Below are 113,663 nucleotides of genomic sequence, written 5' to 3'. Positions count from 1 at the left end.
TCGGCGTCGGATGACGTCGCTCTTGCCGACGCAAGCAGTCTGGCATTCATGGGCACCGTGGTCAGCGCCGGCGAGGCGACCGCTGTCGTGTACGCGACCGGTGCCAACGCCGAGTTCGGCCGCATCGCGGCGGGATTGGGTGAGCGCCAACCGGAGACCGAGTTTCAGACCGGGCTTCGCCGCTTCTCGTATCTGCTGCTGCGCGTGGCCCTCACCCTGACAGTCGTCATCATCGCCATCAACCTGCTGTTGCGAAGGCCCGTCATCGATTCGGCGTTGTTCGGCCTTGCCATCGCCGTTGGCATCACCCCTCAGCTTCTTCCTGCGGTCGTGAGCGCCAGCCTGGCCGCGGGCTCACGTCGGCTCGCGCAGCTCAAGGTGCTGGTGAAGCGGCTCGTGTGCATCGAAGATCTCGGCGACATCGACATCCTGATCACCGACAAAACCGGCACTTTGACTGAGGGACACATCAAGCTGATCGATGCGATCGATGCTGCCGGTCACCACTCGGAGTCGGTGCTCCGATGCGGCCTGCTGGCAAGCGACGTTGACCCGGCGATGGGCGGGATGAGCGCCAATGAGATGGACGCGGCACTGTGGGAGGGTCGAGGAGGTATCGAGGGCGTTACCCGCGTCGCGATGTTGCCGTTCGACCACACCCGCAGGGCCACCTCCGTTCTCGTTGACCAGTCCGGCGCTAGATCACTGATTGTCAAGGGCGCACCCGAGCAAGTGATGGCCCGCTGCACCGGGCTGACTAGCGGTGCCCGGGGCACGCTTGCAACATTATTCGCCGACGGCAGGCGGGTCGTCGCCGTGGCCAGCCGGCTGGCGCCCGGTCTGACGGACCTCACGGCCAGCGATGAATGTGGGCTGACACTCGACGGCTTCCTGGTGTTCGCTGACAACCCGAAGAAGGCAGCACGCGATTCGCTTACCCAGCTTGCCGCCCTGGGTATCGAGGTCAAGGTCGCCACTGGGGACAACCCGACGGTCGCCGAAAAGGTCTGCAATGACTTAGGTTTGGTTACGAAAGGAACGTTGACCGGCGCTGAGCTGGAGCGAATGGACGACGCGGAACTAGACGCCGCGGCACGTGATCGCACGATCTTCGCACGGATCTCGCCTGAGCAGAAGGCGCGGTTGATCTCCTCTCTGCGCCGGACCGGCCGATCAGTCGGCTTTCTCGGCGACGGGGTAAACGATGCACTGGCACTGCATTCGGCAGACGTCGGAATCTCGGTCGACACCGCGACAGATGTGGCGAAAGATGCCGCCGACGTCGTGCTGCTCGAGAAGGATCTGGGCGTGCTTGCGACGGGCGTTGCCGAAGGCCGACGCATCTTCGCCAACACCATCAAGTACGTATTGATGGGCACTTCAAGCAATTTCGGCAACATGTTCAGCGCGGCTGCGGCGTCAGCGGTTCTCACCTTCCTGCCGATGCTGCCCAGCCAGATCCTGCTGAACAACCTGTTGTATGACAGCTCCCAGCTGTCGATTCCAACCGACCGCGTCGACGACGAACAGCTCCACGCCCCCTCCCATTGGAACATCGCGTTCATTCGACGCTTCATGCTGACCTTTGGCCCGATCAGCTCGTTATTCGACTTTCTCACTTTCGGTCTGATGCTCGGCGTGCTGCACGCAGGTCCGGTGGAATTCCGTACCGGGTGGTTCGTGGAATCGCTTGCCACCCAGACGCTGATCATCTTCGCGATCCGAACGCGACGGGTGCCGTTCCTTCGGAGCAGACCGGGTGGCACGCTGACGATCGCCACCTTCGGCGTTGTCGCGGTCGGTATCGCGCTGACGGTGTCACCGCTGTCCCATCGGCTCGGTTTCACTCCGCTGCCGTGGCAGTTCTTCGCTGCACTGGCGGGACTCACGATTGCCTACCTGGTGCTGGTCGAAGTCACCAAGACTGCGTTCTACGCCGAACCCATGCGAGTGGCAGGTCAGCCGCATCGCACCCGAGGACACGCACATCGCGTCCATCGCCGCGCGGCTCGGTTCAGCCATCCTGGACGACTGCCATCGCTTTAAGGAGTGAAATGCCTGATCAAGTTCACTGGCGATCGATGGCGGAGCCTGCGCTGGTCGCGGTTACCGTCGCTGCGCTGGCCTCGGGTGGGATCGCATGGCTCGCCGGGCGGTACGGGTTGGCCGACTGGTGCTGGATAGCCGGCACGTTGGTTGCGCTGGTGCCCGCCGTGCTGTGGGTGTTCGCGGCACTGCGGCGCGGCCGGGCTGGCGTGGACCTGATCGCGGTCCTGTCTCTCGTTGGGACTCTGCTCGTCGGCGAGTGCGTCGCCGGCGCGTTGATCGCCGTGATGCTCGCCGGTGGGCGTGCACTCGAAGCTGCCGCCGAGCGCCGCGCCACTCACGATCTGCGCGCGTTGCTCGAGCACGCACCCCAGTTCGCACGCCGGCGCGTCGGCTCAGACGTGAGCGTCATACCGCTCGACGAGGTCGTCGTGAACGATCTCTTGGTCGTCGGCCCTGGCGAGGTGGTGCCCGTCGACGGGCGCATCACTGACTCTCTTGCAGTGTTGGACGAATCGGTGCTCACTGGCGAACCCCTGCAGGTGGAGCGCGCCACCGGGGAGCCGGTCCGCAGCGGTGTGGTCAACGCAGGCAACGCTTTTGAGCTCCGCGCTACCGCGACCGCGGAAGACAGCACATATGCCGACATCGTCCGCCTGGCCGAGCAAGCAGGCGCAGAAAGCGCCCCGATCGTCCGACTGGCGGACCGCTTTGCCGCATGGTTCCTACCGTTGGCGCTTCTCATCGCCGGAGTCGCCTGGCTGGCGAGTGGTTCCCCGGTGCGGGCCGTCGCAGTGCTCGTCGTGGCAACTCCCTGTCCACTGCTGCTGGCTGCACCCGTGGCAATCGTTTCCGGGTTGTCACGTGCGTCGCGTCAAGGCGTAGTGATCCGCAGCGGTGGCGCCTTGGAGAACCTAGGTCACGCAACGACTCTCGTGATGGACAAGACCGGCACACTAACAATGGGACGCCCCGCCGTGGTCGAAATCCTGTCCGCGCCAGGGCATGACGAAACCGAGATTCTCCGGATCGCCGCATCAGTCGATCAGATGTCACCGCATGTGCTGGCGGAAGCGATTGTGACCGAGGCACTCACGCGAAAACTGCGGTTATCCCTGCCGACAGACGTCAGCGAGGAAGCCGGCCGGGGCGTTATCGCCTCGATCGACGATCACCGGGTGCGAGTCGGCAAGTTCGTCGCCCCCCAGATCGACGCCGAATGGGCCCGTGCTGCGATGAACCGAGCGAGCCTTGATTCGGCCGCGATCGCATGGGTAGTCGTTGATGACGAGCCGATTGGTGCAGTATTGCTGCGAGACCCATTGCGCCGTCACGCTCCTCGCACCATCCGCCGATTGCGAACGGCAGGGCTGAACCGCCTGGTGATGCTGACCGGCGATCGAGCCGAGCCTGCGCGCGAAGTGGCCGCCGTGCTCGGTCTGGACGAGGTGTACGCCCAGCAGAGCCCGGCCGACAAGGTGGCGGCGGTGCGAGGTGAACGGGATCGCGCGACCACTGTGATGGTCGGTGACGGCGTCAACGACGCGCCCGCACTGGCCGCAGCAACGGTTGGCGTCGCGATGGGTGCGCGCGGCACGACGGCGTCGTCAGAGGCCGCCGACATCGTATTGACCACGGATCGTTTGGACCGTCTCGCTGACGCCATCGACATCGCACGGTGGTCGCGACGCATTGCCGTGCAGAGCGCCGCAGTGGGCATGGTGTTGTCGTTGATCGCGATGGTGATCGCGGCGCTGGGCTGGCTGCCACCTGCCGCAGGCGCATTACTACAGGAGGGTATAGACGTCGCCGTGATTCTCAACGCGTTGCGTGCACTGAAGGGCAATCCAGACGTCGAGATCGATCTGCCCGCCGAAACCGAAGACTTGTTGCGGCGTTTCGCATCCGAACACGATGAACTGCGCGACACGATCGCACTGCTGCGTGATGCCGCTGATCGTCTGGTCGCGGGCGCCGACCCTGTGGCACTGGAGGCATTGACACGTGCGAACACATTTCTGACCGATCAGATCCTGCCCCACGAACGGGCCGAGGAAACGCAGCTCTATCCTGCGTTGGCCCGCCCGCTCGGCAGCGGTGAAGCGACGGCAACGATGAGCCGCACCCACGCGGAGATCCAGCGACTGTCGGATCGGATCGCCACTCACATCGCCCTTGCGAAGGCCAGCAACGGATTACAGCAGGACCAGGTCGAAGATCTGCTCGCATGCCTGTACGGGCTCTATGCGCTACTGCGGCTGCACTTCTTACAAGAGGAGGAGAACTACTTCACCCTTACCGATGATCAGCCGTCGAGCAGCGGACCGAAATAGTGCCAGGCATCGGCACTTACCATCTCCAGCCGTCCGCCGCGAGTCCAAGGTCACTGCGCCAACTTAACTTTGAGAAATTCGTCAATACGGAATCGGGCAAAGGCGCGGCGGCGCCAGTTCGACAGCTGGGGCAGTGCGGCTGCCGCATCGATGATTTCGGGTTCGACGACATCGAAGGACTCTCCGTCCACCGTCACCGTCGCCTCGCCCGCGGCGAGCACGTTGCGTAACCAATCGACCCGTGTGCCGTATGGCAGCGGCAGGATGAATCCATCTGTCACTCGGTCGATGACGGCCGGGGTGTCATAAGCCTTTCCAGATCGGCGCCCAGTGTGCCGAACCCTCCCCGCGTAGAAGTGCTTGCGTCCGGCGAAATGCAACGTCGCGGGGTTGAGTACGTGCTTGTTGAACGAGCGCACGGCGTCCCCAACCGGCGCCAGCGTGTCATTGGTCATCTCTTGATCCTGCTCGCGAGGGGAGGTACTCAGGCAGGGCCAGGCGACCACAAAGCAAGGGCCCTACGGCAGCTGCGTCCTTCTCGGGACGACCGCCGGTCGGGTAGGTGACTTTCGTCTCTATCGACTGCGCTCCAGCTGGAAAACGATGAGGGCATCGCAGTTGACCGAAAGGGGCGACCATGCCGCCGACCTACCGTCAGGAGCTGGACCGGGCGGAACTCGAGATCGTCGCGTGGAGATTTCTCCGCTCGGAGTTCACCGAACAGATCTACTCCGACTGGCCGATCGACAGGCGTGTCGACGCCTTTCTGCTCCACCACGGGCCAATTGAACTCATGAACGACGGATCTGCGTACAACGCCCTGCTGGAACGGATCATGGCGAACGTCGGGCCCGCGCTGCGCAACGGAACCCTGTCGCCGAACAACTAGGAGCCCCCATGACGGTGATCCACAAGACGGCCGACGTTTGGTGCGTGGCACCGAATCTCGTTGACTACGAAAGAACCCGCGCGACATTCGATTGGGCGACAGCGCCCAACCCCTGCATCGGCATGGGGCCGGGGGAATGCAATATCGCGTACGCGGCCCTCGATTTCCGGGAGTATCTGCATCAAGAAAAGCGCTGCCGCAGGACGTTCGCGAACGGCGTTACCCATCCCAGCTCGTCTCAGGCGAGCGCGAGGAACAGCTTCTCCAACTCGGCTTCGGTCATGGGCTTATTGCCGTTGGCTGCATCGCCAGTCACGCATTCCCGCAATCCCGTCGCGACAATCTTGAACCCGGCACGGTCCAGCGCACGGGAGACCGCGGCGAGCTGGGTGACGACGTCCTTGCAGTCGCGGCCCTGTTCGATCATCGAGATCACTCCATCGAGTTGTCCTCGAGCGCGGCGCAGTCGATTCAGCACTGCCACGATGGCGTCTTCATCACCAACCATGGGTCGACTCCTTTCCAAGCCCCGGAACAATGGTACCCGCGGGGGTATTCCTCTCCTAACCAGTCGCAGCGGCAACGGTGTGTCGGCTGGTGATACGGCGCAACGGACAATGCGCGTATCGCGTGCACGCAAACGTGATGCCTGCGGCCACTACAGTGACGCCGGCAGCCGCGACGCCGAGAACCGGGTGAACTTCTTCTGCGAGGATGACCGACGCCATCACGAGTACAAACCAGCCGAACGCCTTGCGCAGGGTGGCAGGGTTTACCAAGGCCGTTAGCCGTGCACCGACCAGTGTGCCGATGAGGGCCGCGGCGGTGACAGCACCGGCAAGTCGCCAGTCGATTTGCGCACTGGACAGATGCCCTGCCAGACCTGCGAAAGAATTCATCGAGATCACCACCAACGCAGTGCCGACCGCGACGGGCATCGGCAGTCCGCCAAGCAGTGCGAGCGCCGGCACCACCAGGAAGCCGCCGCCCGCGCCGACCAATCCGGTCACAAGTCCGACGGCCACTCCCTGCGCCAAAACCTTGAACAGGGGTAACGATCGAGGCGGATCGGTCCTGACATCCTTGCGACCGCGCAGCATTGCCACCGCGGCCGCAATCATGATCAGAGCGAAACCGACCAACAGCACAGTGCCCGGGATGAGTCGCGACGTCAGACCACCGGCATAAGCCCCGGCCATACCCGCCGAACCGAACACCAGGCCGGTCCGCCACTGGACACGCCCTACCCTGGCGTGCGAGACCGCTCCGACCGCACTGGTGACGCCGACCACGAGCAACGACGTAGCGATCGCATGTTTGGCGTCCAAGCCAGCGACATACGCCAGCAGCGGGACAGTAAGAATCGAGCCACCTCCGCCAAGGAGGCCGAGGGAGACGCCGACCAGAACCGCCAATCCGATCGCCAACAGCACCATCGCAGATCAGCTCGCCTTCATTTCACTCGAGTCGACGAACTGCGCCACGACCGCCTGGAGATCACAGGTGGCACAGCAGAATCCGCAGGTCTGCCGAGTTAATCGTGGTCGGTCTGTGCATGGCTGCCCTTCCCCTGTTGATACCCGGTGGGGTATGCCGTAGCATCAGTTATACATACCCATGGGGGTATAAACAAGTAGGGAATACATATACCCCATGGGGTACTTGAATATACCCAGAGGGGTATCTACGCCGAACGTGGCCCCAGAGCTAGGAGAAGGAAGACCGATGATCCTCGAGCAGTACTACATCGAGTGCCTATCGCACGCGTCCTACCTGATCGGCGATGAGGCGACGGGCCGCGCAATCGTCGTAGACCCCCGCCGCGATATCGACGAGTACCTCGCCGACGCAACCAGATACGGGCTGACGATCGAAGGCGTGATCAACACCCATTTCCACGCTGACTTCGTGTCCGGGCATTTGGAGCTGGTCGAGGCGACTGGTGCATGGATCGGATTCGGCGAGGCTGCCGAGACCGACTACCCCATCCGCCGACTGGCCGACGGCGAGCACATTTCCCTTGGCCAGGTCGACCTCGAGATCCTGTCCACTCCCGGACACACCTGGGAGTCGATCAGCGTGCTGGTGCGCGAGCACCCCGGCGGCGAGCCCACCGCGGTTCTGACGGGCGATTCCATGTTCATCGGCGACGTCGGCCGACCCGACCTAGTCAACATTGGAGACAGTTCGACCAGCGACCTCGCCCGCGCGATGTACCACACGATCCACGACAAGCTGCTGAAGCTACCCGACGATGTCACCGTCATGCCCGCCCATGGCGCGGGATCGTCCTGCGGCAAGAACCTTTCGAGCGAATTGACCTCCACCATCGGCGAACAGCGCGGCACGAATCCGTCGGTGCAGCCGATGAGCGAAGACGAGTTCGTCGAACTGCTCACGCACGGCCAGCCTGCGGCGCCCACCTACTTCTCCGTCGACGCCGCCATGAACAAGCGCGTCCATCCTCTGCTCGAACAATCACGCGCGATCCCGGCATTGAGTCCGGCGCAGGTGCGGCTGGCACTGAGCGACGGTGTGCGCGTGATGGACGCGCGTAGCGTCGACGACTTCGCCGCAGGGCATCTGCGCGGGTCGGTCAACGTGGGATTCGACGGGCGTTTCGCCGAGACGGGCGGCATGGTCGCCGATATCGGCGAGAAGATCGCCCTGATCACCTACCCGGGCGAGGAACAGGACGCCGCGCTGAGGCTTGCGCGCGTCGGCTCGGACAATGCCGTCGGCTATCTGAACGTGGATTGTGGCGGCGAGTTCCCCGCCGAACTGTCCGACATTGTGCAGGCGTCAACACGTGTGACCCCCGCTGAGCTCGATGGGCTGCTCGCCGAGGACGCCGTCGTTCTCGTCGACATCCGCAATCCTGGCGAGGTTGAACAGGGCCGTATTCCCGGCTCGGTCAACATCCCACTGGCGCAGCTGCGAAACCGTCTAGACATGCTGCCGACGGATAGGCCCATCGTCGTGCACTGCGCCGGCGGCTGGCGTTCCAGCGTCGCTGTGTCCCTCCTGCGCGCACAGGGCTTTGACGACGTGTGGGACCTGGCCGGCGGGTACAACGCCTGGCTAACCGAGCACGCGCTCGCCTAACTGCCGGTGCCACAACCTATTTGAAAGGAATACTCCATGTCTACCATCAATCTGACCAGAGCGAACTTTGAATCGACGATCGTGGAGAGTTCGATCGTGCTGGTCGACTTCTGGGCGTCGTGGTGCGGTCCGTGCCGCGCCTTCTCCCCTGTCTTCGACCACTCCGCAAAGTCGCACCCGGACATCGTCCATGCCAAGGTCGACACCCAAGCCGAGCAGGAGCTGGCGGCAATCCTTGGCATTCAATCGATTCCGACGATCATGGCGTTCCGCGATGGCGTGCTGGTCTACAGCCAGCCCGGTGCGATGCCGCCGGCGATGCTAAAGGACCTGATCGACAAGGTGAAGTCTCTCGACATGGATCACGTGCGCGCCAAGATTGCTGCGCACAAGGTTGTGCCGACTTCGACATAACACGAAGGCGGACGTCGCCTCACTGCCGCGCAGGATTATGCAGCGTGGCCACGCGATCCCGGTATTCGGTTTCGCTGATCTCACCTCGAGCGAACCGTGCCGCCAGTATCTGCTCTGCAGACTCAGACAGGTGATTTTGTCGGCCTCCGGTCACATACATCACCAGTGCAACGATGCCGGCGATCGCCAGCGCCCAGAACAGCACCATTCCAATGCCCATTCCGGCATAGCCCCACCAGCCCATGTCGTGGTCATACCAGAACATCATGATCACTCCGTTCGCTCGCGATCAGTCCATCGTCGTCGCAACAGCGCCATCGCCAACAGAGCCGAAAGGCTCTGTGAGAGGGACTACCGGCATCCGACCGAAGGACTAACGGCCCTGCCCAAAACGCCGCCTGACCACATAGTTTCGGGCTCGAAGGCCAACCCGTAAGACTGGCCGGCCGCCGCCGTGCCAAGCTGCGTCGGCTGGCCAGAAGTGACGCCATTCATCACCAGCCAGTCGCCGACATTCGCCTTCATGTGTCGCTCCCTTATGTCGTCAATGCTCGAAGCCGCGCGACCCCGTGTTCGATGCCCCGAGCCAGCTCGTCCACATCGGGTGCCGCGTCATAGTCGGCGGTGATACCGAACACGAGCTCATCGGCATAGCTGACAATCGCGATGCCCGTCCGTAACTGAAGCGCGATAGGCGGAATTGGCAAGACGCGCACGACTTCCCGGCCCATGACCCGCAACCGGTGCTTCGGGCCCGGCACGTTGGTCGCCAGAGCCACGACACCGCGCTGCGGTAAGCTGGTCAACGCGCGGACCGCCCAAGCCGTCAGCGGGAAGGGTATGAGGTTCACCGCCGCGACGAAAACGCCCCCGGCCTGGCGCTGACCGCTGGCCTTGGTCCTGGTCAGTCGGCGGTGCACCGCCTGGAGTTGCTCAGCTGGGTCTTCCTTCTCGACGGGAAGGAAGGGCAGCATGATCGACACCCGGTTGTCGGGGGCATCGGCCGCGTCATTGGTGCGCATCGATACCGGGACCAAGGTGCGAAGGGAATTACGGCTGGGACGCTCGCCTCTGCGCAGCAACGCCGCCCGATAGCTGTCGGTGATCGCGGCCAACGCCACATCATTGAGAGTGACATCGAATTTGTGTCGAATCTCCGTCACATCAGCGAGACTGACGCGCGCTGCGCTGTAGCGGCGCATGGTGGTCACGGGTCCCGCCAGAGACGACGATGCGGCCGGACGGACCAATCCCGTTGCAAGCTCTAAGGCTCCCCCGACCACGAGAGCGGCTGCACTGGTCGCGTCGCTGGCCAGACGCCACATTCCACTCGCCCAATTCAGCGGGTTCAGGCTGACCGACGGCAGCGAGATCGCTTTGCCAGACGGCTCGTTCGCGGCGCGGATCTCCGTGGCGAACGTCTCGCCCTCACCGTCGTCACTGAGTCCCGAGATCATGTGCATCGTCGCAATGCCGTCAGCGATGCAGTGGTGGATCTTCATCAGCATCGCCCAGCGGCCGTCGGCCAGCCCCTCGATTATCCAGCATTCCCAAAGGGGCCGTTCACGATCCAGCCGCCGCTCCATGACATCCGCCGCGAATCTGTATAACGCCGCGTCATCGCCTGGGTGCGGTAGCGCACCTCGATGGATGTGGTGCGCTACATCGAGATGCGGATCGTCTACCCATTGCGGTGGTCCTAGATCGAGAAGGTGCGTGCGAAGCACTTGGCTGAACCGCGGAATTTTGAGCACTCTCTCGGCGATACCGGCCACCAGTGAGTCGTGGTCGGGCAGCGGCCCTTCAATGATCGAAATCCCGCCTACCGCAAGGCTCACGTGGCGATCAGAATCCTCTGCCTCGAGGAATCCAGCATCCAGCGTGGAAAGTTGCTCGCTCACGATCGTGCGTCACCCTGCGTCGAGCCGGCGATGCCGAAAGCGGTGGTCCATTCATTCATCACGATATTCCTTTTCGTAGTTGGTGCCTGAGTGCGCCGAGCGACAAATCATGACCGGAATCGCGGAGTGGTGTAGCAGGTTCAACCCGGTGGATCCCAAGAAGGCGCTGGCCAGTAAGCCCCTACCCCGGCTGCCGACCACAACCAATTGCGCGTCCCTGGCGCGGCGTAGGAGTGCCCGGCTGGGCTTGTCGAGATCCACCACTTCCGTTACCGATACATCAGGGTAGAGGCCGAACAAGGGGGCCAGCATTTCCGAAAGATGCAGGCGTTCAGCGTGTTCTAGTTCTTCCCAATCGATCATGAACGGCAGCCTGACCTCACCTGCAGGCCGACGTCTCAACCAAGTGTGAACAGCAATCACGCCGACGCCGAGTCGATGCGCCAACTCGAAAGCGGCCGTGAGCGCAACCTGGCTGTGATGGTCGTGGTCGATGCCGACCAGGATGGGCTGCATCGTCGGGGTCGTCGCCTCGCCACGAAAGGCGACTACCGGGCACGTCGAATGTGTAGCGACCGCAGTGGTCGTCGACCCAATCAACATTGCCGTACCGAGCAGCACCTCGTCACTGCCGAGAACGACGAGGCGCGCGACTTGGCTCAGTTCCGTCAATGCCTCGTCGGCGGGGCGATCGATGTCAGTTGCAGTGACGCGGAGATCGGCAAACTCAGATTCGGCAGCCTGCCTGGCAGAGTGAAGTATCGCGGTGGCAGACTCGCGCTCCACCTCCATCTCTATCGCCTTAAGATCGGCGGCGGCATCGGATAGGTTGTGCCCGAACGAGGGCCTGGCATGCACGATCGACAGTGGTGCCTCCAGCCTCATGGCGACCGCTGCCGCCCATCGCACCGCTGAGAGAGCGGTGCGGCTGCCGTCAACGCCGACGACAACGGGGTTCGTCGACTCAGCGGTTCGACTGCCGTTTCCTAAGTCGCGGGGCAACATAGCTTCTGCGCCTCCTCGACCGAGTCGGCCAGTGGCCGGCTGGTATCGATTCGATGACCGAACGACTCACCATTGCGCTGTGTCAGCGCCACCGCTATCGCCGGTGTAGCGTCTGACGTTGATCCCGTGCGCCGCTGGATCCGCTCAGAGGCCGTGGCGTCTCGCACCTCACACATGAATTCAGTTGTGGTCGTGGCTGTTTCGGCCGCAAGCTGACGCGCTCGTTCACGCTGAAGCGGATCGCCCCAGGTCCCGTCGAGGATTACCGATCGCCCGTATGCGAGTAATGGGCGCGCGCGCCGTAGCACTTCCTCGTAGACCCGCGAAACGTTCTCGGGGGTATACAAACCCGTATTGAGTTCGCCTACCGTTCCCCTGATAACGCCTTGTTGTTCCAGCTCTCGACGGACATCGTCGGTTGAGATCACCTCTGCACCGACTTGTTGTGCCAGCGCTCGCGACAGTGTCGTCTTGCCGGTACCGGGACCACCACCGATGAGGATGAGTCGTACGGCGCCGGCCCTCAGGTGTTGCAACGCGATGTCGACATGTCGGCACGCGTCATCGCGTGCTTCCGGATGACCTTGATCGACGCGGATGCAGTCCACTTTCGCTCGCACCAACGCGCGATACGCAACGTAGAAATCGCGTAGCGCCTTCGGCGCGGAATCATCTGCGCGCCGCGCGTATTCGTCCAGGAAATAGTCGCCAAGGTCTTTCCGGCCCAGGAACTCCAAATCCATGGCAAGGAAGGCCGCATCGTCAATGCCGTCGACATGGCGCAGGCGCTCGTCGAACTCAAGGCAGTCGAGCAGCGCCGGGCCGTCCGGCATGCAGAAGATGTCGTCCGCCAACAGATCGGCGTGTCCGTCGACGATTCGGTGACCGGCGATGCGGTGAGCGAACAGTGGAGCGCGGCCGGAAATGAACTGACTCGCCAACTTTGACGCTTCAGCGATTGACCGCGCTGGGATGATCGAGTTCGAGTATCGCTGCAGTTCAACGAAATTCTGCTGCCAGCGGGCCAAGATGGCCTGGTTTGTGCCTTCGGCGTCGACCGCAGACCCACGGTCCGCCCTTGCATGGAAGCGTGCGATCACTTCCGCAATAGCGCAAAGGTGATGATGAACGGGCTCGTTGTTTTTGACCAGCGTGGTGAGCCGGGCCGCATCCGGATAGCGGCGCATGACGATGACTGGCTCATCCTGATCACTTTCCAGACCGCCGAAGTGTGCGACTCCCAGGTAGCTGTCGGGTGCCAGGCGCCGATTGAGCGCCACCTCATTCGCACATGCCCGCTCACGCAAGTCCGGCGTGCTGAAGTCGAGGAAGTCGTTGCGAAGTGGCTTCTTTGCCTTGTAAGCCTTTTCGCCGACAAGGAACACGATTCCCGTATGGGTTTCCCGCACTTGAGCGTTGAGGTCTCCCGAGCCCGTGCGCGGTTCCGCCAGGGCGCTCGAAGCCGATGACGTCGCAGGCATGCCACAAGCTTCCTGACCTCGATGATCACCCCCAAGGGTCCTAAGACCCCGCCTTCGGGACCATTGACCCTCGTTGCACGACGCTCGAGACGCCGAGAGTGGGAGATGACAGAGAGGGAGGTCACGATGTCTACGACGATGGTTGACACCGGGGTCATCTCAGATGCCGTGCGACTGGCGTGCCGTGCGCCGTCATTGCACAACAGCCAGCCGTGGCATTGGGTGCTAGACGGCACTACGCTCCACCTCTTCGCCGATGCGGGCCGGGTCGTTCGCGCCACGGACACCTCGGGCCGGGAGGCGTTGATGGCCTGCGGCGCTGTGCTCGATCACTTCCGAGTAGCTATGGCCAGCGTGGGCTATACCGCCAATGTCGACCGGTTTCCCAACCCCAACAACCATGGTCACATCGCGTCAACCGAATTCACACCCATGACACTTGTGACCGACGGGCATCGCCAACGTGCGGCTGCGATCCTGCAGCGACGCACCGACCGACTTCCGTTCGCCGCGCCGCCAGACTGGGACTCGTTGCAGTCGACACTTCGCGATACCGTTCGCTCGGATCGTGTTCGCATGGACACCGTCCCGGACGAATTTCGCGCAGAACTCGCCGAAGCGTCACAGTTGACTGAATCGCTTCGGCTGTACGATTCCTCGTATCACGCTGAACTCGAATGGTGGACAGCGCCTTTCGAGTTATCCGCAGGAATTCCGGAGAGCTCGCTGGTATCGGCTGCCGAGAGCGACCGCGTCGACGTCGGAAGGGTGTTCCCGGTAACCCACCACCGCGAGCGCAGACCGGAAGTCGATGAAGACCACGCCAAGGTCGTGGTGCTGTCGACATACGACGACACGCCACACAGTGTGCTTCGTTGTGGTGAATTGCTTTCCGCCGTACTCCTCGACGCGACCATGGCCGGGCTCGCCACGTGCACGCTGACTCATATCACCGAGCTTCCTGCGAGTCGACAAATCGTCGCGGAGTTGATCGGCCACAGCAGTCAGGACGTCACCCCTCAGGTGCTGATCCGCATCGGTCGGGCCCCGTCGATCGAGGACGTACCTCCCCCGACGCCGCGGCGCCCGGTGGATGAGGTGTTCGAGGTTCGCGCCCGGGACCAATGACAACACAACAGGGACTTTTGCCTCTCTGCGGGTTTCGGCGACGTCGATACCGTCAGAACCATGCAAGACCACAGCTCACTCTCACCGGCCGTCGTAGTCGGTATCGACGGCTCGCGATCAGCAATCGATGCGGCCCTTTGGGCCGTCGACGAAGCAGTCAGCAGGGACATCCCGTTGCGGCTGATCTACGCCATCGATCCCACGTGCACAGACACTGATCCACGCGACGCGGCACGGGACCTTGCCAGGGCCGAAGTGGCCGTCCGACATGCGTTCACAGAGGTTGAAGCAACCGACAAGCCCGTCAAGATCGAGGTCGAGATCCTGCAGGAACCGCCGACGCGGGCACTGCTCACGGCCGCACGATCGGCGGCGCTGCTGTGCGTGGGCGCGATGGGACTGAAACATTGCTCGCAAGGCAGGATCGGGTCGACCGCGGCTGCGGTTGCATCCTCCACCCATTGTCCCGTGGCGATCGTGCGCGGACATGATCCAATTCGCACACAACACCAGTGGGTGGTCGCCGAGGTTGACGCGACAACCGGCAGCGACGGTGTGCTGCGGCGCGCGCTGGAGGAGGCACGACTCCGAAACGTCCCCCTGCGGGTCTTGACCGCATGGCAATCGCGCTACACCGATATTCATGACGGTAACGCTGTGGCTGACGGCAATCGTCTTGCGCGGGCGCAACTCGACCGTCGCCTCGCGCAGTGGAAGAAGCGCTATCCAGATGTCGACATGCATACAGCCGCGGTCAATGGCAACACCCTGAATTTCCTCGCCAAGAACGCGAGCTCCATTCAGCTCCTCGTCGTTGGGCATGAACGGCGAGAGGGAGTTGCCACGCTGGTGGGGCCGCCAGGCCTGGCAGCGCTGCAAAACGCCGAATGTTCCGTGTTGATCTGCGAACCACAGAACGTATTGTGAGCAGTACATCCACCGTCTCGGCAACTCCGACGAAGGGCCTTCGAGTGGTCAAAGTCTTTCTCGTCGACGACCACGAGGTAGTGCGGCGCGGGCTTATCGATCTCCTCAGCGTGGACCCTGAACTCGAGGTCGTAGGTGAGGCCGGGTCGGTTGCCCAGGCGCTGGCGCGGATTCCTGCGCTTCGGCCTGACGTTGCAGTCCTCGACGTCAGGTTGCCGGATGGGAACGGCATCGAACTATGCCGGGATCTCTTGTCGCGGTTGCCGGATTTGCGGTGCCTGATGCTGACCTCATTTACGTCCGACGAGGCGATGCTCGACGCGATTCTGGCGGGGGCCAGCGGTTACGTCGTCAAGGACATCAAAGGCATGGAGCTTGCGCAGGCCATCAAGGACGTCGGCGCCGGCCGATCGCTGCTCGACAACAGGGCGGCAGCCGCGCTGATGGCCAAGCTTCGCGGGGCAGCTGAGCATTCCGATCCGTTGTCGGGGCTCAGTGACCAGGAGCGCGTTCTGCTGGATCTGCTCGGCGAGGGCCTGACCAACAAGCAGATAGCCGCCAGGATGTTCCTGGCCGAGAAGACCGTGAAGAACTACGTATCGCGCCTCTTGGCGAAGCTCGGAATGGAGCGCCGCACACAGGCGGCCGTGTTCATTTCCAAGTTGGACCAATCGCACCGTCCGCCTGAGCAGTAAGCGTCAGGACGGACGGGTAACGATCACCGGCATCCGCGCCGACTCGGCCACTGCCGAACTGACCGACCCGAGCAACATCCCAGCGAATCCACCGCGACCGTGGCTGCCAACGACCGTCAGTTGTGCAGACTCCGATTGCTCGAGCAGCTGGTGCGCGGGTCGATCGAGAACCACCACACGACGCACTGTGACGTCGGGATAGCGCTCCTGGTATCCGGCCAGGCGCTCGGCCAGCGTCTCTTCGGCCTGCTTTTCCACGTCTGACCATTCGATGCCAGGCAACTCGGAAACTGCGAAGTCGCTCCACGCGTGGACAGCGACCAGTTCAACACCGCGGCGCGATGCCTCATCGAAGGCTAGTGCGGTCGCCGACTCGGAGGCCGGTGAACCGTCTATCCCCACCACGACGGGTGCCACCGCAGGCGTTGGCATCAGCGGATCTTCGTCGTGGATGACGGCTACCGGGCAGTGGGCATGAAGTATGAGATTCGAACTGACCGAACCGAGCAGTCGCCGGCCGATTGCGCCAAGACCGCGGCAGCCGACGACAATCATCGCGGCCCCTTTGGACCGGTCGCGAAGGGTGGGCACCACGGCGGCAGTGACCACCTCCGTTTCGACCTGTATCGAAGCGGATCTCTTGGTCGCGTCTTCGACGGTTCGGACCGCATTGTTCAGGACCTCGCGGCCGTGCTTTTGAACCTGGGCTTCGAGATCACCCGGCATCGGCAACCCGGGCCAGGTCCCCAACGTGCTCCATGGAATGACATGGACGAGTGTCAGCGGAAGGTTGCGCAACGACGCTTCTCGGGCAGCCCAGTCGACGGCGACCCTTGAGGCTGGCGAGCCGTCAACCCCGACGACGATGCCGTGATTGGTTGTGGGCATGGGTATCTCCTGACTTTGTGCGGCCAGTTCGGCCGGTAACGTGTGTCCACTCGGTGTCATGTTTGGTGGTTCCTCCGGCTGTCGTAGTCCGGGGATGGGTTGATTTCGCGGTCCCATTGGGCATATCGCGACCGGTTGAGTCGGCGGCGGACCACGTACAGCATGGCCGTCGAAAATTCGGCTACGCCCAGCCAAATGAGCAAAGCAACGCCGATCGCTTCACCGTCGGCACGGCTGGGCGGCGACGGGTGGCCAACGTTCTCGCCGTCGTTGTTCACCCAAATGCTCTGTCTATCACTGATGTTCACAGGTCCAGGCCATGAGACGACGTCACGATGGGTTCTTCCCGCGTCACTCCAAATGGCTTCGGCACTGAAATCGACGACCCTCGAATGCAAAACTACGTGGCCCTTCTCGGTCGCGGTGGCGATCAGCTGATGCCGCGTCTGCGCTTCGGCCGCATACCTGCCCGCGCGGTCACCATGAACGGACGTCCCGATGGCGGCCGCGATGGGTATCGCGAAAACGGTGACGATGACAGCAATAGCGATAGTCATGGCCTCTATGCGATCCGTGCTGCGCACCAGCGGATTCTTGCGATGGAGCACCCGAATCCACCAAGGGCTTCGCAGGCCAATCGTGAAGGTTTCCATGACGTCTCCCCGGTCATGAGTCCGGCTTGCGCGGGACCACCCATTGATCGTGCCCGCAGCCGGCCAGGCTCCCCAGGGCCGAACGACCCTCAGTCCGCGGACGGATGTCACTGGGCCGATAACACAAAAGCGCAGATCCGACCCTCGTGACCTTCGCCGTGGGACCGGGGACTTATGGCCCCGGTTCTGCTGTTGCTGAGCCAATAGCGTCCGGTATGACGAGCGCGGCATAGCCGCTCATCGCGATGAAGGAGCGCTGGACCATGTGGAGGAATTCTGCGCCGGTAGTGGTCGGTGTCGACGGCTCCTACGCGGCGATCAATGCGGCCAAGTGGGCCATCGACGAGGCCATCAGCCGCGATGTTCCGTTACGGATAGTCCACGTCACCCATATCGAAGGTCATCGGGACACGCCCGCAACGGATTTCCGGCTCGAAGTTCAGTACGCGGAGTCGTCGCTACGCGCTGCGAGTGCCGTCGTCGAGGCAACGGGGAAGCCAGTCAAGATCGAAACCGACGTCATCTGGGGATCACCTGACACCGCCCTGATCAACGAGTCGCGCGACGCGTCCATGGTGTGTGTCGGCTCAGTTGGAATCGGCGCTGTGGCCGAGAGGATATGCGGGTCGACGGCCGCAAGCGTGGCCGAAAAGGCATACTGCCCAGTGGCAATCATTCGGTCACCTCACCAAGCGCCAGCCTCGGAACCCGATTGGATCGTCGTCGTAGTCGAAGATCATGCAGACAACGAATCGGTCATCGAGATGGCTATGGAGGAGGCGCGACTGCGGAACGCGCCCGTGCTTGCGGTCAGCGTCTGGGAAGAGGACTTCGGCGAAATGCCGCACGATGAACCGGATCGCCGTATCGAAAAGTGGAAGAAGCAGTACCCGGACGTTCGTGTCTACCCCGTGAGCACCCCAGACAGCGCGGCTGCATTCCTGGCCAGCCACGAGGACTTGTCGGTGCAACTTGCGGTGGTCGGCGGCGCAGAAGCCAGCGATGTCGCATGCATCGTCGGCCCTCACAGTCATCCAATCCTTGCACACGGTAACTGCTCCGTCCTCGTAATCCATTGAGATGGGAAGTCGCCAGGGGCTTGATCAACCCTGTACCGCCGAACTCGTTGACGGGTCGGTGATTTCACTTCGTGAGCTGACGCCGGCTGACGCCGACGCGGTAGTACAGCTTTATGAATCAATGACCGACGAGGAGCGCTACCTTCGCTTTTTCGCGATGCATCCGGCGGGCCTGGATAGTTGGGCGCGATCAATCGCGCAACCCAGGGATGGCCAATGCTCGCTCGGCGCATTCAGCACGGGAAAGTTGTTGGGTGTAGCCAATTACGTCATGTGTCCGGAACCCGGCGATGCCGAAGTTGCGGTAGTGGTGGCACACGCAGAGCACCTCCGCGGCGTGGGTACTTCGCTTCTTCGCCGCCTCGGACAAATAGCCAAGGGCAATGGCCTGCATCGTTTCGTCGCCGAGGTGCTCTGGGAGAACCACTTGATGCTGCGGGTGCTCGCCGATGCCGGGTGGCCGTGCGCGCGAAAACTCGACGGTTCGGTGTTGACCATCGAGGTCGACTTGGCTCCCGAGACCGATCTACCCGAACGGTGAACCATCCAGCTGCGCAACCACTTCCGACAGTGCGCGCCGCGGAGTTGACGGCAGCGGGTCTGTGTTCACCGGCGCCCAACCGATGCGCAGCAACACTTGTGGGTAGCCGTCGCTTCCGAAGACGTCGGACTGCACGGCAGCCCGCGTTTCAGCAATCTCGAGTGGCTCGGTGATCAGGCAACTCGCCAGGCCCAATGCCGTCGCCGTCAAAAGCACCAGGCTGGTTACCTCGCCAGCACGCAACCGCGCCATGTCGTCATCCTCGACTGTGCCCAGCGCTATGACGGCGGCATTGTCCTCAGTCGCGCTAAAGCCAGGCGCTTGCGCGAGCACCGGCCCCGCGAATGCCCTGGCAGGCATGACAGCCGACGAATCAGGCTCAGGAGTGTTGCGCGCAGGCACGCCGGCCAGGGACCCGTATCGTCCACTCCACGTGGATAATTCGAGCAGGTAGTCAGAGTCGGCCGAATGCCGAAGTGCTGCTTCGGCCGCAAGGTGCTTGAGATTGTCGAGCCCGTCGACACGGCGCAGCATGACGCCAGCACGTGCTGCGCGCGCCCCCATCAGGGCGATATCGCCCTGCGGCACGGGCCACGAACTATAGAACCGTCGGTCGGTTCGACGGCGCGGGATGGAAGCGGCCAGAGCCACATCCATGTCATTGGCCGGATACCGATGAAGCTCGATAGCGGCCAGATGTTGGGGCTCGGCGGGATTCGGGAACCGATGCACCTTGGCCTGCCACCCCAGCGCGGCGAAGGCGACCACGCAGTGATTCAGCGCGGCGCCACAGCTGATCATCATGTCGCGGGTGTCTGGATCCGTATGGGGCAGGTGCAGGTCGGGGTCCGAGTACAGATGCAGGCTGTGCTCCCCGACGCGCCATCGCCACGGCTGTGTGTTGTGCACCGACGGAGCGCGGAGGGCCAGCGACAGCGCTGACCGAATGGTCTCGACGTCTGGGAAATACGCGTTCATGCATCCACGATGACGCCCGGCGTGCTGCCTGAGGAGGGCACAAAGACCCTGCTCTGGGGGACTTGGGGAACCGCCGATTGCGGTGGTCCCGACTGGGATCGAACCAGTGACCTTCCGCGTGTGAGGCGGACGCTCTCCCCCTGAGCTACGAGACCGGGGAGCCCGACCGAATAGGTCGAACGACGTCGAAGACTAGCACGTGAGCGCCTTGCCACCCGAATCCGCAAGGACACTGCGGCGCGCACATACAGCGGGTGATCGTCGCGCGATGAGCCGCCGGGTCCGTGCGAGAGTGCCCAGTCAGGGATCACATGCCGCGATGTGCGCACCGGCCACGGGTTCTCAATCTCTCGCGAGGCGTATCGCCTGTTCTGACCTCGCCGTCAATCGGATTTGTGCGGCTACACTTTGGTGGACTATCGTCGTCCTTCGCGACGGACGACCAGTCGTTCGTGGCGCGCGGATGTAGCGCAGTTGGTAGCGCATCACCTTGCCAAGGTGAGGGTCGCGGGTTCGAATCCCGTCATCCGCTCGAGGGTGCAGTCGCATCAACCCCAGCGGTGGAGTGGCCGAGTGGTGAGGCAACGGCCTGCAAAGCCGTGCACACGGGTTCGATTCCCGTCTCCACCTCCACGTTGGACCCGCGCGATTAGCTCAGCGGGAGAGCGCTTCCCTGACACGGAAGAGGTCACTGGTTCAATCCCAGTATCGCGCACCACTATTGACGCAGTTCAGAGCCTATTTTTAGGCTCTGTTCTGCTTTGCGTGGACGATATGTGGACGATTGGCGTGGGCGGGCAACCCTCTGACAGCCCCGCCCGTGCGTCGCCGCTAAATCCAGTTTTAGTTCAAATCCTGCTGTGCCAGAGGTAGTCCCTCACTGCCGCCCTGTCATTCAGATCCGGAACGACGTAAGAGAGATACACGTCGAAGTCCTGCCCGACCATGTACTCGTGCAGGATGTTGTTGCACGTTTGCTGATTGATCCAATCGACGCCACACTCAGCGCTTGCGCTGGGCGCGGTACCTATCATCAGGCCCGCTCCCAGCAGGCCGATAGCAATAATTCGACCTTTCATTACTTGCCCCCTCCCCCAGTCGCGGACGACGTTACGCGGCCACCATCGGCTAGGTAGTCAAATGGGTTTGCGTTGTGCCGAAGCTCAACCTCACCGGAGACCCGCCGGGCAGACCGACTACTCGCCAATAGCCCGTCCGCCCTGCTGATTGGGATGGCTTTAGAGCATTTGGCACCGACTGGCTGAAACACTCGAAGGAACGACGGTCCCCGCATTGCGGTCCCATTCATGATCGCGGAGTCGAAGGGCGGTGAGACTTTGCTCGCGGCGCAAACGATAAAAGCATTCTTTCAGATAACGCCCCTTTAACCCGCAGGAAGCGGTACCTTTTGCGGATGAAGAAGAGGCTTATCAGCGCCTTTGCCGCCGTCGCACTCATCGCAATCAGTGGGGCGGCTGCCGGCACGGTACGGGCGGTACCTTTTGTACCGCTCAGTCCGGTGGGTCAACTACCCCTCACTCCCACGAGTCAGCAGAGCGCCATCCGTGCCGCGCAAAGTTATCTCGATGTCGCTGGGCTTTCCCGCCAAGGGCTCATCGACCAATTGGTGTCTATCGACGGCTTCTCAACCGCGGATGCGACGTATGCGGTCGACAGCCTTGCTGTCGACTGGAACACGCAGGCAGCCAGGGCCGCGAAGAGTTATCTCGATGTCGCTGGGCTCTCTCGTTCGGGAATGATCGAACAACTCACCTCGATCGATCAATTCACGCCTTCGCAAGCGGCGTATGGCGCAACCGCGGTCGGACTATAGGGCACCAAGACTGAGACGGGCCGATTAGGTGTCGGCAACCTCGAAATGATGGCCTTCTCACGAGACGGACTCATCAGTCAACTCACGACGGGTGACGGATGCACCTACGCCGGGCGGTGTACGGAGTGTCCACGACCGGGCTCTAGGGCTAAGTACGGTGGTGATCGGCAAGGACCAGCCGTGAGAGTGGGGATATGGGAATGGAATTCCTGATTTTGGTGTGGGTGGGTTGCATGGTCGCAGGGGGCGCCATCACCAATTCGAAGAATCGCGGGTGGGGCGTCGGCATCGCCTGGGGCGGTCTCCTGGGGGTTATCGGGCTGATCGCAGCGGCGTGTATGAAGCCTGCAAGCCATGTGCCGCCGGGGATGGAAGCCGCCACCTGTCCTCGATGCAATGCAGTCCAAAACATTCCTAGGGGGGCCTCCTCATTTGAGTGTTGGCAATGCCACTACCTCGCTCGCTCTCTGGCCGGGAAAAAGGCGATAAATGAATGACGACAACCCCAATTACAGGACGTTCTCGGCCAAGCACGCTGATCCGTCGTCGTCGTAAAGCGACTCCGCCCCGGCTGCCGTCGCGCCCAGGCGGGCATGTGGACCGACTGGACGCCAGCTCGGGCATCGCTGAAGCCAATCCGATACCGCCACCGACCGCCGACAACCGGCTTCATTCGACTGGACGTTGATCCGCTAGTGGGCAACTAGTTCCGTGGCAACGAATGACTTGATAAGGACCCTAACGGCGGAGCAACTAGAGTCCGCCCTCCAGTCCGTTGAGCGGACCAATGACATGCTGCCGCCCCGCGAGGATGACAAGGTTGCCGGTCGTATCGCCAGTCGATTCATTGAGGGCCTTCACGCTCGAACGTCTGATGGTGAGTACCGTTGCGAAGGCGCAGCTTTCGTACCCGTTCCGAAACGACGGCTAACAACGCGGCCTGCTGCCGTTCTAGCCTTGCAGGACCGCGTGGTCTTTGAGGCACTGGTCGAAGTCGCCCGGCCAAAGATAGCCAAGTACTTGGTCTCGGACGAGTCTGTCTTATGGCCACGAGCCGATGACTCAGGCCCCAAATGGGCAGACTTCGAACGGCGTCCGACGTCGATGGGCGGAGGGTTCGTCATATCTGCGGACATCGCAGGATTCTACGAATCGGTTGACCATCGCCGCCTAGCTCTGGTGCTCGCGGACGCCGGGGTGCCAAAGTCAGTTCGCGACGCGATCGTTGACGTAGCTGGCGACATCATGAAGGACACCCGAGGTCTCCCACAGGGAGTCGCAACGTCCGATGTACTTGCAACTGCCTATCTGTCCACCGTCGATAGCACGCTGCAACGTGCTGGTCTCGAATTCTGGCGTCATGGTGACGACTACCGAGTCTGGGCGGCAACCTATCCCGATGCACTCAGCGCAATGTTTCAATTGGAGCAGGCGATTCGCGCCGGCGGCCTCTTGCTGAATACCGGCAAGTTGTATCTTCAGCCTTTGGCCGAGTACACAAAGCACCGCAATGACATTGACGACGCATCGTCCGTGTTCCGCGAACGAATGAAGAGTGCTCGCGAACAGGCGTTGACCGAGGCGTCCGAAGAGGACCTGCTGAACGCGGCTGAGAAAGCACAGGTTGACGAGGATATGCAGTGGCGATTCTTCTATCACGGGACCGCCACCCTCAGTGAGTTTCTCGCCGTGCTAGCGCCATCCCTTACGCCGAAGCCGATTGAGATCGTGGCCGAGATGTTCACCGATCTAATGAACGATGAGCCCGACAAGCTCCCAGGAACCCTCGCTCATGCGCGGTTGACGTTCTGCATACGTCGACTTGCACATGCAAAGTCGCCAGCTGCCCTACCTTGGGTCGGCAAGCTACTCGTTACTCGCGCAGACGAAGTACAGGACCTCGCCAACTACATGCTGGCACTGATACAGACCGAGCCGAATAAGGTTGTGGCAGCTTGCCATTACGCACTAACGAATAAGGTTCATATGCTCGATTGGGAGCGCGCATGGATCTATCGCACACTAAGTCGTCGGGCAGATCTCGTACACAAATCGATCCTTGCGGAAGCACGCCGAATCGCAGAATCGGATGCCTCCAATTGGCTCGCCCGAGTTGAGGCCGTTCGGCTATTGGCGCGGGCGGGCAAGCTAGTCAAGGACACGGCACTGCAAGTGGCGGAAAAATCGCCGGAGTGCTTCAAGGGCGACATCGCGGGGATCATCGCGATGGTCGAACGACCAGATTCTTGGACATCGCGATACCTCGACGGCGCACGTCAGGATGCGCTCGAAGCTGTCGTCATCGACGCAGTCCGCGAGAAAGTGCGAAGCCAAACAACGGCAGAGTGAGTCCCCGCATCACCGGATCCCGAGGATCCGGCCGCACGAACGTATCTCGACGCACGGCCTGTAATGCGTGACCCGCGACTCAACGGACCGCCCGTACGCCGGACAGCCATCGGCTGGGACGTCGCGGCCACCGGAGCAGTAGTGGCAGCGCGTCCGCAGCTGGTCGCACATCGCGATCATGTCGGCGGCGCGCGCGCATCTCGGTCAGTGATCGCGCTGGCGGCATTCGGCTTCGATGCGGTCAGCGATGTCGCGCAGCACCGTCGAACCGGGCATGACGAGTCTCAGTCCGTCCATCTCATGCCCTCCGGAAGGTGCCGCCCCAGCTTTGCCCGGCGCGCAGCCGGGCGTCGCGCTCACCGGCTCGGTCCATCGCCGCTTCGGTGTCGGAACCGATCATCAGCGCGAAGGCGTCGAGGGTGGGGTCGACGGCCAGCGCGGCGAGATCGCGCTCACGGATCGCCTCGGCGCGGCGGCGTTGCGCGACGTCGTCGCAGCGGCGGCGGGCCTCGGCGGACCGTTCAGCGCGCTCAGCGGCCAGCCGGTCACGCTGACGCCGGTAATCCCGGCGGGGTCGTCGCCAGGATCTCGCGTTCGTAGCGCGGGGCTAGAAGGCTTGGTGTGCAAGCGGGCCAGTTCGACGTATCAGCCCGGGCGCCGGTCCAACGTTTGGATTAAAAGCGTTGTGCGACATCGGGCGCCGATGGTGGTCGGCGGGTGGGTCGCCGGCCGCAGCGGCACCCTTGGGTCACTGTTGGTCGGCGCCCACGACGCTGTCGGACAGTTTGTGTACTGCGGTCATGTAGGTTTCGGATTCACCGGCCAACTTCGACACCAGTGATCACCCGCTTCGCCGACATCGATGCACGGCCTCACCGTTCAGCGACTTGCGCACCGGCGAGGGCGTGAACTGGGTTGAACCCGTCGTTGTTGTCAACGTCGACTACTGAGAGGTCTCAGGCAAACTTCGTCACCCGTCACTTAAAGGCTTCGCCCAAATAGAGGCATCCTCGGTTCTTCTGCCAACGCACTAATTAACGGGCGCGACAGATGCCTGGATAGGCTCCGACTGTCATCTGGCCACCACACCAATTCGCCTCGAATCGACTGCCCATCGGGCATCCAAGATCCCAACCGATGGCGGACCGAAGGTTGTTTTGTCAAAGAGGGGGAATCCCAGGCTCCGACACGATAAGGTGAAACCGCAGGTCGGCGACGTGAACAAGGGGGCATCATGGCCGAACCGAGTGGTTTATCTCCGCGCGAATTCCTCGACAAGCTTCGGAGCGGCGCGCTCGCTGCACCCGTTGAAGTTGTCGGCATGGTACGAGAGATCGAAGGCAATGACGATGCTCTGGAATTCAGCGTGGATTGCGGAAGTTGGATTTCGATACCGCTAAAAATGATCCAGAGCATCGATTCCCTGGGTGCCGCGCCTTGCAAAGACCACACCCATCACTCTGCGCGAATCCGCTTGAATGAGTCGCAATCCGACGAAGCGACTGTGTTCGCGAAGCTTCTCGCAGGCCATTCCAATAACAGGTCGGCAATGTCGCGGTCGATCGCACCCATGCCGGTCGACCCGGAGGTGATCCGCTGCCGGAGAGAGTGTTACAGCACATATTCCGATTGGGACGAGCGGCAGCGATGCCTAGAAGGATGTGTGCCCCTAGACAATTGGTTAGACCCGGTGTCCTATGCACGCGACCCTCAGTGTGTGTTCTGCCGGCGGGACTGCTACAGGCACTATCGGGGCGCCGCGTTGCGGGACTGCCTAGATAATTGTCCCTGCGATCCCCCGGACGACCGGTGGCGAATGCGCCTTCGCTAAGGAAAGCCACCCGCATGTCGGCAGGCGACGTAGCGTTGTAGTGCGTGCTGGGCGAGTTGGTGCAGACGACGACTCGGAAGTGATCAGCCCTAACCAGTTGCGCCCCAGGCGTCGAATTGCGGTGGCGGGGGCACTGCTGCCCGTTTCGTTTCCCGTTGCTGGAAGGCCGAACTGCGCGGGAAGAATGGACACCATGAGTGAGCGACTTGCTGTGGCGCGACGGATCCGCTGCCGAAGAGTGGACGGCGTCCACCAGCCATTCCCGCCTCTACCGCATTTACCGAAACCGCGACGGGACATGGAAGGTGACCGTATCCGTTGACGACGACAGGAAAGCCAACCTCGCCCGCGGTTGGGCCCGCACTTCCGGTGCGGCAAACGCGTAGCCGAGGAATGGGAGGCGGGCTTCTGCCGCTACGAGATACAAGCGGAATCGCCCGCTATGGATTGGTAGTCCCTCCCAAATGTGGGGTACCGATCGGCAGACCGCAGCAGCGCGATTAGGGGCGCGAACGAGGATGTCGCGACGGCACCCGTGATCGCCGGCGAATTACGGTGCCGGATCCGACCGCGGAACCTATTCCGGGCTCATCCCGTGCAACGGAAGGTGCAGCAGCCGGGGGCGCAGGCGACGGGCGCGTTCGTTTCAACGTAATAACTGAAACGACGGCAGTAACGATTGTTCCGAACGTCGCTGCGAGCGAATTGACCATGAGACTCGCGTTCTGCATCATCGTGAAAACTCCCGGATCGGCTGGGGCAGGCGGCGAAGAAGTCTGCGCGTCAGGTCCGGTCAAGGCCGGGGCGGGCCCAGGCAGCCCCGTGAACTCGGCCACACGCGAATGACTTGCCGACGCCGTATAAAGTCCTGAGACCGTTAGTCCATATGCGAGCAAACCGCACAGGAGTGCCAAAGTCGCGATGACAGCCAGCCTGGCAAGCCGACTCGGGTGAGCGTCGGTTTCGTTTCTTTCCACGCGACCTCCCCCGATAATCCCGCTTTGCTGGGCTAGATCCTAGAAGAAGGTCTTCGGTGAGTATCACGTATTCGGCGCATCGCCATCCTGATCGGAGGCCGTCAGTGACGTCCCCCTCATGAGCAACGCAGCCAGTTGGGTCGCTTCAGCGGACAACAAGTTTCGACAGGGTGGCAAGAGAAGCGCCTAACCCGTCCACGGTGCTCCTAGCCGACGGATTAGCTCGAGAAGGTCGAACAGCGGATGAGGTCAGATGCGACCCAGTGAAGCCCGCGTTACCGTCGAAGATCGGAGGGTGTTGCGGCTCCGCGGCTTCCCTGTCTGGGATCGCGACGACGGAAGCCCAGTAGCCACTCTCGCCGCCGCCGAGGTGATGCCGAGGATGAACGATTCGTCGGGGTCTAAGCCGGTGACGCCGTACAGGGGTATGGGGTCACCGGTGTGCTTCTCATCGATCTGCACGTTGCCCTGCCAGTCAGGATAAGAGACCTCGGCTGGTCCCCAAACGTATTCATCGCCAGCTCAACCCAAGTTCGGGCATCCTTGATCTGATATGAAGCCCACCGACTGCCCGCGTCAGTGCGACTGCCACCACCCCAGCGAGTGCATTTTCAACCGTGCACCCGAGCGGCCGAGCTACGCGGTGGTATGGATCGTCGGGGCGGTCATGGTCGCGGTGGCCGTTGCACTCCTGACCTTGGTGTTGCTGTAACTCGCCCGACAGCGCAGGGCACCCGATATTGCTGTCAGCCTGATTCCCCGTGGCGCATCAACCCATCCAGTTCGTCTCGATGTTTGCTGCAACTTGCGGTAATTTCCGTGGCATGCGGCTAGCCGGAGCCTTCTTCGCCAACAAGGCGGAGGTTGTGGACGACATGCTCAATGTCGAGGGCGGCTTCTGGGCGAGTACCACGGTGCCCTCGGGCGCCACTACGTTCCAGTGCTGCTGCGTCGTGCTCTGCGATACGCGGCGACGCGACGTGGGATTTCACTACACCGTGCACATCGACGCGGCGGGCCCCACCGGGCAACGCTGGACGCCGGCATGGTCGACGAAATTCCAACTCCCCAGCGCGATGAAGTTCATGGTGCTGACCCAGATCACGCTGCCGATCGAGCCCGGCGGAGGGCGGCACGTCTACAGCTTCCGGGTCGAAGGGACCCATGAGCGATTCGACATCCCGCTCGATATCGTCGTGCAGTGACACGATGCGCAGCACAGTCCGGGAAAACGTTCACTGCCCAGACCGCACCCGTTAGGCTTCGCGGAGACCAACCGGTCATGACGACCAAGGGGTGGGACATGATTCGCGTACTTCTCGCCGCCGCTGCGATCGCGGGTGCTGCCGTCAGCACGGCACCGGCCGCCGCCGCCGACAACGGCGACAACATGTATTTCGACCAGCCGGCGCATTACGCCACCGACGTGCCGGGCATGAACTACGACGCCCACCTCGCCGCGCCGTGCGACAACATGGACTTCTTCACCTTCGGGCGCGGGCCCGGCGGCGAGGCCCTGCAGTGCCGGTGGATTGCCAATCAGTGGCCCCCGGTCACGACTGGTTTTTGGGTGATCACATACGAGTTGTTCGGCGTTCAAGAAATCGGCACGCCCTGCCCGAAGCCACAAGCCGCGGCCCAGTCCCCCGACGGGCGCCCGCTGTTGTGCCTCGGCGAGCAAGGTTGGCAGCCTGGCTTCTTCACCCGCGACGGATTCTTCCAGGGCTGACAGTTCGCCGGCGGCTAAGCGCCGCGCAACGTCTGGCTCGGCGGGGTTCCGAACGCTTCGCGGTAGGCGATGCTGAACCGGCCCGCGTGGCTGAACCGCCACCGTCCCGCAATCGCCATCACAGTGTCGACGGTCGGGTCGGCGGCCAGCAGATCACGATGCGCGCGATCCAGACGCACCCGGCGCAGGTACTCCAGCGGCGTCGTGCCGAGATGGCGGCGGAACGTGTACTGCACGGACCGCGGGGTGACATTGATTGCGGCGGCGATGTCGCTCAGACCGATATCCCGATGCGCGTTTTCGTGGATGAACGCGATTGCCCTGCGCAACGTCCGCGGTTGCGCAACAGAGGTTCCGACATAGTTCCGCATTAGCCAGACGCATACCCGGCGCTGAAGAACTCAAACCGCCCCGGCCGCGCGCTGCGCCCTGACACGATCTGCCCCATGACCGAACGCATCGAAGTCCAGCGCACCATTGCCGCACCGGCCGCCGACATCTTCGCCGTTCTGTGCGATCCGCAGGGTCACGTCGCCATCGACGCAAGCGGCATGCTGCAGGACGCCGAGGGCGCCCCCGCCCAGGCCGTCGGCGACAGCTTCGTCGTGCACATGGATCGCGAATCGCTCAACGACTATCCGATGGGCAAATACGACGTCACCGTGACCATCCGCGAGTACGACCAAGACCGGCTCATCGCATGGACGATCCTCGGCCGGATCCGGCCACAGATCGGGCACATCTACGGCTATCGGCTCGAGCCGACGGACGACGGAACCCTCGTCACGTCCTTCTACGACTGGTCCGACATCGATCCGCAGTGGCGCGAGGCCGACATCTTCCCGGTCGTGCCGGAGAGCGCACTACGCGCCACCCTGGGCATCCTCGACCGCACAGTGCACCGCGGTTACCCGGGTTCGTCAACCCGGAGTTGACGAACCCGGATCGTCAACCTAGAGTTGACGTCATGACCGAGTCAGCGAAGATCTCCTATCCCGTCCGCCTCGACGACTTGATCAACGTGATCAAGCAGGTCCACGAGGAACCGCTGGAGCAGCTCACCGACGCAGTGCTCGCCGCCGAAACCCTCGGCGAGGTTGCCGACCATCTGATCGGCCATTTCGTCGACCAGGCACGCAAATCAGGCGCGTCGTGGACCGAGATCGGCAAATGCATGGGCGTCACCAAGCAGGCGGCGCAGAAGCGGTTCGTGCCCAAAGCGGACGCGGCCCTAGATCCGCAGGCGGGCTTCGCCCGATACACACCGCGGGCCAGGAATGTCGTCGTCGTCGCGCAGAACAAGGCCGGTGAAGCCGGCAACAACGAAATCACGCCCGACCACCTACTTCTCGGGTTGTTCGCAGACCCCGACGGCCTGGCTCCCAAACTGCTCGCCGGTCAAGGCATCGACGCCGACAAGGTGTCCAAGGCCATCACCCTGCCGCCGCGCGTCGACGACAGGCCCACGCTGATCCCGTTCAACGGCCAGGCCAAGAAGGCGCTCGAATTGACCTTCCGCCAAGCACTTCGGCTCGGCCACAACTACGTCGGCACCGAACACATCCTGCTGGCGCTGTGGGAGGCCGAGGACGAGGACGGCACGCTGCATCGCCTCGGCGTGGACAGGGACCGCTTCGAACGCGAACTCGTCGCGGCACTCGAGGCGTACACCAAAGCCTGATCTCACATCCTTCTGCGCCGCGGCGACTACATGATGTGAGGGTGCGACCGTTCGAGGACGTGGTGGCCGAGCACGGCGCAACCGTACTGCGGGTCTGCCGTGCCGTCGTCGGCCCGATCGACGCGGAGGACGCCTGGTCGGAAACATTTCTGTCGGCGCTGCGGGCCTACCCCGACCTGCCTGCCGACGCCAACATCGAAGCGTGGCTGGTCACCATCGCCCACCGGCGCGCCGTCGACGTCGGCCGCGCCCGCTCACGCCGTGCCGTGCCGACCGACACCCTGCCCGACCGGCCCGCCACCCATGCCGACCCGGCTTCGCGTGACCCCGACCTGTGGACCGCACTGCAGCGGCTGCCGACCAAACAACGCCAGGCGCTGGCCTACCACCACGTCGCCGGCTTGCCGTTCGCCGAGATCGCCGAACTGCTCGGCAACTCCCCCGATGCCGCGCGCCGCGCCGCGGCGGACGGACTCAAGACTTTGCGCAAGTACTACCGTGAGGACGAAACAGCATGACTACCAACCTTTTTGACGAACTCGACGCCGACGACGGCGCACTGCCGCGGCTTCACGCACGACTGGAGCGAGACGCCGACGCGGCCGACCTGCTCGACGTCGCGTATCGCACCGTCGACACACCCGTCGGCACGCTGCTGCTGGCGGCCACCACCGCAGGACTGGTCCGGGTGGCCTACGACGTCGAGGGCCACGACGCCGTCCTCACGAGCCTGGCCGACCGGATCAGCCCCCGTGTGCTGCGCGCCCCGGCGCGGTTGGACAGTGTGGCACGGCAGATCGACGAGTATTTCGCCAAGCGCCGCAAGGCCTTTGAGGTGACGGTCGACCTCCGGCTGGCCGAAGGCTTCCGCCGCAACGTCATCGAGCATCTGCGCGAGATCGGCTACGGCCACCGCGAAAGCTATGCGGCAGTGGCCGCCGCTATCGGAAGCCCGCGCGCGGTGCGCGCCGTCGGCACGGCCTGCGCCCACAACCCGCTGCCGGTCGTGATCCCGTGCCACCGCGTCGTGCGCTCCGACGGGTCGACGGGCCAGTACATCGGCGGACCGCTGGCCAAGTCGACGCTGCTGAACCTCGAGGCCGCCTGACAGAGGGAATTTCTCCGCGGGCGCCGCGGTAGAACAAGTACATGAAACTCAACGACGCTGCTCGCGAACTCATCGGCGAAGGCGCCGACGCGACATTGGTCACCATCAACCCCGACGGCAGCCCGCAGGTGACCGTCGTCTGGGTGGCGCTGGAATCAACCCCCGACGGCGACGAGCTCGTCTCCGCACATCTGTCCGAGTACCAGAAGACCCGCAACATCCGCCGCGACCCGCGGGTGGCCCTCACCATCCTGTCCACCAAGCACCCGCAGCAGCAGACGCCCTACCTCGCGATCAGCGGGACGGCGAGGATCGAGGAGGGCGGCGCGCCCGCCCTGCTCAAGAAGCTGGCCAAGGCGATGCTCGGCAGCGACGAGCACTTCCCGCCGCCGAACGCTCCGGAAGGATTGCTGACCCGCATCCGGATCGACAAGGTCGGCGGCTTCGGAGCGGTGGCCTCCTGACGTCCAACCGGCTGTAACACGTTTCAGTTTGTGCCATCATGCGTGGATGCGTCGCTGCTTCGTGGTCCTCCTCGCCCTGCTGATGGCCCTCGCCAGTGTCGTAGCCCCGCCTGCGTTGGCTGAGGGCAGCCCGATCGGCAACCTCGGCGACACGCTGCGCGTCGAGTTCAAGGGCATCGTCGCCGACGTGACCGTGCACGACGTGATCCCCGTCGACCCCCCACCGCCGGGGTACGTGGCGACCGGTTCGCCGCGGTGGATCAACCAAGGCGGGCCGTGGAAGGCACTGGTCACCGTCCACACCATTCAGGCGCCCACCCCGTTTGCGATGGCCAAATCGTTCGCCTTCAACGGCGTCACCCCTTATGCCGATGCATACCAGCCCAAGAACACCGACGCCCCGGACGAGCTGATGGCTGCCCTGGTGAATGCGCCGGCGGGGGCAACGGTCAACGGGGCGGTGTACTGGCAGGTCTATCGCGCACTCGTGACGAACGTGGTGCTACTCGACCGCCAGTCGGGTGAGCACTTGGCGCAGTGGAACATCTGGCAGCCGGGAGCGCCGCTACCGTAGAACCGTGGCCATTGATGTCGCGGCGGCCGTAGCGGCCGATCTAATTGAACTCGCCGACGTGGCCGCCCGCACTTTTCCGCTGGCGTGCCCGCCGTCGGCGACGCCGGAGAACATCGCCGCGTTCGTCGCGGAGAACCTGTCGCAGGCGCGCTTTGCCGACTACCTCGCCGACCCTGACCGCGCTGTGCTGTGCGCACGCGACGACGGCCGAATTGCGGGCTACGCCATGCTGATTCGCGGTGTGCCCGACGACGACGATGTGCAGCAGGCCGTCACGCTGCGGCCCGCCGTCGAGTTGTCCAAGATCTACGTGCTGCCCGGCAGCCACGGCGCGGGCGTCTCCGCCGCGTTGATGGCCGCGGCATTGCAGTACGCCACCGATCTCGACGCCAAGTGCGTGTGGCTCGGTGTCAACCAACTCAACCAGCGGGCTCAACGCTTCTACCGCAAGCAGGGCTTTACGATCAACGGCACCAAGACTTTTCGGCTCGGCGCCGGCGTCGAGAACGACTATGTGATGGTGCGCCCGCTCTGACCCGCGGCTGTCAATGCCAACAGTCGTGACGTCGCGCGCAGGTACTTCTTGCGGAAGCCGCCCGCCATCATCTCGGCGGAGAAGACGGTGTCCAGCTTCGTCCCCGATGCCACGACCGGAACGCCTGCGTCGTAAAGCCGATCGGTCAGCGACACCAAGCGCAGCGCGACGTTCTGGTCATCGATCGGGTGCACGCCGGTGATGAACACCTCGCTAACGCCCTCGATCAGCGTCAGATAACGCGACGGATGCATGGTCGCCAAATGTGCGCACAACGCGTCGAAGTCGTCCAGCGTCGCACCGGGCACCTGTGCGGCGCGTTTCGCGACCTCCTCGTCGCTCGGCGGTTCGGGCGCCGGCGGAAGATCGCGATGGCGGTAGTCCGGCCCGTCGATGCGCACGGAGGTGAAAATGCTTGACAGAGCCTGGATTTCACGCAGGAAGTCCTGCACGGCGAAGCGGCCCTCACCGAGTTGGTCGGGCAGCGTATTGGACGTCGCTGCCACCGACACGCCGCGGGCGACCAGTTCGGACAACAGCCGCGAGATCAGCGTGGTGTTGCCAGGATCGTCGAGTTCGAACTCGTCGATGCAGACCGCGGTGTAGCCGGCCAGCAGCTCGATGCATTCGACGAAGCCGAACACGCCTGCCAGCTGGGTCATCTCGCCGAACGTCGCGAACGCCGTCGGCGCGGCGGAGGCCGCAGAGATCGCGAAGTATGACGACGCCAGCAGGTGCGTCTTGCCGACGCCGAAACCACCGTCGAGGTAGATGCCGACCCCGGGCAGTACCTCGTGCCTGCCGAACAACTTCTTCTTGCCTGCCCGTCGCGCGACGGCCTGCTCACAGAATTGCCGACACGAATGCACCGCTGCCGCCTGCGTCGGCTCGGCGGGATCGGGTTTGTACGTTTCGAAGCTGACGTCGGAAAAGGTCGGGGGCGGGATCAGCTGGGCGATCAGCCGCTCGGGCGTCACGGTGGGGTGCCGATCGACCAAATGCGCGACACCACTGGACCCGTGCATGCACGCACCTTAGCGACGTGCTGCAATTCTGCGTATGCCTGACGACGCTGCCGGGATCCAGCTCACAGTGCTTGGCGCCACCGACTCCGTCGACGACAGCCGGCTTGTCGACTTGTACTCCTACCCCGACGGCCTGCAGTCGTGCTGGGTGCGCGGCAACATGATCGCCAGCCTCGACGGCGGCGCCACCGACGACGGCAAGGCCGGCGGCCTGGCCGGTGCCGGCGACCGCGCGGTGTTCTCGCTGATGCGTCACGCCGCCGATGTCATCCTGGTCGGCGCCTCCACCGTCCGCATCGAGAACTACTCCGGCGCCCAACTGCCCGTCGCTGCCCGGCAAGAACGTCAGCACCGCGGGCAGGCCGAGGTACCGCCGATCGCCGTCGTCACCCGTTCGGCCAACATCGATCCGCATGCCCTGCTGTTCACCCGCACCGAGGTGCCGCCGCTGATCCTGACCACCAGCCGGTTCCATGACGACGCACGTCGTCGACTCGGCTCGGTGGCCGAAGTCATCGATGCGTCGGGCCGCGAACCCGAATCCGTCGACAATGCGACCGTCTTGAGAATCCTCGCCGAGCGCGGGCTCTACCGCGTGCTCACCGAGGGCGGCCCGCTACTGCTCGGCTCGCTGATCGAGGAGGGGCTGCTCGACGAGCTGTGCCTGACCGTCGCGCCGATCCTCGTCGGCGGCGGATCCAAACGCATCGTGACCGGCATGGGCAGCGTGCACACCGCGATGCGGCGCACCCACCTGTTGACCGACGACGACGGCTACCTGTACAGCCGCTACGTCAAGGGCGCCTAAGTCGACCATCAGTACATTGGTCAGCATGCATCGGCGTCGTCAGCTCGCAAAAGCCCTGAGCTTGGCAACTGTTTTGGCGTTGGTGACTGCATGCGCGCCGGGTTTGGCCGCCAATCCTCGGTACGCCACCGACTCCGGCGCCGGCCCGCAGGGAGCGCCGCAGACCACCAAACCGCCGACCGGGCCGCCGCCGATCGAGGCGCCGAAAAACGACCTGTCCTGGCGGGACTGCACCTCGCGGCTGTTCAATGAGGCCGCCGTGCCGCCACTGCCCGGCGTGAAGCTGGACTGCGCCAGCTATGACGCCGACCTCGACCCCATCAACGGCGCCAGCGGGACCGTCAGCATCGGCGTCGTGCGGGCCACGTCGGCGCAGACGCCCAAGGACGCCGGACCGCTGGTGATGACCACCGGATCGGACCTGCCGTCGTCGACGCAGCTGCCCGTCTGGCTGTCTCGCGCGGGCGCTGACATTCTCAAGACCAATCCGATCGTGGCGGTGGACCGCCGCGGCACCGGCATGTCGGGTGCGCTGGACTGCCGCGATGTGTTCGACCGCCAGGAGATGATCGACCAGGCGCAGTTCCAGTCGGGCGATGACCCGGTCGCCAACCTCGGCGCCATCACCCAGACCGCGACCACCAGCTGCACCGACACCATCGCGCCCGGCGACTCGGCCTACGACAACGGGCATGCCGCAGAGGACATCGAACGGCTGCGAAGCACCTGGGATGTGCCCACGCTCGCACTGCTCGGCGTCGGCAACGGCGCTCAGGTCGCGTTGGCCTACGCCGGATCGCACCCGAACAAAGTGGCCCGGCTGATACTCGACTCCCCGCTGCCGCTGGGCATCGCCGCCGAGGCCGCGATGGAACAACGTGTCAAAGGTGAGCAGGCGGCGCTCGACGCGTGGGCCGCGCAGTGCGTGGCCACCAACTGCCCGCTCGCGCCCGACCCCAAGGGGGCGATCGACGCGCTGCTGACGTCGGCGCGCAACGGAAGCGGGCCTGGCGGCGCGTCGGTGGCAAGCGTCGCCGACGCCATCTCGACCGCGCTGGCGTACCCGCGCGGCGACCGCGTCAACGCCGGCAACGACCTGGCCGCGGCCGTGGCGGCGGCCCGCTCCGGCAATGCGAACCAGATGACCAACCTGATCACCGCCGCCGAGGCGCTGCGCCAGACCGACGGACAGTTCGTCAACGGCTGCAGCGACTCGTTGAACCGGCCGACGCCCGACCGGGTCCGCGAGCTCGTGGTCGCGTGGCCCAAGCTCTACCCGCAGTTCGGCCTCGTCGGCGCGCTGAGCCTGGTCAAGTGCCTGAACTGGCCGAGCGGATCGGCGCCGCAGGATCCCAAGAACCTAAAGATCCCGGTGGTGCTGCTCGGTGTGCAGAACGACCCGATCGTCGGCAACGAGGGCGTGGCGGCGGTCGCCGCGACGGTGATCAACGCGGGCACCACCAGCAGGCGGGTGATGTGGCAGGGCATCGGGCACGGCGCCAGCATCTACTCGGACTGCGCGCTGCCGCCGATCATCGGTTACCTGGACAGCGGCAACCTGCCGCCGACCGACACATACTGCCCTGCCTGACACGGGCCGCTCGGGCCGTCGGTGTACGGTGCGCTGGTGGCGGCTCCCGACTCCATCCGAACCGGCCTGCTGAAGGCGTTTGCACCCCCCACGTCAGCCCCAAGCGTCGCAACGGTGCTGCGGTCGATCCTCTGGCCGATCGCGATCGTGATGATCATCCACCGCAGCTACGTGCTGGCCACCAACGGCTACATCACCGACGACTACGGCCCGGTCTACCGCGCAGTCGTCAACTTCAAGCGCGGCTGGGACATCTACAACGAGCACTTCGATCAGGTCGACCCGCACTACCTGTACCCACCCGGCGGCACGCTGATCATGGCGCCGTTCGGCTATCTGCCGGTCGACGCGTCGCGGTACTGGTTCATCACGTTCAACACGATCGCGATCGTCATCGCGGCGTTCCTGCTGGTGAACCTGTTCAAGTTCTCGTGGACGTCGGTGGCACTGCCCGCACTGCTCGTCGCGATGTTCTGCACCGAAAGCGTGGTCAACACACTGGTTTTCGGCAACATCAACGGCTGCATTCTTTTGCTCGAGGTGTTGTTCTTCCGCTGGCTGCTCGACGGGAAGGTCAATCATCAGTGGTGGGCCGGCGTGGCGATCGGGCTGTCACTTGTGGTGAAACCGCTTCTGGGACCGCTGCTTTTGTTGCCGCTGCTGAACCGGCAATGGCGGGCCATTGTCACCGCGATCGTGATTCCGGTCGTGTTCAACGCAATCGGCTGGTTCATGGTGAGCGATCCGATGAACTTCGTGCGCGGCACGATTCCCTACATCTTCTCGATCCGCGACTACTTCAACAGCTCGATCCAGGGCAACGGCATCTACTACGGCTTACCGGGGTGGCTGATCCTGTTGCTGCGCATCGCGTTTCTGGCGTTGGCAATTGCCAGCCTGTGGCTGTTGTACCGCCACTACCGCATCCGTGACCCGCTGTTCTGGATGGCGACCTCGTCGGGTGTCCTGCTGATTGCTTCGTATCTGGTGCTTTCCCTTGGCCAGGGCTACTACTCGATGATGCTGTTCCCGTTCCTGATGACAGTGGTGCTGCCGAATTCGGTGATCCGCAACTGGCCGGCATGGTTGGCGATCTACGGGTTCATGAGCGCCGACCGCTGGCTGCTCGGGCACTGGCCGACGACGGGACGCTTCCTGGAGTACATGAAGTTCACCTACGGGTGGTGCTTGATGCTCATCGTGGTGTTCTGCGTGCTCTACTTCCGTTATCTCGACGCCAAAGCCGACGGCCGACTCGACGACGGCATCGACCCGACGTGGATGAAGCCCAAGGAGCCCGTGCCGGCTTGAACCCGGGGCGGCGTTTGCTTCTGCAACTTCCCGGGGTGCGTTATCAGCCCTGATGGCGGTCGAATCTCGTACGATTGATTCGCTGGCGGGGGGCGCCACGGGGAGGCGAAGCGTATGCCGACGATTCCAGTCGATCCCTTATCCGTAACCCCGGCATGGCTGAGCGACACCCTGCAGGCAGACGTACGGGCATGCGCGATCGACCAGATCGCAATCGGGGTCGGCCTTCTGGGCCGGTTGTTTCGCGTCCATCTCGAGGGCGGGCCCGGCGTTCCGGCCTCCGTGGTGGTGAAGCTGCCGACCCTCGACACCAAGGTCCGCAGGCAGATTTGCGAGGCCGCCGACTTCTATCTCCGAGAGGTCCGCTTCTACGACGAAATCGGCATCGCGAATCCCCTTCCGCCGGCGCTCCCCTACTTCACCGCCTTCAACGAGGCCACCCACGACTTCGTCCTTGTACTCGAGGATCTGGGCCGGCTTCGGCTCGCAGACCAGACCGCCGGATGCAGCCTGGCGGACGCCGAGACCGTGATCGACGCCATCGCCCGTCACCACGCCCATTGGTGGGCCAACGACCGGCTCGCGTCACTGTCGTGGCTGACGCCATTCAACCTGCCTCCCTTTCCGGACGTCGCCATCGCCAACTACACAACCGGCTGGCCGGTGTTCCTCGAACGCGTGGGGGCCGACCTCTCCCCCTCGTTGCTCGATTTCGGCAGGAAGCTGCCCTCGTTGATGCCCTGGTTACTGACCGAACTCACGCACCCGCCCCACACCTTCCTGCATGGAGACCTTCGCCTCGACCAATTGTTCTTCGCGGTCGACGCCGACGACCCGCCGGTGACCGCGCTGGACTGGCAGATCACCGCAAAGGGTCGAGGGGCCTATGACGTCGGCTACTTCCTGAGCCAGAGCCTTACCGTCGAGACCCGACGAAGCTGTGAAAGTGGGTTACTCGAGCGGTATGCCGAACGGCTGGCCGAACACGGAATCGATTACCCCCGAGAACAATTGCTGCGCGACTACCGGCTCACCACAGCGTGGTGCTTCGGCTACCCCGTCATCGCGGCCGGCCGCATCGACATCGTCAACGACCGTCAACTCGATCTGCTGCGAGCGATGCTCAACAGGTCGGCGACGGCAATCGAAGACCACGACGCCCTCATGCTCAGGCCGGACTGAACATGGCCGAGCATCGCCGCGCCTGCCCCGCCTGCGGGACGCCGAACGAAGAGGATGCGCGCTTCTGCGAGGGCTGTGGTTCGTCACTGGCCCGAGAGTGTGCGACATGCGGTGTGGAAGCCAGTGCCACCGCACGGTTTTGCCGGGGATGCGGTGCACGGCTGGATGCTCAAGTGTCACAAGGCGTTTCGAATGCCGGGCCGGTTCGCAAGACGGTAACGGTGATGTTCGCCGACCTGGCCGGTTCGACCGGCTTCGAGGAGCAGGTTGATGCGGAGACAGCGCGCGAGGTCATTGGCCGCTACCACGATCTGCTGCGCTCGACCGCCGAACACCATAGGGCGGGGCTGACGAAGTACATCGGCGACGGGTTCATGGCCGTCTGGGGTGTGCCCGAGATCGGCCCGGACGACGCCGCGCGGGCGGTCGAAGCCGCTGTCGAGTTGCAGGAGCATTTCGTCGACCTGGCAGCCATGGTCACCGAAATCCATGGGGTCGAACTCGCACTGCGCGTTGCGGTGAACACAGGTGAAGTCGTCGTCGGGGCCGGCGATGCCGACCTTGTCGGCGACGCGCTGAACGTCGGAGCCCGACTCGAGGCCGAGTGCCCACGCGGACGGGTCGTGGTCGGCGAGGAAACCTGGCGGTCCACACGGGGACGGCACGGGTACGAGTCGCTCGGCGACGTGCAGGTGAAGGGGCGAAGCGCCCCAGTTGCGGTGTACCAGTGGCTCGGCCGCCAGTCGGACACCGATGCCACTCCATTCGTCGGCCGGGCCGACGAGGTGCGGCGATTGCAGGCGGTACTCGACGAGGTCGTCGCCGCGCGGGCCGCGCGGATGATCACGGTCATTGGTGATCCCGGCGTGGGAAAGAGCCGGTTGGCGGCGGAGTTCACCGCGGCGCAAGGTGATACGCGCATCATCCCGGTCCGGTGCGACGTCGCGGCGACGGTCGCCCTGGCACCCCTCGTGGAGGTCCTCCGGTCCAGAGACCTCGTAACCGACGTTCCCGCAGGCGTTCCCGAGCGCGATCGGTTGCTGCGCGACCTCAACGGCTTGGCGACCGGCGTCGCGGGCTCTGTCGAGGAGAACTTCTGGGCCTTGCGGCGATTCGTCGAGGTGCTGGCTTCCGAGTCCCCGGTCCTGTTGGTTCTCGACGACATTCAGTGGGCCGACGCCCTCTTGCTGGATTTCATCGAGCATCTGGTGGAATGGGCACAGGAAGCGCCGATACTGCTGCTGGCCCTGGCACGCCCCGAACTCCGCGAAATCCGGCCCGACCTCGTCACCGTCAGCCGATGGGTATCGGAGGCGGTGCACCTTGACGGCCTCGACGCCGGCGCCACAGCCGAACTCGCCGCCAAGGTGCTCGGAGCCACGGCGCTGCCCGACGAACTCCTGCACCGCCTGCCGTCGTCGACCGGAGGCAATCCGCTGTTCGTACGGGAACTGATCGGCATGCTCGCACACGACGGGGTGCTCGTGCAGGAGGCGACGGGCTGGCGGCTTGCGATCGACGTTGACGCGATCACGATCCCGCCGACGATCCATGCCTTGCTCGCGTCGCGACTGGAACGGCTCAACGCTTCCGACCGTCGCGTCCTCGAAGTCGCATCGGTGATCGGCAACGACTTCTCGCCCGGGGCGGTGTCCGCCCTCGCCGGTGCAAGCGCAGCCGAGATCATGGTGTCCCTCAACCGGCTTCGACGCCTCGAGTTCGCGCAACCCAGCGGGACCTACCTCGGCGACGAGGCGGTCTGGCGCTTCCACCACGTCCTCATCCGTGACGTGGCCTACCGCCGCCTGCTGAAGTCTGACCGCGCGGATCTGCACGAGCGGCTGGCCGATTTGGTCGAAGCGGGCGGCTCAGGGGCGGCATTCGAATCCGACGAGATCATCGCCCGGAATCTGGAAGCCGCACACTCCTATCGACTCGAACTGGGCACCCCCACAGGCGATCTCGCCCTGCGGTCGGCCCACCGCTATGCCGCATCGGCGCGGCGGGCCCTCGATCGCGACGAACTGGTCTCTGCGGGCACCCAGGCCGCTCGCGGTGCAGCATTGGCGGCCGCGGACGAATCGCTGCGCGCCGAACTGCTGCTGATCGGTTGTGAGGCTTTCCTTTCGGCGGGCGACGTGTCCGCCGGAGCGCCACTGGTCGATGAGCTCGACCGCATCGCCGGCGACGCGCTGGCGCCGTGGGCGACCTGCTATCGATGCCAATTCGTGGTCTACACCGCCCCGGAGCGGTTATTGGAAGTCGATGACCGCCTGCAAAGCGCCATCGACGAGTTCGTCCGCCGCAACGATGCGGCAGGTTTGGCGAAGGCGCATCGGGTGCGGGCGGGCGCGCGCGCACGCCTGGGCCGGATCGGTGATTGCGAAGCCGACCTGTTCGAGGCGCTCATCGCGGCGCGCCGAAGCGGGGATCACCGACAGATCACCGCCGCCCTTGGCGCCGCGCCCGGCGCCGCGCTATGGGGGCCTAGCCCCGTGCCGAAGGCCGGCGGCCGCTGCCTCGACGTGGTGCGGATGCAGCGAATGACCACCGCCGCACCGTCACTCGAGGCAACATCGTTGCGCTGCTTGGCGGTTCTGGAAATGTTACGAGGCCGGTCGACCAAGGCCCGCACGATGCTCGCCGACGCCCGGCAGGTGGTCGCCGATCTCGGCCTGCGGCACGGGCTCATGGAGACCGAACTGTTCGCTGGCATCATCGAGTCGATGGAAGGCGACCCGATCGCCGCCGAACCCCACTTCCGAACTGCCCTCGAGGGTTTGGATGCGCTCGGGGTTGGCGCCGACGCAGGTCAGGCCGCGGCGCTTCTGGCGCGATCCGTACTCGTCCAAGGCCGGCTTGACGAAGCCGACCGGTATGCGACGGAGAGCGAGCGCCTCGCAGGCCGCAACCTGAAAACGGCAATCGCCTGGCGCGCAGTTCGGGCCGAGATCCTGGCAGCACAGCACCGATACGATGAAGCCACCACTATGGCGCGGGATGCGGTTGCCGTCGCCGCAGGCACCGACCTGGTACTTGACCACGCCGAAGCCTGCCTCGCATTGAGCCGGGTACTTGCTGCAGCTGGAGATGTGGAGGGCAGCAACGCTGCTCGGGCTGACGCCGAAGCGCTGTACACAGCGAAGGAAGTGGCGAGTGCGATCAGTCGGGGGGGTGAACGTGCGGTTCCACCAGCTCCACCGACCACGACGTCCTCACGCACGGCGGTCACCAACCGGGCCAGTCGAGCGGTGGATGCTGCTTATCGCGCGCTACAGGCCGGGGATGTGGACGGTATGGTTGCAGCCTGCTCGGACACGTTCACCTATCAAGACCGGAGGCGGTTGAGCGGCATCCCGGTGGACAATGTCACAACGTTGCGGGCGTCGTACGAAAAGCTGATCGAGCAGTACAGTCTCTTCGAGATACGCACGTTGGCGGTACGCGGCGAAGGGCTGGTCCTCGCGCACAGCCGTTGTTCCAATGACGCCGGTTACGAAACCGCTTATCTCATCGTGTACGAGGTCGACGATGACGGACTGCTGACCCACGACGTCCGCTTCGACGAGGACGACTTCGAGGGCGCCTACCGCGAGCTCGATCGTCGCTATTACTCCGGCGACGGGGTGGTTTCCGCAGACGCGGGGAGTTTCATCACGGAGTGGGTCACCGCGCTGAATCGGGGCGACTTCGACCGGGCGTTCGGTGAGCTCATCAGTTCAGAAGCACACTTGGAGAATCGTTCTCGCGCGCCCTTCACCAACGACTACGCCACCGAGATTCGCACCGGCTTCGAGGGACTCAACGCGATGGTCACATCGGCGCGGCTGTGGAACTCGACGGTGACCTGGCTGTCGCCGACTGTGATGGTCGGTCGATTCGACCGCGAAGCCATTGGACCGGACGGCGAGAACTATGCGTGGGCATGGCTCAGCGCGGGCGAGATTCGCGACGGTCAAATCGCGGCGGTCTGCAGCTTTGACGTCGAAGACGAGGCCGCCGCCTTCGCTTACGCCGAGGAGCGGCTACGCGGGACCACGAGCCGCCTGGCGATCACAAATGAGTCATGCGAGTTCTTGCCGGGCTTCATCGAGGCGACACGGGCCCACGACGTCGACGCCACGCTCTCCGTCTACGCCGATGAGTTCGTCTACGACGATCGGCGACACCTCAGCGGTGACCCCATTGTCACCCGCGATGCGATGCGCACGGCGATCGAGCGCGTCTTCGAGCACTACAACCACTTCGAGTTTCGCGTTCTGGCGGTGCGCGGGCAGCGCTTGCATCTTCTGTGGAGCCGTTGGTCAGACGATGACGGTAACCAAACACCGACACTGTACGTAATTGAGACCGACGACGACCGACGGGTGAGCCATTTCATCCGCTTCGACGATGAAGATTTCGAGGGCGCCTACCGCGAACTCGAGCGCCGCTACTGCTCCGGTGAAGGTGCGGCATTCGCTGAAGCGAGTGCCGCGGTAACCGACTGGTTGAACGCCATGAACCGGGGCGATTTCGATCGGCTCTTCAATGAACTGAGTAGCAGCGACTTGCGGGTCGAGAACCGTTCGCGCTCGGCACTTCCAGATCTCTCCGCCGCAGAACTTCGCGTCAGCTTCGAGGACCTCAACGCGAGGGTCGCCTCGACGCGGACAATGCTCTCCGCATTGTCTTGGATATCGCCGACGGTGGTCGTTGGACGCTTCGAGCGGGAGGCCATCGGACACGACGACGAGCGCTACTCGTGGACACGGCTGTTTGTCAACGAGCTCCGCAACGGTCGGCTTGTGTCAGTGTGCCAATTCGAAATCGACGACGAAGACTCGGCGTTCGCGTACGCCGATGAGTTGATGCGGGCATCCACGCGCAGGCTCGCAATTGCGAACAGAGCCAGCCAGAGAGCGGAAAAGCTTGCGAACGCGATGCGCTCTGGTGATCGCGAGGCTGCCATCGCGTGCTATGCGGAGCCGTTTGTGTTCGACGATCGGCGTCGCATCAGCGGTGACCCGTTGCATACTCTGGAAGGCATGCGCTCCGCGATCGAGCGGATCTTCCAGCAGTACAACCACTTCGATACGCAGGCCCTTGCTGTCCGGGGCGAGCGTCTTCATCTGTTTTGGAATCGCTGGTTCAATGACGCCGGGTATGAAACCACCTACCTGCACTTATACGAAATCGGCGATGACGGACTGATTCACTACGACGGCCGCTTCGATGAAGACGATTTCGAAAGCGCCTACCGCGAACTGGAGCGCCGCTACTACGCCGATGAGGGCGCGGAATTCGCCGCCGGCGGCGCAATTGCGACCGAGTGGATCGCAGCGCTGAACCAAGGCGACTTCGACAGACTGTTCGGTGAGCTGACAACCCCCGATATGCATGTCGTCAGTCGTTCACGATCTGTCTTCGTGGATCGCTCGGCCGCTGAGATTCGCGGCAGCTTCAAAGAGTTGAACGCGATGGTCGCCTGGTCGCGGTCATGGCACTCGGCCCTGTGTTGGCTGTCGCCCACCATCGTCGTGTTTCGCTTCGAGCGAGAGGCGATTGGGCTTGACGGCGAAAAGTACACGTGGACATGGCTTCACGTAAGCGAGATCAGCGAGGGGCGATTCGCAGCGGCCTGCCGTTTCGAACTCGACGACGAAGACGCCGCATTCGCCTTCGCCGAGGAGCGAATCCGGACGACCGCGAGCAGACTCGCTGTCACAAACGGGGCGACCCAGATCGTGAATACGCTGTTGCGGGCGATGCAGGCCGATGATGTCCGCGGTGCCGTAGCGCTGCATTCACAAGACTTTGTGTACGACGATCGCCGCCGATTGAGCGGTGATCCCATCGAGAGCACCGCAGAGTTATTCCAGGCATCGGCGCGCCTTCTCGAGCAGTACCCACACATCGAAGGGCGCGTCCTGGCCGTCCGGGGTGAGCTCTTGGAATTGCGCTGGACTCGATGGTGGGACGACGACGGGAACGAGGCGACGTACCTAACCGTGTTCGAAGTGGACGACGACGGTCGAATCGACTATCACGGTCGCTTTGACGGGGACGATTTCGAGAGCGCGTATCGCGAACTCGAACGCCGTTACTACGCAGGCGAGGGCGCGGCATTCGGCGCCGGGGGTGCCGTCGGCACCGAATGGGTATGTGCGCTCAACCGAGGAGACTTCGACCGACTGTTCAACGAGCTCACCGCCCCCGACCTGCGCGTCGAGAATCGGTCGCTATCGGTATTCGGAGATCCCACTGCAGCCGAGTTCCGCGCCACCTTCGAGGAACTGAACGGCATGGTCGCCTCGACTAAGTCCTGGAGCTCCGCATTGTGCTGGTTGTCGCCCGAGTGGGGCATTGCCCGTCTCGAGCGGGAGGCCATCGGACAAGGTGGCGAAAAGTACACGTGGGCAAGGCTTCACGTAACGGAGATCCGCGACGGGCGGCTGGTCTCACTGTGCCGTTTCGAACTCGAGGATGAGGCGGCGGCGTTCGCCTACGCCGAGGAACGCGTGCGGGCGACCACCAGCCGGCTGCCAGTCGTGAACCGGGCCAGCCAGACGTGGGACGCCTTGGGCGACACCGCGCAGGCCCACGACGCCGACGGTATGGCCGCGTGCTACCACGAGCACTTCGTCTACGACGATCGACGGCGGTTGGGCGGCAATCCACTCCGCACCGTGCGATCTGCCGTTGAAGGCATCTTGGCTCAGTACAACGAGTTCGAAGGGCGCACGCTCGCGGTCCGGGGAGAGCGTCTTCACCTTGGCTGGAGCCGCTGGTCGAACGACGCGGGATACGAGACGACGTACCTGATCGTTCATGAGGTCGACGAGAGCGGGCGGTTCACCTACGAGGGACGGTTCGACGAGGACGACTTCGATAGTGCCTACCGCGAACTCGATCGGAGGTACTACGCCGGAGAAGGGTCGGCGTTCGCCGAAGCAGGCGCCGTTCAGACTGAGTGGCTCAGTGCCCTGAACCGCCGTGACCTTGACCGGTTGTTCGGTGAGCTCACCAAGCCCGAGATGCGCTTCGAGATGCGATCGAGCTCAGCGTTTCCGGAAAGTTCGGTAGCGGAGGCTCGCGTGGCCGTCGAAGACTTCTACGCGATGGTCGCGTCGACAGATACATGGCTCTCAGCGATCCGTTGGGTTTCGCCGATGTGCTGCGTGAGCCGCTACGAGAGGAAGGCAATCGGTCACGACAGCGAGCAATACACCTGGACACGACTAAGTGTGAGTGAGTTTCGGGACGGACAGATGGCGTCGGAGCGGGAATTCGAGGTCGACGACGAGGCCGCGGCGTTTGCTTACGCCGAGGAGCGAGCTAGCGTGGAACCATGACCACACCGGCCCCCAAGCTGCAGCTCACCGACGACGAGTGGCGTAAGAAGCTCACCCCTGAGGAATTCCACGTGCTTCGCCAGGCGGGCACCGAGCGGCCGTTCACCGGCGAGTACACCGATACCAAGGCCGAGGGCGTGTACGAGTGCCGGGCGTGCGGCGCCGAATTGTTCCGCAGCAGCGAGAAATTCGAATCTCACTGCGGTTGGCCGTCTTTCTTCGACCCGGCCAATTCGGATGCGGTGATCCTGCGTTCTGACGACTCGCTGGGCATGCATCGTGTCGAGGTGCTGTGCGCCAACTGCCACAGCCACCTCGGCCACGTCTTCGAGGGCGAGGGCTACCCCACCCCGACCGACCAGCGCTACTGCATCAACTCGATCTCGCTGCGACTGGTGCCTGCGGAGTCCTAGCCCTAAGGGATCGCCGCCTGCGGATTCGAGTTCGGCGCCTCCCCCGCGTACAGCGGCGCGGGCCCCGTGATGCTCGGCACCGCTTTCTCGATCGCAGGCACCGTTGGCTCAGTCGTCGTGGCGGGCGCGCTGGAGCTTCCCGCCGCTGTGAACTGCTCGCCCTGCATGCAATACACCGCCACGCCGCCAAGGGCGATCATGGCGCCACTACCGATTACTGCGGCACAGAGCCGCATGTTGTGAATCAGCTTCTGGCTCATAGTCTTAGTGAACGCCGCCAATCTGGAATCATGCTGACGGAGCGTTGCCAATCGGCTAAGCGGCGCAGTTATTCCCGCTCACCCGAAATGCCAAGCAAATTCAGATGCGATACTCAGGTGTCCAGCGCACCTGCATGATTCGATCGGCGAGTTCCTCGGCGCTGCGCTTTGGGGCGACACCGTCGGCGATCGCTTGCAGACCCACCGCGTGCGCGATGCGCACCGCGACGTCGGGCACGTCCGTCCACGCAGGCAGCAGCGGCTGGGTGGGATCGATCAGTGCCGGCGAGGCGTCGCCGAGAGTGGCGGCCGCGACGCGCATCATTTCATCGGTGACCCGGTTGGCCTGCGCCGCCGTGACGGCCAGCCCCATGGCCGGGAAGATGTACACGTTGTTGCACTGCGCTATCGGGTACTCGACGCCGTCTCGGTGCAGCGGGGCGAACGGTGAGCCCGTCGCGATCAGGGCACGACCGTCGGTCCATGCGTCCAATTCGGCCGGATGCGCCTCGGCGCGACTGGTCGGGTTGGACAGCGGGAAGATGATGGGCCGTTCAGTCTTGCCCGCCAGCTCGCGAACAATCTCCTCTGTGAACGCCCCAGCGGCAGTGGACAATCCGAGCAGGACACCGACGTCGACGTGGTGCACCACATCGGCCAGCTGGGCGGGCCCCGACAAGCCCCAGCCCGCGACCCGGTCCACCGGCTTGGCAAACTTCTGCTGTTCTGCCGACAGGTCGGTGCGGTCATCGGTCAGCAGACCGACGACGTCGACGACCCAGATACGTTCGGCCGCATCCGCTTCCGACAACCCCTGCGCCACCATCTCGCGCCGCACCATGTCGAGCACCCCAATGCCCGCAGAACCCGCGCCGAGCATCACCACCTGCTGTTGTGACAGCGGGCGCCCGGCCACCTTCGCGGCGCCATGCAGTGCGCCGAGAGCAACGGCGGCAGTGCCCTGAATGTCGTCGTTGAAGGTGAGCAATTTGTCGCGGTAGCGCTCGAGAATCGGCAGCGCATGTGCGGTGGCGAAGTCCTCCCACTGCAGCAGCACATCGGGCAGCTCCTCGTGCACCGCAGCGACGAACTCGTCGATGAATGCGTAGTACTCGTCGTCGCCGATCCGCCGGTGCCGCCAACCCAAATACTGTGGGTCTTCAAGCAATTCGACGTTGTCGGTGCCGACGTCGAGCACGATCGGCAGAGTGCGAGCCGGGTCGATGCCGCCGATCAGGGTGTAAAGCGAGAGCTTCCCGATCGGGATGCCCATCCCTCCGATGCCTTGATCGCCGAGGCCCAGTATTCGCTGCCCGTCGGTCACGACGATCACGTCGACGTCATGATGCGGACGGTTACGCAACACCTCACGCAACTCGGCCCGGTCCGGATACGACACGAACAGCCCGCGCGGCCGTCGGTAGATCTCGCTGAAGCGCTGGCACGCCTCGCCGACTGTCGGGGTGTACACAACCGGCATCGTCTCGGCGATGTGGTCGCGCAGCACACGGTAGAACAGCACCTCGTTACGATCCTGCAGCGCGCGCAGATAGATGTGCCGGTCCAGACCCTCACGGCGAGTGGAGAACTCGTTCCAGCAATGGTCGACTTGCTGGTCGACGGTCTTCTCGGCGGTCGGCAGTAGCCCCAGCAAACCGTACTTGCGACGTTCGTCGTGGGTGAAAGCCGTGCCCTTGGTCCTCAACGCATCGAACAGCAGATCCTGTCCGGTCTTTGCCTCAGACAACTGGGGTCCTTTCGCCGGCGCAGTTACGGAAGCTTGTTGACCAACTCTTCCACTCCGACGCGTGGGCCGGTGAAGAACGGGGTCTCCTCGCGCACATGGCGACGCGCGTCGGTGTAGCGCAGTTTCCACATCAACTCGACGATGCGGGCCAGATCGGGCCCCTCGAACGCCAGGATCCATTCGTAGTCGCCGAGCGCGAACGCCGGCACGGTATTGGCCCGCACATCGGGGTACTCGCGGCCGGCCATGCCGTGCTCGACGAGCATCTTGCGGCGCTCGTCGTCTGGCAGCAGATACCAGTCCAAGGACCGGACGAAGGGGTACACGCAGAGGTAGTCACCCGGCGGCTCGCCGGCGATGAACGCAGGCACGTGGCTCTTGTTGAACTCGGCGGGCCGGTGCAGCGCGACAACACTCCACACCGGATCGCTGGCCAGCCCGAGCGCGGTGCGACGGAAAGCCGAGTAGGTGGACTGCAGGTCCTCCACACGTTCGGCGTGGGTCCAGATCATGAAGTCGGCGTCGGCGCGGAGGCCTGCGACGTCGTAGATACCGCGGACGACTACGCCCTTGTCCTCCTGCTGCTTGAGGAAGGTCGCGGTCTCATCGATCACCGCCGCGCGCTCGTCCCCCAACGCCTCCGGTTCCACGGCGAAGACCGAGATCATCATGTATCTGGTCATCGAATTCAGGGCGTCGTAGTCGAGCTTGGCCATGTCTCTATCGTGCCACGCGGGAGGTGATCAGCGAGGCCGCCGCCCTCGTCGCCGCGGCCACGCAGGCGGGCACCCCGATGCCGTCGAGATAACCGCCCGCCACGGCAAGCGTCGGCGGCAGGCCGGCCCGCAGTTCGGCGACCAGGGCGGGGTGACCTGGGCCGTATTGCGGCATCGCGTCAATCCACCTCTGCACATGGCAGTCGACCGGTTCGACGCTGACACCGAACACCGTCCCCAGATCTTTCGAAGCCCACTCGAGCAGATCTTCGTCGCCGGCGTTGCGGGCCAGGTCGTCGCCGAACCTGCCGTAGGACAGGCGCACCAACTCGACGTTGCCACGCTGGCCCCACTTGCGACTCGACAACGTAATCGCCTTGGCGCGCAAGGGTTCTCCGCTGGCCACCAATACCCCTGACTGATCGGGCAGCGGGATGCCACCCGGCAGTGCCAGCGCCACCAATGCCGACGATGCGACCTCGATGCGTCGGGCCGCCGCCGCGGTCCGCGGGGCGACGGCGTCGATCAGCTTCGGCAGGGCCGGCGCAGGCACGGCAAGCACCGCGGCGTCGGCGTGCCAGCTCTGCCCCTCGTCGTCGGCCACCTCCCAGCCCCGCGTCGCCGCGTTGACCCGGTGGACGGCGACCTGCGCCCACTGGATACCGGCGCGCCGCACGAGCTCCTCGACTAGCACCGCGTAGCCGCCCTCGACCGCGCCGAACACCGACCCGGCCAGCGGCGGCGGGAGCGCGTCGCGCACCGCCGCGGTGAGGTTGCGCGCTCCGCGGTCCAACACGGCGGCCAGCGTCGGGACGGCCGATCGCACACCGATCGTCGCCGCGGACCCGGCGTATACGCCCGCCAGCAGCGGATCGACCGAGCGGGTGACAACCTGCTCGCCGAACCGGTCACCGACCAGTGCGGCCACTGAGGGGTCAGCGCCGGGCCGCCAGGAGAACGGACGGGTGTGCTCGTCGCGCATCCAGGTGATCGCGGCGTCATCGACCAGCCCGGTGAGCGTCTCCGGATCCGCGGGGATGCCCTGCAGGGTGCCGATCGGCACCTCGTGCAGCCTGCGCTGGCTGTAGATCAGCGGCCGCGCGCCGGTGGTGCCGATCTGTCGGCCTGCCAGGCCCAGTTCGGCCAGCAGCGCGGGCACCTCCGGCCGTCGCGCGATGAAGGCTTCGGCGCCGACGTCCAGCGTCTGGCCGCCGATCCGTTCCGTGCGCAGCACTCCACCCAGCCGATCGGCCGGGTCGAACACCGTGATGGTCGCATCCGGTCCAGCCGCGACCCGCAACCGGTATGCGGCCACCAGTCCCGAAATACCGCCGCCCACAACGGCATACGACACATTCACAGCGAATGCACCAGTGCCACTATGTCGGTGATGACGGACGGATCGGTGCCCGGCAGCACGCCATGGCCGAGGTTGAAGATATGGCCGGCCGCGCCCGCGTCGACCGCGCGCCTACCGTCCTCGACGACCGCGCGCGCCGCGCGCTGTGCCACGTCGAAGCCTGCCAACAACACGACGGGATCGAGATTGCCCTGCAAGGCGGTTCCCGGCTGCACGCGCGCGGCGGCGTCGGTCAGCGACGTCCGCCAGTCCACGCCCACCACAGTCGCGCCCGCCTGCGACATCGCGCCGAGCAGCTCGGCGGTACCCACCCCGAAATGTGTCATCGGCAACCCGGCCTCGGCGAGGGTGGCGAACACCCTGCTGCTGTGCGGCAGCACGTAGCTGCGGTAGTCGGCCAGCGACAGCGTGCCCGCCCAGGAGTCGAACACCTGAATTGCGTCCACCCCCGCTGCCACCTGGACCTGCAGGAATGCGATGGTCACGTCGGTCAGCGCGGTCATCAACGCGTGCCACGTCTCGGATTCGCCGAGCATCATGGCTTTGGTGCGTTCGTGATGCTTGCTGGGACCGCCCTCGACGAGGTACGAGGCCAGCGTGAACGGGGCGCCCGCGAAGCCGATCAGGGCGACGTCGCCGAGTTCGGCCACCAGTTGCGAGATCGCTTGCGCGACAGGGGCAACCTGTTGCGGTTCAAGCGGTTTGATCGCCTTCACGTCCGCGGTGCTGCGCACGGGATGCTGAATCACCGGTCCCACGTCGGGCACGATGTCGAGTTCGATGCCCGACGCCCGCAGCGGCACCACGATGTCGGAGAACAGGATTGCGGCGTCCACCCCGTGCCTGCGGATCGGCTGCAGCGTGATCTCGGTGATCAGCTCTGCGTCGAAGCAGGCCTGCATCATCGTGTTCTTGGCCCGAAGCTCCCGGTACTCGGGCAGCGACCGGCCGGCCTGCCGCATGAACCACACCGGCACGCGGCTGGGTTTGCGGCCGGTGGCTGCGGCCAGGTAGGGCGACTCGGGCAGCTCGCGGCGGGTACTCATCGTTCCCCAATGCTGCCATGCGCGCTGAGGTGTCTTGACCACGGTCACAGCAACCTGGGCCTGCATGGTCGCCTCCCGCACAAAATCGGCGCGCCTGCGCACAGACCAGCCAATATGGTCTAGCGTCAAACGGCATGACCACCGCCGAACCGGCTCAGTTCCGCGAAGCGGTGGCGGCGATGAATGCCACCACCGTACGGCCGGAAATCGAGCTCGGCCCGATCCGGCCGCCGCAGCGGCTGGCGCCATACAGCTATGCGCTGGGCGCAGAGGTCCGGCACCCCGAGACGGCCATCGTTCCCGAGCGGTCAGAAGGCGACGCTTTCGGCCGGCTGATCCTGCTGCACGACCCCGAAGGCGCCGAAGCGTGGGACGGCACGATGCGGCTGGTCGCCTACATCCAGGCCGACCTCGACCCGAGCGAGGCCCTCGATCAGTTGCTTCCGGACGTCGCGTGGAGCTGGCTTGTCGAGGCGCTGCAGTCGCGCGCCGAGCATGTCACGGCGCTGGGCGGCACGGTCACCGCCACCACGTCGGTGCGATACGGCGACATCTCCGGGCCGCCGCGCGCGCATCAACTTGAGCTGCGGGCTTCGTGGACGGCGACGACGCTGGAACTCGGCCCGCATGTGCAGGCATTCTGCGAGGTGCTCGAGCATGCGGCGGGGCTACCTCCCGCGGGGGTCACCGACCTGAGCTCCCGCACGCGCGCCTGACGATGGCGGATTCCTTGGCGGATGACTCCGCGACCGCCGAGACGGTCGAGCCGGAAGCCACCCCGCTGTTGGCGCCCCGCGACGGGGTTCCGCCGCTGTCGGTCAGCCGAAGCGAAATCGCAAGGGCTGCAGACTCTTTGGCTTCCGGCCACGGGCCATTCGCGGTCGATGCCGAGCGGGCGTCGGGTTTCAGATATTCCAATCGCGCTTATCTGCTGCAGATCCGCCGCGCCGGTGCCGGCACGGTGCTGATCGACCCGGTGAACCACGGCCACGACCCGATCGAGACGCTGGCGCCGGTCGCCGAGGTGCTGGCCACCGACGAGTGGGTGTTGCACGCCGCCGATCAGGATCTACCGTGTCTGGCCGAGGTCGGCATCACCCCGCCGAAGCTGTATGACACCGAGTTGGCGGGCAGGCTGGCAGGCTATGACCGGGTGAACCTGGCGGCGATGGTGCAACGGTTGCTCGGACTCCAACTGATGAAGGGCCACGGCGCCGCCGATTGGTCCAAGCGCCCGCTGCCGGACGACTGGCTGAACTACGCCGCGCTGGACGTCGAGGTGCTGCTCGAGTTGCGCGACGCGATCGCCGACGTGCTGGCTGAGCAGGGCAAAACCGACTGGGCAGCACAGGAATTCGAGTTCGTGCGGACATTCGAAGCCAATCCGACGCGACGAGATCGCTGGCGGCGCACGTCCGGCATTCACAAGGTGCGCAACCCGCGGGCGTTGGCGGCGGTGCGCGAGCTGTGGCAGACGCGTGATCACATCGCCCGCCGCCGCGACATCGCGCCGGGGCGGATCCTGCCCGACTCCGCGATCATCAACGCCGCGACCGTCAACCCGGACACCATCGAGAAGCTGACGGAGTTACCGGTGTTCGGCGGCAACCGGCAGCGGCGCAGTGCGCAGGTGTGGCTCGATGCGCTCGCCCGCGCCCGAACCGTGGACCCACCGGACGCGCAGGAGCCGTCCAATGGGCCGCCGCCGGCCTCGCGGTGGTCTCGGCGCAAGCCGGAGGCGGCGGTACGGCTGGAGGCGGCGCGCGCCGCGTTGACCGAAGTGTCACAACGGGTTTCGGTACCGTCGGAAAACCTGGTCTCTCCCGAATTGGTGCGGCGGTTGTGCTGGGACTGGCAGCCCGTCTCCGATACCACCGCCGCCGTCGACGACTTTCTGCGCGATGCAGGTGCGCGGCCGTGGCAGCGTGAGCTCGCGGTGCCCGTGTTGGCCGAGGCACTCAGTTCTGACGGCGAGCAGACGCAGAAGAGCGTTGCGGACTAGGTGAGCCGGTCGATGTGGGCCAGGAAGTGCTCCAGCACCGCGTCGGGCGCCTCGATCTGCGGCCAGTGCCCGATGTTGTCGTCGAGCATCACCACGTCGGGGTTGGGGATGACTTCGAGGTAGCGCTGCGCCATGTGCCTGCCCGAGTTCGGGTCGATGGGGCCGTCGATCAACCGCATCGGGACGGCCGTCTCGCGCATCGCGCGCACCCATCGATTGCGATGGGCGTACCGGTCGGTGACGAACCGGCCGACCTTGTGCGTCACCCGCTTGCCGTCGTTGTACTCGAGGATTTGGTGAAACAGGTCGAGCATTCGTCGCGATGGCTTGGTGTCGGGTCCGAACATCTCGTTGATCGTCGGTTCGATGATGCGCTTTGACAGCGGACTACCCTGCAGCGGACTCAGCAAGTCCCCCAACGGTGTTCGCGATAGCACCTTCTGCATCAGCCGCGGCGTGTAGGTCTCGTTGAACAGGCCGCCGTTGAGCCAGGTGATCGACTCGATCCGTAGCGCCCCGTAGCCATGTTGGCCGAACTCGTGTCGCGCCAGCAGCTCTTGGCCCACCGAGTCGCCGATGTCGTGGGCCAGGATGTGCGCCGAGTCGACACCGAAGTGCGCCAGCAACGCCTCATGCATGTCGGCGTGGTCGTGAACCGAGTACTGGTAGGCCGACGGCTTATCCGAGAATCCCATACCGAGCATGTCGGGCGCCACGACCGTGAACCGCTCGGTCAGCCTGTCCCAGATCAGCGACCAGTCCCACGAGTTGAACGGATAGCCGTGAATCAGCAGCAGATACGGTCCGCTGCCCTGCATGCGGTAGAAGACGTCGAACCCGAGGTAGTCGAAATACTGGCCGCCGGATTTCCAGCGCTCCAGTTCGGCATCCATATCGGCGAAGTCGGTGATCTGCGAGCCGACGACTAGTCGAGGCGTTCGCTGACCGCTGGCTCAGTCGCCGTCGCGCCGAGCGCGGCCACCCAGCCGGTGATCTGGCGGGCGATGTTGCGGTCGGTCAGGCCTACCCCGGCCAGCACCTCACCGCGCGAGGCCTGCGCGAAGAACTCCTGCGGCAACCCGACGTCGCGGCACGGCACGTCGATCTCGGCGTGCCGCAGCGCCGCCGATACTGCCGAGCCGACGCCGCCCGCGACGCCGTTGTCCTCGACCGTCACCACCAGCTTGTGTGCTCGGGCCAGGTCGCCGATGGCCTCGGGCACAGGCAGCACCCAGCGGGGGTCGACGACCGTCACGCCGATGCCCTGATTGCGCAGCAGTTCGGCGACCGCCAGCGCCATCGACGCGAACGGGCCGATGGCCACCAGCAGCACGTCGTCTGAGAAACCGTCCGCGGGTGCCGCGAGCACGTCGACGCCATCGCGCCGCTTGAGCGCCGGAATGTCTTCGCCCACATCGCCTTTGGGGAACCGAATGGCGGTCGGGCCGTCGTTGACGTCGAGCGCCTCGCCGAGTTCCTCCCGCAGCCGGGTTCCGTCACGCGGTGCGGCTACCCGCATGCCCGGCACGATGCCCAGCATCGACAGGTCCCACATTCCGTTGTGGCTTGCGCCGTCGGGGCCGGTGACACCGGACCGGTCCAGCACCATGGTCACCGGCAGCTTGTGCAGCGCGACGTCCATCATGACCTGGTCGAACGCCCGGTTCAGGAACGTCGAGTAGATGGCCACCACCGGATGCATGCCGCCCATCGCGAGCCCGGCCGCCGAGGTCATCGCGTGCTGCTCGGCGATGCCGACGTCGAAGAACCGGTCGGGGAAACGCTGCCGGAAGCTGCTCAGACCCGTCGGGCCGGGCATCGCCGCGGTGATCGCCACGACGTCGCGTCGCCGTGCGGCATAGCCGATCAGTGCGTCGGAGAACGCCGACGTCCAACCCGGCCCGGGCACCGACGTCGCGAGGCCGGTCTCGGGGTCGATCACACCGCACGAGTGCATCTGGTCGGCCTCGTCGTTCTCGGCGGGCGGGTAGCCCATGCCCTTGCGGGTCACGACATGCACGATCACCGGCGCATTGAAGCCGCGCGCCTGACGCAACGCGGTCTCCACCGCATGCTCATCGTGACCATCGATCGGGCCGACGTATTTCAGGCCGAGATCGGTGAACATCACCTGCGGCGACAGCGCGTCCTTGATGCCCGCCTTCACGCTGTGCAGGCACTGGTAGCAGAGCTCGCCGACCAGCGGCACGCCACGAAGGGCCCGCTTGCCTTCGTCGAGGACCTTCTCGTAGCCGGGCTGGAGCCGCAGTCCGGCCATGTGTTCGGCGAACCCGCCGATGGTCGGTGCGTAGCTGCGGCCGTTGTCGTTGACGACGATCACAACCGGCCTGCGCGCCGCGGCGATGTTGTTCAGCGCCTCCCAGCACATGCCGCCGGTCAGCGCGCCGTCACCGACGACTGCGACCACGTGTCGGTTGCGATGCCCGGACAGCTCGAACGCCTTGGCAAGGCCGTCGGCGTACGACAGCGCCGCGCTCGCGTGGCTGGACTCCACCCAGTCGTGCTCGCTCTCGCTGCGCGACGGATAGCCCGAGAGCCCGCCCTTCTTGCGAAGCGTGTCGAAGTCATGGCTGCGGCCGGTGATCATCTTGTGCACGTAGGACTGGTGGCCGGTGTCGAAGATGATCGGATCGTGCGGCGAGTCGAACACCCGATGCAGGGCGAGCGTGAGCTCCACCACACCGAGGTTGGGGCCGAGATGGCCGCCAGTCGCAGCGACCTTGTGGATCAGGAATTCGCGGATTTCCTGTGCCAGATCGCTGAGCTGCGACTGAGAAAGGTGCTGCAGATCGGCGGGACCGCGGATCTGTTCAAGCATTAGGCCAGTGTAGCCACGCGCCTGGACCTCAGTCCTGTCGAGACTGGTAGATGTCGGGCACACCATCGTGGTCCGCGTCCGTAGTTTCGAATTCATGGATTCGCCGGTAGGCGGCGTTGCGGCTCAACAACACAAGCGAAGCCAGTACACCTGCGATAACGGACCCGACCAGCACACCGATCTTGACGTCGTCGCCTGTCGCCGTGCCCTGTCCGAACGCCAGTTCACCGATCAATAACGAAACGGTGAACCCGATGCCGGCCAGCAACGACACGCCGAGCACGTCGCGCCAGGCGAGGTCGTCGTCGAGGCGCGCGCCGGTGAATTTGGCCAACAAGAACGCCGTGCCTGACACGCCGAGAGGTTTGCCGACGACCAAGCCGGCGATGACACCGAGTGTGACGGGATGCACAACCGCAGCGGTGAAACCAGACAGACCGCCGACCGTCACCCCGGCCGCGAAGAAGGCGAACACGGGCACCGCGAGCCCCGCGGACAGCGGCCGCATGAGGTGCTCGAAGGTCTCGGCCGATGCATGCTTGCCGATGACCGGCACAGTGAAGCCCAGCACCACTCCCGCGACGGTGGCGTGCACGCCGCTGGCGTGTACCAGCGCCCACGTCGCGAGGGCCAGGGGCACCAGCAGCCACCAGCGCCCGTACCCGCGCTGAACGGCCAACGCGAACAGTCCGCCCGGGATCAGGGCCAGCGCCAGCGGGGCCGCCGACAGGTGGTCGGTGTAGAAGAAGGCGATGACGATGATCGCGAGCAGGTCGTCGACCACCGCCAGGGTGAGTAGGAATGTCCGCAGCGCGCTCGGCAGATGGGTAGACAGAACCGCCAGCACCGCCAAGGCGAACGCGATGTCGGTGGCCGTCGGCACGGCCCAGCCCACCAGGTTCTCCTGGTGGCCGCCTGCGACGTTGATCGCGACGAAGATCGACGCGGGCACCAGCATGCCGCCGACCGCAGCCAGGATCGGCAGCGCGGCCCGGCGCGGGTCGCGCAGATCACCGGCGACGAACTCGCGCTTGAGCTCGAGGCCGACGACGAAAAAGAAGATCGCCAACAGGCCGTCGGCGGCCCACGCCGACACCGACAGGCGCAAGTGCAGCGATTCCGGGCCGACCGCGAAATCGGACATCCTGTCGTAGAGGTGCGACCACGGTGAATTCGCCCATCCCACAGCCACTCCCGCGGCGATCAACAGCAGCACACCGCCGACGGTTTCCTCGCGCAGAATCTCGGCGAACCGTTTGGCCTCCGACCACGACCCGCGCGTCAGCAAGCGAGTCTTTGCCGGGCGGTTGCTCATCGTGTGCCCTCCAGTCAGCCTCGTTGGACTGCCGACCAGCCTTCCCGGCACACCTCGGGCCAAGGTAGCAGCAAAAGGTAGCGCCCCGCGTCGCGATTTCGCGAGATACGGTCAGGCGCCATGATCATCGAACGACGGTGCGTTGTCGATGCTCCCGCCGAGCAGGTGTGGGCCCGCGTGGTCACGCCGGAAGGCATCAATGACGAACTGCGGCCGTGGATGACCATGTCGATGCCGCGCGGCGCCGAAGCCCTGACCGTCGACAACGTGCCGGTCGGCGTCCCGATCGGACGATGCTGGTTACGGCTGTTCGGTGTGCTGCCGTTCGACTATGACCTGCTGACCATTGCAGAACTGGAGCGCGGGCACGGTTTCGACGAGCAATCGACAATGATGAGCATGAGCAGATGGCGGCATCAACGCACGGTTACACCCGACGGCGACACGAAAACCGTTGTGCGCGACCGCATCACCTTCGAGCTTCGGGCGCCCTTGCGCCCCGCCACGCCGATCGTCGCCGCGGGACTGCGCGCCCTGTTCGGCCACCGGCACCGGCGCCTGCAGCGGCACTTCGACAGTGCCTAGCGACACGGGCAAATTCGAATAACCGCGTACAGCGGTGGCTACGGTGCACAATCGAGCAATGGCTGACATTGGCGTTGCGGCGCAGAAGCCACCGCTGGATCAGACCTCGAAGGCGATCATCTACGCGCTGCAGCGAGACGGCCGGCGGCCCTACTCGGCCATCGCCGAGGAGGTCGGAATCTCCGAGGGGGCGGTGCGCCAGCGCGTGCAACGCCTGGTCAGCACCGGCGTCATGCAGATCGTCGCCGTCACTGACCCCACCGAACTCGGCTTCGGCCGCGAGGCGATGATCGGGATCAGCTGTTCCGGCGACAGCCTGCTCGTCGCCGAAAAGCTCACCAAGATCGAAGAGATCGACTACGTCGTCCTGACCGCAGGCAGGTTCGACATCGTGGTCGAGGTGATATGTGAGGACGATTCGCAACTGCTCGACATCCTCAACACTCGCATCCGCTCGCTACCGGGTGTCTATCTTGCCGAAACGCTGGTCTATCTGAAAACGCTCAAGCAGCAATACAACTGGGGCACGCGCTAGGTCAGCAGGCCCAATTCACGGGCCCTGCGAACGGCGTCGCGACGCTTGGCGACGTCGAGCTTGGTCAATATCGCCGAGACGTGGTGATCGACGGTCTTGACCGACAAATACAGCCGCTCAGCCAGTTCCGCGTTCGTCATCCCCTCGTCGAGCAACCGGAGCACCTCGGTCTGGCGGGTAGTCAATCCGGCAGGGTTCGCCAGCGTCGCCGCGCGGCGACGGGCCGGCACCGCAGGCATTCCCTGCGCCCGCAGCTCGCGGCGAACCTTGCCTGCCACCGCGTCGGCGCCGAGCCGGTCCAGAATGTCCAATGCCCGCGCGGCCAGTGCGGGATCACCGGAATCCACCAGCGCGAGCGCAGCGTCGTACGGCATCGAACGACGGTGGAAGTCCTCGGCTGCGGCCTCGTACGCCCCGTCGAGCAACACCCGGTATGGCTCGGCCACCCCTACGACGTCGATGTTTTCACCCACTCGCCGAAGCCACACCGCCAACTCGCCACGCGACCACTCGAGGCCGGTGACGGGTCCTTCGGTCAGCATCTCACGGCATTCGGCCATCCGATCGTCGGGTTCGCCTGTCAGCCAGGTGAATTCGACGACCGCCGCCGCAACGGGCAACATCCGAAACGGTTCACCGAACCGGCATGCAAGCCGCCACGCCTCGTCGAGTGAAGCGCTGACCGTTCCGCCTTTACGCAATTGCACCAGCGCGCGGATGAGATGCGGCCAGGTGCGCGCCAGCGGAGCGCTCGGCCCGTCCAGGAGGCGGTCCGCCTCGGCGACCGCGTCATCCCATTCACCGACCATCAATTGCAGTCGCGCACGCGAACCCATCTGCCACACCCGGCAGATCGGCAGATCGTGTTCGTGCATCAGCGGAATGCTGACATCGAGCAGTTCGGCCGCGACGTCCAGCCTGCGCTGCTCGACATCGAAGTAGGTGATGTTGCTCCATCCGCCGGAATACAACTCGTCGATGTGCGTGGGGCCCGATTCGAGAATCGCGAGAATCTCGTCGCGACCGGAGCCGTCACCCTTGAGCACAACGCCGTAGTTTTCGATCAACCGAACCCGGATCATCAAGTCGGAATTGCCGGTCCTCTCGGCGATCTCGCGGGCACGGGCGATCAATGTGTTCGCGCGGTCGAGATCGGACGCTTGCACCGCCAGATAGGCCTGCATCGCGAACGCATGGCCGAGTTGCACCAGTTGGTCGGTATCCTCAGTTTTCTCGTCGAGCACCGTCATGGCTTGGGCCGCATGGCTTTCTGAGAGATCGCGGTGCGCGTTGTACCACTGGTAGACGGCCAGCGAGTGATGGTTTGCACTGACCGCGGCCGACTCCCCCAACTCTTGTCGAATCTGCATTGCCCGCTGGCAGGCGGTGATTGCGTCGGCCAACCGGTCGATGAGGTAGTACTCCCAGGCGAGCAGTTCGAGCAGCTCGGCTTCTTTCGCCTTGTCCAGTGGGCCACCGTGCTCGAGCGCGGTGGTGAAGAACTCACATGCCTGGGTGTGCGCGCCCGAACGCGCGGCGGCGATGCCCGCATCGCTGGCACATCGTCGGATCCGCTCGACGTCCCTGGCGCCCAGCGCATGATGCGTCAACACCGCCGAATCAGCATGTGCTGTCGCCTCATATGCGTCGAGCAGCCGTCGATGCAGACGCGGTTCTGCACCCGGCGGGATGACGCTGCGGATCGCCAGGCGGCACAGGTCGTGGCGGAAAGCCACGCCGCGGGAACTGCGCCGGATCAGCCCCGCGTCGGCTAGTGCGCGCGAAGCGGGCACCGTGACGCCCAGATCCGCCAGCAGGTAGTCGGGAATCGAGCCCGGCGAGCACGTCAGCAGATTGAGCAGATCCCACGCTGCCGAGTCGAGGCCGGCGGTGCGCTCCAGCACCGCGTCGCGCACCGTCGTCGGCAGGTCGTCGCCGTGATGGTCCAGCATCTCGCAGACAAAGAACGCATTGCCGCCGGTGATCTGATGCAGCCACACCGGATCGACAGGCCGCTCGCCGACGAGGCCCTGGACGGCGTGCACACTGAGCGCAGGCATGGCCAGCGAGTCGGCTCGTGCGGAGCGGGCGACGTCGCCGAGCAGCGCGCGCATGGGATGGCTCGCCCCGATCTCGTCGTCGCGCAGCATCCCGATCACCAGCGACCGCGTCTGCGAGATCCGTCTGAGCACAAACCGCAGCAGGTCGATCGTTCCCTGGTCGGCCCAGTGCAGATCGTCGAGCACGAAAACCGATGGCGCAGTTCGCAAGTCGTCGTTCACGGCGGCGAAGATGTCATAGGGCTGGTCGCCCTGCTCGAGCGCGGCCCTGGTGGCGGGTGCCAGGCGGTGCGCGAGGTCGTGAATCGGACCGAGTGGCCGCGGTGTTGGCAGCGGATCGCAGACGCCCCACAGCACACGTTCGTCGCGAACCCACCGCTCGACGAATGTCTCCACAAGCGACGTCTTGCCCGCCCCCGACTCACCGCAGAGCATCACCATACGGCCGCGACCGGTGCGCGCTTCGTCGCCGCGGGCCTGGAGTTCGGCGAGCTCATGATCACGCTCTGTGAGCTTCACAGCTGCCGATGATAGTGAACGCAGAGGTCGCTGAGCAGGCGAAATAGTCGGACTGGCAAAGATAGGGAACTTCTCCCCATGCCGATGTGACCGGATCGGCCGAACGTAGACCCCGACCGCGGTGCCCACCGCGAGCCGATCAACAGTCAGGAGAAGTCATGAAGCGCTATGTCATCGAGCGGGAGATCCCCGGAGCGTCCGAGCTGAGCGAAGCCCAGCTGGCCGAGATCGCCGCGAAGTCCAACGACGTCGTCGCGTCCCTTGGGGTGCCGTATCGGTGGATCACCAGCTACGTCGCAGGCGACAAGATCTATTGCATTCACGAAGCCGAAGACGACGACGCCATCCGAGAGCATGCCCGTCGCGGCGGCTTTCCCGCCAACGCCGTCACCGTCGTCGCCAACGAGTTCGGACCGCACACGGCCGAACAGGTCGCAACACACTGACCTACGGATCCATGCGGCGTGGCCGGTCAGAAACCGGCCACACGTATGGCAGATCGTCGGGTACGTCATTGAAGATCGGCCGATAGTGCGCGGGGTCCTTGCGAACCAGGGCCGACTGGTGACTGCGGTGGAAGGCCGGATCGCCCAACCACGGCGGCAGTTCACCGGCGGCTGCCAGATCCTGCTGCACCCGCGGCGACGAAAGGCCGGTGCCTTGCGTCAGATCGGCGACAAGGGTGCCGCTGCACGTGTCGGCGTTACCGAGGTCGCACCACACCGCGCAGATATCGAGCCCGTAACGGACCAGCGCCTCTTCGTACCCCGCCCACATCTTCGCGGCGGGGTGATGGCGCCATCCATAGCCTGCGACGGTGAGCGCACGCAACACCTGAATGGTCTCGACCCGCTGCTTGCCTAGCCGTCGCTTGTCGAGCACGCACGCGGTTGCGCCGAAGTCGGCGTAAGGCAGGAACGTCTGCACGCTATGCCCTGTCCGACTCGAGAATTTCTTTGAGCAGCTTGAGGTCTTTGGTGTTCGCGCGCTTCATCGCGCTTGCCATCATCGGAGCCACGATCGCCGAGAAGCCGGACGGCTCACCGCGATTGCGTAGCGTCATCCGCGTGGAATCGGTTGTGACGTCGGACCACTCGTACGTCGTCTCCATCGGAAACGGCCCTTCGGCGGTCCGCATGACGAAGCGCCTGTCAGGCTCGAACTCCACCACCTCGTAGGTGTACGTCAGCGTGCGGCCGAGGAATGCGGCGGTGAATTCGAACTGCGAACCCAGCTCCAACGAACGCGGTGTCTTCCACTGGACACCTTTGATGTTGACGTACCACGCCGGCGCGTTGTCAGGGTCAGCGGCGTAGGCGGCCACTTCCGGACGCCGTCGATGAATGACTGTCTCGACGGCCACGTCTACCCGCGCCATACCCAACCGCTACCACAGTTCGTCGCCGTTAGGCAGGCACTGGATCCGTCTCGCGTTCCCATGCTCGGTGTTTAGCCAGCGCCGAGGCGAAGGCCTCGGCGAACTCATCGGTGAGGTCGTCGGCGGCTGCGGCAGTCGACACCAAACCGTTCGACACGACGATGTCGGTGTCGTCGGCGAGCTGTTCGGGCAGGCCGAGTTTTCGCACCAGGTCGACGCCGGAACCGAAGGCCCCGACGGCCTTGAGGTGTTTGTACGCCTCGGTGATGAAATGCATTGCGTAGCCGTCCTTCGACAGCGTTTCCACCGAGTCGGGCCCGCACGGCACCACCACCGCGTCATAGAGCACGGACGCCATCGTGGTGATCGCCCGATCGACAGCGATTTCGCCGCCCGACCCACCGGACAACGTGCCACCAGCAACCGGGGCAAGCACCTCGACGATCGCACCGTATTCCGACATCGCGTTCTTGAATCGCTCCACGCCTTTCACGTCGACACCGTCGGCGGCCAGCACCGCGATCTTGCGGGTGGCGATGCTGTCGGTCGCGGTGTTCAGCTGTGACAGCGCCGGTGAGGCAGGCATCTTGTCCTCGACCGGCTCCTCGGCGGGTTCGGGCAGCCCCAGCTTTCCGGCGACCCTGGTCGCCAGCTCGTGGTCGACGAGATTGAGCTGATCGACGACCCTGGCACGGATCTCGCGTGTTTCGACCTTGCCCAATTCGAACGCGTACGCCTCGACGATGTGTGTGGCCTCGACCGGCGACATGCTCTTCCAGAACATCCGGGCTTGGCTGTAATGATCGGCAAAGCTCTTGGCACGCTGGCGGATCTTGTGGCCGTCGACCTTCTCGGTGTAGTGCCGGAACACACCCTCGTCGGCCAGTGCCGGGCAGCCGCCGCCCAGGGTATTGGGGAAGTAACTGGTTCTGCCCTGCGGCACTGCGTGCTGACCGTAGCCGTCCTGCTGGTTGGTGCGGACGTCGGCCAGCGGCCGGTTGACCGGCAGTTGCGCGAAGTTCGGACCGCCGAGCCGGATCAGCTGAGTGTCCAGGTAGGAGAAATTGCGGAACTGCAGCAGCGGGTCATTGGTGAAGTCGATACCGGGCACCACATTGGCAGTGTGGAATGCGACCTGCTCCGTCTCGGCGAAGAAGTTGGTTGGATTGCGGTTGAGTACCATCTTGCCCACCGGCCGAACCGGAACCTGTTCTTCTGGAACGAGTTTCGTGGCGTCCAGCAGATCGAAATCGAAGTTGAACTCGTCGCTCTCCGGGATCAGTTGCACGCCGAGTTCCCACTCCGGGAAGTCACCCGCCTCGATCGCCTCCCACAGATCCCGCCGGTTGAAGTCGGGGTCTTTACCCGCGACCTTCTGGCATTCGTCCCAAACCAGCGAATGCACGCCGAGTTTCGGCTTCCAATGGAACTTCACGAACGTGCCTTCGCCCTTGGCGTTGACGAGCCGGAAGGTATGTACGCCGAAGCCCTCCATCATTCGGTAGCTGCGCGGCAGCGCGCGGTCTGACATCAGCCACATGATCGTGTGCAGCGTCTCAGGCTGCAGCGAGACGAAGTCCCACAGTGTGTCGTGTGCCGACTGCGCCTGCGGAATCTCGTTGTGCGGCTCCGGTTTGACGGCGTGCACGAAGTCGGGGAACTTGATGCCGTCCTGAATGAAGAACACCGGGAAGTTGTTTCCCACGAGGTCGTAATTGCCTTGCTCGGTGTAGAACTTCGTCGCAAAGCCACGCACATCGCGAACCGTGTCGGCTGACCCGCGCGATCCCGCGACCGTCGAGAACCTCACGAACACGGGCGTCTGGGTGCCGGGGGTGGTCAGGAACTTCGCCGCCGTGTATTCGGCCAGCGAATCGTCGTAGGGCTCGAAGTACCCGTAGGCGCCCGCGCCGCGGGCGTGCACTACGCGTTCGGGAATGCGCTCGTGGTCGAAATGGGTCATCTTCTCGCGAGCGTGAAAGTCCTCGAGCAGCGTGGGTCCTCGTTCGCCGACCGTCAGCGAGTCGTCGGTGTGGTCGACCCGGACACCCTGCTGGGTGGTCAGGTAGCCGGTCTCCCGGCTGACGCGCGAAGCGTCGAGTTGGTCTTGCTTTGCGTTTTGCCCGTTGTCAACCATGGCGGGCGGGTACCCAACATCAGCGCGTGAGAACCGCGACGCATTCGACGTGATGCGTCAGCGGGAACGAATCGAACACCCGCAGGTCCTCCACGGAGTACCCAGCGCCCAGATAGAGCCCGATATCGCGGGCAAAGGACGCGGCCTCACAACCGATGTGAATCACCCGCGGCACCTCGGCAGCAGCCAGCATGTCGATCACCTCGCGGCCGGCCCCGGACCGCGGCGGGTCGAGCACCGCGACGTCGGCGCGCTCGGTCTGCGTCGACAACGCACGGCGCACAGAGTCCGTCACCACGGACACCCAACCGAGGTCGGCCATCGCGGCCCGCGCCGACCGCGATGCACCCCGCGAGGTGTCCACCGTGACGACTTTGCCCCGCTCCCCGACTCCCTGCGCCAACACAGCCGCGAAAACCCCTGCGCCGCCATACAAATCCCACGCCGTCATGCCGGGGTCGAGCTGCGCCCAGCCCGCCACCAGCTCGCTGTAGACGGCTGCGGCGTCACGGTGCGACTGCCAGAACGCCGTTACCGGCACCCGCCAGACCCGCTCACCCACGCGCTGCACGGCCTCGTACCGGCCCTCGGCCACCAGCGTCGTGGTCTTGCGCCCGGTCCGCGGCCCCGACTGCACGATGTGGCGCTCACCGTCATCGTCGACAACGACGTGCAGTTGCGCGCCAGGCGGCCACCTCCAGTCGTTCAGGCCGTCGAGCATGCCTGCCGGAAGCTGCGCGCAGTCGAGCTCGGTGACCAGCTCCGAGCTGTGGTAGCGATGGAAGCCCGCCGTTCCCTCCGCCGTGGTGTCCAGCCGCACCCGCGTCCGCCATCCCGTCGCTTCGCCATCACCGACCGGCTCGGCGACGGCGGAGTCCTCATCGAGCCACTGGTAGCCGCCCAGCCGGGCCAGCTGGTTGGCGACGACCGCACCCTTCAGCCTGCGCGTCGCCTCGGGTTGCGCGAACGCCAGATCGCAGCAACCCGCGCCGTCCACACCCGCGATCGGGCACAGCGAGTCGACACGATCGGGTGACGGCTCGATCACCTCGACAACGTCGGCGTGCCAATAGGATCCGTGGTCGCCTACCACACGGACCTTCACCGTTTCACCCGGCAGCGCGTAGCGCACGAACACGACCCGACCCTCGTGGCGCGCCACGCAACTACCGCCGTTGGCGGGAGGCCCTGCGGTCAGCGTCAGTTCCTCGGGCCAGGACGGTGCCTCTTCGACCTGTTCGCTCAATCCAAAAAGCCCCTGCGCGCATCGCCAGGAGCCGCATGCGGCTGCAGCGTCTTGATCCGCTCAGACGAACTCAGTTGCCACGGAACCGAAGTCACCATCACGTTCGGCTCGAACAGCAGCCTGCCCTTCAATCGAAGCGCACTCTGGTTGTGCAACACCTGTTCCCACCAATGCCCCACCACATACTCGGGGATGAACACCGTGACGACGGTGCGCGGCGACTCCCTGCTGATCCGCTTGACGTAATCGAGCACGGGGCGGGTTATTTCCCGATACGGCGAAGCAATCACCTTGAGCGGCACGCTGATATCGCTGTCCTCCCACCGATGCACCAGCTCGCGCGTCTCGCCGTCGTCGACGCTGACAGTGATCGCCTCGAGGACATCGGGCCGGGTCGCGCGGGCGTAGGCCAGCGCCCGCTTTGTGGGCATGTGCAGTTTGGACACCAGCACGACGGCGTGGTTGCGGCTGGGCAACACCATGTCATCACCCTGTTCCTCGGCTTGCTGCTCGAGCTCGTGGGCGACGGTGTTGTAGTGCCGGTGAATGGATTTCATGATGATGAACAGCGCGCCCATCGCCAGGATCGCAATCCACGCGCCCGCGACGAACTTCGTCACCACCACGATGACCAACACCGTGCCGGTGCACAGGAAACCGATTGTATTGATCACCCGGGACCGCATCATGTGGGCGCGTACGGCGGAGTCGGTTTCGGTGCGCAGCAGCCGCGTCCAGTGCCGGACCATGCCGATCTGGCTGAGCGTGAACGACACGAACACGCCGACGATGTAGAGCTGGATCAGCGCGGTCACCTCGGCGCGGAACGCGACCACGAATGCGATCGCCGCGAACGCGAGAAACAGGATGCCGTTCGAGAATGCCAGCCGGTCGCCCCGGGTGTGCAGCTGCCGCGGCAGGTAACTGTCCTGCGCCAGAATCGATCCCAACACCGGGAATCCGTTGAAAGCCGTGTTGGCGGCGAGGATCAGGATCAGCGCGGTCACACCGGCGATCAGGTACAGCCCGACCGGGAAGTCGTGGAACACGGCGTCGGCCAACTGCGCGATCAGCGTCTTCTGGTGATACCCGGGGGGTGCGCCGACGAGCTGTTCCGTGGTCTCGGCAACCTTGGCACCAGTCGCTTTGGCCAACAGGATGATGCCCATGAACAGGGACACCGCGATGACGCCAAGCAGCAGCAGAGTGGTCGCGGCGTTGCGGGACTTGGGTTTCTGGAATGCAGGCACCCCGTTGCTGATCGCCTCGACGCCGGTCAGCGCCGCGCAACCGGACGAGAATGCGCGCGCCACCAGAAACACCATCGCGAATCCGAGCACGTCGCCGTGTTCGGATTGCACCGAGAACGAGGCGGATTCGGCCCGCAGCGGGTTGCCGAGCACGTAGATCTGGAACAGCCCCCAGGCCAACATGATGTACATGCCGATCATGAACGCGTAGGTGGGCACCGCGAACGCGGTGCCGGACTCCCGGATGCCACGCAGGTTCAGCGATGCCAGCACCAGGATCGCGATGACCGCGAACAACACCTTGTGATGGTTGATGAACGGCACAGCCGAGCCGATGTTGGCCATCGCAGAAGCCATCGACACCGCAACCGTGAGCACATAGTCCACCAGCAGCGCGCTGGCCACCGTCAAGCCCGCGGTCGGGCCGAGATTGGTGGTGACGACTTCGTAGTCGCCGCCGCCGGACGGGTACGCGTGCACGTTCTGCCGGTAACTGGCGATCACGACGAGCATGACCGCGGCAACGGCCAGCCCGATCCACGGTGCCATCGAGTAGGCGGTCAGGCCGGCAACCGAGAGCACCAGGAAGATTTCCTCGGGCGCGTAAGCCACCGACGACAGCGCGTCGGACGCGAACACCGGCAGCGCGACGCGCTTGGGTAGAAGCGTGTGGGCGAGCTTGTCGCTGCGAAACGGCCTTCCGAGAACCAACCGGCGCGCAGCGGTCGAAAGCTTGGACACGAGTGCCAAGAGTAAGCCCGACGGCCGTTGCCCGTCGGAAAGCGGTAGCGTTCCGTGTGCGCGGGTTCGCCACAGACATGCCGGAAAGGACCGTCAGGTGCGTGTAGTGGTCATGGGATGCGGCCGGGTGGGCGCTTCACTGTCGGACAGCCTGGCCCGGATCGGCCACGACGTGGCGGTCATCGATCGCGACAGCACAGCATTTCATCGCCTCTCCCCCGAGTTCCCCGGCGAGCGGGTGCTCGGCATGGGATTCGACCGCGACGTCCTGCTGCGGGCGGGCATCGAAGAGGCCGGCGCCTTCGCCGCCGTCTCGTCGGGCGACAACTCCAACATCATCTCGGCGCGAGTGGCGCGCGAGAACTTCGGCGTCGAGCGTGTCGTGGCCCGCATCTACGACGCCAAGCGCGCCGCAGTCTATGAACGCCTCGGGATCCCGACGGTGGCCACCGTGCCGTGGACGACCGACCGGCTGCTCAACCTGCTGACCCGGGAAACCGAGACCACCAAGTGGCGCGATCCGACGGGCAACGTCGGCGTGACCGAGCTGGCGCTGCACGAGGACTGGGTCGGTCATCGCGTCACCGCCCTCGAGACGGCCACCGGCGCGCGCGTGGCGTTCATGATCCGGTTCGGTGCGGGCCTGCTGCCCGACCCCAAGACCGTCATCCAGGCGGGCGACCAGGTGTACATGGCCGCGATCGCCGGGCACATCGCCGAAGCCTTGGCGATTGCGGCGCTGCCGCCCAGCGAGGACGTGGAGGGGTCGTGAAGGTCGCTATTGCCGGGGCCGGCGCGGTCGGCCGGTCGATTGCCCGTGAGCTCGTCGAGACCCACGAGGTCACCCTGTTGGAGCGCAACCCCGACCACATCGACGTCGATGCGATCCCGGCCGCGCACTGGCGCCTTGGCGACGCGTGCGAGCTGAGCCTGCTGGAGTCGGTCAAGCTCGAGGAGTTCGACGTCGTGATCGCCGCAACCGGCGACGACAAGGTCAACGTGGTGGTCAGCCTGCTCGCCAAGACCGAGTTCGCGGTGCCGCGGGTGGTGGCCCGCGTCAACGACCCCCGCAACGAGTGGTTGTTCGACGACAGCTGGGGCGTGGACGTCGCGGTGTCCACGCCGCGCATGCTGGCGTCACTCGTCGAGGAGGCCGTAGCCGTCGGTGACCTGGTGCGGCTGATCGAGTTCCGCAAGGGCCACGCCAACCTCGTCGAGATCACGCTGCCCGACGACACGCCGTGGGGCGGCAAGCCCGTCAAACGGCTGGAGCTGCCGCGCGACGCCGCGCTCGTGACGATCCTGCGCGGACCACGAGTGATCGTGCCCGAGGCCGACGAACCACTCGAGGGTGGCGACGAACTGTTGTTCGTGGCCACCACAGAGGTCGAGGACGCGCTGCAGGAACTGCTGCTGCATCCGCAGTCGCGCTGAGCCTCAGCGCGACGAGTAGGCCGGCGGCGGGGTCGGGCGGTCGTGGCAGCGGGCCGCGGCGGCAGGGGTGACGCGGCTGAGGTCGCATTGCGCGTTGCGGATACCGAGCGCAGAAATCAGCCCGGCAATCACGAACAGCGCGGCCGTCACCAGCGCGCCCTGCCGAAAACCGTCGAAATCGACTGTGCCACCGATAATTACGCCCGTTAACGCAACCGCGATCAGGCCTGCGATTCGGGACACGGCGTTGTTGATCGCCGAGCCGATCCCACTTTGCGCGGGATCGACGGCGGCCAGGATCGCTGCGGTCAGCGGCGACACCGTGATCGTCAGGCCCAGCCCGAACACCACCACGCCTGGCAGCAACTGCGTGACGAAGTTGAACGGTTCGTGCGCTGTCGCCATCCAGAGGAATCCGCCCGCAGCGATCAGCGGGCCGACCGCCATGAACAGCCGCGGCCCGTGCACGCCCGCCAGCGTGCCGAACCGGCGGGCCAACAAGAACGACAGCACCGGCACCGGCAGCGTCGCCAACCCCGCCTCGGTTGCCGACAACCCCGCGGCCTCTTGCAGGAACAGCGCAACGATCAAGATCCCGAGCGACACCGCTGCATAGAGGAACACCGTGGCCAGGTTGCCCACCGCGAAGTTGCGGGCGGCGAAGATATGCAGCGGCATCATCGGATGCGGGGTACGGCTCTCCCACCACGGGAATGCGGCAAGGCATACCAACCCGATCACCAGACCAGCGAGCACAGGCGGATTCGAGAACCCAAGCCGTTGTCCTTCGATGAGCGCGTACACCGCGCCGGTCAGCCCGACCGCGTTGAGCGTCGCGCCGACCACGTCGATGCGCGCCGACCGGTCGCCCTTGTCGGTCGGCAGTTTCGCCGCCAGGTAGAGCGTGGCCACCAGCGGCACGATGTTGACGCCGAAGATCCACCGCCAGCCGACCGCGTCGACCAGCAGCCCTCCGAGCAGCGGGCCGACCACGAACGCGGTGCCCGTCCACGCGGTCCATGTGCCGATGGCGCGGGCCTGCGCGGCGCCCGAGAACCGCGCGTTGATCATCGCGAGCGAACTGGGCACCAGAAACGCGGCGCCGACGCCCTGCACGCATCGCGCGGCGACGAGGATCCAGCCGCTTGGTGCGATTGCACACATCACCGAGGCGACGCCGAATATCGCGACGCCCATTCGCAATACGGCCAGTCGGCCGAACTGGTCGGATATCGCGCCTGCGACCAGGATCAGCGCCCCGAGGGTGAGCAGATAGCCGTCGAGGACCCACTGCTGCAACGCAAGGCCGCCACCGAACTCCCTGCCGATCGCGGGCAGGGCGAGGTTGACGACCGAACCGTCGAGAAACGCGACGAACGAGGCCAGCACCGCGACCGCGATCAGCGGCCGGTCGGCACCCGTGTCAGTGGGCATCGGGTTGGGCGACGTCCCCGTGTTCCTCGGCGGTCTTCGCGGTTTCCGCGTGATGCGCGTGCAGCGCCCGCTGGGCGGTCCTGATGGCCAGATACGTCACGAGCGCGGCCACCGCGGTCAGCGGCCAGCCCATCGCGATGCGCGCGATGCCCAACCAGCCCGTCTGGTTGGCGTCATACAGGTGCTGCTGCACCACGAATCGCGAGGCGAACACCAGCACCCACACAACCGTCGCGAGGTCGAACGCCACCACCGCTTTGCGCAGCCCGCGCCAGTCGCGGTCGTGCGAGTTGACCCAGCCCCAGATGTAGCCGACGGCCGGGCGCCGAATCAGGATCGAGACCCCGAAAACGATTGCCCAGAACAACGACATCCAGATGCCGAGCAGAAAGTAGCCCTTCGACTCGCCCACCATGTAGGCGATCGCGGCGCTGATGCCGACGCCGATGAAGCCGGAGATCGCCGGCTGAGCGGACTCGCGTCGGATGAGCCGCCAGATCAGGATCAGCGCCGCCACTCCCAGGGCCGCGCAGATGGCGGGCAGTAGCCCGAATGCGGTTGATACGGGAACGAATACGACGACGGGCAGCGACGAGTAGATCAGGCCGCTGATGCCGCCCATCTGTTCGAGGACGGCGTTCGCTTTGTGCTGCTTCCCCGGTTCAGGTCCGGGGTCGGTCACTTCTGAATCTCGTAGTGCGGGTTGTACATCGCCTTGCCGCCGTTGTCGAGCTTGCCGATCCGGCCGTGCACCCGCAATGTGCGGCCGGACTCGATACCGGGGATGCGGCGCTGACCGAGCCAGACGAGCATCACCGAGTCGGTGCCGTCGAACAGTTCGGCCTTGACACCGCCGGAGCAGCCCTTGCCGTTGCATTCAACGCTGCGCAGTGTGCCGACCATCGTGACTTCTTGGCCGCGGTGACAGTCGATCGCCTTTTGGGCGCCGGTACTGGCGGCCTCGTCGCTGAGCTCTTCTACGTCGAGTTGCTCCGGGTCCTCCGTCAGCCGGCGGGTGAGCCGGCGCAGATACCCTTCGGCCGTAGCCATGGCCTCTCCTGACTTTTGCAGATCCACCATGGATCTACCCAATCCAACGCCACGGTAGACCTCTTGGTTCCGATATGCCACGCGGGGCCGGGTCGCCACGCCGACGACTCGATGAACAGGGCACGATCATCTGATGGCGGTCAATCTGCGGGGCGTCACGACGGTTCTGCTGCCCGGCACAGGATCCGACGACGACTACGTCTACCGGGCGTTTTCCGACGCTCTGCACGATGTCGGCGCCGTCGTCATGGCGCCTTCGCCGCGGCCGGAACGGCTCATCGACGGCTACCGCGACGAGCTCGACAACGCCTCGCGTGGCGGCCCGATCGCTGTCGGCGGGGTATCCATCGGCGCCGCGGTGGCCGCGGCATGGGCGCTGGCTCATCCGCGTCACGCGGTCGCCGTGTTGGCGGCCCTGCCCGCCTGGACGGGCGACCCGGATACCGCGCCTGCGGCGCTGGCCGCGCGACACTCGGCAGAGATGCTGCGGCGCGACGGGCTGGCGTCGGCCACTGCGCAGATGCGGGCGGGCAGCCCGGCGTGGCTGGCCGACGAGCTGACCCGGTCCTGGGTCGGGCAATGGCCCGCGCTGCCAGACGCGATGGAGGAGGCGGCCCGGTTCGTCGCACCGACGTGCGGCGAGTTGGAGGGGTTGACCGCGCCGATGGGTGTGGCATCGGCCACCGACGACCCGATACATCCGGTCGAGGTCGGCATCGAATGGGTCGCGGCCGCACCGCGCGCGGCACTGCGCACCGTCACGTTGGACGAAATGGGCGCGAATCCGTCGGTGCTCGGCGCCGCGTGCCTGGCCGCACTGCTCGACGCTTGAGCCCTTGCGATTTCGGCGCGTTTACCGTCGCTGAGCGTGGATTACCGCGCCGAAATCGCTAGCCGCCGGTGATCGTGCGCAGCTGCTGCATGGCCGTCCCGAGCTCGCTGCGGCGCGCTGCGGGCTGCGGGGGCTGCTGCGCAGCCTGCTGGGCCTGTTGCAGCTGCTGCTGCGCGGCCTGTTCGGCGGCCGCGCGCAGTTGCGCTGCCATCGGTTCCGGCAGCTGCACCTGCAGTGGAGTGCGAACCGGCAACGGGGTGTCTCCGCGCCGAACGACGGTGTCCGCCAGGGCATTTCGCGCCTCGTCAGTCAGCGCCGCAATCTTGTCCTGCGGGCCGTTGACCACGCACCGGATCATCCAGCGGTAGCCGTCGACACCGATGAACCGCACGACGCCTGCCGGTTGGTCCGGTTCGGGCTTCGATACGCCGACCACCTCGCGACCCCACGGGCCGTCCTCGATGCGGACCTCGGGCACGTCCTTGCGCAGCGAGTCCGCCAGCTCGGTGGCGACTTCCCGCCACAGCCCCGCCGTCTTGGGCGCGGCGTAGGCCGCGATGGTGAACCGGCCGTTGGGCGTCACCACCCACACGGCGCTGGGCACACCCACCTCGGTGAGCTCAACCTGTACCTGACCGGCCTCGGGCATCGGGATCAGGACCGAACCCAGATCCAGCCTGCCAAGTGCCGCTGTCGACGGGTCGTCGAAGTCGTCGACGTCGAACGGGCCGTCGAGTTCTTCGTCGACCGGGTCGCCCGTCAGGTCGTCGTCGGGATCGCTGTGCTTTCCGAATGCCATCTCACAAACTCGCATGTCCGCCGGAGGAACCGTGGCCACCGTCGCCACGGGTTGTGTCGGCCAAGCCGGCCTCGTCGAAAGACGTCACCTCGACCAACTCTGGCAGCTCGACCCGTTGCACAAGCAGTTGGGCGATCCTGTCTCCCCGGTTCACGACGATCGGCGTCTCCGGGTCCAGGTTGATCAATGACACCTTGATCTCACCACGGTAACCGGCGTCGATCGTGCCGGGGCTGTTGACGATCGAAAGGCCCACGCGCGCAGCCAAACCCGAACGCGGATGCACGAGCCCGACCATGCCGTGCGGGATGGCGACGGCGATGCCGGTCGGTACCAGCGCCCGCTGACCGGGCGCCAGCTCGACGTCGAGCGCGCTGAACAGGTCGACGCCCGCGTCGCCGTCATGAGCACGGCTGGGCATCGGCAATTCACGATCCAGGCGCACGACCGCCAGAGAAGTGGACACGACGTCAGAGATTACTCTTGGCCGCGTGTCCGACACGCGCGCCACGTCGCAAACCGTTCGCTACCGCGAACGGTTGGCTGTGCCTTGGTGGTGGTGGCTGCCGGGACTTGGGCTTGCCGGCCTGATCGCGTTCGAAGTCAACATGGGCGTGCCCGCGCTGCCGGCCTGGGTGCCGTTTGCGGTGCTGTTGCCGGTCGCCGCCGTCGTGCTGCTGTGGTTCGGCAAGACCGAGGTGAGCGTTGTCGGCGGGACGGGCGGCACCGAGTTGTGGGTCGGCGCGGCACATCTGCCGGTCACCGTGATCGAACGCTCGGCCGAAGTGCCGAAAACAGCGAAGTCGGCAGCGCTCGGGCGCCAGCTCGACCCGGCCGCCTTCGTCGTACACCGGGCATGGGTAGGTCCCATGGTTCTGCTGATCCTCGACGATCCCGATGATCCGACGCCGTACTGGCTGGTGAGCTGCCGCCATCCTGACCGGGTGCTCGCCGCGCTGCGCGCCTGAGCCGCTCAGGCCGCGCAGTCGGTGCAGATCATCACGCCGTTCTTCTCGCTGGCCAGTCGGCTGCGGTGATGCACCAGAAAGCAGCTCGAGCACGTGAACTCGTCGGCCTGCTTCGGGATCACCCGCACAGACAGTTCCTCGCCGGATAGATCGGCGCCGGGCAGCTCAAAAGACTCAGCGGACTCGGACTCGTCGACATCTACGACCGCAGACTGGGCCTCGTTACGCCGCGCCTTCAGTTCCTCCAGCGAATCCTCGGAAACGTCGTCGGTTTCAGTGCGCCTCGGGGCGTCGTAATCGGTAGCCATCTTCCTCGTCCCCTCCGTCAAACCTTGCAGCAGAGCTTTGTACCAGCGTCGAACGCATTCCCCAAACGATTCGTGCCCGTTCTGACACCCGTTACAGTGTGATTTACGTCACAGTGTAGATCCGACCGCAGGAAGGGCCGCTTGTCTTTGGCCTTAGAGTGCAGGCGTGGTCGCGCAAATCACAGACGGTACCGCGTTCGACAAGCGCGGTCGGCCCTTTCGCCGGCGTAATTACCTGCCTGGCATCTTGCTGTTCGTCGCACTCGCGGTGGTGACGCTGCTGGTGTGGGTGATGGCGCTGAGCAGACCGCCCGATGTCCATGAGGCGACCATCTGCAACCCGCCTCCGCCCCCGGCTGACCCGTCCGCCCCGGCGCCGAAGCTGGGCGAACAGGTGACCCGCGCGGACATGACCGACGTGACGCCCGCCAAGCTCTCCGACTCCAAGATTCGCGTGCTCAACGCCAGCGGCCAGGGTGGCCAAGCCGCCGAGGTGGCCGGCGAGCTGCGTGACCTGGGATTCGCCGAACCAGCGGCAGGCAATGACCCCGTGTACACCAACACTCGGCTGCAGTGCATCGGCCAGATCCGCTTCGGTCCGTCCGGGCGCGCCGCCGCAGCGGCGGTGTGGCTCGTGGCGCCCTGCACGGAGCTGTTCCAGGACCAGCGCGGTGACGACACCGTCGACCTGGCGATCGGCACCGAGTTTTCGGAGTTGACCCACAGCGACGACATCGACGCAGTGCTGGCGAGCCTGCGGCCCGACGCCACCCAGCCAGCCGATCCCACGCTGCTGAAGAAGATCCACACCGCCACCTGTTGACGTCGAATTGCGCTGGAATCGGCGGGAATTCGCGTTACAAGGCGCCCGAACGACGCAAGGTGTCGGCCAGTGCCTCGGCGATGCCCGGCGCAGCGGCCATGATCCGTCCTGCCGTGCGATCGGCCGCAGGCAATCGCAGCGTCGCGCCGGCCTCCGCCGCGATCAGCGCGCCTGCGGCCCAGTCCCAGACGTGCACGCCGTCCTCGTAGTACGCGTCGAGCGCGCCCGCGGCCACCATGCACAGATCGAGTGCAGCCGAGCCGATCCGTCGCACATCGCGCACGGCAGGCAGTAACCCGGTGAGAATCTCCGCCTGCCGCGCACGCTCCTCGCGCGAGTAGGAAAACCCGGTGCCTACCAACGACATTGACAGCTCGACGGCCGCGCTCGAGCGCAGTGATGTCGCTACCCCGTCGCGCCGCACGTGTGCACCGTGTCCCAACGCCGCGGAGTACAGCAGCCCGGCAGGCACGTTGGCGACGGCTCCGGCCAGCGACACACCGCCGCGCTGCACAGCCACGGACACCGCGTAGTTCTCGATCCCGTAGACGAAGTTGACCGTGCCGTCGATGGGGTCGAGCACCCAGGTCAGGCCGTCGCGACCGGTCGGGCCGCCTTCCTCCTCGCCGAGGATGGCCTCCCCCGGCCGCAGTTCGGCCAGCCGGTCGCGCAGCAGCCGCTCGGTTTCGGTGTCGACGACGGTGACGGGGTCGGTTGGCGTGCTCTTGGCCCGTACCGTGGCGCCGCCGCCCGGCGGGGGACTGCCGAAAACCTCGACGCGCCGCCGGAGGACGAACTCGGCGGCCTCCGTCGCCAGCTGCTCGGCGATCGAGCGCAACAGGACGGGATCGGTGTCGTTTTGCGTCACGGTTCCATCGCAACACATTCCCGTTAATCGGTTGGGCGACTGGGCCCCGCGCGCAACGGGACACGCGAGGTTTCCCGAGCTACTAGTGTGTGGGTCGCGTCGCACCTGCCCGCGTCTGGAGGAGCCCTCATGACCGCCACCGATTCACCCGCCGCGGACCCCAGCACCAACGGCGGCGCGCAACGCCGCGGCTTCGGCATCGACGTCGGCGGCAGCGGCGTCAAGGGCGGCATCGTCGACCTGGACACCGGGCAGCTGATCGGCGAGCGCTTCAAGCTGGAGACCCCGCAACCGGCCACCCCGGAGTCGGTCGCCAAGACGGTCGCCGCGGTCGTCAGGGAGTTCGGGTGGACCGAAAAGCTCGGCGTCACCTATCCCGGCGTGATCACCGACGGGATCGTGCGCACCGCGGCCAACGTCGACAAGCGCTGGCTCGGCGTCAACGTCCGCGAGGCGTTCGCCACCGCGCTCGACGGCCAGCAGGTGACGGTGCTCAACGACGCCGATGCGGCAGGCCTGGCCGAAGAGAAGTTCGGCGCAGGCCGGGACAACTCCGGGGTCATCGTGCTGCTGACATTCGGCACCGGCATCGGCTCGGCGGTGATCCACAACGGCGTACTGCTGCCCAATACCGAGTTCGGCCATCTCGAGGTCGGCGGTAAAGAAGCCGAGCACCGCGCGGCGTCCTCGATCAAGGAGAAAAAGGGCTGGAGCTACGAGCGCTGGACAAAAGAGGTGACCAGCGTCCTCATTGCCATTGAGAACGCAATCTGGCCCGACCTGTTCATCGCCGGCGGCGGAATTTCCCGCAAGGCTGACAAGTGGGTTCCGCTGTTGAAAAACCGCACGCCGGTGGTGGCCGCGGCGCTGCAGAACACCGCAGGCATCGTCGGTGCGGCGATGGCCGCCGACGTCGACGTCACCGCTACTGCCAAGTAGCCAGCGCACCGACGCGCCAAATTTGCCGCTCAACACGGCTGTACCTCACACTGTCGTTACAATGGTCGACGGCGGCCGCATCCCGGATAGCGGCGAGATCAACCGCCAATATTCGACATAGCCGACGCTTTTCGATGGTGCACGACCGTGCCCGTCGGATTTTGCAAGACCGAAAGGGTGTACGTGGCAGCGACAAAGGCACGCCCGGCGACCGATGAGCCGGTGAAGCGCACCGCTACCAAGACCCCCGCCAAGAAGGCTTCCGCGGCGGTGAAGTCAGCCAATGGCTCCGCCCCGGCGAAGCGGGCCACCAAGGCCCCCGCCAAGGCGGCGAAGGCTCCCGCGGCCAAGGCCGTCAAGGCCGCGGCGGCCAAGCAGCCCGCCAAGGCCAAAGCGGACGGTCCTGCTCCCCGCACTCGCGCCAAGAAGGCGACGTCGCCGGAGGGCACTATCGACGAAGACCTCACTGAGGAAGTCGAGGGTGACGACGATCTCGAAGCCGAGCCTGACGTCCTGGAGGACGACGCCGATATCGACCTGGAAGACCTCGAGGTCGACGACGAAACCCCCGACGAGGTAGCCGAAGAGGGCGAGGCCGAAGCGGTCGAAGGCGAAGCCAAGCAGCCCAAGGTCAAACCGGCTGAGAAGGCGGTCGGCGAGGACGACGAGGAGGAGATCGCCGAGCCGAGCGAAAAGGACAAGGCCTCAGGCGATTTCGTTTGGGACGAAGAGGAATCCGAGGCGCTGCGACAGGCCCGCAAGGATGCCGAACTCACCGCGTCCGCCGACTCGGTGCGCGCCTACCTCAAGCAGATCGGCAAGGTCGCGCTGCTCAACGCCGAGGAAGAGGTGGAGCTCGCCAAGCGGATCGAGGCCGGCCTCTACGCCACGCAGTTGATGTCCGAGCTGACCGAAAAGGGCGAGAAGCTGCCCGCCGCACAGCGCCGCGACATGATGTGGATCTGCCGCGACGGCGACCGCGCCAAGAACCACCTGCTCGAGGCCAACCTGCGTCTGGTGGTGTCGCTGGCCAAGCGCTACACCGGCCGCGGCATGGCGTTCCTCGACCTCATCCAGGAAGGCAACCTCGGCCTGATCCGTGCTGTCGAAAAGTTCGACTACACAAAGGGTTACAAGTTCTCGACGTACGCCACCTGGTGGATCCGGCAGGCGATCACCCGCGCGATGGCCGACCAGGCCCGCACCATCCGTATCCCGGTGCACATGGTCGAGGTGATCAACAAGCTCGGCCGCATTCAGCGTGAACTGCTCCAGGACCTGGGCCGTGAGCCGACGCCGGAAGAGCTGGCCAAGGAAATGGACATCACGCCGGAAAAGGTGCTGGAGATTCAGCAGTACGCGCGTGAGCCCATCTCGCTGGACCAGACCATCGGCGACGAGGGCGACTCGCAGCTCGGCGATTTCATCGAGGACTCCGAGGCGGTCGTCGCGGTCGACGCGGTGAGCTTCACCCTGCTGCAGGATCAGCTGCAGTCGGTGCTGGAGACGCTGTCCGAGCGCGAGGCAGGCGTGGTGCGGCTGCGGTTCGGCCTCACCGACGGACAGCCCCGCACGCTCGACGAGATCGGCCAGGTCTACGGGGTCACCCGCGAGCGCATCCGCCAGATCGAGTCCAAGACGATGTCAAAGTTGCGCCACCCCAGCCGTTCTCAGGTGCTGCGCGACTACCTGGACTAGGTCATTCGCGTTTCACGGCCCAGCGGCATGACGGTCGTCGCGGCCGCCGGTCTTCTGATCGTCGGCCTGACGGGCTGCTCGTCTGCGCACACGCCCAGCCACGCCGACACGCTGAAGGCGTGGCGAACTCACGCGCAGCCGTCGATCGACAGAATGAACGACGCGATGACGTGGTTCGAGGGCGCGGTGAAAAGCTCCGATTACACCGGCGCGCTTGACGCATGTCGCGCATTCGCCGGCGGGGTGGACAGTCTGGAGCGGCAATTGCCGACACCCGACGACGACGTGACGGCCGTGCTGAAGGAAGCGGTCAGCCACTTCCGTGACTTCGACCGCGAGTGTGTGACGGTCAATGCACAGATGACCCAGGACCAAGCCAACGTCTTGGTGTCCTACCGGGACAAGGGAATCGAGCGGATCAAGACGGCCGTCGACATGATGGATCGCATCGAAGCGCAGTAACTCGAACACACCGCTGACCGGTCGAAGCTGTGCGGTTGCTGAACAGGTATGGTCTCGCCGTGCCTGAAAAGCCCCCGGTGATTCCGCCGCCTGCGCTTGTCCGAGTGATCAACACCGTGCGCGCCGGCGCGCAACGCGTCAGCCGTGTCCTCGCACCCGGCGGCGTCAACATTCTCGAGTTGCTGACCGGTGCCTGGACCGCACAGTCGCTCTACGTCGCGGTCAAACTCGGCATCCCCGACGAGCTGGCCAAGGGGCCCCTTTCGGCTGACGAGGTAGCCCGCCGCGTCGGCGCGGACCCGAGCGCGGTCTACCGGTTGATGCGTGCGCTGGCGTCGCGTGGCGTGCTGCGCCAGCGCCGGAACAACACATTCAAACTCACGTCGATCGGCAAGGCGTTGCGGACCGGCACCCCGGGGTCGGTGCGTGACTTCGCGTTGTTCCTCGGTCATCCGCTGCGCTGGGAGGACTGGGGCAACCTGCTGTACTCGGTGCAGACCGGGAAGCCGTCGGTGGACATGCTGCGCGGCATGCCGTTTTTCGAGTACGTCGAGACCGACGCCGACCTGGCCGATGCGTTCAACAACGCGATGACGGCAGGCAGCGAATTCGCCATCTACGCGGTGCTGGCCGCCTACGACTTCACCGGCTTCCGCAGGATCATCGACGTCGGGGGCGGGCACGGCAGGCTGCTCTCGATGATCCTGGCGAAGGCGGAGGCCGCGCGCGGGGTCCTCTACGACCTGCCTGCCGTGGTCGACGGCGCGGGCCCGGAATTGACGAAAGCCGGTGTGGCCGCCCGCTGCGAGGTCCTCGGCGGCTCCTTCTTCGACTCAGTCCCCGAAGCCGGTGACGCGTACCTGATGAAGGCGATCCTGCACGACTGGGACGACGACGACGCGCTGAGGATCCTCAACAACATCCGGTCGGCGATATCCCCCGGCGGCAAGCTGGTGCTGCTGGAAAGTGTTCTGCCCGAACGGTCTTCATCGGACATCGGTCTGCTGATCGACCTCGAGATGCTGGTGGCCGTCGGCGGCAAGGAACGCACTCACGCCGAGTGGGCGAACCTGTTGAGCCGGGCCGGTTTCCGGCTGAACAGGGTCATCCGCACCGCGACGCCGGTGTCGATCATCGAGGCTGTCCCGGTCTGATCAGCTCCGCGAATCACGCCACGCCAGAGCCTCTTTCAGCTCTGTGAGGTCATAGCCGTCGCTGGCCAGTGCCGACACTTGAAACATCGTCACCCCGGCGTCGGCGAAGCGCTGAGCGTCATCGGGGTTCGTCCACGCCACCGCTCGCTCGATTTCCCGCTCGTCACGGCCGATCCGCTGGGCGTGGTCGACGACGATGTCGTTCTTGCGCAGAAAGGTCTCCACGTCGGCGTGCACGTGCCAGATGTCGGCGAATCGCGCGACCGTGGGCAGCGTCTTGCGCTCGCCTCCCCCGCCGATGAGGATCGGGATCTTGCGCACCGGCGGTGGCAGGAGCTTGGGCAACCGGTTCTCGATGCGCTCCAAGGCGTCGACGAACACTGCGTGGCGTGATGCGACAGTGCCGAACTCGTAGCCGTACTCGGTGTAGTCGGGCTCGTACCAGCCTGCGCCGAGTCCGAGGATCAAGCGTCCACCGCTGATGTGGTCGACGGTGCGGGCCATGTCGGCCACCAGATCGGGATTGCGAAACCCGGCACCCGCGACCAACAGCCCGATCTCGGCTCTGTTCGTGATTTCGGCCCACGAGGCAAGTGCCGTCCAACTCTCGAAATTCGGCAGCGACGGATGGTCCTCGTCGACGACTGGCCGACCGTCGACGATGCCCGTGATCGCCGGCACGACGAAGTGGTCATAGCCGAGCAGGACGTCGACGCCGGCGTCCTCGGCGCGCAACACGGTGTCGCGCCACGCGGCGTAGTTCGGAGTGCCTCCCGGTGGGATCTGAACGGAGATGCGGATCGGTCTGGTCATGGCCTGTCCGACCTCGCGGTCGCGAAAATTATTCCGTCGCGGCGTGTCTGGGAATCTGCTCAGCGTTTCTTGTCGCGCACCTTGTACGTCGACGGCCACGACTCCCTGGTCTCGTCGCCGACCAACGGGACGCCCTTGCTGCCGATCCTGATGTCGTACGGCTCCTTGCCGGGGCCGACTTCGCGGTTGGCGTGTTCGGTCGCCAGATAGATCAACTGGTCGATCTCGGCCTCGGCGAACGCGACAAAGGTGGTCTTGCGCACGATGTCCTCGGGTGGCGGGGCCATCCTCTCGGGCAGGATCCGCGATGCCAGGGCCGCAGCGCCGAGCAACGAGAACGGGACAACCCAGTAGCAGACGAACGACAGCGGGGTCTTGGTGTCGAGGATGGTGGCGTCGCCCTGAACGATGGGCGGGATGGCCGAGGACACCGTCATGCCTGCGAACGCCGCGATCCAGATCCACGTCAAAAGCGAGGTGATCTTCTTGAAGAGGTCGCTTTCCACCACCTCCTTGGGTTGGTCCGCTTCGGCGATCTCGCGCACGAACGGCCTGCCGACAAGCGCGCTGATCAACGCGACGAGAAAGATTCCGGCGTTGCTGAGCGGCTGTATCCAGCGCTCCATGAAGGACTGATTCAGCGTGAACGTCAGCGCTGCCAGAATCAAAAACGTTGCAATCGCGCCGATTTCGAGCGTGCGGCCGGGCGCTCCCCTGACCCGTCCGATCACGAAGGACAGCACCGCCACCGCGAGCGCGACCAAGACCGCCGTCGCGAACGGAACATTGCCGACAAGGACCCAATAGACGATCCACGGCGCGAAACCCAACAGAATGCCCACGGAGGGCAGTCTAAGTTGTCAGTCAACGGCCGAACTGTAAACCTCTTGCACGGCCGGTACCGGCCGCTAGTTTGAACTGATGACGCAGCGCCGCACGGTGTCTTCAGGCTCGGAGTATGAGTCTCTGGTCGGCTACTCGCGCGCGGTCCGGACCGGCCCGCTGATCGCGGTGGCAGGGACAACAGGCGCGGGCGACGACGTCGCGGCTCAAGCACGGGATGCGTTGCGCCGCATAGAAATTGCGCTGCATGAGGCGGGCGGTTCGTTGGCCGATGTCGTGCGTACCCGCATGTACGTCACCGACATCTCGTTGTGGCAGGAAGTCGGCGCGGTGCACGCCGAGGTGTTCGGCGAAATCCGGCCGGTTTCCACCATGGTGGAAGTGTCCGCGCTCATCGCGCCCGAGCTGCTCGTCGAGATCGAGGCCGACGCCTACATCGCCTAGGGCAGCTCGGCGAACCGGCCCCGCTCGTCGGGCAGGTAGGGCGTGACGTTTATCACAGCATTTACGGGCAATGCCCCATACAAATGCGGGAACAACATGGCATCGGGATCGGAGGGGACACCGGGTTCCCATCGGACAGGAGCGGTCAGTTGTGCGGGATCGATTCGCAGGAGCACAAGATCGGTTCGCCCGGCGTAGAGCCGGTTGGCCGGCAAATGAACCTGCTCAGGCATCGACAGGTGAACGAAGCCGTTCGCTTGCAGCGAATCGGGCCGGTGCTCGCCCGCGGCCAGGGCCGAGCGCCATTCGTCGTTGCTGCACAGATGGACCAGGACGGTCGGGCGTTGACGCATACCGCCAGCCTGCACCCGCTGCAAATCGGCACAAGCGTGAGACACGACACACCCGTAAACGGCCGGGGAACAAGGCCGGAACCGAAAACGTCTGAGACAGTGGATGTACGCGAATCATTACGGAGGTCGCCATGAACGCAACGCTCACCAGTCCCGAACTAACCAGGGCTGACCGCTGCGATCGCTGCGGGGCGGCCGCACGTGTACGCGCGAAGCTGCCTTCGGGAGCGGAGTTGCTGTTTTGCCAGCATCACGCCAACGAGCACGAGACCAAGTTGGTCGAACTCGCCGCGGTCATCGAAGTCAGTCCGCTGGAGCCGTAACACCGAATAGGCAATGCTGGTCTGGTCATGACTGACCAGTCCGAGCCTCTCCCGGTGCCGCCGTCGCGTCACCACGTCTGGCACATCGCGCGGCGCACATTGGCAAAAAGCTGGGACGATTCGATCTTTTCGGAGTCCGCGCAAGCGGCGTTCTGGTGCGCGCTGTCGCTGCCGCCCCTGCTGTTGGGGATGCTGGGCAGCCTGGCCTACATCGCGCCGTTGTTCGGTCCGGACACCCTGCCGACGATCCAGGAGCAGTTCATCAGCACGGCCGGGCGGTTTTTCTCGCCCAACGTCGTCAACGAGATCATCGCGCCGACGGTCCGAGACATCGTCAGAGGTGCCCGCGGCGAGGTGGTGTCGGTCGGGTTCGTGATCTCGTTGTGGGCCGGTTCCTCGGCGATCTCGGCCTTCGTCGACTCGATCACCGAGGCGCACGACCAGACTCCGCTGCGCCACCCGGTGCGTCAGCGTTTCTACGCGCTGGGCCTGTATGTGGTGATGCTCGTCGGGGCGATCGTGACGGCGCCGCTGCTCGCGCTTGGACCGCGCAAGATCGCCGAGTACCTCCCGGACAGCTGGGACAACGTGCTGGCCTACGGCTATTACCCGGTGCTGATCGTGAGCCTGACCGTGGCGATGAACGTCCTCTACCGAGTGTCGCTGCCCAAACCACTACCGTCGCACCGGCTCTTGATCGGCTCGGTGCTCGCGACCGCCGTGTTCCTGATCGCCACGTTCGGGCTTCGTCTCTATCTGACGTGGATCACCAGCACCGGCTACACCTACGGCGCGCTCGCGACGCCCATCGCGTTCTTGTTGTTCGCGTTCTTCCTCGGGTTCGCGATCATGATCGGCGCCGAGTTGAACGCCGCGATCCAAGAGGAATGGCCTGCCCCGGTCACCCACGCCAAGCGGTTCCGCTGGTGGCTCGAGGAGAAGGCCGAGTCATTCAACGGATCCGGCCCGATGGCCACCCAGCCGGCGACGGCGACGACGGCCGACCCGGAAGCTACTTCTTGAGCTTCTCGTAGATCCGCTTGCACTCCGGGCACACGGGCGAGCCCGGCTTGGCGGCACGGGTCACCGGAAACACCTCGCCACAGAGCGCGACGACGTGCGTACCCATGACGGCGCTTTCGGCGATCTTGTCTTTCTTCACATAGTGGAAGTACTTCGGGGTATCGCTGTCAGTCCCGTCGTCGACGCGTTCGTCGGTGTCGGTGCGCTCGATCGTCTGGGTTCGCATGTTCCCATTTTGCCTGTAAGAAATCCGACTCGTACAGCGGATCACGAGTGTGGAACAGTGGAGCTATGAAACAAGGCCCAGAGCTGAGTTTCGACGACGACGGTCGGCCCGTTCTGATCACCGCCGCCGCGCCTTCCTACGAAGTCCAGCACCGCGCGCGGGTACGCAAGTACCTGACGCTGATGTTCTGGCGCGTTCCCGCACTGATCTTCGCCGCCGTCGCGTACGGCATCTGGCAGAACGGTCTCATCTCACTGGCGATCCTTCTGGTCTCGGTTCCGCTGCCCTGGATGGCGGTGCTGATCGCCAACGATCGCCCACCGCGGCGGGCCGAGGAACCGCGGCGCTACGACACAGCGCGCCGGATACCGCTGTTTCCGACGGCCGAGCGGCCCGCCCTCGAGCGCGGCACCCGGCCTGCGCCGCAAGCGGACGAGGGCGATTCCCCGCGCGATGTTCCCAGCTGAGAAAGTTCTGGCTCTATTCTCAGGAGAATTTCAGGTCGGGCCCGAATAACCGCTGATCAGAAGGTGTGAACCGGGCGACGGGTGGGAACTCTTAGCGGCACGTGGGCGTTGTAGCTCATGACAGTTCGACCCGATCAGGAGGCCGTCATGGCAAATGCCACCACCGCACGCATCGACTCCGACCTGGACGCCCAAAGTCCGGCCGCTGACCTGGTGCGCGTGTACTTGAACGGCATTGGCAAAACGGCCTTGCTCAATGCCGCCGATGAGGTCGAACTCGCAAAGCGCATTGAGGCGGGCCTTTACGCGGCACATCTGCTCGAGACGCGGAAGCGCTTGGGCGAGAACCGCAAACGTGATCTTGCTGCCGTCGTCCGCGACGGTGAGGCCGCTCGTCGCCATCTGCTGGAGGCGAATCTGCGACTGGTGGTGTCGCTGGCGAAGCGCTACACCGGTCGCGGGATGCCGTTGCTGGACCTGATTCAGGAAGGCAACCTCGGCCTGATTCGCGCGATGGAGAAGTTCGACTATGCCAAGGGATTCAAGTTCTCGACGTACGCCACGTGGTGGATTCGCCAGGCGATCACCCGCGGCATGGCCGACCAAAGCCGCACCATCCGGTTGCCTGTGCACCTCGTCGAGCAGGTGAACAAGCTGGCGCGGATCAAGCGCGAGATGCACCAGAACCTCGGCCGTGAGGCCACCGACGAGGAACTGGCTGCCGAATCGGGCATTCCCGCCGAGAAGATTGCCGATCTGCTCGAGCACAGCCGCGATCCGGTGAGCCTGGACATGCCCGTCGGCAGCGACGAGGAAGCCCCGCTTGGCGACTTCATCGAGGACGCCGAGGCGATGTCTGCCGAGAACGCGGTGATCTCCGAGCTGCTGCACACGGATATCCGCCACGTGCTGGCGACGCTGGACGAGCGCGAGCAGCAGGTCATTCGGCTGCGGTTCGGCCTCGACGACGGCCAGCCACGCACCCTTGACCAGATCGGCAAGCTGTTCGGGTTGTCCCGGGAGCGGGTGCGCCAGATCGAGCGCGAGGTGATGGCCAAGCTGCGCAATGGCGAGCGCGCCGATCGGCTGCGGTCCTACGCCAGCTAGCTACTGACCAAACGACCCCGCCGGACCCCCCGCCGGCGGGGTCGTTGCCGTGTGCGACTCAGTTTTCCCAGCTTGACCGGTAGACTCTGGCGTGACGGAGGGTTGCCTAATGAACGATCTTGTCGATACCACCGAGATGTACTTGCGTACCATCTACGACCTCGAAGAAGAGGGCGTAGTACCCCTGCGTGCGCGCATCGCGGAGCGCCTCGAGCAGAGTGGCCCGACCGTCAGCCAGACCGTGTCGCGGATGGAGCGAGACGGGCTGCTGCATGTCGCCGGTGACCGTCATCTCGAGCTCACCGACAAGGGGCGCTCGCTGGCCATCTCCGTCATGCGCAAGCACCGGCTCGCCGAGCGGCTGTTGGTCGACGTGATCGGACTGCCGTGGGAGGAAGTGCACGCCGAGGCCTGCCGCTGGGAGCACGTGATGAGCGAAGACGTCGAGCGCAGGCTCGTTCAGGTGCTCAACAACCCCACCACCTCTCCGTTCGGCAACCCCATTCCCGGTCTTTCCGAACTCGGTGTCGACGACTTGGGCAACGATGCCGTGAACCTGGTGCGGCTCACCGAACTGCCGTCGGGGATGCCGGTGGCGGTAGTAGTGCGACAGCTCACCGAACACGTCCAGGGCGACACCGAACTGATCTCGAGGCTCAAGGACGCCGGCGTCGTGCCGAATGCCAGGGTGACCGTTGAGGTCAACGACCACGGCGGGGTCATGATCGTGATCCCCGGCCACGAGCAGGTCGAGCTTCCCCACCACATGGCACACGCCGTGAAGGTCGAAAAGGTCTGACCCACAACCTCATCCGGCGCGCCGTCCGAACGTGCGCACCGGAGGTAACTGCACACCGAGCCGATCGGCCAGCCGGTAACCCGTGAGCGCCAGATCGCGAATCTTCTCGGGCCGAAGGCCCGACTGCAGCGCCGTGTCGAGCATGCCGGCCATGCGATGTGTCGGGTCGACGCGCAGCGCGGCTTCCAGCGACACGCCCGCCAGCGGGCCGTCGCCGCGCGCGTAGGCCGAGAACGCCAGCAGCACCAGAGCCTCGACCCGCCACGGCTCCGGCAGAGTGCGCGACAGCAGCGCCCACAGCCCCTCGGCTTGTCCGGCGTTCACACCGATCGCCAGCCCGTAGAGCGTGTCGCGAACCCGAAGATCGGTCAGCGCCAACGCCAGCCGGGATACTTCGTCGTCATCGAGGTCGATGCCGGTGGCGACACGTGAGGCAGCCGCGATGGCCGCCTCGACGTCGGCCCGTGCCGCCTCGTCCGGGCGTCCGGCGACATCTGCTGCGTCGTTTCCGATGACCTGCGCGAGCGCCGCGGCTCGGCCGGGATCGACCACCTCGATGACTTCCTGCAGCTCAGCACGCCGGGCATACAGCCTGCGGCCGTCGAGGACCGCGGCCATAGCGAGCGGCGAGGCCGACGGGTCGTCGACGGTGCCCGCGTTGCCGCACCCGTCCGCGCAGTGCCACCGCCCGCCTGCGGCGACGCGGTCGACCACGTGCGCGGCGAGTAGCTCGATGCCGCGGTTGGCCAGCGCTGCCGTCAGATCCTCGGCCAGCTCGCGGTACTCGTCGCTGCACATCCGGCAGCCGAAGCCGTCCTCATCGATCACCACCGCGATCGCCGAATCAGGTTTGGCTGCGGCCGCGACGTCGGCGATGTGCGCGAGAGAGTGCGGCAATTCCTCTGAAAGGTCAACGCGCATAACGCATCCCATCTCGCCGCCGGCGACGGTCACGAGCACGAGGGATTTCTCAGGCACGAAGCCGAGTACGGCGGGTAAGGCCGCGATCAGCACGCCGGGCCGGTTGAGGTGAAAGTCGGATGATTGCGATGTCGTCATGCCCACAAGGTCGCAACGCGCACCGCCGGATTTCGTGATGCGGCGCCTCATCCGCGGGCACCTGTGGATGAGTTCGCGGCTGGGGACAACCTAAGGCGCCGATGCTAGAGGCAAATATTCACGCGCCGTTGACGCCCGTCGGCGTGCGAATCGACCTCAAGCGGCGTAGACCTTTTGCCATGGGTTCAATGGTTGAGTACGACCTCGTCGTCATCGGTTCGGGTCCGGGCGGTCAGAAAGCCGCGATCGCGGCGGCAAAGCTCGGCAAGTCGGTGGCGGTTGTTGAGCGCGGTCGGATGCTCGGCGGTGTTTGCGTGAACACCGGAACCATCCCGTCCAAGACCCTGCGCGAGGCCGTCGTCTACCTGACCGGCATGAGCCAGCGCGAACTGTACGGGGCCAGCTACCGCGTCAAGGAGAAGATCACCCCCGGCGACCTGTTGGCGCGCACCAGCCACGTCATCGGCAAGGAGCAGGACGTCGTCCGCTCGCAGTTGATGCGCAACCGCATCGACCTCGTGCAGGGCCATGGCCGGTTCCTCGACGCACACACCGTGCTCGTCGAGGAGCCGACGCGGGGCGAGCGGACCACCGTGGTCGGCGAGTACGTCGTGATTGCGACCGGCACCAAGCCTGCCCGCCCCACGGGTGTCGAGTTCGACGAGGAGCGGGTGCTCGACTCCGACGGGATACTCGACCTCAAGTCGCTGCCGTCCACCATGGTCGTGGTCGGCGCCGGCGTGATCGGGATCGAGTACGCGTCGATGTTCGCCGCGCTGGGCACCAAGGTCACCGTGGTGGAGAAGCGGGACAACATGCTCGACTTCTGCGATCCCGAGATCGTCGAGGCGCTCAAGTTTCACCTGCGCGACCTGGCCGTGACGTTCCGGTTCGGCGAGGAGGTCACCGCCGTCGACGTGGGTTCGGCCGGCACCGTCACCACCCTGGCGAGCGGCAAGCAGATCCCCGCGGAAACAGTCATGTACTCGGCGGGCCGCCAAGGCCAGACCGAGCACCTGGATCTGGCCAGCGCCGGCCTCGAAACCGACAGTCGCGGAAGGATTGTCGTCGACAGTAACTTCCAGACGAAGGTCGACCACATCTACGCCGTCGGCGATGTGATCGGCTTCCCCGCGCTGGCCGCCACCTCCATGGACCAGGGCCGGCTGGCCGCCTATCACGCGTTCGGTGAACCCGCGAAGGGCATGACGGATCTGCAGCCGATCGGCATCTACTCCATTCCTGAGGTGTCCTACGTCGGTGCCACCGAAGTCGAACTGACGAAGAACTCGATCCCCTACGAGGTCGGGGTGTCGCGATACCGCGAGCTGGCGCGGGGACAGATCGCCGGTGATTCCTACGGCATGCTCAAACTCCTGGTGTCGACCGACGACCTGAAGTTGTTGGGCGTGCACATCTTTGGCACCAGTGCGACCGAGATGGTGCACATCGGTCAGGCCGTGATGGGCTGCGGTGGCACGGTCGAATACCTCGTCGACGCGGTCTTCAACTATCCGACGTTTTCGGAGGCCTACAAGGTCGCTGCGCTCGACGTGATGAACAAGCTGCGCGCACTCAACCAGTTCCGCACCTAGCCGTCTAGTCGCACTCGTCGTCGAACACCGTCGGCGCGGCGTCGCCCGGTCCGCCCGCCTCGGCACGCGACAGCAACCGCTTGACCGCGTCATCGAAAGGCGGTGAGTACGAGATGCTTTCGTCTGCGCATCCCCCACCGTTCAGCCCGCCGATCACGCCCGCGACTGTCGAACCGTCGATCCACGGTGCGCCGGAAAGTCCGTTGACCAACTCCGCGCAGTCGAACGAGGGAAATCCGTTGGTGGTGGGCGCCGTTGGGGTGCGACAGCCGATCGGGCCGCCCCCGACGCCCATCGCGTAGCCGGCGACGGTGATAACCGTTCCGGGTTTGGGCGCCTGCCCGAGTTTCAGGCCGCCGCCTGCTGACTCTTGCACGGATCCGCCTGCGACCCGGCTCACCCGCGCGATCGCGAAATCGGCCATCGGGTCCTGGTTCTGCACCCACCGGGGATCGAGATAAACGGCGTCGACGTGCCAGAAGTCCTCAGGTGCGGCGGCGTCGTGCAAGCCGGCAACGAATGTCGCGTCGACGCCCTCTGCCACGCAGTGTGCCGCGGTGAGGATGAGATCACCGGTGGCAGAGTCCAGCACCCCGCCCGTGCAGGTGTGCAGATCACCTCCCCCAAGGAACACCGCGCCAACCCGCGGATCGGGCGGCATCGGCTTCGCGGTCGGCGACGCGTTGGCAGACTGCGGCGCTTTCGCGGCGGCGGTCGCTGCCGGCTTGACCGGCTCGTGCTTCGCACACGCCTGCGCGGACAACGGCAACGCGGCCAGCAGGCCGGCCACCAGGGCGGCCCGCCCGGTCGCAGAGAAGCGCATGAGCACCGATCTTGCCTCACCGCGGGGTTTCGCGGTTGCGGCAAATATTCTTCGAGGCTCGGCGAGACCCGCGGCACAGGGCTGGAATGAGATGTCCGCGGTGTCTTGTTCGAACAAATGGGTAGGCAGCAATCGCATCCACCGCGAAATGCGCCACACTTAGACAGACAGGTGCCAGGAGGCGACGAATGACTGAGAACGCCGATCGACCAGAGCAGCACTACCAGCCCGAGCACACCGGGATGTATGAGCTGGAGTTTCCCGCGCCGCAGCTGTCCTCGGCCGACGGCAGCGGCCCGGTGCTGATCCACGCCCTCGAGGGGTTTTCAGACGCCGGACACGCGATCCGGCTGGCTGCCCAGCACCTGAAGAACAGCCTGGACACCGAGCTGGTCGCGTCGTTCGCGATCGACGAACTGCTGGACTACCGGTCGCGGCGCCCGTTGATGACCTTCAAGACCGACCACTTCACCGCCTACGAGGAGCCCGAGCTCAACCTGTACGCGCTGCACGACAGCGTAGGCACGCCGTTTCTGCTGCTCGCGGGCATGGAGCCCGACCTGCGGTGGGAGCGGTTCATCACGGCCGTGCGGTTGCTGGCCGAGCGCCTCGGTGTGCGTCGGGTGATCGGCCTCGGCACCATCCCGATGGCGGTGCCGCATACCCGGCCCATCACGATGACCGCACACTCCAACGACAAGGAACTGATCAAAGAGCACACGCCGTGGGTGGGCGAGGTGCAGGTGCCCGGCAGCGTTTCCAACCTGCTGGAGTTCCGGATGGCCCAGCACGGTCACGAGGTGGTCGGCTTCACCGTGCACGTGCCGCACTACCTGGCGCAGACCGATTACCCGTCGGCAGCCGAGGCGCTGCTTTCCGAGGTCGCCAGGAGCGGTTCGCTGCAATTCCCGCTGGCCGAGCTGACGCAGGCCGCCGCCGAAGTGCACGACAAGATAAACGAGCAGGTCGAGGCCAGCAGCGAAGTTGCTCAAGTGGTGGAGGCCCTGGAGCGCCAGTACGATGCGTTCGTCGCCGCTCAGGAGAATCGGTCACTGCTGGCGCGCGACGAAGATCTACCCAGCGGAGACGAACTCGGCGCCGAGTTCGAGCGGTTCCTCGCACAACAGGCCGACGAGAAACCCAAGGACGACAACTAGCCGCCACGCCGGCCCGACGACGAAGTTGGCTAACTTGACGGAGCGAAAGCCCAATCTGCGTCCCGTGCGGGAACTGACACCCTCGCTGCAGTTCCGCACCATCCACGGATACCGGCGCGCGTTCCGGGTGGCCGGCTCCGGCCCAGCGATCCTGTTGATTCACGGCATCGGCGACAACTCCACCACGTGGAGCACCGTGCAGTCCAAGCTGGCGCAACGGTTCACGGTCATTGCGCCCGATCTGCTGGGCCACGGCAAGTCCGACAAACCCCGCGCCGACTACTCCGTGGCCGCCTACGCCAACGGGATGCGCGACCTGTTGTCGGTCCTCGACATCGACAACGTCACAGTGGTCGGGCATTCGCTCGGTGGCGGCGTCGCCATGCAATTCGCTTATCAGTTCCCGCAATTGGTGGACCGGCTGATTCTTGTCGGCGCAGGTGGGGTGACCAAGGACGTCAACGTCGCGCTGCGGATCGCCTCGTTGCCGATGGGCAGTGAGGCGCTGGCGCTGCTGCGGTTACCGATGGTGCTGCCGGCGATGCAGGTGGTTGGCCGCGTTGCGGGAGCCGTGTTGGGGTCGACCGGTCTCGGCCGCGATCTGCCCGACGTGCTGCGCATCCTTGCCGACCTGCCCGAGCCGACCGCCTCGTCGGCGTTTGCCCGTACGCTGCGTGCAGTCGTGGACTGGCGTGGCCAGGTGGTCACCATGCTGGACCGATGTTATTTGACGCAATCGGTTCCGGTGCAATTGATTTGGGGCGACCGCGACTCGGTGATCCCGGTGGGCCATGCCCGGATGGCGCATGCGGCGATGCCGGGCTCGCAGTTGGAGATCTTCGAAGGTTCCGGGCATTTCCCGTTCCATGACGACCCCGACCGTTTCGTCGAGGTGGTCGAGAAGTTCATCGATTCGAACGATCCCGCGGTGTACGACCAGGAGTACCTCCGCAGCTTGTTGCGGTCGGGCGTCAGTGAGGGTGCGATCTCCGGATCGGTCGACACCAGGGTCGCAGTGCTCGACGCGATGGGCGCCGACGAGCGCAGCGCCACCTGATTCGGCGACCACGTAGCATCGGCCACATGGCCATCGACGTGACAGTGTTGCGCGTTTTCACCGACGAGGACGGCAACTTCGGCAACCCCCTCGGCGTCGTCGACGCCAGTCAGGCCGCCCCGGCGGAGCGTCAGCGGATAGCCGCCCAATTGGGTTACAGCGAAACGATATTCATCGACGTGCCGAATCCTGGCACCCCCACCGCGCAGGCCCGCATCTATACGCCTGCCACCGAGTTGCCGTTCGCCGGTCATCCGACGGTTGGCGCATCGTGGTGGCTGCGCGACCGCGGCACCCCAGTGAAAACCCTGCAGGTGCCCGCGGGGCTGGTGCAGGTGACCTATGAGGACGACGTCACCGCCGTGAGTGCGCGCTCGGAGTGGGCGCCGGAGTTCGCCATCTACGACCTGGATTCGACCGACGAACTCTTCGACGCCGACCCGGACGATTACCCCGACGACATCCAGAACTACTTGTGGACATGGACCGACCGCGAGCGCGGTGTGATCCGATCGCGGATGTTCGCCGCGAATCTCGGCGTGCCCGAGGACGAGGCGACGGGTGCCGCGGCGGTGCGGATCACTGACTACCTCAGCCGCGACCTGACCATCGTGCAGGGAAAGGGCTCGGTGATCCTCACGAGGTGGAGCCCTGAGGGCTGGGTACGCGTCGCCGGTCGCGTCGTAAACGACGGAACCAAACAGATCGACTGAATCGGCCGGGCGAATCAGCTCTTCGCGGGGACCTCGCGGGCGGCGCGCAGCGCCTCGATCTCCCGCTCGAAATCCTCGGCCGACTCGAATGATCGATACACCGAGGCGAACCGCAGATAGGCGACCTCGTCGAGTTCCCGCAGCGGGCCCAGGATCGCCAGCCCGACTTCGTGGCTGGGCACCTCCGGCGAACCCGTCGCCCGCACTGCGTCCTCCACTTGCTGGGCGAGCATGTTCAACGCGTCGTCGTCGACCTGTCGGCCCTGGCAGGCGCGCCGCACACCCCGGACTACCTTCTCGCGACTGAACGGTTCAGTGACCCCGCTGCGCTTGACCACCGCCAACACGGCCGTCTCCACAGTGGTGAAACGCTTGCCGCACTCCGGGCATGATCTGCGCCGCCGGATCGCCTGCCCCTCGTCGGTTTCGCGGGAATCCACGACCCGGGAATCGGGGTGACGGCAGAACGGACAATGCATCACCGCTCCTTCGCCACGACGACATACAACTACCTCGAACCTCTTCGAGCGTACCTGCGTGCCACCACCCTGGCCCAGCGTCGGGCCTATTCGGGCGCCTGTCGTCGATGTGGCTACCGAAAGCGCTGTGCGGCAATATCTTTCACCGCTCACGTCGGATCAACTGCCGATGGGTGCGATGAGTGTCTGACCGGCCTGCAGCGCCACCGAATCGAGCTGGTTGAGCTCCTGGATGCGCTCGACGACCTGGCCCACGGGCGAGTCGGGGGCCACGCGGTGTGCCACTTGCTGAAGCGTCTCCCCGGTCTGCACCTGCACCACGGCCAACTTGGCCGGCACGGGCGCGTCGCCTCCGGTCACCCCGCCGAGCTGCGCGACCAGGCCCAGCCACACCGTGATGCCTGCCGCGACAAGGGCAAGCAACACCGTGGTCGCCGGGGTGATCGGCCGCCGGCGATGCGATGCCCGCGACATCAGCACGCCGGTACCGCGGTACCGCATCGGCGCCGCGTCGGGCCTGCTCGCCCGCGGCCGCCTGGTCTCCGCCTGGCGGGACCGCGGCCTGACCACCGGCCTGAGGACCGAATCCGAGTGGATTTCTCGCGTGTCGAGGATCGCCATCTGCTTGCCTTCCGTTCCGGCTTTGTTCGCTCTTGTGTTCGAATGCTATCGCTCATGTGTTCGATTTGTAGAACATGTGATCGAACTGTTGCCAAACGATAGGACAGCCCACCGACAAATTCCGGCCATGCGATCCGCCGGCCGTCCCACAGGCGACACGCCTCGAACACATGTTTGATTATTGGATCGGCGCGGACTACATTCGGCGCCATGAGCGATGACAGCGACCCGAGTGAAGGCACTGCCGGCGCCGATAGCCCCGGACGCCGAGGCCTCGACAGAGGCCTGACAGAACGTCAGCGCACCATCCTCGAAGTCATCCGCGCCTCGGTGACCAGTCGCGGCTACCCGCCCAGCATCAGGGAAATCGGCGATGCGGTCGGGCTGACGTCGACCTCGTCGGTGGCTCATCAACTGCGCACGCTGGAGCGCAAGGGCTACCTGCGACGCGATCCGAACCGCCCACGTGCGGTCGATGTCCGCGGTTCCGACGAAGGGGTCACGCCGATCGTCGCTACCGACGTCGCGGGCTCAGACGCCCTCCCGGAACCCACATTCGTTCCGGTGCTCGGCCGCATTGCCGCGGGCGGACCGATCCTGGCCGAAGAGGCGGTCGAAGATGTCTTCCCACTTCCGCGCGAATTGGTCGGCGAGGGGTCGCTGTTCCTGCTGAAGGTGGTCGGCGATTCGATGGTCGACGCGGCCATCTGCGACGGTGACTGGGTGGTGGTGCGTCAGCAGAACGTGGCCGACAACGGCGACATCGTCGCGGCCATGATCGACGGCGAGGCCACGGTCAAGACTTTCAAGCGCACCCGCGGTCAGGTGTGGCTGATGCCGCACAACCCGGCGTTCGATCCCATCCCCGGCAATGACGCGGCCGTGCTCGGCAAGGTCGTCACGGTGATCCGCAAGATCTAATTCGCCCTGACGAAACCGTTGGTGCGGGCGAGTTCCTCGCTGGCGAACCAGATTTCGGCGCGCGCGTCATCGTAGAGGGTGGTGCCCGGCGCCCAGTACAACCCCGTCTTGGTGTCCGCCTTGATCGGGTAGCCCTCTGGCGCCTCGTCGGGATCGTCAAGCGGCAGATGCAGCGCGGTGCCGTTGGGCGACGGTTCGTCGATCTCGATCCGCGCGTGACGTCCGGTGTCGGTCAAGGGGTCGCGTTCCCCGCCGGTCGGCAGCCGGGTCGGCGTGGTGTCGACCTTATCGGGGTCTTCGTCACTGTCTTGTGGCGCAACGTCTTTCACGGCTCCCGGTGCGGTGAACCGTTCGCGCGTGGTGTCGGCTTCGTCGTCGTCCTCGTCAGCCTCTTCGGCGTCGTCGGGAGGTTCGGGCGGCGCGCCCCATACGCTCATCGGCGAGGGGTGGTGCTCCTCGCCGCCGGACATCGACGGCGGCGAACCCAGCCCCTGGTTCGCATAGCGACTGCTGAACAGTTCCGCGGAATGATCGTCTGGATACGACGACCCGAATTCGTCCTCGTCCTCGTCATCGAAGAAGTCGTCGTCGGCGCGGCCCCGACGGTTGCGCATCGCCGCGACCGCTACCAGTCCCACCAACACCGCCACCGGAAGGATCGCAAGCAGCCACCACCAGCTCCACGCAAACCACTTCGTGCCGTTGCTATTTGAGCTCTGCGGGTTGGCGGGCGGCGCCTTGGGTGCTTCCTGTCCCGGCACCTGCAACCCGGCGAGCTGCGAAGCCAGGCTCGCGGGCTCGGTGCTGAAGGAATTCTTGGAGCGATCCCAGGAAACGACGCCACCGCTGAACCGCTGTGTGACCACATTCCCGTTCTCGGTCTGGTCGGCCATGGGGGCGCCAAGCGCGCCTGTTGCGCCGCCCAGCTTGTCCCAGGCCGCGCTCATCGCGCCGCGCACGATGACGGCACCGTAGTCGGGCGTCCAGAAGATGACCGGCTGGTCCTTACCGGAGAAGGTGGTCATCCGGCTGTTGGGCAGACCGCCGTCGACCTCACTGGTGGCCGGCAGGCCCAAGTCGCCCTGCGGCCCTCCGACAGTTTCGTACTTCGCCAGAACCTGTCCGGTGACGACATTGGCTCCCGTAGCCGGGCTGTAGAAGATCTTGCCGCCGGCGAAATTCTGGCCGAGTCCGTCGGTGCCGATCTTGTACGGCTCGCCTTGCGCTGCGCCCAGCGGACCAAGCGGTCCCCCCGCGGCGCGCCGTGCCGCGTTGATCGCCGACGTCGGGTCCTCCGGAATCTGCAGGTCGGCTAGCTGTGCGGCGAGCTCAGGCGGAACCGTCGTGAAGGTTTTGGACTTTCTGTCGTAGGACACCTCACCGTTGGTGAACTTCTGGGTGACGACGTTGCCGCGATACGTCTCGTCGTCGGTTGGCACGCCCAGCTGTCCCGCCGACCCGCCCAGCTTGTCCCAGGCAGCGTTGATCGGCCCGCGAACGACCCGCGCGCCGGTGTCCGGCGTCCAGAAGATGACCGGGTTGTCCGGCGCACTGAACGTGGTGTTGCGGCTGTCAGGAGCCTTCCCCGCGCCTTCGTCGATCGTCGGGAAGCCGAGGTCGCCGTCCGCGGGCCCGCCCAGCGACATGTATTTGTCGAGGATCGCGCCCATCATGGCGTGGGCGCCGGTGGCCGGTGTGAAGAAGATCTTGCCGCCGGGAAAGTTCTGGCCGAAGCCGTCACCGGCCGGATAGACGCCGCCGTCCTTCGGGCCGAGCGGGCCGGTATCGCCGCCGGTGGCCTGCCACGCCGCCGTGATCGCGGCATCGGCATCGTCCTGGGGGGTGGCCACCGCGACGGGTGCGAACCAGAGCAGCGCCGCAGCACTCAACAGGCCGATGGTCGTTCGCGCGATCAGGCCCCTGCCCACCATGCCCCGTTTCGTCATCAGACAGGTCACGTTGATGATGGCGTTCGTGACCATGCCAGACGACGATAACCAAGCTCGACGTGCGATACGGCGCAACCCGGTGTTCGGCGTGCCGTTGCGCGTTGGCTAGACGCCCATGCTGCGGCCGATGATCTCCTTCATGATCTCTGTGGTGCCGCCGTAGATGGTCTGCACGCGGGCGTCGAGATACGCCCTGGCGACCGGATATTCGCGCATGTAGCCATAGCCGCCGTGTAGTTGCAGGCATCGGTCGATCAGATGCACCTGCTTTTCGGTGGAGTACCACTTCGCCATCGCCGCCTGCTCGGCGGTCAGCTTCTCCTCGAGATGTAGCTTGAGGAACTCGTCGACCATCATGCGCACCACGGTGGCCTCGGTGGCGAGCTCGGCCAACAGGAACCGGCTGTTCTGCTGGCTACCGATCGGGCGGCCAAATGCCTTGCGCTCCTTGGTGTATTGCAGGGTCTCCTCGAGAACGGCCTCCATCGCCGCGGCCGCCATCACTGCGATGCCGATCCGCTCCTGGGGCAGATTCTGCATCAGGTAAATGAAGCCGTGGCCCTCCTCGCCGAGCAGGTTCTCCGCGGGCACCTTCACGTCGGTGAAGGACAGTTCTGCGGTGTCCTGAGCGTCGAGGCCGATCTTGTCGAGTTTGCGGCCGCGCTCGAAACCCTCCATTTCACGCTCGACGACGAGCAGCGAGAAACCCATCGCGCCCTTGTCCGGATCGGTCTGGGCCACCACGATCACCAGGTCGGCGTTGATCCCGTTGGTGATGAATGTCTTCGCACCGTTGAGGATGTAATGGTCGCCCTCTTTGACGGCGCGCGTCTTGATGCCCTGCAGGTCGCTGCCGGTGCCCGGTTCGGTCATCGCGATCGCGGTGATGGTCTCCCCGGTGCAGAACTGCGGCAGCCACCGCTGCTTCTGCTCTTCGTTCGCCAATCGCAGCAGGTAGGGCATGACGACATCGTTGTGAAGGCCGAAGCCGATGCCGCTATAGCGCCCAGCGACGGTCTCCTCGTTGATGACCACGTTGTAGCGGAAGTCCGGATTGCCACCGCCGCCGTACTCCTCGGGCACCGCCATGCCGAGAAAGCCCTGCTTACCGGCTTCCAGCCAGACGCCGCGGTCGACGATCTTCTCTCGCTCCCACTGCTCGTGGTACGGCGCCACGTGCCGCTCGAGGAAGGCGCGATAGGACTCGCGGAACAGATCGTGCTCGGGCTCGAAGAGGGTGCGGTCGTATTTGACGACGCTGCCCATGGCGGACCTCCATGAGTTGGTACGGGCTGTTACCGCCAAACGTACCCCATCCAACCGGATGGTTGGGCGGTGGGCGGTGTCGTCGGCCAGAGACTGTCGTGAGCAGGACTTAGACTCGCTGGCGTGCCGCATGCCCCGACGAGCCTGACGCATTGGGGCGGATTCTCGGCGGAGATCGAGTCCGGCGACATCGCTTCGGTGACAGCACTGGCCTGCGACGCCGACCCGTCTCCACTGCTGGGAAACCTGCCCGGCGCGATCCGGCATCGTGCCCGCATCGCAACGCCGGCGGTCCGGCGCGGCTGGTTGCGCGACGGGCCCGGGCCGAGCTCACGTCGCGGCGCTGACGAGTTCGTCTCCGTCTCATGGGACGAGCTCACCGAACTGCTGTCCGGTGAGCTGAAGCGGGTCATCGACGCACACGGAAACGAGGCCATTTTCGGCGGCTCGTACGGCTGGGCCAGCGCCGGCCGGTTTCACCACGCCCAGAGCCAAGTCCACCGGTTCCTCAAACTCCTTGGCGGATATACCTTTTCGCGGCATTCCTACAGCCTCGGCGCCACCGGCGTCATCATGCCGCGGGTGGTGGGCACGCACAACGACCTGTTCAAGCGATCCACCGCGTGGGACGTCATCGTCGAGCACACGGATCTGCTGGTCTGCTTCGGCGGACTTGCCATGAAGAACACCGGAACCAACCACGGCGGCACCACCGGGCACCCCGCCCGCGAGGCGCTACGCCGGTTCCGCGACCGTGGCGGACGCATCGTCTCACTCTCGCCGTTGCGCGACGACGTCGACGGCGACTGCGAATGGCACGCGCCGGTGCCCGGCACCGACGTCGCGATCATGCTGGCGCTGGCCTACGTGTTGGCAACCGAATCGCTGGCCGATCGGGACTTCCTGAGCATCTACTGCACCGGCTATGACCGCTTCGAGCGCTATCTGCTCGGTCTCGACGACGGCGTGCCGAAATCCCCGCACTGGGCCGCACAGATCTGCGGATTGCCCGCCGAGAAGCTGACAGCGCTTGCGCGACGGATGGCTGCGGCGCGCACCATCGTCACCGTCAGCTGGTCGCTGCAGCGGATCCGGCACGGTGAGCAGGCGCCGTGGATGGGACTCACGCTCGCCGCGATGCTTGGCCAAATCGGCCTTCCCGGAGGCGGTTTCGGGCACGGCTACGGCTCCATGAACGAACCGGGTCTGCCGCCGCTGCGCTTTGGGCTGCCCAAACTGCCGCAGGGTCCCAACCCGGTGCAGACGTTCATCCCTGTTGCGGCCATCAGCGACATGCTGCTGCACCCCGGCGAACCGTTCGACTACAACGGCAGGCGGCTGACCTACCCCGATATCAAATTGGTGTACTGGGCAGGCGGCAACCCGTTTCACCACCACCAGAACATTGCGCGGTTGCGGCGCGCGCTCGGCCGCGTCGACACGATCGTCGTGCACGACCCGTACTGGACCGCGATGGCCAAACACGCCGACATCGTCGTCCCGTCGACCACCGCTTTCGAGCGCGACGACTACTCGGGCTCGCGCAACGATCCGGTGCTGATGGCCATGCCGAAACTCGCAGAGCCCTATGCGCAGTCCCGCGACGACTACACCACATTCGCGGCCCTGGCCGAGGCCCTCGGGTTCGGCAGTCAATTCACCGAGGGCCGCACCGCGCAGCAGTGGCTGGTGCACCTGTACGAGAAGTGGGCGGCAGAACTGGATTTCGCGGCGCCGGCCTTCGAGGAGTTCTGGGCGACGGGACAGCTTCGGTTGCCCACCGAGCACGGGCTGACGCTGCTGGCGGACTTCCGCGCGGATCCGGTGACGCACCGGTTGAACACGCCGAGCGGGCGCATCGAGATCTTCTCCGCCGACATCGACGGCTTCGGCTACGACGACTGCGCCGGCCACCCGACGTGGTTCGAGCCCTCCGAATGGCTCGGCGGCGCTCGCGCTGCCGCTTACCCGCTGCACCTGCTGGCGAACCAACCCGCCACGCGGCTGCACAGTCAGTTGGACATCGGCGCGGTCAGCCAGGCTTCCAAAGTACAAGGGCGCGAACCCATCCGGATGCATCCCGCCGACGCCGCGGCGCGCGGACTGGCCGACGGCGACGTGGTGCGGGTGTTCAACGACCGCGGCGCCTGCCTGGCCGGGGTCGTGATCGACGACCGCCTTCGCCGCGATGTGGTGCAATTGTCGACCGGTGCGTGGTTCGACCCGGCCGATCCCACCGACCCGAACACCATGTGTGTGCATGGGAATCCGAATGTGCTCACCGATGACACCGGCACGTCGTCGTTGGCGCAGGGCTGCACGGGCGCACACGTGCTGGTCGAGGTGGAGAAGTTCACCGACCCGCTGCCACCGGTGCGGGCACATGAGCCACCGGCGATCGTGGACCGATGACCGACGCGCTGACGGTCGAAGAGCGCGGCCGGACAATCACATTCACGTTCGAGGACATGATGCGCTATCACGGTCTGCACTCCCCCGCCGGAGTCGCAATAGCGTTCAAGGCCATGCAGCGTGCATTCGCAGCGCTATCCCCCGACCGTGCTCCTGAACGTCGAACAATCCAGATACGCACGGCTTTTCGGGGTCCCGGGGCGCGCGACGGCTTCGAAGCCGTGACGCGGGCGGTGTCCGACGGGCGCTACACCGTCGACCGCACGCTGGTCAGGACGGACCGCGGTCGGCTACTCGAGGATTTCGTGTTCCTCGTCGGTATCGGCGACCGCACCGCCACGCTCCTGCTGCGCCAAGGATTCGTCACCGATGAATTCATTGATCTGGCACGCACCGAAAACCGCACCGATGTACAGGAGCGACGGCTCGACGAGTTGAAGGCCCAACTGGCTCAACGGGTGATGAGCGCAAGAGGCGAGGAACTGTTCGACACCGCCTGATGGACGTGAGCTGGCCCACTATCTACCCGCCATATGTTTGCCGACCCGCGGTTTTGGGGATTCCGGGGGCACGTGATCGCCCGATCACACGTGATCGTCCCGATCAGGAGGGTGAAGTCAATGTCAGACAAGAACAGTGGGCCCGAGGAAGCAATCAAGGGCGTCGTCGAGGGCGTTAAAGGCAAGGCCAAAGAGGTAGTCGGCGCCGTCGCGGGCCGCGATGACCTCTATCGCGAAGGCCAGGCACAGCAGGACAAGGCCGACGCCCAGCGCAATGCCGCGCAGAAAGAGGCCGAAGCCGAAAGCGCTCGGGCCGCAGCCAAGACCGCTGAGAAGCGCCAGGAAGCCGAGCAGCGGTAACACCTCAACGAAATACGCACAGACGCAAGGGAACCCGAGGGGTCCCTTGCGTCTGTTCGTATTTGTTGCGTCAGATCGCGATCAGATCTTCAGCAAACGAGTAGGGCGGCCACGGTCCGGTCACTTCGATTGTTATTCTGGCAGTTGACTTTTCGAGCGCGGTGATGGTTTCCATGAACAGGCCCACCACATCACCGTCCACCAGATAGGACCCGTCGAGCACCGTCCAGGGACCCTTGCCCGACGGGTTGTCATCGACCGGCGATTTCCGCTTACCGTCGACGGCACACCGCAACAGAACCGCGTGTATCCGGTCGGCCTCCGCCGCCGCTAGTTGGTATCCCTCGTGCTGGGCGGCGAGCTGCCGTCGTCGACGCAATAGGTGTGCAGCAGGCGACAGACCCGCCGTGGATGCGGAATGAATCAAATCGCCTTGAACTGCCAGGCTTTTGGGGTCTGCATACGCTTTCACGCCGAGTTCGTCTCGGCCCGACATCCGGCGCAGTGCCATGTCAATGTCATCGTGCTCGTTCAGTAGAAGCTGGCAGACTCGCCGGTCGTCGCGGTAGATCGTGGCCGGGCGCACTGGAAGCACAGGGCCGCCGCCGCGCACCGCGCTGACCACCGCGTTATGCGCGCGGGCATTGGCCGCGAACCAATCGGCATCGTTGAAGTTGCGTGCCAGGCCCTCCCCCCTGAACTCGTCGAGCCCGACGGTGCCGACCACTGCCGCCAGACCACCGCCGAGGACGGCGCGCACGGGTTCGTCGGCGACCCCGCGCAGGTCGGCCGTGTGCTTCTCAGCGCAGACCGCCCGCGTGATCGCGTACACCCAGACCCCGAGGTCCTCATCGGCCATCCGTCACAACCTTTGCTTGTTCAACCATCGGGCGCTTCGCCCATCCATCAGCACTACCCGCTTAACGCCCGCGTCAACCACAACTGTCCAGGTAGACACATGTTTTTTCGCAGCCGTAAACGGTGCAAACCTGGGCCGATAGCTGATTACTTACAGAAACGTCTATTTTCTGGCGCTGCCTCGCGGCCGGGTTTCGCTGCGCTACTCGAGTCAGCCGACAGCCGGGGTACGCGGTGGCGGCGTCCGTCGTGTCCCGGTCGCCTCGAATGCGACGGCGATTCTCAGCAGGGCGACGTCGTCATGGGCGCGACCGGCGAATGTCAGCCCCACCGGCATGCCGATGTCGGCCATGGTGCCCATCGGCACGGTCACGGTGGGGATTCCGAGGTGCCGAATCGCCAGATTCCCGTTGGCAACCCACACGCCGTTGCGCCACCCGAGGTCGGCCGACGCCTCGTTGACATCCATGTCGGCGGGGCCGACATCCGCGACGGCAGGGAAGACGACCGCGTCCAAGCCGAGACTGTCCATCCACTGCTCGAGGTCGATGCGACGGGTCTCCTCGAGACCGCGCAGCCCCTCCTCCAGATGCGGGATCTCGAGAAACGACTTCCTCGGGTGGTTCCTCACGTGCGCCGGATAGCTTGCGATGTCGTCGTCGAACCCGGTGTACCGGTCTGGTAGCGCACCCGGCGGATGCGGGAAGATGCGTGAGCCGTCCACATCCGCCAACCCGTTCAGCGCGGGGTCGCCGTTGTCGTCGAGAAAGTCGTCCCATGCCCACGCGCTGAGGTCGAGCAGCTCGCGGGCCAGGTACTGCGGACTGACCAACCCGCGGCTGAAAATCGTTGGTGTGCCTGGCCGATCGCCTTCGTAGTTGCTGACCACGGGGAAGTCGACCTCAACGACTTCGGCGCCTGCGGCCTCGAGGTCTCGCCGTGCCGAGGCGAACAAGGCCAGCACCGACGGCCGTGTGTCGATGCGTCGACCCGTCGGGCCGCCGATACCCGGTCTTTCGGCGGTGCCTGCGTCGGGGTCGGCGTTGATGTACATGCGGGGAACGCCGAAGCGTGCGCCGGCGAGGCGTGCGGGCGGCAACTGCCGGTATGCCGCCGGCCGGTGCTCGCTGGGGCGAGGCAGCGTGATCCAGGGCTGGCTGCGCCAGAAATCGCCGCGCGCATTTGCGTCGTCGGCGACGATCACGTCGAGCACCTCGAGCAGGTCGGCCATCGTCCTGGTGTGCGGCACAACGACATCCATCGTCGGCACCAGTGGCCAGCCGCCCCGCACGGAGATCACGCCGCGCGACGGTGTGTATGCGCACAGCGCATTGTTCGATGCGGGCGCCCGGCCGGATGACCAAGTCTCCTCGCCAATACCGAAGGCGCACAACGACGCAGCGGTCGCGGTGCCCGATCCGTTCGACGATCCGGATCCGAATGCGGCCGTGAGATAGTCGGCGTTGTAAGGGCTTTCCGCGCGACCGTACAGGCCCCGCTGCATCCCGCCGTTGGCCATCGGCGGCATGTTCGTCAGCCCGATCAGCACCGCCCCCGCCTCGCGCAGCCGCTCGATCACAAAGGAGTCCTTCTGGGCCACCAGATCGGCGAACGCGGGGCTGCCCGCGGCCACCGTGAGCCCGCGAGCCCGGTAACTGTCCTTGGCGGTGTACGGGATTCCGTCCAACGGCCCGCGGGTCCGCCCGCTCGCGCGGCGGACGTCCGATGCCTGCGCGTCAGCGCGGGCGTGCGGGTTGAGCACCACCACAGCGTTGAGGCGGATACCGGCGTGGTCATAGACGGCGATTCGCCGCAGATAGCTTTCCAGCAGCTCGACCGCGGTCACCTGACCGGAGTCGAGCGCGGCGCGTAACTGCGCGACCGACGCTTCGACGACGTCGAACGACACTTAGAACGACGCGAACTCTTGCAGGCTGGCCGCCAACGGGACTGGCACGCGCGCCTTGATTCTGGTGCCGTCGGCGGTGTGCTCGGTGGCATCGACGCGGCCGTCGGCGTGCACCTTGTTGACCAGATCGCCGCGGTCGTACGGAATGGTCACGTCGACCATGGTGTCGGTTGACTCGATCATCGCGGCCATCCGTTGCTGCAGACGGTCCAGCCCGTCGCCGGTGCGTGCCGATACGAACACAGCGTCGGGCAATGCACTGCGCAGCTGCGCCAGCGTCAGGCCATCGGCCGCGTCGATCTTGTTGACCACCAACAACTCTGGCGCCGGCTTACCGTCATGCTCGGCGATCACTTCGTTGACCACCTGCCGCACCGCGTTGATCTGCGCCAGCGGGTTCACATCGGAGCCGTCGACCACGTGCACCAGCAGGGTGGCGTCGACGACCTCCTCCAGCGTGGACCGGAACGCCTCGACCAGCTGCGTCGGCAGATGCCGCACGAAGCCGACCGTGTCGGTCAGCACGAACGGCCTGCCGTCCGCGAATTCCCCACGTCGCGTGGTCGGTTCGAGCGTCGCGAACAACGCGTTCTCGACCAGGACACCCGCCCCGGTCAGCGCGTTGAGCAGGCTGGACTTGCCGGCGTTCGTGTAGCCGACGATCGCGATGGACGGCACGTCACTGGTCAGCCGCTTGCTGCGCTGCGTGTCGCGGACCTTCTTCATGTCCTTGATCTCGCGTCGCAGCTTGGACATCCGTTCACGGATGCGGCGACGGTCGGTCTCGATCTTCGTCTCACCGGGACCACGCAGACCCACGCCGCCACCGCTGCCGCCCGCACGGCCGCCTGCCTGCCGCGACATCGACTCGCCCCAGCCGCGCAGCCTGGGCAGCATGTACTCCATCTGTGCGTACGCCACCTGTGCTTTGCCTTCTCGGCTGGTGGCGTGCTGGGCGAAGATGTCGAGAATCAGCGCGGTTCGGTCGATGACCTTGACCTTGACGGCCTTCTCCAGCGCTGTCAGCTGGGCAGGACTCAGTTCGCCGTCGCAGATCACGGTGTCGGCGCCGGTGGCGAGGACGACCTCGCGAAGCTCCTGGGCCTTGCCGGAGCCGATGTATGTCGACGGGTCCGGCTTGTCGCGACGCTGGACGAGGCCTTCGAGCACTTCGGAGCCCGCCGTCTCGGCGAGCGCAGCCAGTTCGGCCATGCTCGCGTCGGCGTCGGCGGCGCTGCCTTCGGTCCAAACACCAACCAGCACAACGCGTTCCAGTCGCAGCTGGCGGTACTCGACCTCGGAGACGTCGGCCAGCTCGGTCGAAAGACCGGCCACGCGGCGCAACGCCGTGCGGTCTTCGAGGGCGAGCTCACCCGCGCTTGGGGTGCCGGGGCGAAAATCGGGATACGTCATAAGTGATTACAGATTTGCACGGCTACCTGCACGCGTGCACCCCAATTAACGCTGCGCAACGCGCCACCATTCCTCCGACAACTCCCCCTGCGCCACGAGCACCGACGGCCCGCGCAGGAAACTGCTGGCATCCGTGACTGTGACAATGACGTCGCCACCGGGAACGCGCACATGCAGCGTGCCGGTGGTCGCCCCCTCGAACGCCAACGCCGCCACCGCAGCGGCGACGGTCCCGGTGCCACACGATCGCGTCTCTCCGACACCTCTTTCGTGTACCCGCATCGATACGGCTCCATCATGCGGGGCAGTGAGAACCTCGACGTTGACGCCCTCGGGGAACTGCGTGCGGTCGAACGAAACCGGCGCGCCGACGTCGAGGGCCGAGAGCTCGTCGATGGTCAGGTCGGCATCGACACAGGCCAGATGTGGGTTGCCCACGTCGATGGCCAATCCCGCGAACGGCCGTCCGCCGACGATCGCCTCGCCTGTGCCGAGTTGGTTGACCTTGCCCATCTCGACCGTGACGTCCGCGGTGGTGTCGTCCCATTGGTGCAGCACCACCGGGCGCGGCCCGGCCAGCGAGCCGACGACGAACTCGTCGCGGCTCTCCAGCCCGCTGACCCGCAAGTAGTGCGCAAAGACCCGAACGCCGTTGCCGCACATCTGCGCGATGGATCCGTCGGCGTTGCGGTAGTCCATGTACCAGTCGCCGGCCGCCACGCCCTCGGGCAGCCGGTCGAGGCCGGCGGCACCGGCCTTCGTCACCCGCAGCACCCCGTCGGCGCCAAGGCCCCGGCGCCGGTCGCACAGCGCAGCCACCGCGGCAGGCGTCAACGACAGCCGGCCTGCGGGGTCGGGCAACAGCACGAAGTCATTCAGCGTGCCGTGGCCTTTGGCGAATTCCACGTGTTCAGGATACGTGTCGCCATATCCGCAGCGTGTGCTCGACGTTGTCGGGTGCGCTCCCGTCGAGCCACGAGATGCGGTGGTCGCGGCGGAACCACGACCGCTGGCGGCGGACATAGCGGCGGGTGCCGAAGAACGTCGGCTCGCGGGCGCCCGAACCGTCGCCGCCCTCGTCGATGTCCGCGATCACCTGGGCATAGCCCAGCGCCCTGGACGCGGTGACGCCGTCGCGTAACCCCTGCCCCAATAACGTGCGGACCTCGTCGACCAGGCCGTCGACGAACATCTTGTCCGTTCGTTGCACCAACCGGTCATCGAGAAGGGCTGTGTCCCAATCCAATCCGACGATCGCTGTGTCCCAGCGAGGCGTGCCGATGACGGGGGCCGACGCGGCGAAGGGTTGTCCGGTGAGCTCGACCACCTCGAGTGCCCGCACGATGCGGCGGCCGTCGGTGGCCAGGATCGAGGCAGCGGCGTCGGGGTCGACCCGGGCCAGCTCCTGGTGCAATGCGCCCACGCCGATCTCGGCCAGCCGGGCCTCCCATTTCGCTCGCACCGCGGCGTCGGTGGCCGGAAACGCCCATTCGTCCAGCAGCGACTGGATGTAGAGCATCGATCCGCCGACGACGATCGGAACGGCGCCCCTAGCCGCGATCGCCTCGATATCCGCGACCGCGGCCTGCTGATAGCGGGCGACGGTGGCGGTCTCGGTGACCTCGAGGACGTCGAGCTGGTGGTGTGGGATCCCGCGACGCTCGGCAACCGGCAGCTTGGCGGTGCCGATGTCCATGCCGCGATACAGCTGCATCGCGTCGGCGTTCACGATCTCCCCGCCGACGCGTTCGGCCACGGCCAGCGCGAGCGCCGACTTGCCCGTGCCGGTCGGGCCGATGATCGCAAGCGGTCTCATGGGTTCCAGACGCCCGCGAAATACCCGACGCCGTACGGCGCGCCGCGGTACAGCTCCTTGGCCGACCGCGGCTCGCCTAACCCGGCAAGCACCTGGTAGGCGACGCGGCCGACGATGCCGTCCGGCAGCCGGGTCAGCGCATTGGCATCACCGGCGGCGAGCGCGGCGTCGAGCGCGGCCTGTCTGGGTATCGAGTCAGGGTCGTAGCCGCCGGGCGCCGGCGGGGTCAGGGTATGTGCGCCGTCGGCGACGACGAGGACACCGACCGCGTCGGCGGCCTCGTCGAGCTCGGCGCGTAACCGGCGACCGCAATCGACCGCGGCATCGGCGGCGAGGTCCGCCGCGTACACCCGGGCCTCGACGCGTGCGTCGGGCGTGGCCCGGCCGCGGACCCAGCCCGCGATCAACGCGCAGAGCGGCAGTTCGGTTGGCGCGCCCGCGGCGTCGGGCGACAGCGTGACGCGCAGGTCGACGCCGTACCCCGCGAAGGTGCCGACGCCGTCAGGGCCGAGCACAGCGTCGGCGGGACCGACACCGACGACGATCCACCTGGTCGGCATCGATGCCGCAGCCGTGAAAACGGCGTCGCGCAGGTCGCTCAGTTCGCCGGCAGCATCGCCCGCCAACTCCGGGACCATCACAGGTGGCGAAGGGATGATCGCGACGGCGCTCAGCACGCCACCAAGTTAGTGCTCACGCGGGTTGGGTGCTGGCACCGGCCGCCTCGCCGCGGGCCAACGCGACCGTCGCGACCACCATCACCGCCACCGCGACGCTCAGCGTCAGCCAGCCGGCATCTCCCGGCCGCAGGGTTTCGCCGAGCACGACGACGCCGAGCACCGAACCGACCACCGGTTCGGTGACGGTCATGGTCGGCAGCGTCGCCGTCAGCGCGCCTGCGCGGAACGACGACTGCTGCCACGACGTGCCCGCAATCGCGACCAGCACCCAGACGTACAACTCGGGCGTGCGCAGCAGCGCCCACACACCGTCATCGATGCGATCGACCACGCCCTTGGTCAACACCGCGAACAACCCCCACAACGCGCCAGACACCACCGCCAACAGCACCGCGCTGACGGGTCCTGACCAGATGCGGGCACCCACCACGCACAGCACCAGGGCAGGCCCCAGCACGGCGATCACGGCCGTCCACGTTTCCAGCGACGCTCGGGAATGCCCCGCCGTCGGATTGCCGACCGTCACGATGACCGCGACGGCGGCCGCCAGCAGAGCGGCCCAGGTCCACTCCCAGCGCGACACGCGCCGATGCGACAACCGCGCACTGATCGGCAACGCGAACAGCAGCGACGTCACCAGCAGAGCCTGCACCAACAGCACCGAGCCAAATCCGAGCGCCGCCGCCTGCAGCGCGAACCCGACTGCGGCGACCACACTGCCCAGCCACCACTGACCGTCGCGCAGCAGACGCAGGAACAACTGGACGTGGCTGACCGGTTCGTCGGTCACCTCATGCGCTGTGCGCTGGTGGATCACATCGCCGATTGCGATGAAAAACGCCGCGCCGAGGGCAAGCAGGGCGGCGACATCCGCCTTGTCCATCCGCGGCCTCCCGTTGTGTTGGGAAAGAGCGTAGGCATTTGCATCGCGAAAGGCGTGGGCATGGGCAGCGGCGACCTGTTTGAATAGCGTTCGAGCTAGCAGGCGCCGCGTCGCGCGGCAGGTGCGCGGGTTCCCGCGCGGAGGGTGCGAGGTAACGGAGATGACGACCAGCGAGCATGGCGGACCGGCGGCGAGGAGCGTCGGGGACACCGCCGACCCGGAGGCTACGGGGACGACCGGGGAATCGGTTCAACCCGCCGTTCCCAAACCCGTTCCCCGGCCAGGTCCGCCGCGGCCAGCGCCCCGCCCAGGTCCTCATCCGACGCCGACGGTCGCCATCCCGGCTTCGAGCGATCCGCACCGGTTCGGCCGCGTCGACCCCGACGGCACCGTCTGGCTGATCACCTCATCGGGCGAGCGCGTCATCGGCTCGTGGCAGGCCGGCGACACCGAGGCGGCATTCGAGCACTTCGGCAGGCGCTTCGACGACCTGCACACCGAGGTCGCGTTGATGGAGCACCGGTTGGAGTCCGGGACGGGCGACGCGCGCAAGATCAAGTCCGCCGCAGCGGCGCTCGCCGAGACGCTGCCCGAGGCGCACGTGCTCGGCGACGTCGACGCGCTGGCCGCCCGGTTGACCGCGATCGCCGAGCATGCCGACGAAGCCGCGCAGGCGGAGCGGGCCAAGCGCGACGAGTTCCGCGCAGCGCAGACCGCGCGCAAGGAAGCACTGGCCGCCGAGGCCGAAGAGATCGCGGCGAACTCGACGCAGTGGAAGGTCGCAGGCGACCGGCTACGCGAGATCCTCGAGGAGTGGCGGACGATCAGCGGGCTGGACCGCAAGACCGACGATGCGCTGTGGAAGCGCTACTCGACGGCCCGCGAAACGTTCAACCGCCGCCGCGGATCGCACTTCGCCGAACTCGACCGCGAACGTGCAGGTGCGCGGCAGGCCAAGGAAGCGCTGTGCGAGCGGGCCGAGGAGTTGTCGGCCTCGACGGACTGGGGCCCGACGAGCGCGGCGTTCCGCGACCTGTTGACGGAGTGGAAGGCGGCGGGCCGCGCCGCCAAGGACGTCGACGACTCGCTGTGGCAGCGATTCAAGGCAGCGCAGGACGTCTTCTTCTCTGCCCGCAACGCAGCCAGCTCCGAACGCGATGCCGAGTTCCGCGCGAACGCCGAAGCCAAGGAGGCGCTGCTCGCCGAGGCCGAAAGGGTCGACACCTCCGACCTGGAGGCGGCGCGAGCGGCACTACGGACGATCGGCGAGAAATGGGACGCGATCGGCAAGGTGCCGCGCGAGCGGGGCGCCGAGCTGGAACGCAGGCTGCGGGCCATCGAGAAGAAGGTGCGTGACGCTCCCACCGGAGGCGTCGATCCAGAAGCAAAAGCCAGGGCGGACCAATTCCGTTCTCGCGCAGAGCAATTCGAGCGTCAGGCGGAGAAGGCCGAGGCAGCCGGACGGACGAAGGACGCCGAGGAGGCGCGCGCCAGCGCCGAACAGTGGCGGCAGTGGGCCGACGCGGCGGCCCAGGCGCTCAAGGGCAGCTAGCCGTTGCCGGTCTAAAGGCCACATCGAAATTGCAGTGAGGGCTGTGGCAGCCCGCGCTCTGACGACCCTCAGTGCAATATTGATCGCGCGACGACGCTAGCTGCTAGGTATTCGCCGGACCGTTTTCGCCGTCGTCGGTGTCGTCGTTCAGCGTGTCGAGTAAGCCCTTGTTCTGACGTTCGGCGACCTGTCTGCGGCGGTCTTCCTCGGCCGCGAGTTGCAGCGCGGTGCGCGCCCAGACCGCGCGGGCCCAGTTGAAGGCGAGCACGATCACCGCGAGCCAAGCGAGGATCAGTCCGATGCCGGGCCCTGGATGATGTGCAGGCGCGGTCTGCCGCGACCACACCGCCAGCAGACCCGTGAACGACGCCACCGTCGATCCGGCCAGCGCGATCCACGCGAGACCCCAGCGGCGGGTCAACAGCGCCAACATCGAGAAGCCCACGCTGAATACCAGCGCCAGCCAGCAGAACACCCGCGACGGCAACGCAATGCCGTTGCGGATCGCGGCGTCGTCGCCGACCAACACGTCCCAGCCCTTGGTGTCACCGGTGTGCGGCAACACAAAACTCAGCAAAAGCACGAACACCGCGATGGCGATCACCAAAGCGCGTGCGCCGGGGTCGATTTCACGCGCGACCTTGCGCTCGGCAGCCTCGAGGTCACCCTTGAACTCGTCGAACCTGCCGTTGTTCTGATCGCCCGCGCTCACCGGGCACACCCGGACGAGGTGGGCGCCGGCGCCGGAGCACCGATGCCGGGCATGCCGAGGCCGACCCCAGTGGTGGGCTTGCGACCCGCGGCATGGGCGTCGCCGGCTTTGGTGCGCCGGTGAGTGTGTGGGGCACCGTCGGCGATCAGATGGTGCGGCGCGGCGCCGGTCACGGTGGTGGTGACGATGTCGCCGGGCCGGATCTCGAGGCCGGCGGGGTCGAAGTGCACCAGCCTACCGTCGCGGGCCCGGCCGGACATGCGTGCGGTGCTCGCATCCTTTCGCCCCTCACCCGTGGCCACCAGCAATTCGACAGTGCGGCCGATCTGCGCGGTGTTCTCCTCCAGCGAAATGCGCTCCTGCAGGTCGATCAGCCGTTGATAGCGCTCTTGGACAACGGCTTTCGGCAGCTGATCGGCGAGGTCGGCGGCCGGGGTGCCTGGGCGTTTGGAGTACTGGAAGGTGAACGCGCTCGAGAACCGTGCCTGCGCTACGACATCGAGGGTGGCCTGGAAGTCCTCTTCGGTTTCACCGGGGAACCCGACGATCAGGTCGGTGGTGATCGCGGCGTGCGGGATGGCGGCGCGGACGCGGTCGATGATGCCGAGGTATCGGTCGGAGCGGTACGACCGTCGCATGGCCCGCAGGATCCGGTCGGAGCCCGACTGCAGCGGCATGTGCAGCGTCGGGCACACATTCGGGGTGTCGGCCATCGCCTCGATCACGTCGTCGGTGAACTCAGCGGGGTGCGGCGAGGTGAAGCGGACCCGCTCGAGACCCTCGATGCGTCCGCAGGCGCGCAGCAGTTTGGCGAAGGCACCGCGGTCGCGCGGTTGATCCGGGTCGGCGAAGGAGACGCCGTAGGCGTTGACGTTCTGGCCCAGCAGCGTCACCTCGAGTACACCCTGGTCGACCAGCGTCTGCACTTCGGCGAGCACGTCGCCTGGCCTGCGGTCGACCTCCTTGCCGCGCAGTGCGGGCACGATGCAGAACGTGCAGGTGTTGTTGCAGCCGACCGAAACCGAAACCCATGCGGCGTAAGCGGATTCGCGCGCAGCAGGCAATGCTGATGGGAATTCTTCGAGCGCTTCGACGATTTCGACCTGCGCCGTGCGGTTGTGCCTGGCGCGTTCGAGCAGCGTCGGCAGCGACCCGATGTTGTGGGTGCCGAACACCACGTCCACCCATGGCGCCTTGGAAAGGACGCTGTCGCGGT

At 65.4% G+C, this 113,663-nt stretch carries 112 protein-coding genes and 4 tRNA genes (2 of these 116 only partly in view); 62 read left to right on the top strand and 54 right to left on the bottom strand.

The window, feature by feature from the left end:
- Together mgtA and J3E61_RS22690 are read left to right on the top strand one after the other, a co-directional pair.
- Positions 1-2,046 carry the 3' portion of a magnesium-translocating P-type ATPase gene (gene mgtA, locus J3E61_RS22695; RefSeq protein ID WP_210085664.1) on the top strand. 492 nt of this gene lie to the left of the window's left edge, so the window shows 2,046 of its 2,538 coding nt (coding positions 493-2,538); its start codon lies beyond the left edge, outside the window; the stop codon is at positions 2,044-2,046.
- Positions 2,047-2,054: 8 nt separating this feature from the next.
- Positions 2,055-4,379, top strand: a complete 2,325-nt coding sequence (locus tag J3E61_RS22690; protein WP_210085059.1) for a heavy metal translocating P-type ATPase — start codon at positions 2,055-2,057, stop codon at positions 4,377-4,379.
- Positions 4,380-4,429: 50 nt separating this feature from the next.
- Here J3E61_RS22690 and J3E61_RS22685 read toward each other — a convergent pair whose 3' ends face one another.
- Complete coding sequence (locus J3E61_RS22685; protein ID WP_210085058.1) at positions 4,430-4,834, bottom strand: nitroreductase; 405 nt, start codon at positions 4,832-4,834, stop codon at positions 4,430-4,432.
- Positions 4,835-5,016: 182 nt separating this feature from the next.
- Here J3E61_RS22685 and J3E61_RS22680 point away from each other — a divergent pair, with 182 nt between their 5' ends.
- Positions 5,017-5,268, top strand: coding sequence for a hypothetical protein (locus tag J3E61_RS22680; protein WP_210085057.1), 252 nt, complete (start codon positions 5,017-5,019; stop codon positions 5,266-5,268).
- 238 nt (positions 5,269-5,506) lie between these two features.
- On the opposite strand, the gene J3E61_RS22675 is transcribed toward J3E61_RS22680, so the two are convergent.
- Positions 5,507-5,776, bottom strand: coding sequence for a metal-sensitive transcriptional regulator (locus tag J3E61_RS22675; protein ID WP_210085056.1), 270 nt, complete (start codon positions 5,774-5,776; stop codon positions 5,507-5,509).
- Between the two features lie 55 nt (positions 5,777-5,831).
- Positions 5,832-6,704, bottom strand: coding sequence for a sulfite exporter TauE/SafE family protein (locus tag J3E61_RS22670; RefSeq protein ID WP_210085055.1), 873 nt, complete (start codon positions 6,702-6,704; stop codon positions 5,832-5,834).
- A 289-nt stretch (positions 6,705-6,993) separates the two neighbouring features.
- On the opposite strand from J3E61_RS22670, the gene J3E61_RS22665 reads away from it, so the two are divergent.
- Together J3E61_RS22665 and trxA are read left to right on the top strand one after the other, a co-directional pair.
- Complete coding sequence (locus J3E61_RS22665; protein ID WP_210085054.1) at positions 6,994-8,373, top strand: MBL fold metallo-hydrolase; 1,380 nt, start codon at positions 6,994-6,996, stop codon at positions 8,371-8,373.
- Between the two features lie 36 nt (positions 8,374-8,409).
- Entirely contained in the window at positions 8,410-8,787 is a 378-nt protein-coding gene (trxA, locus tag J3E61_RS22660; protein WP_210085053.1) for a thioredoxin, read from the top strand.
- Between the two features lie 19 nt (positions 8,788-8,806).
- On the opposite strand, the gene J3E61_RS22655 is transcribed toward trxA, so the two are convergent.
- The 4 genes from J3E61_RS22655 to J3E61_RS22640 all read right to left on the bottom strand — a co-directional run bounded on the left by J3E61_RS22655 (position 8,807) and on the right by J3E61_RS22640 (position 13,174).
- Positions 8,807-9,055, bottom strand: a complete 249-nt coding sequence (locus J3E61_RS22655) for an SHOCT domain-containing protein (RefSeq protein ID WP_210085052.1) — start codon at positions 9,053-9,055, stop codon at positions 8,807-8,809.
- 268 nt (positions 9,056-9,323) lie between these two features.
- Positions 9,324-10,688, bottom strand: a complete 1,365-nt coding sequence (locus J3E61_RS22650; protein ID WP_210085051.1) for a wax ester/triacylglycerol synthase family O-acyltransferase — start codon at positions 10,686-10,688, stop codon at positions 9,324-9,326.
- 51 nt (positions 10,689-10,739) lie between these two features.
- Positions 10,740-11,693, bottom strand: a complete 954-nt coding sequence (locus J3E61_RS22645) for a universal stress protein (RefSeq protein WP_210085050.1) — start codon at positions 11,691-11,693, stop codon at positions 10,740-10,742.
- Positions 11,675-13,174: an AAA family ATPase gene (locus J3E61_RS22640; RefSeq protein ID WP_210085049.1), complete on the bottom strand. Its 1,500-nt coding sequence runs from the start codon at positions 13,172-13,174 to the stop codon at positions 11,675-11,677. The genes J3E61_RS22645 and J3E61_RS22640 overlap by 19 nt, the downstream gene beginning before the upstream one ends.
- Positions 13,175-13,300: 126 nt before the next feature.
- Between J3E61_RS22640 and J3E61_RS22635 the strand changes: the two genes are divergently transcribed.
- The 3 genes from J3E61_RS22635 to J3E61_RS22625 are packed head-to-tail and all read left to right on the top strand — an operon-like array spanning position 13,301 to position 15,924.
- Positions 13,301-14,302, top strand: a complete 1,002-nt coding sequence (locus J3E61_RS22635; protein ID WP_210085048.1) for an NAD(P)H nitroreductase — start codon at positions 13,301-13,303, stop codon at positions 14,300-14,302.
- 60 nt (positions 14,303-14,362) lie between these two features.
- On the top strand, positions 14,363-15,229 hold the full coding sequence (locus tag J3E61_RS22630) for a universal stress protein (protein WP_210085047.1): 867 nt from the start codon (positions 14,363-14,365) through the stop codon (positions 15,227-15,229).
- A gap of 44 nt (positions 15,230-15,273) precedes the next feature.
- Positions 15,274-15,924: a response regulator transcription factor gene (locus J3E61_RS22625; RefSeq protein WP_210085663.1), complete on the top strand. Its 651-nt coding sequence runs from the start codon at positions 15,274-15,276 to the stop codon at positions 15,922-15,924.
- A 3-nt stretch (positions 15,925-15,927) separates the two neighbouring features.
- Here the strand turns inward: J3E61_RS22625 and J3E61_RS22620 are convergent, their stop codons facing one another.
- Both J3E61_RS22620 and J3E61_RS22615 read right to left on the bottom strand, forming a co-directional pair.
- Complete coding sequence (locus J3E61_RS22620) at positions 15,928-16,812, bottom strand: universal stress protein (protein WP_210085046.1); 885 nt, start codon at positions 16,810-16,812, stop codon at positions 15,928-15,930.
- A 56-nt stretch (positions 16,813-16,868) separates the two neighbouring features.
- A complete protein-coding gene (locus tag J3E61_RS22615; protein ID WP_210085045.1) occupies positions 16,869-17,465 on the bottom strand; it encodes a hypothetical protein in 597 nt (198 codons plus the stop codon).
- 263 nt (positions 17,466-17,728) lie between these two features.
- Between J3E61_RS22615 and J3E61_RS22610 the strand changes: the two genes are divergently transcribed.
- Both J3E61_RS22610 and J3E61_RS22605 read left to right on the top strand, forming a co-directional pair.
- A complete protein-coding gene (locus J3E61_RS22610) occupies positions 17,729-18,544 on the top strand; it encodes a universal stress protein (RefSeq protein ID WP_210085044.1) in 816 nt (271 codons plus the stop codon).
- A gap of 1 nt (position 18,545) precedes the next feature.
- On the top strand, positions 18,546-19,085 hold the full coding sequence (locus J3E61_RS22605; RefSeq protein ID WP_210085043.1) for a GNAT family N-acetyltransferase: 540 nt from the start codon (positions 18,546-18,548) through the stop codon (positions 19,083-19,085).
- Here the strand turns inward: J3E61_RS22605 and J3E61_RS22600 are convergent.
- Together J3E61_RS22600 and J3E61_RS22595 are read right to left on the bottom strand one after the other, a co-directional pair.
- Positions 19,071-20,063, bottom strand: a complete 993-nt coding sequence (locus J3E61_RS22600; RefSeq protein ID WP_210085042.1) for an NAD(P)H nitroreductase — start codon at positions 20,061-20,063, stop codon at positions 19,071-19,073. The genes J3E61_RS22605 and J3E61_RS22600 overlap by 15 nt on opposite strands.
- 83 nt (positions 20,064-20,146) lie before the next feature.
- Positions 20,147-20,218, bottom strand: a tRNA-Val gene (locus J3E61_RS22595).
- A 304-nt stretch (positions 20,219-20,522) separates the two neighbouring features.
- On the opposite strand from J3E61_RS22595, the gene J3E61_RS22590 reads away from it, so the two are divergent.
- The 3 genes from J3E61_RS22590 (at position 20,523) to J3E61_RS22580 (ending at position 20,781) form a co-directional block, all read left to right on the top strand.
- Positions 20,523-20,595, top strand: a tRNA-Gly gene (locus tag J3E61_RS22590).
- A gap of 27 nt (positions 20,596-20,622) precedes the next feature.
- Positions 20,623-20,696, top strand: a tRNA-Cys gene (locus J3E61_RS22585).
- Between the two features lie 10 nt (positions 20,697-20,706).
- A tRNA-Val gene (locus J3E61_RS22580) sits at positions 20,707-20,781 on the top strand.
- 130 nt (positions 20,782-20,911) lie between these two features.
- Here J3E61_RS22580 and J3E61_RS22575 read toward each other — a convergent pair.
- The gene (locus J3E61_RS22575) at positions 20,912-21,142 is read right to left on the bottom strand and encodes a hypothetical protein (protein ID WP_210085041.1); all 231 of its coding nucleotides are present in this window, start codon (positions 21,140-21,142) and stop codon (positions 20,912-20,914) included.
- 335 nt (positions 21,143-21,477) lie between these two features.
- On the opposite strand from J3E61_RS22575, the gene J3E61_RS22570 reads away from it, so the two are divergent.
- From J3E61_RS22570 to J3E61_RS22540, 7 genes are all read left to right on the top strand, one after another.
- The gene (locus tag J3E61_RS22570) at positions 21,478-21,897 is read left to right on the top strand and encodes an Ltp family lipoprotein (RefSeq protein ID WP_210085040.1); all 420 of its coding nucleotides are present in this window, start codon (positions 21,478-21,480) and stop codon (positions 21,895-21,897) included.
- 957 nt (positions 21,898-22,854) lie between these two features.
- Positions 22,855-24,246, top strand: a complete 1,392-nt coding sequence (locus J3E61_RS22565; protein ID WP_210085039.1) for an RNA-directed DNA polymerase — start codon at positions 22,855-22,857, stop codon at positions 24,244-24,246.
- 328 nt (positions 24,247-24,574) lie between these two features.
- Positions 24,575-25,087: a hypothetical protein gene (locus J3E61_RS22560; protein ID WP_210085038.1), complete on the top strand. Its 513-nt coding sequence runs from the start codon at positions 24,575-24,577 to the stop codon at positions 25,085-25,087.
- A 1,187-nt stretch (positions 25,088-26,274) separates the two neighbouring features.
- Positions 26,275-26,463: a hypothetical protein gene (locus tag J3E61_RS22555; RefSeq protein ID WP_210085037.1), complete on the top strand. Its 189-nt coding sequence runs from the start codon at positions 26,275-26,277 to the stop codon at positions 26,461-26,463.
- Between the two features lie 1,144 nt (positions 26,464-27,607).
- Positions 27,608-27,766: a hypothetical protein gene (locus tag J3E61_RS22550; protein WP_210085036.1), complete on the top strand. Its 159-nt coding sequence runs from the start codon at positions 27,608-27,610 to the stop codon at positions 27,764-27,766.
- Between the two features lie 112 nt (positions 27,767-27,878).
- A complete protein-coding gene (locus J3E61_RS22545; RefSeq protein ID WP_192720847.1) occupies positions 27,879-28,259 on the top strand; it encodes a hypothetical protein in 381 nt (126 codons plus the stop codon).
- Positions 28,260-28,357: 98 nt separating this feature from the next.
- Positions 28,358-28,783 (top strand): hypothetical protein, encoded by a 426-nt coding sequence (locus J3E61_RS22540; RefSeq protein WP_210085662.1) that lies wholly within the window; start codon positions 28,358-28,360, stop codon positions 28,781-28,783.
- 14 nt (positions 28,784-28,797) lie between these two features.
- Here J3E61_RS22540 and J3E61_RS22535 read toward each other — a convergent pair whose 3' ends face one another.
- Positions 28,798-29,154, bottom strand: coding sequence for a helix-turn-helix domain-containing protein (locus tag J3E61_RS22535; protein WP_192720848.1), 357 nt, complete (start codon positions 29,152-29,154; stop codon positions 28,798-28,800).
- A gap of 75 nt (positions 29,155-29,229) precedes the next feature.
- Here J3E61_RS22535 and J3E61_RS22530 point away from each other — a divergent pair, with 75 nt between their 5' ends.
- From J3E61_RS22530 to J3E61_RS22500, 7 genes are read left to right on the top strand one after another with little or no spacing between them, the layout of a single operon-like run.
- Positions 29,230-29,718: an SRPBCC family protein gene (locus tag J3E61_RS22530; RefSeq protein ID WP_210085035.1), complete on the top strand. Its 489-nt coding sequence runs from the start codon at positions 29,230-29,232 to the stop codon at positions 29,716-29,718.
- 32 nt (positions 29,719-29,750) lie between these two features.
- The gene (locus J3E61_RS22525) at positions 29,751-30,464 is read left to right on the top strand and encodes an ATP-dependent Clp protease ATP-binding subunit (RefSeq protein WP_192720850.1); all 714 of its coding nucleotides are present in this window, start codon (positions 29,751-29,753) and stop codon (positions 30,462-30,464) included.
- A 35-nt stretch (positions 30,465-30,499) separates the two neighbouring features.
- Positions 30,500-30,982 carry a sigma-70 family RNA polymerase sigma factor gene (locus tag J3E61_RS22520; RefSeq protein WP_210085034.1) on the top strand — a complete coding sequence of 161 codons (483 nt, stop codon included), beginning with the start codon at positions 30,500-30,502 and terminating at the stop codon, positions 30,980-30,982.
- Positions 30,979-31,572 carry a methylated-DNA--[protein]-cysteine S-methyltransferase gene (locus tag J3E61_RS22515; RefSeq protein WP_210085033.1) on the top strand — a complete coding sequence of 198 codons (594 nt, stop codon included), beginning with the start codon at positions 30,979-30,981 and terminating at the stop codon, positions 31,570-31,572. Before J3E61_RS22520 ends, J3E61_RS22515 begins: the two co-directional genes overlap by 4 nt.
- Before the next feature lie 41 nt (positions 31,573-31,613).
- On the top strand, positions 31,614-32,036 hold the full coding sequence (locus J3E61_RS22510; protein WP_192720853.1) for a TIGR03618 family F420-dependent PPOX class oxidoreductase: 423 nt from the start codon (positions 31,614-31,616) through the stop codon (positions 32,034-32,036).
- Between the two features lie 46 nt (positions 32,037-32,082).
- Positions 32,083-32,610, top strand: a complete 528-nt coding sequence (locus J3E61_RS22505; protein WP_210085032.1) for a hypothetical protein — start codon at positions 32,083-32,085, stop codon at positions 32,608-32,610.
- A 4-nt stretch (positions 32,611-32,614) separates the two neighbouring features.
- Positions 32,615-33,145: a GNAT family N-acetyltransferase gene (locus J3E61_RS22500; protein ID WP_210085031.1), complete on the top strand. Its 531-nt coding sequence runs from the start codon at positions 32,615-32,617 to the stop codon at positions 33,143-33,145.
- Here the strand turns inward: J3E61_RS22500 and zapE are convergent.
- Positions 33,121-34,170, bottom strand: a complete 1,050-nt coding sequence (gene zapE, locus J3E61_RS22495; RefSeq protein ID WP_210085030.1) for a cell division protein ZapE — start codon at positions 34,168-34,170, stop codon at positions 33,121-33,123. The two genes, J3E61_RS22500 and zapE, sit on opposite strands and share 25 nt — an antisense overlap.
- Before the next feature lie 34 nt (positions 34,171-34,204).
- Here zapE and J3E61_RS22490 point away from each other — a divergent pair, with 34 nt between their 5' ends.
- The 6 genes from J3E61_RS22490 (at position 34,205) to msrB (ending at position 46,809) form a co-directional block, all read left to right on the top strand.
- Positions 34,205-34,978, top strand: a complete 774-nt coding sequence (locus J3E61_RS22490; RefSeq protein WP_210085029.1) for a pyrimidine reductase family protein — start codon at positions 34,205-34,207, stop codon at positions 34,976-34,978.
- Between the two features lie 25 nt (positions 34,979-35,003).
- Positions 35,004-36,569 carry an alpha/beta fold hydrolase gene (locus J3E61_RS22485; protein ID WP_192720858.1) on the top strand — a complete coding sequence of 522 codons (1,566 nt, stop codon included), beginning with the start codon at positions 35,004-35,006 and terminating at the stop codon, positions 36,567-36,569.
- Between the two features lie 21 nt (positions 36,570-36,590).
- A complete protein-coding gene (gene aftC / locus J3E61_RS22480) occupies positions 36,591-37,880 on the top strand; it encodes an arabinofuranan 3-O-arabinosyltransferase (protein WP_210085028.1) in 1,290 nt (429 codons plus the stop codon).
- Between the two features lie 114 nt (positions 37,881-37,994).
- A complete protein-coding gene (locus J3E61_RS22475; protein ID WP_210085027.1) occupies positions 37,995-39,062 on the top strand; it encodes a DUF1679 domain-containing protein in 1,068 nt (355 codons plus the stop codon).
- 2 nt (positions 39,063-39,064) lie between these two features.
- Entirely contained in the window at positions 39,065-46,396 is a 7,332-nt protein-coding gene (locus J3E61_RS22470; RefSeq protein WP_210085026.1) for an AAA family ATPase, read from the top strand.
- Positions 46,393-46,809, top strand: coding sequence for a peptide-methionine (R)-S-oxide reductase MsrB (msrB, locus tag J3E61_RS22465; protein WP_210085025.1), 417 nt, complete (start codon positions 46,393-46,395; stop codon positions 46,807-46,809). The genes J3E61_RS22470 and msrB overlap by 4 nt, the downstream gene beginning before the upstream one ends.
- 2 nt (positions 46,810-46,811) lie before the next feature.
- Here the strand turns inward: msrB and J3E61_RS22460 are convergent, their stop codons facing one another.
- From J3E61_RS22460 to hemE, 5 genes are all read right to left on the bottom strand, one after another.
- Complete coding sequence (locus J3E61_RS22460; protein ID WP_210085024.1) at positions 46,812-47,069, bottom strand: hypothetical protein; 258 nt, start codon at positions 47,067-47,069, stop codon at positions 46,812-46,814.
- A gap of 100 nt (positions 47,070-47,169) precedes the next feature.
- Entirely contained in the window at positions 47,170-48,816 is a 1,647-nt protein-coding gene (locus tag J3E61_RS22455; RefSeq protein ID WP_210085023.1) for an NAD-dependent malic enzyme, read from the bottom strand.
- A 23-nt stretch (positions 48,817-48,839) separates the two neighbouring features.
- A complete protein-coding gene (locus J3E61_RS22450; RefSeq protein ID WP_210085022.1) occupies positions 48,840-49,532 on the bottom strand; it encodes a chlorite dismutase family protein in 693 nt (230 codons plus the stop codon).
- Between the two features lie 4 nt (positions 49,533-49,536).
- On the bottom strand, positions 49,537-50,892 hold the full coding sequence (locus J3E61_RS22445; RefSeq protein ID WP_210085021.1) for a protoporphyrinogen oxidase: 1,356 nt from the start codon (positions 50,890-50,892) through the stop codon (positions 49,537-49,539).
- Positions 50,889-51,938, bottom strand: coding sequence for a uroporphyrinogen decarboxylase (hemE, locus tag J3E61_RS22440; protein WP_210085661.1), 1,050 nt, complete (start codon positions 51,936-51,938; stop codon positions 50,889-50,891). The genes J3E61_RS22445 and hemE overlap by 4 nt, the downstream gene beginning before the upstream one ends.
- A 134-nt stretch (positions 51,939-52,072) precedes the next feature.
- Here hemE and J3E61_RS22435 point away from each other — a divergent pair, with 134 nt between their 5' ends.
- On the top strand, positions 52,073-52,654 hold the full coding sequence (locus J3E61_RS22435; protein ID WP_192720868.1) for a DUF3000 family protein: 582 nt from the start codon (positions 52,073-52,075) through the stop codon (positions 52,652-52,654).
- A 2-nt stretch (positions 52,655-52,656) separates the two neighbouring features.
- Positions 52,657-53,940 (top strand): ribonuclease D, encoded by a 1,284-nt coding sequence (locus J3E61_RS22430; RefSeq protein WP_210085020.1) that lies wholly within the window; start codon positions 52,657-52,659, stop codon positions 53,938-53,940.
- On the opposite strand, the gene J3E61_RS22425 is transcribed toward J3E61_RS22430, so the two are convergent.
- The 3 genes from J3E61_RS22425 to nhaA are packed head-to-tail and all read right to left on the bottom strand — an operon-like array spanning position 53,937 to position 58,094.
- Positions 53,937-54,833 (bottom strand): alpha/beta hydrolase, encoded by an 897-nt coding sequence (locus J3E61_RS22425; RefSeq protein ID WP_210085019.1) that lies wholly within the window; start codon positions 54,831-54,833, stop codon positions 53,937-53,939. The genes J3E61_RS22430 and J3E61_RS22425 overlap by 4 nt on opposite strands.
- A 32-nt stretch (positions 54,834-54,865) precedes the next feature.
- On the bottom strand, positions 54,866-56,779 hold the full coding sequence (locus tag J3E61_RS22420; RefSeq protein ID WP_210085018.1) for a 1-deoxy-D-xylulose-5-phosphate synthase: 1,914 nt from the start codon (positions 56,777-56,779) through the stop codon (positions 54,866-54,868).
- 28 nt (positions 56,780-56,807) lie between these two features.
- Positions 56,808-58,094, bottom strand: a complete 1,287-nt coding sequence (gene nhaA / locus J3E61_RS22415) for a Na+/H+ antiporter NhaA (protein ID WP_210085017.1) — start codon at positions 58,092-58,094, stop codon at positions 56,808-56,810.
- Positions 58,095-58,214: 120 nt separating this feature from the next.
- On the opposite strand from nhaA, the gene J3E61_RS22410 reads away from it, so the two are divergent.
- Together J3E61_RS22410 and J3E61_RS22405 are read left to right on the top strand one after the other, a co-directional pair.
- Positions 58,215-58,679 (top strand): hypothetical protein, encoded by a 465-nt coding sequence (locus J3E61_RS22410; protein WP_210085016.1) that lies wholly within the window; start codon positions 58,215-58,217, stop codon positions 58,677-58,679.
- A 58-nt stretch (positions 58,680-58,737) separates the two neighbouring features.
- Positions 58,738-59,214 carry an Lrp/AsnC family transcriptional regulator gene (locus J3E61_RS22405; protein WP_210085015.1) on the top strand — a complete coding sequence of 159 codons (477 nt, stop codon included), beginning with the start codon at positions 58,738-58,740 and terminating at the stop codon, positions 59,212-59,214.
- On the opposite strand, the gene J3E61_RS22400 is transcribed toward J3E61_RS22405, so the two are convergent.
- A complete protein-coding gene (locus J3E61_RS22400; protein WP_210085014.1) occupies positions 59,211-61,793 on the bottom strand; it encodes an AAA family ATPase in 2,583 nt (860 codons plus the stop codon). The genes J3E61_RS22405 and J3E61_RS22400 overlap by 4 nt on opposite strands.
- Positions 61,794-61,951: 158 nt before the next feature.
- On the opposite strand from J3E61_RS22400, the gene J3E61_RS22395 reads away from it, so the two are divergent.
- Positions 61,952-62,239: a DUF4242 domain-containing protein gene (locus tag J3E61_RS22395; RefSeq protein WP_192720876.1), complete on the top strand. Its 288-nt coding sequence runs from the start codon at positions 61,952-61,954 to the stop codon at positions 62,237-62,239.
- Position 62,240: 1 nt separating this feature from the next.
- Here J3E61_RS22395 and J3E61_RS22390 read toward each other — a convergent pair whose 3' ends face one another.
- From J3E61_RS22390 to J3E61_RS22370, 5 genes are read right to left on the bottom strand one after another with little or no spacing between them, the layout of a single operon-like run.
- The gene (locus J3E61_RS22390; protein ID WP_210085013.1) at positions 62,241-62,720 is read right to left on the bottom strand and encodes an MSMEG_6728 family protein; all 480 of its coding nucleotides are present in this window, start codon (positions 62,718-62,720) and stop codon (positions 62,241-62,243) included.
- Between the two features lies 1 nt (position 62,721).
- Positions 62,722-63,171 (bottom strand): SRPBCC family protein, encoded by a 450-nt coding sequence (locus J3E61_RS22385; RefSeq protein WP_210085012.1) that lies wholly within the window; start codon positions 63,169-63,171, stop codon positions 62,722-62,724.
- A gap of 28 nt (positions 63,172-63,199) precedes the next feature.
- Positions 63,200-65,308 carry a catalase gene (locus J3E61_RS22380; protein ID WP_210085011.1) on the bottom strand — a complete coding sequence of 703 codons (2,109 nt, stop codon included), beginning with the start codon at positions 65,306-65,308 and terminating at the stop codon, positions 63,200-63,202.
- 19 nt (positions 65,309-65,327) lie between these two features.
- Positions 65,328-66,554, bottom strand: coding sequence for a class I SAM-dependent RNA methyltransferase (locus J3E61_RS22375; protein WP_210085010.1), 1,227 nt, complete (start codon positions 66,552-66,554; stop codon positions 65,328-65,330).
- Positions 66,551-68,545, bottom strand: a complete 1,995-nt coding sequence (locus tag J3E61_RS22370) for an amino acid permease (RefSeq protein WP_192720881.1) — start codon at positions 68,543-68,545, stop codon at positions 66,551-66,553. The genes J3E61_RS22375 and J3E61_RS22370 overlap by 4 nt, the downstream gene beginning before the upstream one ends.
- A gap of 97 nt (positions 68,546-68,642) precedes the next feature.
- Between J3E61_RS22370 and J3E61_RS22365 the strand changes: the two genes are divergently transcribed.
- Together J3E61_RS22365 and J3E61_RS22360 are read left to right on the top strand one after the other, a co-directional pair.
- Complete coding sequence (locus J3E61_RS22365) at positions 68,643-69,317, top strand: NAD-binding protein (RefSeq protein WP_192720882.1); 675 nt, start codon at positions 68,643-68,645, stop codon at positions 69,315-69,317.
- Entirely contained in the window at positions 69,314-69,979 is a 666-nt protein-coding gene (locus J3E61_RS22360) for an NAD-binding protein (RefSeq protein ID WP_192720883.1), read from the top strand. Before J3E61_RS22365 ends, J3E61_RS22360 begins: the two co-directional genes overlap by 4 nt.
- 3 nt (positions 69,980-69,982) lie before the next feature.
- Here the strand turns inward: J3E61_RS22360 and J3E61_RS22355 are convergent, their stop codons facing one another.
- From J3E61_RS22355 to J3E61_RS22345, 3 genes are read right to left on the bottom strand one after another with little or no spacing between them, the layout of a single operon-like run.
- Positions 69,983-71,413 carry an MFS transporter gene (locus J3E61_RS22355; RefSeq protein ID WP_210085009.1) on the bottom strand — a complete coding sequence of 477 codons (1,431 nt, stop codon included), beginning with the start codon at positions 71,411-71,413 and terminating at the stop codon, positions 69,983-69,985.
- Positions 71,403-72,035: a DUF3159 domain-containing protein gene (locus tag J3E61_RS22350; protein ID WP_210085660.1), complete on the bottom strand. Its 633-nt coding sequence runs from the start codon at positions 72,033-72,035 to the stop codon at positions 71,403-71,405. Before J3E61_RS22350 ends, J3E61_RS22355 begins: the two co-directional genes overlap by 11 nt.
- Positions 72,036-72,091: 56 nt before the next feature.
- Positions 72,092-72,463 (bottom strand): OB-fold nucleic acid binding domain-containing protein, encoded by a 372-nt coding sequence (locus J3E61_RS22345; protein WP_192720885.1) that lies wholly within the window; start codon positions 72,461-72,463, stop codon positions 72,092-72,094.
- A 133-nt stretch (positions 72,464-72,596) separates the two neighbouring features.
- Between J3E61_RS22345 and J3E61_RS22340 the strand changes: the two genes are divergently transcribed.
- Complete coding sequence (locus J3E61_RS22340; protein ID WP_210085008.1) at positions 72,597-73,295, top strand: alpha/beta fold hydrolase; 699 nt, start codon at positions 72,597-72,599, stop codon at positions 73,293-73,295.
- Between the two features lie 58 nt (positions 73,296-73,353).
- Here J3E61_RS22340 and J3E61_RS22335 read toward each other — a convergent pair whose 3' ends face one another.
- Together J3E61_RS22335 and dut are read right to left on the bottom strand one after the other, a co-directional pair.
- Entirely contained in the window at positions 73,354-74,094 is a 741-nt protein-coding gene (locus J3E61_RS22335; protein ID WP_210085007.1) for a DUF3710 domain-containing protein, read from the bottom strand.
- Between the two features lies 1 nt (position 74,095).
- Positions 74,096-74,560, bottom strand: coding sequence for a dUTP diphosphatase (dut, locus tag J3E61_RS22330; protein ID WP_210085006.1), 465 nt, complete (start codon positions 74,558-74,560; stop codon positions 74,096-74,098).
- A 25-nt stretch (positions 74,561-74,585) separates the two neighbouring features.
- Here dut and J3E61_RS22325 point away from each other — a divergent pair, with 25 nt between their 5' ends.
- Positions 74,586-75,062 (top strand): DUF3093 domain-containing protein, encoded by a 477-nt coding sequence (locus tag J3E61_RS22325; protein WP_210085005.1) that lies wholly within the window; start codon positions 74,586-74,588, stop codon positions 75,060-75,062.
- A 5-nt stretch (positions 75,063-75,067) separates the two neighbouring features.
- Here J3E61_RS22325 and J3E61_RS22320 read toward each other — a convergent pair whose 3' ends face one another.
- Complete coding sequence (locus tag J3E61_RS22320; RefSeq protein WP_024445904.1) at positions 75,068-75,370, bottom strand: DUF4193 domain-containing protein; 303 nt, start codon at positions 75,368-75,370, stop codon at positions 75,068-75,070.
- Between the two features lie 166 nt (positions 75,371-75,536).
- Here J3E61_RS22320 and cei point away from each other — a divergent pair, with 166 nt between their 5' ends.
- The gene (gene cei, locus J3E61_RS22315) at positions 75,537-76,193 is read left to right on the top strand and encodes an envelope integrity protein Cei (RefSeq protein WP_192720890.1); all 657 of its coding nucleotides are present in this window, start codon (positions 75,537-75,539) and stop codon (positions 76,191-76,193) included.
- A 34-nt stretch (positions 76,194-76,227) separates the two neighbouring features.
- On the opposite strand, the gene J3E61_RS22310 is transcribed toward cei, so the two are convergent.
- Complete coding sequence (locus tag J3E61_RS22310) at positions 76,228-77,061, bottom strand: inositol monophosphatase (protein ID WP_210085004.1); 834 nt, start codon at positions 77,059-77,061, stop codon at positions 76,228-76,230.
- A gap of 129 nt (positions 77,062-77,190) precedes the next feature.
- On the opposite strand from J3E61_RS22310, the gene J3E61_RS22305 reads away from it, so the two are divergent.
- The 4 genes from J3E61_RS22305 (at position 77,191) to J3E61_RS22290 (ending at position 81,314) form a co-directional block, all read left to right on the top strand.
- Entirely contained in the window at positions 77,191-78,000 is an 810-nt protein-coding gene (locus tag J3E61_RS22305; RefSeq protein WP_192720892.1) for an ROK family protein, read from the top strand.
- Positions 78,001-78,183: 183 nt separating this feature from the next.
- Positions 78,184-79,698 carry an RNA polymerase sigma factor gene (locus tag J3E61_RS22300; protein ID WP_192720893.1) on the top strand — a complete coding sequence of 505 codons (1,515 nt, stop codon included), beginning with the start codon at positions 78,184-78,186 and terminating at the stop codon, positions 79,696-79,698.
- A 27-nt stretch (positions 79,699-79,725) separates the two neighbouring features.
- A complete protein-coding gene (locus J3E61_RS22295; RefSeq protein WP_210085003.1) occupies positions 79,726-80,160 on the top strand; it encodes a hypothetical protein in 435 nt (144 codons plus the stop codon).
- A gap of 59 nt (positions 80,161-80,219) precedes the next feature.
- Positions 80,220-81,314, top strand: a complete 1,095-nt coding sequence (locus tag J3E61_RS22290) for a helix-turn-helix domain-containing protein (RefSeq protein ID WP_210085002.1) — start codon at positions 80,220-80,222, stop codon at positions 81,312-81,314.
- Here J3E61_RS22290 and J3E61_RS22285 read toward each other — a convergent pair whose 3' ends face one another.
- Positions 81,315-82,127 (bottom strand): LLM class F420-dependent oxidoreductase, encoded by an 813-nt coding sequence (locus tag J3E61_RS22285; protein ID WP_210085001.1) that lies wholly within the window; start codon positions 82,125-82,127, stop codon positions 81,315-81,317.
- A 59-nt stretch (positions 82,128-82,186) separates the two neighbouring features.
- Positions 82,187-82,969 carry a hypothetical protein gene (locus J3E61_RS22280; RefSeq protein WP_210085000.1) on the bottom strand — a complete coding sequence of 261 codons (783 nt, stop codon included), beginning with the start codon at positions 82,967-82,969 and terminating at the stop codon, positions 82,187-82,189.
- Positions 82,970-83,048: 79 nt separating this feature from the next.
- Here J3E61_RS22280 and J3E61_RS22275 point away from each other — a divergent pair, with 79 nt between their 5' ends.
- The gene (locus J3E61_RS22275) at positions 83,049-83,414 is read left to right on the top strand and encodes a RidA family protein (RefSeq protein ID WP_210084999.1); all 366 of its coding nucleotides are present in this window, start codon (positions 83,049-83,051) and stop codon (positions 83,412-83,414) included.
- Here J3E61_RS22275 and J3E61_RS22270 read toward each other — a convergent pair.
- A complete protein-coding gene (locus J3E61_RS22270; RefSeq protein WP_192720899.1) occupies positions 83,411-83,767 on the bottom strand; it encodes a DUF952 domain-containing protein in 357 nt (118 codons plus the stop codon). The genes J3E61_RS22275 and J3E61_RS22270 overlap by 4 nt on opposite strands.
- Before the next feature lie 131 nt (positions 83,768-83,898).
- On the opposite strand from J3E61_RS22270, the gene J3E61_RS22265 reads away from it, so the two are divergent.
- Entirely contained in the window at positions 83,899-84,090 is a 192-nt protein-coding gene (locus tag J3E61_RS22265) for a hypothetical protein (RefSeq protein WP_192720900.1), read from the top strand.
- Positions 84,091-84,117: 27 nt separating this feature from the next.
- On the top strand, positions 84,118-85,113 hold the full coding sequence (locus tag J3E61_RS22260; RefSeq protein WP_210084998.1) for a YihY/virulence factor BrkB family protein: 996 nt from the start codon (positions 84,118-84,120) through the stop codon (positions 85,111-85,113).
- Here J3E61_RS22260 and J3E61_RS22255 read toward each other — a convergent pair.
- On the bottom strand, positions 85,103-85,339 hold the full coding sequence (locus J3E61_RS22255; protein ID WP_041313890.1) for a DUF3039 domain-containing protein: 237 nt from the start codon (positions 85,337-85,339) through the stop codon (positions 85,103-85,105). The two genes, J3E61_RS22260 and J3E61_RS22255, sit on opposite strands and share 11 nt — an antisense overlap.
- Positions 85,340-85,404: 65 nt before the next feature.
- On the opposite strand from J3E61_RS22255, the gene J3E61_RS22250 reads away from it, so the two are divergent.
- The 3 genes from J3E61_RS22250 (at position 85,405) to J3E61_RS22240 (ending at position 87,712) form a co-directional block, all read left to right on the top strand.
- Complete coding sequence (locus J3E61_RS22250; RefSeq protein ID WP_192720902.1) at positions 85,405-85,806, top strand: DUF3099 domain-containing protein; 402 nt, start codon at positions 85,405-85,407, stop codon at positions 85,804-85,806.
- 147 nt (positions 85,807-85,953) lie between these two features.
- Positions 85,954-86,913, top strand: coding sequence for a sigma-70 family RNA polymerase sigma factor SigB (gene sigB / locus J3E61_RS22245; protein ID WP_192720903.1), 960 nt, complete (start codon positions 85,954-85,956; stop codon positions 86,911-86,913).
- Positions 86,914-87,022: 109 nt separating this feature from the next.
- Positions 87,023-87,712, top strand: a complete 690-nt coding sequence (locus J3E61_RS22240) for a FeoA domain-containing protein (protein ID WP_192720904.1) — start codon at positions 87,023-87,025, stop codon at positions 87,710-87,712.
- 9 nt (positions 87,713-87,721) lie between these two features.
- Here J3E61_RS22240 and J3E61_RS22235 read toward each other — a convergent pair whose 3' ends face one another.
- Positions 87,722-88,771 (bottom strand): DUF4192 domain-containing protein, encoded by a 1,050-nt coding sequence (locus J3E61_RS22235; RefSeq protein ID WP_210084997.1) that lies wholly within the window; start codon positions 88,769-88,771, stop codon positions 87,722-87,724.
- A gap of 188 nt (positions 88,772-88,959) precedes the next feature.
- Here J3E61_RS22235 and sthA point away from each other — a divergent pair, with 188 nt between their 5' ends.
- Complete coding sequence (sthA, locus tag J3E61_RS22230) at positions 88,960-90,366, top strand: Si-specific NAD(P)(+) transhydrogenase (RefSeq protein WP_192722371.1); 1,407 nt, start codon at positions 88,960-88,962, stop codon at positions 90,364-90,366.
- A gap of 4 nt (positions 90,367-90,370) precedes the next feature.
- On the opposite strand, the gene J3E61_RS22225 is transcribed toward sthA, so the two are convergent.
- On the bottom strand, positions 90,371-91,189 hold the full coding sequence (locus tag J3E61_RS22225; RefSeq protein WP_210084996.1) for a trypsin-like peptidase domain-containing protein: 819 nt from the start codon (positions 91,187-91,189) through the stop codon (positions 90,371-90,373).
- A 188-nt stretch (positions 91,190-91,377) separates the two neighbouring features.
- On the opposite strand from J3E61_RS22225, the gene J3E61_RS22220 reads away from it, so the two are divergent.
- Genes J3E61_RS22220 through J3E61_RS22210 form a run of 3 tightly spaced genes read left to right on the top strand, consistent with a single transcriptional unit; the run spans position 91,378 to position 94,116 of the window.
- On the top strand, positions 91,378-92,346 hold the full coding sequence (locus J3E61_RS22220) for a PAC2 family protein (protein WP_210084995.1): 969 nt from the start codon (positions 91,378-91,380) through the stop codon (positions 92,344-92,346).
- Between the two features lie 34 nt (positions 92,347-92,380).
- Positions 92,381-93,403 (top strand): alpha/beta fold hydrolase, encoded by a 1,023-nt coding sequence (locus tag J3E61_RS22215; protein ID WP_192720908.1) that lies wholly within the window; start codon positions 92,381-92,383, stop codon positions 93,401-93,403.
- Between the two features lie 26 nt (positions 93,404-93,429).
- On the top strand, positions 93,430-94,116 hold the full coding sequence (locus J3E61_RS22210; RefSeq protein WP_210084994.1) for a PhzF family phenazine biosynthesis protein: 687 nt from the start codon (positions 93,430-93,432) through the stop codon (positions 94,114-94,116).
- A gap of 14 nt (positions 94,117-94,130) precedes the next feature.
- Here the strand turns inward: J3E61_RS22210 and nrdR are convergent, their stop codons facing one another.
- Positions 94,131-94,595: a transcriptional repressor NrdR gene (gene nrdR / locus J3E61_RS22205; RefSeq protein ID WP_192720910.1), complete on the bottom strand. Its 465-nt coding sequence runs from the start codon at positions 94,593-94,595 to the stop codon at positions 94,131-94,133.
- A 159-nt stretch (positions 94,596-94,754) separates the two neighbouring features.
- Positions 94,755-95,216 (bottom strand): LysM peptidoglycan-binding domain-containing protein, encoded by a 462-nt coding sequence (locus tag J3E61_RS22200; protein ID WP_210084993.1) that lies wholly within the window; start codon positions 95,214-95,216, stop codon positions 94,755-94,757.
- 210 nt (positions 95,217-95,426) lie between these two features.
- Here J3E61_RS22200 and lexA point away from each other — a divergent pair, with 210 nt between their 5' ends.
- Positions 95,427-96,137: a repressor LexA gene (gene lexA / locus J3E61_RS22195; RefSeq protein ID WP_210084992.1), complete on the top strand. Its 711-nt coding sequence runs from the start codon at positions 95,427-95,429 to the stop codon at positions 96,135-96,137.
- Here lexA and J3E61_RS22190 read toward each other — a convergent pair.
- Positions 96,134-98,083, bottom strand: coding sequence for an LGFP repeat-containing protein (locus tag J3E61_RS22190; RefSeq protein WP_210085659.1), 1,950 nt, complete (start codon positions 98,081-98,083; stop codon positions 96,134-96,136). The two genes, lexA and J3E61_RS22190, sit on opposite strands and share 4 nt — an antisense overlap.
- Positions 98,084-98,191: 108 nt before the next feature.
- The gene (locus J3E61_RS22185) at positions 98,192-99,352 is read right to left on the bottom strand and encodes an acyl-CoA dehydrogenase family protein (protein WP_192720913.1); all 1,161 of its coding nucleotides are present in this window, start codon (positions 99,350-99,352) and stop codon (positions 98,192-98,194) included.
- Positions 99,353-99,475: 123 nt separating this feature from the next.
- On the opposite strand from J3E61_RS22185, the gene J3E61_RS22180 reads away from it, so the two are divergent.
- From J3E61_RS22180 to J3E61_RS22170, 3 genes are all read left to right on the top strand, one after another.
- Positions 99,476-101,764 carry a molybdopterin guanine dinucleotide-containing S/N-oxide reductase gene (locus J3E61_RS22180; protein WP_210084991.1) on the top strand — a complete coding sequence of 763 codons (2,289 nt, stop codon included), beginning with the start codon at positions 99,476-99,478 and terminating at the stop codon, positions 101,762-101,764.
- Positions 101,761-102,264, top strand: a complete 504-nt coding sequence (locus tag J3E61_RS22175) for a hypothetical protein (protein WP_210084990.1) — start codon at positions 101,761-101,763, stop codon at positions 102,262-102,264. The genes J3E61_RS22180 and J3E61_RS22175 overlap by 4 nt, the downstream gene beginning before the upstream one ends.
- A gap of 120 nt (positions 102,265-102,384) precedes the next feature.
- Positions 102,385-102,624, top strand: coding sequence for a CsbD family protein (locus tag J3E61_RS22170; RefSeq protein ID WP_192720916.1), 240 nt, complete (start codon positions 102,385-102,387; stop codon positions 102,622-102,624).
- A 70-nt stretch (positions 102,625-102,694) separates the two neighbouring features.
- Here J3E61_RS22170 and J3E61_RS22165 read toward each other — a convergent pair whose 3' ends face one another.
- The 7 genes from J3E61_RS22165 to J3E61_RS22135 form a co-directional block, all read right to left on the bottom strand.
- The gene (locus tag J3E61_RS22165; protein ID WP_210084989.1) at positions 102,695-103,483 is read right to left on the bottom strand and encodes a GvpL/GvpF family gas vesicle protein; all 789 of its coding nucleotides are present in this window, start codon (positions 103,481-103,483) and stop codon (positions 102,695-102,697) included.
- A gap of 210 nt (positions 103,484-103,693) precedes the next feature.
- Entirely contained in the window at positions 103,694-105,391 is a 1,698-nt protein-coding gene (locus J3E61_RS22160) for an amidase (protein ID WP_210084988.1), read from the bottom strand.
- Entirely contained in the window at positions 105,392-106,804 is a 1,413-nt protein-coding gene (gene hflX / locus J3E61_RS22155) for a GTPase HflX (protein WP_192720919.1), read from the bottom strand. It lies immediately after the preceding gene.
- A gap of 45 nt (positions 106,805-106,849) precedes the next feature.
- Positions 106,850-107,710: a diaminopimelate epimerase gene (locus tag J3E61_RS22150; RefSeq protein WP_210084987.1), complete on the bottom strand. Its 861-nt coding sequence runs from the start codon at positions 107,708-107,710 to the stop codon at positions 106,850-106,852.
- Between the two features lie 4 nt (positions 107,711-107,714).
- Positions 107,715-108,620 carry a tRNA (adenosine(37)-N6)-dimethylallyltransferase MiaA gene (gene miaA / locus J3E61_RS22145; protein ID WP_210084986.1) on the bottom strand — a complete coding sequence of 302 codons (906 nt, stop codon included), beginning with the start codon at positions 108,618-108,620 and terminating at the stop codon, positions 107,715-107,717.
- On the bottom strand, positions 108,617-109,297 hold the full coding sequence (locus J3E61_RS22140; RefSeq protein WP_210084985.1) for a hypothetical protein: 681 nt from the start codon (positions 109,295-109,297) through the stop codon (positions 108,617-108,619). Before J3E61_RS22140 ends, miaA begins: the two co-directional genes overlap by 4 nt.
- Positions 109,298-109,313: 16 nt before the next feature.
- Positions 109,314-110,183: a DMT family transporter gene (locus J3E61_RS22135; RefSeq protein ID WP_210084984.1), complete on the bottom strand. Its 870-nt coding sequence runs from the start codon at positions 110,181-110,183 to the stop codon at positions 109,314-109,316.
- 160 nt (positions 110,184-110,343) lie between these two features.
- Here J3E61_RS22135 and J3E61_RS22130 point away from each other — a divergent pair, with 160 nt between their 5' ends.
- Entirely contained in the window at positions 110,344-111,735 is a 1,392-nt protein-coding gene (locus tag J3E61_RS22130) for a DUF349 domain-containing protein (protein WP_210084983.1), read from the top strand.
- A gap of 103 nt (positions 111,736-111,838) precedes the next feature.
- On the opposite strand, the gene J3E61_RS22125 is transcribed toward J3E61_RS22130, so the two are convergent.
- Together J3E61_RS22125 and miaB are read right to left on the bottom strand one after the other, a co-directional pair.
- Entirely contained in the window at positions 111,839-112,456 is a 618-nt protein-coding gene (locus J3E61_RS22125) for a hypothetical protein (RefSeq protein ID WP_210084982.1), read from the bottom strand.
- A protein-coding gene (gene miaB / locus J3E61_RS22120) for a tRNA (N6-isopentenyl adenosine(37)-C2)-methylthiotransferase MiaB (protein WP_210085658.1) crosses the window boundary here: on the bottom strand, positions 112,444-113,663 show its 3' portion. The gene runs 301 nt beyond the window's last position; 1,220 of the gene's 1,521 nt are visible here — the last part of the coding sequence; its start codon lies off the right edge, out of view; it ends in the stop codon at positions 112,444-112,446. The genes J3E61_RS22125 and miaB overlap by 13 nt, the downstream gene beginning before the upstream one ends.

This window comes from Mycobacterium sp. OAE908, from assembly GCF_017872775.1.
GTDB lineage: Bacteria > Actinomycetota > Actinomycetes > Mycobacteriales > Mycobacteriaceae > Mycobacterium.
Note: the sequence above shows the minus strand (reverse complement) of the source record. Positions and strands in the feature narration are given on the sequence as shown.

Excerpts from the sequence above, each read along its gene's own strand:
- J3E61_RS22690 (WP_210085059.1), top strand. The coding sequence starts at position 2,055 with ATGCCTGATCAAGTTCACTGGCGATCGATGGCGGAGCCTGCGCTGGTC.
- J3E61_RS22610 (WP_210085044.1), top strand. The coding sequence starts at position 17,729 with ATGTGGAGGAATTCTGCGCCGGTAGTGGTCGGTGTCGACGGCTCCTAC.
- J3E61_RS22170 (WP_192720916.1), top strand. The coding sequence starts at position 102,385 with ATGTCAGACAAGAACAGTGGGCCCGAGGAAGCAATCAAGGGCGTCGTC.
- J3E61_RS22405 (WP_210085015.1), top strand. The coding sequence starts at position 58,738 with ATGGCTGACATTGGCGTTGCGGCGCAGAAGCCACCGCTGGATCAGACC.
- J3E61_RS22265 (WP_192720900.1), top strand. The coding sequence starts at position 83,899 with ATGAACGCAACGCTCACCAGTCCCGAACTAACCAGGGCTGACCGCTGC.
- J3E61_RS22225 (WP_210084996.1), bottom strand. The coding sequence starts at position 91,189 with ATGCGCTTCTCTGCGACCGGGCGGGCCGCCCTGGTGGCCGGCCTGCTG.
- J3E61_RS22490 (WP_210085029.1), top strand. The coding sequence starts at position 34,205 with ATGCCTGACGACGCTGCCGGGATCCAGCTCACAGTGCTTGGCGCCACC.
- J3E61_RS22460 (WP_210085024.1), bottom strand. The coding sequence starts at position 47,069 with ATGAGCCAGAAGCTGATTCACAACATGCGGCTCTGTGCCGCAGTAATC.
- J3E61_RS22475 (WP_210085027.1), top strand. The coding sequence starts at position 37,995 with ATGCCGACGATTCCAGTCGATCCCTTATCCGTAACCCCGGCATGGCTG.
- J3E61_RS22525 (WP_192720850.1), top strand. The coding sequence starts at position 29,751 with ATGACCGAGTCAGCGAAGATCTCCTATCCCGTCCGCCTCGACGACTTG.
- J3E61_RS22450 (WP_210085022.1), bottom strand. The coding sequence starts at position 49,532 with ATGGCCAAGCTCGACTACGACGCCCTGAATTCGATGACCAGATACATG.
- J3E61_RS22270 (WP_192720899.1), bottom strand. The coding sequence starts at position 83,767 with ATGCGTCAACGCCCGACCGTCCTGGTCCATCTGTGCAGCAACGACGAA.
- lexA (WP_210084992.1), top strand. The coding sequence starts at position 95,427 with ATGAGCGATGACAGCGACCCGAGTGAAGGCACTGCCGGCGCCGATAGC.
- J3E61_RS22600 (WP_210085042.1), bottom strand. The coding sequence starts at position 20,063 with ATGAACGCGTATTTCCCAGACGTCGAGACCATTCGGTCAGCGCTGTCG.
- J3E61_RS22130 (WP_210084983.1), top strand. The coding sequence starts at position 110,344 with ATGACGACCAGCGAGCATGGCGGACCGGCGGCGAGGAGCGTCGGGGAC.
- J3E61_RS22675 (WP_210085056.1), bottom strand. The coding sequence starts at position 5,776 with ATGGTTGGTGATGAAGACGCCATCGTGGCAGTGCTGAATCGACTGCGC.
- J3E61_RS22530 (WP_210085035.1), top strand. The coding sequence starts at position 29,230 with ATGACCGAACGCATCGAAGTCCAGCGCACCATTGCCGCACCGGCCGCC.
- J3E61_RS22320 (WP_024445904.1), bottom strand. The coding sequence starts at position 75,370 with ATGGCTACCGATTACGACGCCCCGAGGCGCACTGAAACCGACGACGTT.
- J3E61_RS22630 (WP_210085047.1), top strand. The coding sequence starts at position 14,363 with ATGCAAGACCACAGCTCACTCTCACCGGCCGTCGTAGTCGGTATCGAC.
- J3E61_RS22570 (WP_210085040.1), top strand. The coding sequence starts at position 21,478 with ATGAAGAAGAGGCTTATCAGCGCCTTTGCCGCCGTCGCACTCATCGCA.
- J3E61_RS22385 (WP_210085012.1), bottom strand. The coding sequence starts at position 63,171 with ATGGCGCGGGTAGACGTGGCCGTCGAGACAGTCATTCATCGACGGCGT.
- miaA (WP_210084986.1), bottom strand. The coding sequence starts at position 108,620 with ATGAGACCGCTTGCGATCATCGGCCCGACCGGCACGGGCAAGTCGGCG.
- J3E61_RS22545 (WP_192720847.1), top strand. The coding sequence starts at position 27,879 with ATGCGGCTAGCCGGAGCCTTCTTCGCCAACAAGGCGGAGGTTGTGGAC.
- trxA (WP_210085053.1), top strand. The coding sequence starts at position 8,410 with ATGTCTACCATCAATCTGACCAGAGCGAACTTTGAATCGACGATCGTG.
- J3E61_RS22425 (WP_210085019.1), bottom strand. The coding sequence starts at position 54,833 with ATGGATGCCGAACTGGAGCGCTGGAAATCCGGCGGCCAGTATTTCGAC.
- J3E61_RS22335 (WP_210085007.1), bottom strand. The coding sequence starts at position 74,094 with ATGGCATTCGGAAAGCACAGCGATCCCGACGACGACCTGACGGGCGAC.
- J3E61_RS22420 (WP_210085018.1), bottom strand. The coding sequence starts at position 56,779 with ATGCTTGAACAGATCCGCGGTCCCGCCGATCTGCAGCACCTTTCTCAG.
- J3E61_RS22540 (WP_210085662.1), top strand. The coding sequence starts at position 28,358 with ATGATTCGCGTACTTCTCGCCGCCGCTGCGATCGCGGGTGCTGCCGTC.
- J3E61_RS22430 (WP_210085020.1), top strand. The coding sequence starts at position 52,657 with ATGGCGGATTCCTTGGCGGATGACTCCGCGACCGCCGAGACGGTCGAG.
- J3E61_RS22185 (WP_192720913.1), bottom strand. The coding sequence starts at position 99,352 with ATGGGCAGCGTCGTCAAATACGACCGCACCCTCTTCGAGCCCGAGCAC.
- J3E61_RS22380 (WP_210085011.1), bottom strand. The coding sequence starts at position 65,308 with ATGGTTGACAACGGGCAAAACGCAAAGCAAGACCAACTCGACGCTTCG.
- J3E61_RS22655 (WP_210085052.1), bottom strand. The coding sequence starts at position 9,055 with ATGATGTTCTGGTATGACCACGACATGGGCTGGTGGGGCTATGCCGGA.
- J3E61_RS22175 (WP_210084990.1), top strand. The coding sequence starts at position 101,761 with ATGACCGACGCGCTGACGGTCGAAGAGCGCGGCCGGACAATCACATTC.
- J3E61_RS22410 (WP_210085016.1), top strand. The coding sequence starts at position 58,215 with ATGATCATCGAACGACGGTGCGTTGTCGATGCTCCCGCCGAGCAGGTG.
- J3E61_RS22605 (WP_210085043.1), top strand. The coding sequence starts at position 18,546 with ATGGGAAGTCGCCAGGGGCTTGATCAACCCTGTACCGCCGAACTCGTT.
- J3E61_RS22395 (WP_192720876.1), top strand. The coding sequence starts at position 61,952 with ATGAAGCGCTATGTCATCGAGCGGGAGATCCCCGGAGCGTCCGAGCTG.
- nrdR (WP_192720910.1), bottom strand. The coding sequence starts at position 94,595 with ATGCATTGTCCGTTCTGCCGTCACCCCGATTCCCGGGTCGTGGATTCC.
- J3E61_RS22285 (WP_210085001.1), bottom strand. The coding sequence starts at position 82,127 with ATGACCAGACCGATCCGCATCTCCGTTCAGATCCCACCGGGAGGCACT.
- J3E61_RS22665 (WP_210085054.1), top strand. The coding sequence starts at position 6,994 with ATGATCCTCGAGCAGTACTACATCGAGTGCCTATCGCACGCGTCCTAC.
- sthA (WP_192722371.1), top strand. The coding sequence starts at position 88,960 with ATGGTTGAGTACGACCTCGTCGTCATCGGTTCGGGTCCGGGCGGTCAG.
- J3E61_RS22305 (WP_192720892.1), top strand. The coding sequence starts at position 77,191 with ATGACCGCCACCGATTCACCCGCCGCGGACCCCAGCACCAACGGCGGC.
- msrB (WP_210085025.1), top strand. The coding sequence starts at position 46,393 with ATGACCACACCGGCCCCCAAGCTGCAGCTCACCGACGACGAGTGGCGT.
- zapE (WP_210085030.1), bottom strand. The coding sequence starts at position 34,170 with ATGCACGGGTCCAGTGGTGTCGCGCATTTGGTCGATCGGCACCCCACC.
- J3E61_RS22345 (WP_192720885.1), bottom strand. The coding sequence starts at position 72,463 with ATGGCTACGGCCGAAGGGTATCTGCGCCGGCTCACCCGCCGGCTGACG.
- J3E61_RS22670 (WP_210085055.1), bottom strand. The coding sequence starts at position 6,704 with ATGGTGCTGTTGGCGATCGGATTGGCGGTTCTGGTCGGCGTCTCCCTC.
- J3E61_RS22190 (WP_210085659.1), bottom strand. The coding sequence starts at position 98,083 with ATGACGAAACGGGGCATGGTGGGCAGGGGCCTGATCGCGCGAACGACC.
- J3E61_RS22635 (WP_210085048.1), top strand. The coding sequence starts at position 13,301 with ATGTCTACGACGATGGTTGACACCGGGGTCATCTCAGATGCCGTGCGA.
- J3E61_RS22470 (WP_210085026.1), top strand. The coding sequence starts at position 39,065 with ATGGCCGAGCATCGCCGCGCCTGCCCCGCCTGCGGGACGCCGAACGAA.
- J3E61_RS22210 (WP_210084994.1), top strand. The coding sequence starts at position 93,430 with ATGGCCATCGACGTGACAGTGTTGCGCGTTTTCACCGACGAGGACGGC.
- J3E61_RS22550 (WP_210085036.1), top strand. The coding sequence starts at position 27,608 with ATGAAGCCCACCGACTGCCCGCGTCAGTGCGACTGCCACCACCCCAGC.
- J3E61_RS22615 (WP_210085045.1), bottom strand. The coding sequence starts at position 17,465 with ATGGAAACCTTCACGATTGGCCTGCGAAGCCCTTGGTGGATTCGGGTG.
- J3E61_RS22255 (WP_041313890.1), bottom strand. The coding sequence starts at position 85,339 with ATGCGAACCCAGACGATCGAGCGCACCGACACCGACGAACGCGTCGAC.
- J3E61_RS22295 (WP_210085003.1), top strand. The coding sequence starts at position 79,726 with ATGACGGTCGTCGCGGCCGCCGGTCTTCTGATCGTCGGCCTGACGGGC.
- hemE (WP_210085661.1), bottom strand. The coding sequence starts at position 51,938 with ATGAGTACCCGCCGCGAGCTGCCCGAGTCGCCCTACCTGGCCGCAGCC.
- J3E61_RS22235 (WP_210084997.1), bottom strand. The coding sequence starts at position 88,771 with ATGACGACATCGCAATCATCCGACTTTCACCTCAACCGGCCCGGCGTG.
- J3E61_RS22645 (WP_210085050.1), bottom strand. The coding sequence starts at position 11,693 with ATGTTGCCCCGCGACTTAGGAAACGGCAGTCGAACCGCTGAGTCGACG.
- nhaA (WP_210085017.1), bottom strand. The coding sequence starts at position 58,094 with ATGAGCAACCGCCCGGCAAAGACTCGCTTGCTGACGCGCGGGTCGTGG.
- J3E61_RS22260 (WP_210084998.1), top strand. The coding sequence starts at position 84,118 with ATGACTGACCAGTCCGAGCCTCTCCCGGTGCCGCCGTCGCGTCACCAC.
- J3E61_RS22535 (WP_192720848.1), bottom strand. The coding sequence starts at position 29,154 with ATGCGGAACTATGTCGGAACCTCTGTTGCGCAACCGCGGACGTTGCGC.
- J3E61_RS22250 (WP_192720902.1), top strand. The coding sequence starts at position 85,405 with ATGAAACAAGGCCCAGAGCTGAGTTTCGACGACGACGGTCGGCCCGTT.
- J3E61_RS22515 (WP_210085033.1), top strand. The coding sequence starts at position 30,979 with ATGACTACCAACCTTTTTGACGAACTCGACGCCGACGACGGCGCACTG.
- J3E61_RS22680 (WP_210085057.1), top strand. The coding sequence starts at position 5,017 with ATGCCGCCGACCTACCGTCAGGAGCTGGACCGGGCGGAACTCGAGATC.
- sigB (WP_192720903.1), top strand. The coding sequence starts at position 85,954 with ATGGCAAATGCCACCACCGCACGCATCGACTCCGACCTGGACGCCCAA.
- J3E61_RS22135 (WP_210084984.1), bottom strand. The coding sequence starts at position 110,183 with ATGGACAAGGCGGATGTCGCCGCCCTGCTTGCCCTCGGCGCGGCGTTT.
- hflX (WP_192720919.1), bottom strand. The coding sequence starts at position 106,804 with ATGACGTATCCCGATTTTCGCCCCGGCACCCCAAGCGCGGGTGAGCTC.
- J3E61_RS22505 (WP_210085032.1), top strand. The coding sequence starts at position 32,083 with ATGCGTCGCTGCTTCGTGGTCCTCCTCGCCCTGCTGATGGCCCTCGCC.
- J3E61_RS22510 (WP_192720853.1), top strand. The coding sequence starts at position 31,614 with ATGAAACTCAACGACGCTGCTCGCGAACTCATCGGCGAAGGCGCCGAC.
- J3E61_RS22685 (WP_210085058.1), bottom strand. The coding sequence starts at position 4,834 with ATGACCAATGACACGCTGGCGCCGGTTGGGGACGCCGTGCGCTCGTTC.
- J3E61_RS22435 (WP_192720868.1), top strand. The coding sequence starts at position 52,073 with ATGACCACCGCCGAACCGGCTCAGTTCCGCGAAGCGGTGGCGGCGATG.
- J3E61_RS22275 (WP_210084999.1), top strand. The coding sequence starts at position 83,049 with ATGACGCAGCGCCGCACGGTGTCTTCAGGCTCGGAGTATGAGTCTCTG.
- J3E61_RS22355 (WP_210085009.1), bottom strand. The coding sequence starts at position 71,413 with ATGCCCACTGACACGGGTGCCGACCGGCCGCTGATCGCGGTCGCGGTG.
- J3E61_RS22165 (WP_210084989.1), bottom strand. The coding sequence starts at position 103,483 with ATGGCCGATGAGGACCTCGGGGTCTGGGTGTACGCGATCACGCGGGCG.
- J3E61_RS22240 (WP_192720904.1), top strand. The coding sequence starts at position 87,023 with ATGAACGATCTTGTCGATACCACCGAGATGTACTTGCGTACCATCTAC.
- J3E61_RS22620 (WP_210085046.1), bottom strand. The coding sequence starts at position 16,812 with ATGCCCACAACCAATCACGGCATCGTCGTCGGGGTTGACGGCTCGCCA.
- J3E61_RS22340 (WP_210085008.1), top strand. The coding sequence starts at position 72,597 with ATGGCGGTCAATCTGCGGGGCGTCACGACGGTTCTGCTGCCCGGCACA.
- J3E61_RS22485 (WP_192720858.1), top strand. The coding sequence starts at position 35,004 with ATGCATCGGCGTCGTCAGCTCGCAAAAGCCCTGAGCTTGGCAACTGTT.
- J3E61_RS22220 (WP_210084995.1), top strand. The coding sequence starts at position 91,378 with ATGACTGAGAACGCCGATCGACCAGAGCAGCACTACCAGCCCGAGCAC.
- J3E61_RS22200 (WP_210084993.1), bottom strand. The coding sequence starts at position 95,216 with ATGGCGATCCTCGACACGCGAGAAATCCACTCGGATTCGGTCCTCAGG.
- J3E61_RS22575 (WP_210085041.1), bottom strand. The coding sequence starts at position 21,142 with ATGAAAGGTCGAATTATTGCTATCGGCCTGCTGGGAGCGGGCCTGATG.
- J3E61_RS22350 (WP_210085660.1), bottom strand. The coding sequence starts at position 72,035 with ATGGGCGGCATCAGCGGCCTGATCTACTCGTCGCTGCCCGTCGTCGTA.
- J3E61_RS22640 (WP_210085049.1), bottom strand. The coding sequence starts at position 13,174 with ATGCCTGCGACGTCATCGGCTTCGAGCGCCCTGGCGGAACCGCGCACG.